The organism is Mesobacterium hydrothermale, from assembly GCF_035818635.1.
Classification (GTDB): Bacteria; Pseudomonadota; Alphaproteobacteria; order Rhodobacterales; family Rhodobacteraceae; genus Mesobacterium_A; species Mesobacterium_A hydrothermale.
The window spans coordinates 1-115,343 of record NZ_JAYLLH010000004.1 but is presented as its reverse complement, the minus strand read 5'-3'; the positions used below and the strand labels follow the sequence as shown (position 1 = coordinate 115,343).

Here is a 115,343-nt window from a genome sequence, read left to right as displayed (position 1 = left end):
ATACCTGATGGCCTTTGGCCCCCGGCTGAAACAGGCGTTCAAGGACGAGGCAGCCAAAGCCCGCACAGAGACCGCAGCCCCCACGCCCGAAACCATCGACGACGTCTTGTCGCCCGACGCCCGACGCCTGATGCCGCCGCTTGCGAAACAGAAATTCCTGTCATTGCACGGCTCTGCGTTCCGGCCCCACAACAATCTCGGGCTTCCAGATGAAACCACCTTGTTCCCCGCGTTCAGCCCCCCCGCACCGCGCACCCTGCGCGAGGGCAACACCGGCAACCTGATCGTTGGCTGCATGAAGAACGAAGCGCCCTATATCGTTGAATGGGTCGCGTATCACCGGGTCATCGGTTTTGACAGCTTCATGATCTACACCAATGGCTGCGAGGATCCGACCGATCCGATCCTCAAACGGTTGGAGGCGATGGGCATCGTCCACCACCGTGACAACGAAAACTGGACCGGCAAGTCCCCGCAGCAATTCGCACTGGACCAGGCGATGGAGGATCCGGTGCTGAAAGCCGCCGACTGGATCGCCCATATCGACGTGGACGAGTTCGTGAACATCCGCTGCGGCAATGGCACTTTGCAGGATTTCATGGCCCGTGTTCCCGACGCCACCAACATCGCGATGACATGGCGGCTGTTTGGCCATGGCGGCGTTCGCCGGTTTGACGACACTCCGGTGATCGCCCAGTTCACCGATTGCGCGCCGCGCTATTGCCCCAAGCCGCACACGGTTTGGGGCTTCAAGACCATGACACGCAACATCGGTGCCTATGAAAAGCTGTCCTGCCACCGCCCAAACCGCCTGCGCCCTGCGCTGGAACATCAGGTGCGCTGGGTCAATGGCAACGGCCAGGACATGACGCGCGAAGCGGCGAAATCCGGTTGGCGCAGTTCCAAGCGGTCGATCGGCTATGATCTTTTGCAACTCAACCACTATGCCCTGCGCAGCGCCGAAAGTTTCCTGATCAAGCGCCAGCGCGGCCGGGCGCTGCATGTCGATCGGTCGATCGGCCTGAACTACTGGATCCGGATGGACTGGTCCGGCGCGCGCGACACGACGATCCAACGCAATCTACCCCGCGTGCAGGCCGAAATCGCGCACCTTCTGGCCGACCCAGAACTCAAGCGCCTGCATGATGCAGGCGTCGCCTGGCACCGTGCCAAGGCAGCAGAACTGCATGCGACTGAGGAATTCGAAGACCTTTACCAGCAGGCCATCGCGCTGCGCCTGACCCCCGAGGAACGCGCTGCCTGGGCGCTGGCCCTGGATATGGAGAGCTGACCGCAGATGGATGATATCGCCCCCAACGGATTTCTCACGTGCCGCGGGCTGCGTTTTCCAAAAGATCCGCAGGTTCTGCAAGGCCGTGCGCGCCGCTTGATCCGCACCGGGGAATACGAGGCGAAAGAGGCCGAAGCCGCGCTGCGTATGGTACAGCCGGGCGACCGGGTTCTGGAACTTGGTGCCGGCATCGGCTTTATGTCGACGCTGGTATCGGTGAAATGTGGTGCCGCCCGCGTCGACGCGTTCGAGGCCAACCCCCAACTGCTGCCTTATATCGCCCGTGTTCACGCTGCAAACGGGGTTGAGACCGCCACTGTGCATAACGCCCTTCTGTCGGCAATGGACGGCCCGCCTGTCCCGTTCTATCTGCGCGAAAACTTTCTGGCCTCCTCGATGGATCGCGACAGTGAGCCCGGCACCATCGTCGGTGAGGCACAGGTGCCCCAACGCGCCATCGGCCCGGTTCTGGCAGACCTGCAACCAGATGTCCTGATCTGCGACATCGAAGGCGCAGAGGCGCATTTGCTGCCTGCCGCCGACCTGTCATGCTTGCGCGTGGCGATCCTGGAACTGCATCCCCAGTGGATCGGGCAATCGGGGGTTCAGGCGGTCTTTGACACCTTTCACCGCGCCGGGCTGACCTATTGGCCAAAGGCGTCGCACGGCAAGGTGGTCTGCTTCCGAAAGGGGTGGTGATGCGCATCCTCGCCGTTCTCTGCGTGCGAAACGAGGCCGCCTTTCTGCTGGATTGGCTGGCCCATCACCGCGCCTGCGGGGTTACGGATTTCCTTGTCTTTTCGAACGATTGTCAGGACGGCACAGACACGTTGCTGGATCGGTTGCAGGAACTGGGGCAGCTGACCCATATCCGCAACGATGGTCCCTATGACGATGGCGGCATTCAGTTCACCGCACTGAAACGGGCCGAACAAACCGATGCCGTGCGGCAGGCCGACTGGATCCTGCCACTTGACGTTGACGAATTCGTCAACGTCCACACCGGCAACCGCACCCTGCCCGCCCTGATCGACGCGCTGCCGGACGCCACGGCCATCACGTTGACGTGGCGGCTTTTCGGCAATGCCGGTGTCGTCCATTTCGAGGACCGACCCGTCCCTGACCAGTTTACCCGCGCCGCCCCGGCGGTGATGTTCTGGCCGTGGCGCGCGTCGATGTTCAAGACGCTTTATCGCAACGACGGCACGTATCGCGGTCTGGGTGTGCATCGCCCCCGCAACCCCGATCGCAATAGACTGGAAAACGCCCGCTGGTTCGACGGCGAAGGCCGCGATCTGGGGCCAGAGATGCGCATGGGACGGGTGTTTTCCACTTATGGCCGGTCGAATTATGCTCTGGCGCAGTTGAACCACTATCCGCTGGGCGCGATGGAAAGCTATGTGGTCAAGGCGGACCGGGGCCGCGCGGTCCATTCCGATCACCTGTTGGGCATGGATTATTGGGTCGAACGGAACTTCAACACTGAAGAGGACCGCTCGATCCTTGCCATGTCCGACCGCGTCGCCCCGATCCGGGCCGAGCTTGCCGCCGATCCGCAGGTGTCGGCACTTCATGACACGGCGGTGGCCTGGCGCAAGCAGCGGTTTACCGAATTGATGGCGCAGGAGCCGTTCCGGGCACTGTTCGGAAAGCTGTTGATGACCCCGGGCAGCCGTCCGCTGCCCGACAACGCCGCACGGTTCCTGCTGGGCCATGCCCAAAAAGCGATGGCCGCAGAGCGGGCAAATAAGGGCTAACCCCTTGCGGGGACCGGTTGGACGGTGTTCAAAAGATACCAACACCGGAGGAGCCCAATGACCATCGAAACCGCCCTGAGCGCGCTATCGGCCCTGTTGGGCGACCGCCTGTCCACCGCTGCCAACGTGCGCGATCAGCATGGCACAAGCGAAGCGCACTACCTGCCGGCCCCACCCGATGCCGTGGCCTTTGCCCGCTCGACCGAGGATGTGGCCGATATCCTGCGCATCTGCCATGCCGAGGACTGCCCCGTGGTGGCCTATGGAACCGGCACTTCGCTGGAAGGTCAGCACCTGGCGATCAAGGGCGGCATCTCGCTGGACCTGTCGCAGATGAACAAGGTGCTGGACGTCGTGCCCGAAGACATGCTGGCCGTGGTCCAGCCCGGTGTGACCCGTGAACAGATCAACGCGGAACTGCGCGCCACCGGCATGTTCTTCCCGGTCGACCCCGGTGCCAATGCCTCGCTTGGCGGCATGGCGGCGACGCGGGCCAGCGGCACCACCGCCGTGCGCTATGGCACGATGCGGGAAAACGTGCTGGCGCTGACCGCCGTTCTGGCCGATGGCACCATCGTCGAAACCGGCACGCGGGCGCGCAAATCCTCGACCGGCTATGACATGACCCACCTTCTGATCGGGTCCGAAGGGACGCTGGGCATCATCACCGAACTGACTGTCAAGCTTCAGGGCATCCCCGAGGCGGTTTCCGCCGCGACCTGCCGGTTCGACTCGATCGAGGACGCGGTCAACACGGTGATCCTGACCATTCAGTCCGGCATCCCGATGGCGAGGATCGAACTGGTCGACGAACAGATGGTCACCGGGTTCAACGCCTATTCCGGCACCCAACTGCCGGAAAAACCGCATCTGTTCCTGGAATTCCACGGCTCGGACGCGGGGGTGAAGGAACAGGCCGAAGCCTTTGGCGCGATTGCCGAAGACTTCGGTGCAACCGGGTTTGACTGGGCCGAGTCGACCGAGGCGCGCAACGCGCTTTGGAAGATGCGCCATTCTGGCCACTATGCCACCGGTACGCTGTCGCCGGGCAAGCGCACGATGGCAACCGATGTCTGCGTCCCGATCTCGCATCTGGCCGAGGCGGTGGTGCTGGCACAGACCGAACGCGACCGGCTGGGCCTGCTGGCCCCCATCGTCGGCCATGTGGGCGACGGGAATTTCCATTGCGGCGTGCGCTGCGACCCCAACGAACCCGAGGAAATGGCCCGCGTGGCGGAACTGTCGGGCATCCTGGCCGATTGCGCGCTGCGGCTGGGGGGCACGGTGTCGGGCGAACACGGGATAGGCATCGGCAAGATGAAATACATGGATGCCGAACACGGGCCCCTGCTGGCGTCGATGCGAGCGATCAAGACCGCGCTCGACCCCAAGGGCATCCTGAACCCCGGCAAGCTGCTGCCGCCGGGGAACCGCTGAACCGGCAGGCGCGGGTATCCTAAGCCATCGCCGCCAGACGGTCGGCGCGGGCGCGGGCAAAGATCGGCCCGTCGCGCAGCGCCGTTTGGGCCAGACGGCGGATCCGGGCGGGATCGGGATGGGCATCGGCCCTGGCCAGCATCCGGCCCCAAAGCGCCTGCAACAACGCAAGCTGGGTCAGCACCATGAAATCATGCGCAAGGGCAGAGGCATCTTGCATTGCCAGCAGACGGCTTTCGGCCTGTTCCCAAAGTACGCGCATCTCTCCCGCGCCTTCGGCATCGAGGAAGGCCTTGAACGCGGCAGCACTGCCGGATTTCAGCAACCGGGTGGCCAGAACCCGTTCGTGAATCGCATTTGCGCCTTCGTAGATCGCGGCGATCCGCACATCGCGATAGGTCTGCTCCAGCCGGTATTCCCGCAAGTAGCCGTAACCGCCCAGCACCTGCATGCCCAGCGTCGCGGCCTCCATCCCGGCCTCGGTGCAAAAGACCTTGGCGACCGGGGTCAGCAGGTCCACGAAATCGCGGTTGTCGCCCTTTTCCATGGTGACAAAGGCCAGGTGCGCGATCATCCGGCCGCCCATCGCCAGCATGTCGATCCGGTCCAGCATCCGCTGCACGTCGGCATGGTCGATCAATCGGGCCGGGCTGCCATCGGTCTTGCGGCCTTGCACCCGTTCCTCGGCATAGGCCCTGGCAACGTCATGGGCGCGGGCAGAATGGGCCACGCCCTGCAGCGCCACGTCGGCGCGGGCGTGGTTCATCATCGTGAACATCGCCGCCAGCCCCTGCCCTTCGCCGCCGATCAATTCGCCCGGCGCGTCGTCGAACACCATCTGGCAGGTGGGCGAGGCATGCAGCCCCATTTTCTCTTCGATCCGGACGACCCGAATGCTGTCGCCTGCCTGATCCATGGTGCAGGCAAACAGCGACAGCCCCTTCAGGCCGTTGTCGGATGTCCGGGCCAGAACAAGGTGAAAGATCCCCGCGCTCATGTCCTGGTCACCGCCAGAGATAAAGATCTTCTCGCCCGAAATGCGCCAACCGTCCGGACCTTCTACCGCTTTCGTACGGATGCGGGCCAGATCCGACCCCGCGCCGGGTTCGGTCAGGCACATGGTGGCCAGCCAGTCCCCCGACACCAGCGGCGGCAGCAGCCGGGCCTTCTGGTCGTCGGTGCCAAAGCGAAGCAAGGTGCGGATCGCGCCGGGCACCAGCCCGGTCACCATCTGCAACGACTGGTTCGCCCCTGAGAATATCTCGGACACATAGGCCAGCACCATCGGAGACAGACCCTGCCCGCCGAATTCCTCGGGGGCGGTCAGGCTGGGCCAGCCGGCTTCGGCGTAGGACTTGTAAAAGTCGACAAACCCGTCCGGCATCCGCACCCGGCCGTTTTCCAGCGTGCAGCCCTGGATGTCGCCGGGTTCGTCCAGCGGCGCGATCTCGCCCTCGGCGAAGGCGGCGAAATGGCCCGCGATTTCCCCGGCAAGTTCTGCATCCCAATCGGGCAGATCAGATGCTCCGGCCACGTCCATGCAGAACAGGATATCGTCAAGAGGGGCCTGAAAAGGTTTCATAGCTCATTCCACCGCAAACAGGTCGATTTCAACCGCGTCGGCGCGGCGCATCCCTGCGCTGACGAACACCGTGCGGTTGACCCAATCATAGCGCGCATCCCCGGTTTCCAGCCGGGCCGAGGTGCGCATGTAATATTCCGTGCCGTCGACCGGCTCTCCTGCCGCGACCCGCGCCATCACGTCGGCGGGACCGTGACGAAAGCCGACGTTGACGATCTCGATCACCGCGCCGTCATGGGTTTCCATCGCATAGCGCGTGTCCAGATGTGCCACACCATCGGCAAAGATCGTCTGCCAGTCGGCGCCAAGGTTCAGCACCCGGCCCCGGATCGCGGGGCCAGTGACCTCTCCGCCGACAATCGGGATGATCCGGCGATGCCCGGCCCGGCCCGGCCCCATTTCCATGATGGGATCAAGCTGCACGGTGAACGAACAGACGTGGCGCAGGACAGGCGTGATCATTCCATCAACCCCAACAGCCGCGCGGCGTTGTTCTTGATGATGTCGGGGCGCAGTTCGTCCTTGATCGCGATCTTTTCGAAATCGGCCAGCCAGCGTTCCGGCGTGATCATCGGCCAGTCGGACCCGAACAGCACCTTCTTGCGCAGGATCGAGTTGCAGTATTTCACCAGGATGTCAGGGAAATACTTGGGCGACCAGCCGCTGAGGTCGATATAGACGTTGGGCTTGTGCTGGGCCACCGACAGCGCCTCTTCCTGCCAGGGGAAGGACGGGTGCGCCAGGACGATCTTCATGTCGGGGAAATCCACCGCCACATCATCCATATACATCGGGTTGGAATATTTCAGCCGCATCCCGTTGCCGCCGGGCATGCCCGAACCCACGCCGGTCTGGCCGGTGTGAAACAGCGCGATGCCGCCTTCGTCGGCAATGGCCTGATACAGATCATAGGCCATGCGGTCATTGGGATAGAACCCCTGCATCGTCGGGTGGAACTTGAACCCCTTGACGCCATAGTCGCGCATCAGCCGCTTGGCTTCACGCACGCCCATCTTGCCCTTCCAAGGGTCGATCGACGCGAACTGGATCAGAACGTCAGAGTTTTCTGCAACGATTTCGGCCACTTCGTCGTTGCTGTAGCGGCGGTATCCGGTTTCGCGTTCGGCATCGACCGGAAAGATCACGGCGGCGATGTTCTGTTCGCGGAAATGCGCTGCGGTTTCCTGGATCGTCGGCGGGTGGCTCCACGGCGCGCGAAAGTATTTCGCCATCGTCGCCTGCAGATCGTCATAGCCGTCGTCGGCGTGACACCCGCAGGGTTCTTCGGCATGGGTGTGAATGTCGATGGCACGGACTTCGGTGATATCAACCATGTTCTGTTCCTCTGTGTCTCTCTGGCCGGGCGGGCGCCCAGGCCGGATGTCCCTGGGCGAAGGGTCGGCGGACCAGGCAGCGGTCCGCCGTCGGGATTGTTCAGACCGTCACCACGCAGGGATCGCTGTCGGCATAAAGCCGGTCCAGAAGCGCCTTGCGCCGGGTCAGCACCTTGCGGAAATTCAGGTTGCCCTTGGCCGTCATCTCGCCCGCGCCCATCGACGCGGGTTCGGCCAGGACAATCGCCCGGGACACCCGGGTCGAACTGCCGGAAAATTCGCGGGCACGTTCGGCAAGGCGGCGGTGAATTTCGCCCAGCAACAGGGCGTTGCAAAGCGCGCCGTCGGTTTCCTCGGTCCCATAGCCGCCTTCGGCCAGCGCCGCCATGCTGGGGAACACCATGACCCCGATCTGGTTACGGTCGGCCCCGGTGATCACCAGGTCCGCCGCCAACGGGCCAAGACAGGTCAGCATGTCCATCCGCAGCTGCGCCGCGCGCACCCAGGTGCCGGTCAAGAGCTTGAAATCCTCGGAAATCCGGCCGTCGAATTTCAACCCGCGGTCGGGATTGGCGGGATCAACGAACAGAACCGCGTCACCGGTGCGAAAAAACCCTTCCTCGTCAAAGGCTTCGGCGGTCTTTTCCGGCGCGTTGTAATAGCCCGGCAGGATCGACGGCCCTTTCAGGCGGATCTCGCAGCGCATGTCCTGGTCCGGGATCAGCTTCAGCTCGATCCCCGGCAGCGGCACGCCGATCACACCGGACCGGTCGGTCGGTTCCTGTTGCAGCACGGCGGCGGGGGCGGTTTCGGTCAGGCCCCAGCTGCTGGTCATCAACGGCACTTCGCCCTTGACCTCCATCGCCATCGCCTCGAACCCTTGCCAGACCTCTTGTGGCAGCGATGCGCCGGCATAGAACACCAGATCCAGTTCCGCAAAGAACCGCTGGCGCAGGTCGGTGTCCTTTTGCAGCGCCCCCAACAGCATGCTGAACCCAACCGGCACATTGAAGCACAGGCTGCCGGTCTTCAGCGACAGGTTTTCCAGTGTGCGGTCGAACAGGCCCTTCACCGGCTTGCCGTCATCGACATAGAACGACCCGCCGTTCGCCAGCATCATGTTGAAGTTGTGCGACCCGCCGAACACATGGTTCCAGGGCAGCCAGTCCACGATTACCGGCGGCTTTTCGGCCAGGAACGGCAGCCCGACCTGAAGCATCGCCTGGTTCACACACATCATCCGGTGCGTGGTCAGAACGCCCTTGGGTTCCGAAGTCGAGCCAGAGGTCATCAGGATCTTGCCGACGGTATCCGGCGTGACCTTGGCAAAGGCCGCATCCACGTCGACGCCGTTGTCGCCCTTCAGAAGGTCGGCAAAGGCGGTGATGTCGGTCCGGCCGGCGGTGTTCGAGACGACGATCTCGCGCCCTTCCATCGCGGGCAGCGCCAGCGCTTCGGCATAGTGACCGGCATCGACGGTATAGATCATGCGGGGCTTGATCAGGTCGATCGCGTGAACCAGCCTGCCATGCGCGCCGTGGATCAGCGCGTATTGTTCGGCCACCGGCACCAGCGGGACACCGACGTATTGCGCCGCAAGGGCCAGCAAGCCGTGATCGACGCCATTGCCGGAAATCACCAGGATCGGCGTGTCGGCATTCATGCCCCGGCCCAGCAGGCTCGCGGCAATCGCGCGGACCTGTTCCAACACAGCGGAATAGCTTTCCTCGCGCCAGCCCGCACCGTGACGCTCGGCGATGAACACCCGGTCGGGGGCGTCTTTGGCCCAGCGGTGCAGCCAGTCGCCGGTGCGATCCGCCACCGGTGGCAGGTCATAGGCGGAGCGCAGGCGAAGGGTGCCGTCGGGCATGGTATCGCGCACCACCTTGTGCGGCTGGAAATTCGATGTGCGTTTCATCACGACTCTCCCGTACGTTGGGCAATGACATGCAGCAGTCCCCTGGCCAGCAGGCTGCGCTCTTCTTCCAGAAGCGTCCCGAAAATCCGCGCTTCGTGCTGGCGCACCGCGGACTCGGCCTGATCGCACAACCTGCGCCCCGCCAGCGTGGCGTTCAGCGCATAGGTGCGCCGGTCGGTCGGCACCCTGTCGCGGGTGATCAGTTCGCGCCGTTCAAGCTCGTCCACGATGACCACCAGGTTGGGGCGTTCAACATCCATGGCGGCAGCCAGTTGCGACTGGCTCAGACCGGGGTTGTCGACGACCAGGACCAGCGCGGTATAGGTGATCATGCGCAGGTCGAACGGTTTCAGCGTTTCGGCCAGATCCGCCTGCACCGCGTTCGACGCTCGGCGCAGCCGGTAGCCCAAAAGCCCCCGCAGCCGGTCATCGCTGACTTGTGCGGGCTGGGACGTGTCGGAAGCGGTATCGGGTTTCATCGGCTCAGCTGAACTTGGGGTCACGTTTTTGCAGGAAGGCTTGCAAACCTTCGATCGCATCCGGGCTGGTCTGGGTCAGCGCAGCGCACAGGCTTTCGGTGAACAGGCCCCCGGCCTTGTCCATGTCCTCGATCCGGCTGAGCGCCTGGATCATCACGTAGTTGGAAAGCGGTGCGTTGCTGGCAATCTTGTGCGCCAGGTTCAGCGCCATCGGCAGCGCTTCGCCCTGCCCGACCGCATAGTGCGTCAGGCCCAGGGCCAGCCCTTCGTCCGCGCCGTACTTGCGCCCGGTCAGCATCATCTCGATCATGCGGTCGGCCCCCAGGATGCGGCCCACGCGCACCGACGCCCCACCGCCCACGAAGATCCCGCGCCGGCCTTCTGGCAGTTGAAAGATCGTCGACGGCTCGGCAATGCGCACATGGGTCGATGTGGCCAGTTCCAGCCCGCCCCCAATCACGGCCCCGAACATGGCCGAGACTACCGGCAGGCCGCCGTATTGGATCTTGTCCATGATGGAATGCCAGTTGCGCGAATGCCGCATGGTGCCTTCGGCGTCGCGCTGTTCATGTTCCGACAGGTCCAGACCAGAGCAATAGTGCCCTTCGGTGCCCGTCAGCACGACCACCTTAACGCCGGCCGGCGGTTTCGAGAAAAACCCGTCAATGGCATCCAGCAACGCGTCGCACATCGCGTTGCGCTTGCCGGGGCGGTTCATGGTCAGGACCGCGACACCATCGGCAATCTCTGTTTTCAGGATCGGCGCACTCATCTGGTCCCTCCATTTGTTGCGATCATCATTGTTATATCAAATACCTAATTTTCCAAAACTCGTTCGGCGGCGGTCCTGCCGACCGTCAGGTCAGCAGGAACAGGGTGATCGAGGGGAACAGAACCAAGATGACAACCCGGACAAGGTCGGATGTCACGAACCACAGCACGGCCTTGTAGGTTTCGGTCATCGGGGTTTCCCGGTCCATCGCGTTGATGATGAACAAGTTCATGCCCACAGGCGGCGTAATCAGGCCCACCTCGACCACGATCAACACCAGGATGCCGAACCAGATCGCGACATATTCGGTTTCCAACCGGACGGCTGTCAGGTTGTTCACACGGATGCCCAGTTCGCGCATCTGTTCTCGGGTCAGTTCGTTGCCGACGGCAATCGCATCCTTGATGGATTGCAGCATTTCCTGCCCCATCCCGTCCGGCACGCCGTTGCGCAAAACCTCCATCGCGGCATCCGCCTGCAGCGAGGCCAGCGACACCAGGTCAAAATCCATGACCGAGATCACCGGATAGAAGATCGGGATGGTCAGCAGGATCATCGACAGCGAATCCATCAGACAGCCGAAGATCAGGTAGAAGATCAGGATCATCGCCAGCACGGTCCAGGGGCTGAAGCCCTGCCCCACCACCCAGTTCGACAGCTCTTGCGGCACTTGCGACAGCGCCAGGAAAGAGTTGTAGAGCCCGGCGCCCAGCACGATGAAGAAGATCATCGCCGAAGACAGCGCGGTGGCGATGATGCTTTCCTTGAACATCGCCCAGGACAGGTTGCCCGAAAACAGCGCTAGAAGCCCGGTTCCTGCCGCACCCACGGCCGCGCCTTCGGTCGGGGTGAACCAGCCCAGGTAGATCCCGCCGACAACCAGACCAAAGACCAGCAGCACAGGCCAGACGTTGATCATCGCTTGAAGACGTTCGGCATAGGGCTGCGGGGGCCGGACACCGGCCGAGTCAGGGTGACGGCGGACATAAAGCGAAATGGTGATGATATAGCCCACCGCGGCAAGGATACCGGGAATGAAGGCCGCCAGGAACAGCTTGGCGATGTTCTGTTCGGTCAGGATGGCATAGATCACCAGGATGACCGACGGTGGGATCAGGATGCCCAGCGTGCCCCCCGCAGCCAGCGTTGCGGTCGAAAAGCCCCCGGAATAGCCATACCGGCGCAATTCCGGCAGGGCCACGCGGCTCATCGTGGCGGCCGTGGCCAGTGACGATCCGCAGATCGCGCCGAACCCTGCGCAGGCCCCGACCGACGCCATCGCGACGCCGCCCTTGCGGTGCCCCAGCCAGCTTTCAGCGGCCTTGAACAGCGCCGAGGACATGCCCGACAGGGTCGCGAATTGCCCCATCAGCAGGAACATCGGAATGATGGTCAGCGAATAGCTGGAGAAGGTCGTGTATGCCTCTGTCTTCAGCTTGGCCATGAACATGGTGCTGTCGCCCATCGCCAGGTAGAGCCCGCCGATTCCGCACAGGAACATGGCCAGCCCGATCGGCGCGCGCAGAAAGATCATCAGCAGAAGGACGGGAAAGGACCAAAAGCCCAGTTCAAGCAGTGTCAATGGACCGCTCCTCCAGAGTCAGGCATCATGGGACGCCCCGAGATCAGTTCGATCACGCGGGCAACGGCACAATAGATCGCCACGATGGCGGCCACGACGGCAGCGACAAGGCTGGCTGCGAAAGACCACCAGACGGGGTATTGCAACAGGAACGTGGTTTCGCCGTTGTCGATCTTGTTCATCATGCCTTCGAACAGGCGCAGCGCGATCAGGATCATCACCGCGGACAGCACGATTTCCCAGAAGGTGATCAGCAGTTTGTTGGTCTTTCTCGGCAGCATGTTGGTGAACACGTCGACCGTCGCATGGGCGGAATAAAGCTGGCAGATCGGCAAGAAGGCGAAGATCGCGAAGGCGATGCCGGATTCGACCAGTTCGAAATCACCGTTCAGCGGACTGACCCCGGTGCCGATCAGCCAATCGGCCGCGCCCTGCGACAGACCGGTCAGAAAATCGCTGTGACCAAAGGTATTCAACCCGCGCCCCAGGATGCTGATCGATGTCAGCACCACCAGCGCCGAGAGGACGACGCCCCCAAGCAGCGCCATGAAACGCGCGAGCTTCGTCATGAAGCCAAGCATGCCAAGCCTCTTGTGAAAGGAAGTTAAGGGGTTTCCCGGCCAGGGCCTGCCCGGCCGGGAAGTGTGAGCTTACTTCGCCGCGTCTTCCAGCAGTTCGTTCGCGCGGGCGATCAAGCCCTCTGCGTCGATGCCGGCGGCATTGGTTTCGGCAATCCACTGTTCGGTGGTCGACGCCGAGGCCGCCTCCCACTCTGCCACCTGGTCAGGGGTCAGCTGGATGATGTTGTTGCCATTCTCAACCGCGAATGCCCGCGGCCCCGCATCGTCGGCCTGCATCTGGGTGCCGGCGAAGATCGAGAATTCCAGACCGGAATTGTCGTCGATCACCTTTTTCAGATCGTCTGGCAGGGAGTCATACTTTTCCTTGTTCATCGCGAAGATGAACGCCGTGGTGTAAAGCGCTTTGCCGGGGAATTCGGTGTGGTTGTCCACCAGTTCGGCCACTTTCAGAGCGCCGACAACTTCCCACGGGATGATGGTCGCATCAACCACGCCCTTGGACAGCGCTTCGGGGATCGCGGGAACCGGCATGCCGACCGGGGTCGCGCCCAGGTTTTTCATCAGCATGTTGGTCACGCGGGTCGGTGCGCGCAGTTTGACGCCATTCAGGTCCGACACGTTGACGATCGGGTCGACGGAATGGATCACGCCAGGGCCGTGCACCCACAGACCCAGAACCTTGAAGTCCTTGAAGTCGACGTCCATCATGGTTTCTTCGGCCAGCTTCCAATACGCCTCGGACATGATCCCTGCGTCGGTCATGGTGAAGGGCAGTTCGAACACTTCGGCACGCGGGAAACGGCCCGGAGTGTACCCGGCCACGGTCCAGACGATATCGGCAACGCCATCGATGGCCTGGTCGATCAGTTCCGGCGGCTTGCCGCCCAGCTGCATCGAGGGGAAGTGCTGGATTTCGATCCGGCCACCCGACTCTGCCATGATCTTGTCAGCCCAGGGCTGCAGCACGTTCTTGGGAACGTTGGCCAGCGCCGGCAGGAACTGATGCATCCGCAACGTCACATCGGCCGCCATGGCCGCACCCGCCGCCATCATGGTTGCCAGCGCGGTTGCGCCTGCCAGTTTTGCAAATTTACGTTTGCTGATCATCTTTTCCTCCCGTTGATCAGTGTCTTGCAGGGCAATCTTGCGCCGCCCCGGCATCTGTCACGCTGCCACTTGCGGCCGCGCCTCGTCAATCGGAACCGGTAGGGGATCAGGGCGCAAAAGCGTGATGCGCCCAAGGGGATATCCCCCTGTCGCCAACCGGCCCAACTGTATATGACAGTGCCAGCCTCCCGCTCCTCCCCTGAACCGCAGCACATGCTCCTCACTCTGCGAGTCGAGATATAGATATAGAACATAACTATCTCTGTCCAACAGAATGTTTCCCACTTCCCCACCATTGCGCAAGAAAATAATCGTCCCGAATGATTTCAGAGGCTTGGAAAACGCAACTCTACCAACAGCCCGATCAGAACACGCGCTGTTAGCGACTGTCATCCAGCCTCTCGCGATCGCTTTACGCCCCCAATAGTCACTCGGCATCCGGCTGGTTGGCCGGGGCCGCAGCGGCAAACGCGGGCAAAGACTCGCAGGCCTCGAAGATGCGCGAGATCACCGGCCAGTGACACGTGTCGATGTCGAAGCGCCGATTGTTCCAGACCTGCGCATAAAGACAGGTATCTGCAAGCCCCGGCGTGTCACCATGGCAGAATCTACCCGTCTGCGCGCTTTCCGACAGGCAGAGTTCCAGCGCATCGAAGGTTTCGGTCACCCAATGCGTGAACCACGCCTTTTGCGCCTCTGCATCGGCGCCGAATTGCGACGCGATCCGTTTCAGAACCCGCAAGTTATTGAGCGGATGTATGTCGCAGGCGATCATCTGCGCCAGCGCACGCACCCGCGCCCGCCCCAAAGGATCGGCGGGCAACAACGGCGGTTCGGGGTGGGTTTCGTCCAGCCATTCGATGATGGCCATCGACTGGGCAAGGAACGCGCCGTCTTCGGTTTCCAGCACTGGCACCAGACCGGCGGGGTTGCGCGCCAGGAAATCGGGGCGTTTATGGGCCCCCTCCTTCAACGCGTAAGCAACATAGTCGTAGTCCAGCCCCTTCAGGTGCAGCGCAGCGCGCAACCGGGTCGAGGTGGACGAGCGGAAATAGTTGTGCAGAACAAGTGTCATAGCGGTGCGCCAATAGTGGTTGTCAAAGTCCCGAGACCTGCAATGTCAACGGTGCAGGTATCGCCCGGCACCAGCTTGCCGACACCCGCGGGGGTACCTGTCATGATCAGGTCGCCCGGGCGCAGCGCCATGCTGCGCGACAGGATCGAGATCACCTCGGGCACGTCCCAGATCATGTCGGACAGATCACCCTCTTGGCGCAGCGCATCGTTCACGGTGCAAGTGATCGCGCCCGCGGTCAGATGCCCGACCGCACTGACCGGATGCACCGGCCCGACAACGGCGGAATTGTCGAACCCTTTGCCCCAATCCCAGGGCCGGCCCAATTCCTTGGCCACGCCCTGCAGATCGCGGCGGGTCAGATCGTTGCCAATGGCATAGCCCCAGACGTGACCCAGCGCATCGTCCTGGGTGATGTTCATACCTCCCTTACCGATGGCGACGACCAGTTCGGCTTCGTGTTGCAGGTTGCTGGTTTCCGGCGGATAGGGGATCGTCACCCCGCCCCCCACCACCGCATCGGCGGGTTTCATGAAAAAGAACGGCGGTTCACGGTCTGGATCCTTGCCCATTTCGCGCGCGTGGGCGGCATAGTTACGGCCCACGCAGAACACCCGACGCAACGCGAAACGCGCCTCGGTTCCGACCACGGGCAGCGATGGAATTTCCATCGGTGGCAATACGTAAGTCATTCTTTCCCCTTCTCTTCCCACCCGACAGGAGGCCCCTTGCCCCCGGCCCTGTCAATCCCTTTCGTCCGGGCATTGATCGGGGACTTCCCGGGCCTAGTTCTAACTGGTACGCATACATATGACCCACCCGCAGATCACAGGAACACCGACAGAATGATGATGGAAGACATGCCCGGGCACCTGATCCGGCGGCTCAACCAGATTTCGACATCGGTGTTCCAGGCGCGGATGAAACACGCGGGCCTCGACCTGACACCGGTTCAATTCGCGGCCATGACGGCACTGGCCGACAACCCCGAAATCGATCAGGCCACGCTGGCCGGGCTGATCGCATATGACCGGGCCACCATCGGCGGCGTGGTGGACCGGCTGCTGTCCAAGGGGCTGATCCTGCGCCGCGTCAACCAAAAGGACCGCCGCGCGCGCGTGCTGGATCTGACTGATGCCGGTCGCAGCCTACTGGCGCGGCTGTCACCCATCGTGGAGGACCTGCAACCAGACATCCTGACAGGGTTGAGCACCGAAGAACGGGCAACATTCGTTGCGTTGGCCCGCAAGGCCGCCGCCGCGGGCAATGACCTCAGCCGCACGCCGCAACGTGTGCCCGACACGAAAAAAGGGGCCTCGAAAGAGACCCCTTGAGTTTCGCTGGTAAGGCTCTGTTCTGGTACCGCCCGCGTGCTGTTTTTGCCTGTGGCCTTACCTGCGTTCAGGGCCAGCGCACCGGCCCCGGAACCGTGCAGAGCGCGCCCCGGAATTGGTAGCCCTCCCTGCTGCCTGCGCGCCCCGGTTGGGCCGCGCAGGCGACGTCCTTAGCTGCACCCCGAGGTAGAGCCGCAGGTGTTGCACTTCATGCAGGTGCCGTTGCGCACCAGCGTGTAGTTGCCGCATTCGCCACAGGCTTCGCCCTCGTAGCCCTGCATCCGCGCCCGCGTCGCCGCGTTCATCGCCGTGGCCGATGTCGCTGCGGTTGCGACGATCTTGGTTTCGGGCACCAGCGTGGCCAGCGCGTGCGACGGGTCCTTGCCGAGGTCAAAGGCCACCGCCCCAGCGGCACCGCCCTGCAACACGATCAGTTCCTGCGGAAGACGCTTGCGCAAGTACCCGGTCGAGCTGATCTGCTTGAGCACTTCGAGCGACTTGGACGCGGCCGATTCCGACAGTTCCTTGACGTTCGACACGCCCTCTTCCTCGCCACGTCCGATGTCGTCAAAGGTTGCGCCCTCGGGCTTCACATGGGCCAGATCTGTGCGATCCAGGTAAGACACCGCCAGTTCGCGGAAGATGTAGTCCAGGATCGAGGTTGCATTTTTGATAGAATCGTTGCCCTGCACCATGCCCGCCGGTTCGAACTTGGTGAAGGTGAACGCATCCACGAACTCTTCCAGCGGCACGCCATATTGCAGGCCCACGGACACGGCGATGGCGAAGTTGTTCATCATCGCCCGGAAGCCAGCCCCTTCCTTGTGCATGTCGATGAAGATCTCGCCAAGGCTGCCGTCTTCGTATTCGCCGGTCCGCAAATACACCTTGTGACCGCCGACAACCGCCTTCTGGGTATAGCCCTTGCGGCGTTCCGGCATCTTGGTGCGCTGCGACTTGATGATCTCCTTGATGACCACCTTTTCGACGATCTTCTCGGCCAGAACCTGCGCCTTTTCCTGCGGCGTGCCGGCTTCCAGCACGTCTGCCGCGTCCTCGTCATCCTCGACCAGGGCCGCCGCCAGCGGTTGCGACAGCTTGGAGCCGTCGCGGTACAACGCGTTGGCCTTCACCCCCAGCGACCACGACAGTTCATAGGCTTTCTGGCAGTCCTCGATCGTGGCCGAGTTCGGCATGTTGATCGTCTTGGAAATCGCGCCCGAGATGAAGGACTGCGCCGCCGCCATCATGGTGATGTGGCTGTTGACCGACAGGAAGCGCTTGCCCTTCTTGCCGCAGGGATTGGCGCAATCGAAGATCGACAGGTGTTCGTCCTTCAGGAACGGCGCGCCTTCCAGCGTCATCGTCCCGCAAACGTGGTCGTTGGCGGCGTCGATGTCGGACTTGGTAAAGCCCAGGTGGCGCAGCATGTCGAAGGTCGGGTCGTTCAGCTTGTCCGCCGGGATGCCCAGCACGCCCTTGCAGAACTCTTCGCCCAGCGTCCACTGGTTGAAGACAAAGCGGATGTCAAAGGCCGTCGCCAGCGCCTTTTCCACCTTCTCGATCTGGGCCGGGCCGAAGCCATGACCGATCAGCGCGGTGTGGTTGATGCCCGGCGCGTTGCCCAGCGTGCCGTGACCCACGGCATAGCTGACGATTTCCTCGATCTGGCTGGACGAGTAGCCCAGCTTTTCCAGCGCGGCGGGAACCGACCGGTTGATGATCTTGAAATAGCCGCCACCGGCCAGCTTCTTGAACTTCACCAGCGCGAAATCGGGTTCGATCCCGGTGGTGTCGCAATCCATCACCAGCCCGATCGTGCCGGTCGGCGCGATGACCGACACCTGCGCATTGCGATAGCCGTGCTTTTCACCAAGGCGCAGCGCCTCGTCCCAGCTCTTCATCGCAAGGTCAACCAGTTTCACATCCGGGCACCCGGCGTGATCCAGCGGCACCGGCTTGACCGCGAGGTTTTCATAGCCCTCTGTCGCGCCATAGGCGGCGTTGCGGTGGTTGCGAATGACGCGCAGCATATGGTCGTTGTTGCGAGCATAGCCCGCGAAAGCACCCAGTTCCCCGGCGATTTCCGCGCTGGTCGCATAGGACACGCCGGTCAGAATCGCGGTCAGCGCGCCGCACAGCGCGCGGCCTTCGTCGCTGTCATAGGAATAGCCCATGTTCATCAGCAGGCCGCCGATATTGGCATAGCCCAGGCCCAGCGTGCGGAAGTCATAGGACAGTTGCGCGATTTCCTTGGACGGGAATTGCGCCATCATCACGCTGATTTCCAGCGTCAGCGTCCACAGACGGGTGGCGTGCATGTAATCCTCGGCCTGGAACTTGCCGTCCTTGAGGAAGGTCAGCAGGTTCATCGACGCCAGGTTGCACGCCGTGTCATCGAGGAACATGTATTCCGAGCACGGGTTCGAACCGCGGATCTCGCCATCCGCCGGGCAAGTGTGCCAGGCATTGACGGTGTCGTGGAACTGAATGCCCGGATCGGCACAGGCCCAGGCCGCGTGGCCCACCTGTTCCCACAGGTCGCGCGCCTTGATGGTCTTGGCGACCTTGCCATCGGTGCGGCGGATCAGCTCCCAGTCGGCATCATCCTTCACCGCCTGCAGGAAGGCATCGGTCACGCGGATCGAGTTGTTGGAATTCTGGCCAGACACGCTGGCATAGGCTTCGCTGTCCCAGTCGGTGTCATAGGTCGGGAATTCGATGCTGGCATAGCCCTGCCGCGCATAGTCCAGCACGCGCTTGACATAGGTTTCCGGGATCATCACGCCCTTGGCGGCGCGCACCGCGGCCTTCAGGCTTTCGTTGACCTTGGGGTCATAGGCGTCGGCCTCGGCCCCGTCCCAGCTGCGGATCGCATCGAAAATGCCGTTCAGCATCTTCTCGTGCATCTTCGACCCGGCGACGATGCTGGCGACCTTCTGCTCTTCCTTGACCTTCCAGTTGATGAATTCCTCGATATCGGGGTGGTCCGCGTCGCAGATCACCATCTTCGCGGCGCGGCGCGTGGTGCCGCCCGACTTGATCGCGCCGGCCGCCCGGTCGCCGATCTTCAGGAAGCCCATCAACCCCGACGACTTGCCGCCACCCGACAGGGATTCGCCCTCGGCCCGCAGCGACGAGAAGTTGGTGCCGGTGCCCGAACCGTATTTGAACAGGCGCGCCTCGCGCACCCAAAGGTCCATGATGCCGCCCTCGTTCACCAGGTCGTCGCTGACCGACTGGATGAAGCAGGCATGCGGCTGCGGGTGTTCATAGGCGGATTTCGATTTGACCAGTTCCCCGGTCTTGTAGTCGACATAGTGGTGGCCCTGGCCCGGACCGTCGATGCCATAGGCCCAGTGCAGGCCGGTGTTGAACCACTGCGGGCTGTTCGGTGCGGCCATCTGCTTGGCCAGCATGAACCGCATTTCATCGTAATAGGACTGTGCGTCGGCCTCGGTCGAGAAATAGCCGCCTTTCCAGCCCCAATAGGTCCAGGCGCCCGCCAGACGGTCGAACACCTGCTTGGCCGATGTTTCGCCGGTGCGCTCGGTATCGGCGCTCTCGGGCTCAGAGCGCCACAGGAACTCTGGCACGCCCTCTTCGGCGACTTTCTTCAGCGCGACGGGCACGCCGGCTTTACGGAAGTATTTCTGCGCGATCACGTCGCTGGCAACCTGGCTCCAGGAGGCCGGAACCTCGACATTGTCCAGTTGGAACACCGCTTTGCCGTCCGGGTTGCGGATTTCCGATGCGGTGGTGATGAACTCGATGCCGTCGTAGGCGTCCTGCCCTGCCGTTGTAAACTTACGTTCGATTTTCATGGATGCCCCATTGTCCCTTTTTTGCCCTGTATCGCCGCGCGGTCGCGACCCGAATTGACTGGACAAAAGGACACCTTGCGCGCCGCCTGCACATGCGCGCCATCCCCTGATCAACCTACATTGTAAGGTGCGTTTTGCCCCGCCACGTCAGCACTAGATATAGTGGCTACCCCAGCCGACCCGCACAATCTGACGTAAATCTTGTGACAGGGTCAACAGCATTTTTAGGACAGAAACCACAGTTTTCCGATTGACCATGCTCCGGTTGTGCAGACGGCCGGAATGCCACCCGATTCATCCACAAATCGACGGCTTGGAAAGCCCCGGAAAGCGCGTGAAAAACCGTCCCTTGCGGGGGACTTATCCACAGGTGTTAACAGTTTTGGTGAAGGTGACCAAAAAACAAGCTCTAGTGTGTGGGTGTGTGCCATCCACAACATCTAAGCAGAATTTCCATATTTTTGGCTGAGTGATTCTGGTCGGGGCGATAGGATTCGAACCTACGACCTACGGTACCCAAAACCGTCGCGCTACCAGGCTGCGCTACGCCCCGAACAGGGCTTCCGTTTAACGGCACCGGACGGGATTGAAAAGGTGAATCTGCTCAGGATTCAAGAAGGATCGCAGGACCAGGCCGCCAGCGCCTGATCAATCGCGGGATGCTGCAACTGACTGCCCGCGTCGATGCCCAGCAACGCTGCCATCCCGCCGTTGATTTCCAACACGTATTGAATCCCCGGTCCGCCGGGAATCGGCGTTTCGTCCAGCGGTCTTGCGTTGGCATGCACACGCTGGACCACGCCCCGCGCATCGGCAAAGATCATATCCAGCGGGATCAGCGTATTGCGCATCCAGAATGCAACCTGCCGTGGGCTATCGTATACGAACAGCATGCCGGAAAACCGTGGCATGGTTTCCCGGAACATCAGCCCCTTGGCACGCTCTTCGGATGTGCCTGCGATTTCAGCGGAAAAGCTAGCGCTTCCCCAGTCACCGCGCAAACTGACGCGGTCGCCTTGGCAGTCTGCCCGCGCGCTGCCCGCCGCAAGAGCGAGCGCGACACAGACGGACGCGATCAGGCGATGGCATTTTCCCATGCGCTTACCTCGGTGGCCATCAGGCCCCGCTTGCCGGAAATCACACGGATCGCCAGCGCCTCACCCGGCAACAGGTCCGAAAGGCCAGACCGGCGCAGCACCTCTATATGCAGAAACACGTCGTCGGATTTGCCGAACACATTGGCGAAGCCAAACCCCTTGGCCTTGTCGAACCATTTCACCCGCGCCGGCAGCAGCGGCGCGGCGGCAATTTCCTCTGGGTCGAATTCGGCAAAGTCAGCCAGGGGCAGTTCCTTGCTGCCCTCGGGCGGGTCGATCCGCACCACCTCGGTTGCCTGCGCACCGCGATCAGTGCGTTGCACCATGATTTCAATCCGGGCTGCATCCGCGACTGACGACTGCCCGAAATTGCGCAGCACGTTCGCATGCAAAAGGATGTCCGGACCGCCTTCGTCGCTGATAACGAAGCCAAACCCCTTAACCGGATCGAACCATTTCACCTTGCCCACGACGCGTTGCGTCTTGTTATCCTGATACGTCACCTAAGTTCCCGCTCTTCTCATCCCCAAGATGTTTTTCAGTCTTTACCGCAGGATTTTCAAGAAAAAACCTCAAACTTCCTGCGTTTACAGTTCGTGTGACACGAAATTCAGCCCATGTTACACGAGTTTTACGGCGAAAGCCGCGTGATATACCACCCGTCCCGTGGCGTCACACGCCGCCAGACGAAACGATCGTGCAACCGGAATGCACCATCGGCCCAGAACTCGATTTCAACCGGCGAAATCCTATAGCCACCCCAGAACGGCGGGCGCTTCGGGCTGGGCCCGTGGGTCGCGGTGATCTTGGCGACCTCTGCCATCAGGGTCGCCCGCGACGCCAAAGGCTGCGATTGATGCGATGCCCAGGCGCCAAGCCGGCTTTTGAGTGACCGCGACGCGTAATAGTCATCCGCCTGGGGACCGTCCTCCCGGGTGACGGTGCCCCGCACCCGCAACTGCCGCCGCAGCGATTTCCAGTGCATCACGAACGCAGCCTTCCCGGCCGTTTCGATTTCCTGCGCCTTGGTGCTGCCATAGTTGGTATAGAACACGAACGCGTCGTCCTCGATTTCCTTCAGCAGCACCATCCGTACGTTCGGCAATCCGTCCGTGTCGACGGTCGAAAGCGCAATCGCGTTGGGATCGTTGATTTCACTGTCCTCGGCCTCGGCCAACCAGCGCCGCGCGATGACAAACGGATCGTCACCCGCAAAAATACCCGTCCGGTCACTCATTCATTCACTCCTAAGTTGATTCAAGTGCCTGAAATGCACCTATGGTGCAAGCCTTACCTTGCGTATCCTCTTGGTCTTGATGCCGAGATGCAACTCGCCTAAAGCAATGAGGAAACGGACAGGCGGAGAAATTGGCATGGCCAACCAGCTAATGGCAGGGAAACGCGGGCTCATCATGGGCCTTGCAAACGACAAATCCATCGCTTGGGGCATTGCAAAGGCCTTGGCGGACGCCGGTGCAGAGTTGGCGTTCTCTTACCAGGGGGAAGCGCTGAAAAAGCGCGTCGGCCCGCTTGCCGAAAAACTGGGCAGCGCGATCGTGCTGGAATGCGACGTCGCCGAAGAAGCGTCGATCGACGCCCTGTTCGACGGGCTGAAACAGCACTGGGACAGCCTGGATTTCGTGGTTCATGCGATTGGCTTCTCTGACAAGAATGAACTGCGTGGCCGGTATGTGGACACGAGCCGCGCAAATTTCACCATGTCGATGGATATTTCTGTCTACAGCTTCACTGCGGTGATGCAGCGCGCCGAGAAGATGATGAACGCTGGCGGTTCGGCCGTCACGCTCACCTATTACGGTGCGGAACGCGTGATGCCCCATTACAACGTGATGGGTGTCGCCAAGGCCGCGCTGGAAGCATCGGTGCGCTACATGGCCGAAGACCTGGGCAAGGACGGCATTCGCGTAAACGCGATCTCGGCCGGGCCGATCAAGACGCTGGCGGCCAGCGGCATCGGCGACTTCCGCTACATCATGAAATGGAACGAATACAATTCGCCCCTGCGCCGCAATGTGACCATCGACGATGTCGGCAAGTCCGCACTTTACCTTCTGTCCGACCTGGGCTCGGGTGTGACGGGTGAAGTCATGCATGTAGATGCCGGTTATCACGTGGTTGGCATGAAGGCGGTGGACGCGCCGGACATGTCCAAGGACTAAGCTATTTCCGACCGTTTGCTTGCGGTTTCGATGCCCTGGCCCTGTGCCGGGGCATTGTCGTTTGACAGCCCGCTGCGAAGCAAGCCCAATGCCGAAAGAGCCAAAGGAGCCTTGCGATCGACTGGACCCATGTTCTTGCTTTCAACCTGACGCTACTGGCGGCGATGGCGTCGCCCGGGCCGGCCTTGCTGTTCCTGCTGCGGCAGGCGATTTCCGGCGGATTTCGGCGCGGCATGGCCACCGGCGCGGGTCTGGGCTTGATGGCGGCGGCCTGGACCGGCGCGGCGCTACTGGGCTTGAGGTGGTGTTCACCCTGTTTCCCGCAGCCTTCCTGGTGATGAAAATTGCCGGCGCGGCGTACCTAATGCGGATCGCCTGGCTGATGTGGCGAGATGCCCGCAAATCGGTGACCGAAACCCAGGGCACCAGCCACCATGCCTTTCGCGACGGGGTGCTGGTGAACCTGTCGAACCCGAAGTCGGTGCTGTTCGCCGCCTCGGTCCTTGTGGTGATCTTTCCCGCCGACATGACGCTGGGTGCCAAGGCGGTGATCGTGCTGAATCATTTCCTGGTCGAACTGATCTTTTATGCAGGCTTTGCCGGGCTGATGGCGACCCCTGCGGCACGGGCCGGGTACATGTCTGTCAAACATGTTGTGGACCGTGCGGCGGCGCTCATCCTCGGGGCACTGGGGCTGCGGTTGCTGTTCGGGCGATAAGGCAGGCTTGCGCGGCAATCCCCGCGTGACGTATAGCCCTTGCCAATCGCATTTCAGGAGCATCGTCATGGTCAATCAACTGCCGCATGAAAAGGGCTTTCACGTCAGCTGGGACCAGCTGCACCGCGACGCACGGGCACTGGCCTGGCGGCTGGACCAGCAAGGCCCCGACGACGGCGCCTGGCGCGCCGTGGTGGCCATCACCCGTGGCGGCATGGCCCCGGCGATGATCGTCGCGCGCGAACTGGACATTCGCATCGTCGATACGATCAGCGTGAAAAGCTACAACCACCAGACCCAGAGCGAACCGCGCGTGATCAAGTCACCGAACATGGAATATGTCGGCGACGGCACCGGGGTTCTGGTCATTGACGACCTTGTCGATACCGGCCGTACGCTGGAAGTGGTGCGCAAGACCATGCCCAAGGCCACGGTCGCCACCGTCTATGCCAAGCCGATGGGGCGTCCGATGGTTGACAGCTTCATCACAGAGGTCAGCCAGGATACGTGGATCTTCTTCCCCTGGGACATGGCGCTGCAATACGTCGAGCCCTATCGCGGCAAGGACTGACCGGGCGGTGTCTTCGGCGAAACGGGGGGACGCTGTCCCCCCGACCCCCTGAGGTATTTGGAAAACCAAAGACAGCAGGGCCCGGGCTTGACATGGGCCGGGCGGCGCGCCCCTACTGCGGCGATTGACCAAAGGGGGCCGCGCATGACGACAATTACACAAACCACCTTTCCCAGTCCCGTACCCGAGGCAGCGCGCTGGTTGAAAGATGTGACTTTCCCTGCTGACCGCCCCCTGATCAACGTCAGCCAGGCCGCCCCCGTGCTGCCGCCCCCCGATGGCATGATCGCCGCCATGGCCGAGGCGCTGCAAGAAACCGCAACGCATCTTTACAGCGCCGATCTGGGCATCGCGCCGCTGCGGGCCGAGCTGGCCGCAAGCTGGGCACGGCACTATGGCGGCATGGTCGTTGCGGACCAGGTGGCGATCACGTCGGGCTGCAACCAGGCCTTTGCCGCGACCATCGCCGCGATCTGTGGCAAGGGCGATGAGGTCATCCTGCCAACCCCTTGGTATTTCAATCACAAGATGTGGCTGGACATGGCGGGTGTCACCGCCCAGCCGCTGCCCACCGACGCCGGTCTGCTGCCCGATCCCGACGATGCCCGCCGGCTGATCACCCCTGCCACCCGTGCCATCGTTCTGGTCAGCCCGAACAACCCCGGCGGTGTGGAATACCCGCCTGCCCTGATCCGCGCGTTTTTCGACCTTGCGGCAGAGACCGGGCTGAAACTGATCGTCGACGAGACCTATCGCGATTTCCACAGCCAGCCGGGCGCGCCGCATGACCTGTTGAGCGGCGATGGCTGGGACCAGACGCTGATCCAGCTTTACAGCTTTTCGAAATCCTACCGGCTGACCGGCCACCGCGTCGGCGCGCTGGTCGGCCACCCTTGTCTGATGCCCGAGGTCGAGAAATTCATCGATACCGTCACCATCTGCCCCAGCGGCCTGGGCCAGCGCGCGGCGCTTTGGGGCTTGCAAAACCTGGATCAATGGGTGGCGCAGGAGCGCGACGAGATCGCCAGCCGCCGCGCCGCGATCCGCGACCTGTTCCCTGCGTTGCAAGACCGCGGTTGGCGGTTGAAGGGGCTGGGGGCATATTTCGCCTACGTCGAACACCCGTTCGAGATGTCATCCGACAGACTGGCGCGTGCACTGGTGTCCGAGGCGGGCATCCTGGCCCTGCCCGGAACCATGTTCGTGCCCGAGACCGATCCATCCGGCGCGCGCCATCTGCGCATCGCCTATGCCAATATCGACGCGGACAAGATCAAAACGCTGTTTGCCCGGCTCAAGGCGCTGCCATGGCCCCTTGCCCCCCGGGACGGGGCGGCGTAGACAACCCTGCAAAACCCCAACAGGGCAAGGGAAGACACATGGCCGCCAAGAAGAAAGTCGACATCCAGAAGGTGGTTCTCTGGGTGCTGATGGGGATGCTGTTCGTCGGTCTGGCGGGCTTTGGTACCACCAATTTCGGGGGCCGTATCCAGACGGTCGGCGCTGTCGGCGACAAGGAGATCACCGTTGATCGCTATGTCCGGGCCTTGCGTCAGGAAATGCGTGCACAAGAAGCACAGACCGGCCAGCCGGTGACCTTTCAGCAGGCCCGCGCCCAGGGGCTGGACCAGCGCGTTCTGGCACAATTGGTGACCACCCGCGCACTGGACGGCGAAGCGGCGGCCATGGGCCTGTCGGTGGGCGATGCTGAAATCGCGCGGCAACTGACACAAATCGGCGCGTTCAAGGGCGCCGACGGAAGTTTTGACCGGGAAACCTATGCCTTTGCTCTGCGCAACATCGGCATGAAAGAGGCCGCCTTCGAAGAAGAGCTGCGCGACGAGTCCGCCCGCACCATCCTGCAAAGCGCGGTCCTGGCAGGCAACACCATGCCGGACATCTATGTCGATACGCTGGTGAACTATGCGCTTGAGACCCGCGATTTCAGCTGGGTCCTGCTGGACCGCGGCGCGCTGACCACGGGCTTGCCAGTGGCCGACGATGCGACGCTGAGGGCCTACTATGACGCCAATATCGCTGCCTATACCAGCCCCGAAACCCGCGACATCACCTATGTCTGGATCACGCCCGACATGATCCTTGATACGGTCGAGGTTGACGAGGCCGCGCTGCGCGACGCCTATGCCGAACGTCTGGTCGATTATATCCGTCCCGAACGCCGACTGGTGGAACGTCTGGCCTATGCCGACGACACCAAGGCCGAAGAAGCCGCCGCACGCATCCGCACCGGCGAAAGCGATTTCGAAACCGAGGTCACGCGCCGCGGCCTTGACCTGGCCGACACCGACATGGGGGACGTGACCAAAACCGACCTGGACACCGCCGGTGACGGCGTCTTTGCCGCAGAGCCGGGCACCGTTGTCGGCCCGCTGCCCACTGCACTTGGCCCGGCACTGTTTCGCGTGAACGCGGTGCTGCCGGCGCAGGAGACCAGCTTTGAGGACGCACGCGCCGAACTGCGAGACGATCTTGCGCTGGACCGTGCCCGCCGTGTGATCCGCGACATGAACGAACCCAACGAGGACATGCTGGCCGGCGGTGCCACGCTGGAAGACCTGGCACAGGAAACCGAAATGCAACTGGGTCAGGTCAACTGGTTCCCAGGCTCGGACGCCGACATCGCGGGCTATCAATCGTTCCGTGAACTGGCCGCGCGCCTGACCACCGACGACTACCCCGAAATCGCGGAGTTGGAGGACGGCGGCCTGTTCGCCGCCCGCCTGAACGGCACCACACCCCCAGCCCCGATTCCCTTCGACGACGTCAAGGATCAGGTCGCCGCCGCATGGGAAGCCCAGCAGATGATCGACGCGCTGCAGGCGCAGGCCAAGGCGCTGACCGATGGCATGACCGAAGGCCAGACGCTGGCAGACCTTGGCCTTGCCGGGGTGACCAGCGAATCCGGGCGCAGCCGCACCGATTTCCTGCCCGGCCTGCCCGGCACCGCCTTGCAGACCGTGTTCGGACTGAAGGCAGGAGAAACCGCCGTGCTGCCCTTGCCCGATGCCGTCGCCATCCTGCAACTGGACGCGATCCACGCAGCCGACAAGGACAGTGCCGACGCCCAGTTCCTGGTCGAGGCGCTGAAGGGCCAAGCCGCCAGCGCGCTGTCGCAGGACCTTTTCACCGCACTGGCCAGCGACATCCAGCTACGCACCGGCGTTCAGATCGACCAGCAGTCGCTGAACGCCGTCCATTCCTCGATGCAGTAAGGGCTGAATGCATGGCCACCCTGACCCCGACAGTCGCCGAGTTCACCACCGCCTACGAGGCCGGGCAGAACCAGGTGGTCTATGCCCGGCTTGCCGCCGATCTCGACACGCCGGTCTCTTTGATGCTGAAGCTGACTGGCGCGGCCAAGGACGCCTTCATTCTTGAATCCGTAACCGGGGGCGAGGTGCGCGGTCGCTATTCGATCATCGGGATGAAGCCTGACCTGATCTGGCAGTGCAACGGTCCGGAAAGCCGCCTGAACCGTATGGCCCGTTTCGACCCGGACGCCTTCGAGGATCAGGCCGACGACCCGCTGGCCGCGCTGCGCGCACTGATCGCGGAATCGAAGATCGACCTGCCGGCTGACCTGCCGCAAGCCGCCGCCGGTCTGTTCGGTTACATCGGCTATGACATGGTGCGCCTGGTCGAACACCTGCCCAACGTGAACCCAGACCCCATCGGCCTGCCCGACGCGGTGCTGATGCGGCCTTCGGTCGTCGCCGTTCTGGACGGCGTCAAGGGCGAGGTGACGGTGGTCAGCCCGGCCTGGGTCAGCGACGGGCTGTCGGCGCGCGCGGCCTATGCGCAGGCCGCGGAACGGGTGATGGACGCGGTGCGCGACCTCGAACGTGCCCTGCCGCAAGCCGGCCGCGAACTGGGTGAAGCACAAGAGCCCGGCGCGCCGGTGTCGAACTTCAGCCACGAGGCCTATAAACAAGCCGTTGAAAAGGCAAAGGACTACATCCGCGCCGGCGATATCTTCCAGGTCGTTCCGGCGCAGCGCTGGACGCAGGATTTCCCGCTGCCGCCTTTCGCGCTCTATCGCTCGCTGCGGCGCACGAACCCCTCGCCCTTCATGTTCTATTTCAACTTCGGTGGCTTCCAGGTGATCGGCGCCAGCCCGGAAATCCTTGTCCGGGTCTTCGGCAACGAGGTCACGATCCGCCCGATCGCCGGCACCCGCCCGCGCGGCGCGACCCCGGAACAGGACAATGCCAACGAAGCCGATCTTCTGGCCGACAAGAAGGAACTGGCCGAACATCTGATGCTGCTCGACCTGGGCCGCAACGACGTCGGCCGCGTGGCGAAGATCGGGACCGTCAAACCGACCGAAAAATTCATCATCGAACGCTATTCCCACGTCATGCACATCGTGTCGAACGTGGTGGGCGAACTGCGCAAGGATCAGGACGCGCTGTCGGCCCTCTTGGCTGGCCTGCCCGCGGGCACCGTGTCAGGGGCTCCCAAGGTGCGTGCTATGGAAATCATCGACGAGCTGGAACCGGAAAAGCGCGGCGTCTATGGCGGCGCGGTGGGGTATTTCAGCGCGGGCGGCGACATGGACATGTGTATCGCCCTGCGCACCGCTCTGGTGAAGGATCGCAAGCTCTATATCCAGGCCGGCGGCGGTGTGGTCTATGACAGCGACCCCGAGGCCGAATACCAGGAAACCGTGCACAAATCGAACGCGATCCGCCGCGCGGCCGCGGACGCGGCGCGCTTTACCGGCAACGGCAACGCGTAGGGGGGCTTTGCCCCCCCTGCGTGCCATGGCACGCATTCACCCCCAAGGTATTTGGCAAACCAAAGGCGGGAATACCGCGCGCACCTGCCCCGTCTTTGGTTTTCCAAATACCTCGGGGTGAATGGCGCCGCAGGCGACAGAGGGGCAGCGCCCCTCACGCCTCTGCCAAGTGGTGAATCCGTTCGATCATCGCGTGCAGCCCGTTCGAGCGCTGAGACGACAGGTGTTCGTTCAACCCGAGCCGTCCGAGTTCGTGCTTGGCATCGACGGCGCGCACCTGGTCCAGCGTCAGCCCGTCGTAAAGCCGGTGCAAAAGCGCGATCAGGCCGCGCACAATCATCGCATCGCTGTCGCCCTGGAAGTTGAACGTGTCGCCCTCGATCTGCGGATGCAGCCAGACCTGGCTGGCGCAGCCATTGACCTTGGTGGCGGGCACTTTCAGTGCGTCGGGCATCGGCGCCATCGCTTTGCCCATTTCAATCACCATGCGATAGCGGTCTTCCCAATCCTCGAGAAACTCGAAGTCCTCGACCACCTCTTCGAATTCAGGACGTGCCATCCGGGACCTCTTTTGCTGCCTAGGCTCAGACCTAGGCGGCGCATCGCCAAAGGTCCAGAGCCTTCGCGCTTTTCAAGGCCGCGGCAATCGGTTAGCACGGAGAGAACGACGACCCAGGGGGGCTGACACATCATGAAGCGGGCACTTTCGATCCTGATCGTATCGGGGCTGGTCCTGAGCAGCTGCGGAACCGTGCGCGACAGCCGGCTGAACCCGTTCAACTGGTTCGGTCGCGCAAGTTCGACCAAGGTCGTGCAAGAGGGCGACGTGAACCCGCTGATTCCACGCCGCCGGTCGATCTTTGAAAAGAAAGAAGTCGGACCCTATGCCGGGCAGTTGATCGCCGAAATTTCCGAACTGCGCGTCGACCGGCGCCCCGGCGGTGCGGTGATCGAGGCAACGGGTGTTTCGAACCGCCTGGGCGTGTTCGATGTGCGTCTGGTCAAGAATGACGAGGAAAGCGGCAACGGCGTGCTGACCTATGACATGAAGCGGCTGCAGGGGCCCGGCCCCTTGGGCGGCAGCGACTTTGCCCGTTCTGTGACCGCCGCGGTGACCTTGTCGGACAATGACCTTGCAGGCGTCCGCACCATCCGCGTGCGCGGCGCACGCAACGTCATGACGTCGCGCCGCTAGCGCACAGCCCGGCCCGGGGCGAACGTCTGGGCCGCGCCGGGATGCGCGGTCACAGTTCGATCACCTGAACCATGTTGCCCTTGGCCGACAGTGCGATCTGACCGTCGCACAGGCGCAGGGCGTCCTCCCCAAAGACTTCGCGACGCCAGCCGGTCAGCGCCGGCACGTCTCGTTCGCCCGCCGCGATGGCATCCAGATCGGCCGCCGGCGCAATCAGCTTGGACGCCACGCCTGAACTTTCGGTCTTGGCCTTCAGCAAGACCCGCAGCAGGTCCGCCAGCGCCGGGTTCACCTGCAACTTGTCGCGCGAGGTGTCGGGTTCCGGCAGGTCTTCTTTCGGGCAGTTCAGCCCGTCCTGGATTGCCGCAAGGATGCCATCAGCGATATCGCCCTTGCGCGCCTCGCGAAGCAGCAGTCGCGACCGGCCCAACTCTCCCATGTTCGTGGGTTTGGTCGAGGCCAATTCCACCAGCGCGTCGTCTTTGAACACCCGAGACCGAGGAATGTTCAGGCGCTGCGCATAAGCTTCGCGGAACGTGGCCAGAGCCCGCACGATACCCAGGAAGCGCGGGCTGTTCGAGCGGGTCTTGATCTTCATCCACGCCTCTTCGGGGTGGGTGACATAGGTGTCGGGGTTCATCAGGATCGCCAGCTCTTCCTGCACCCAGCGGCGGCGGCCGGTCTGCTCCAGCTTGCGATCGAGGAATTCATAGATCTGGCGCAGATGCGTCACATCAGCCAAAGCATAGGTCTTTTGCGCATCGGTCAGAGGGCGGCGCGACCAGTCGGTGAACCGGCTGGATTTGTCCAGCGACGCCTTGGCGATCTTGCGCACCAGCGTTTCATAGCCCACCTGCTCTCCGAAGCCGCAGACCATAGCAGCCACCTGCGTGTCGAACAGTGGCGTCGGAATCACCTGGTGGTCGATCCAGAAAATCTCGATGTCCTGGCGCGCGGCATGGAACACCTTGACGATGCTTTCATCGCGCATCAGCTCGATCATCGGGTCCAGCGCCAGGCCGTCGACCAGCGGATCGACAAGCACGGCATCGGCGTCGTCCTTGCCGGGCAAGGCCAGTTGAACAAGGCAAAGTTTCGAGTAATAGGAGCGTTCGCGCAGGAATTCGGTATCGACCGTAACATAAGGCTGTCCCTTCGCGCGGTCGCAGAAAGCGGCAAGCTCTTCCGTCGTCGTGATGGTCTTCATTCGGGTCTGGTCTTTCTCTTTGTATTTATACCGCGTTCACCCGGTGAAAACTGTAACGGCATCGTGACCGAATGACCAGAATGCCCGTCAGGGCAGCAGGACCGGCGTGCGGTCGCCACGAGAAAACCGTTCCAGAACCAAGGGATAGAGCCGGTGCTCTTGCACCAGAACCCGCGCAGCCAATGTCTCTGGCGTGTCGCCGGGCAGCACGGGCACGCGGGCTTGCCCCAGAATCGGGCCGTCATCCAGCGCCGGGGTGACCTCGTGCACGGTGCAGCCGTGTTCGCTGTCGCCGGCGTCGAGTGCGCGCGCATGGGTGTGCAGCCCGCGGTATTTCGGCAGAAGCGAGGGGTGGATGTTCAACATCCGGCCTTGCCAGTGCTCGACGAACCCCGCGGTCAGAACCCGCATGAACCCCGCAAGGCACAGGATATCGGGTCGGGCGTGCTGGATTCGGGCGTGCAGCGCGTCTTCGAACGCGGCGCGATCGCCCTTGAACGGGCGGTGGTCGACGAAATCCGCCTCGACCCCCAGCGCGCGGGCACGGTCCAGCCCGCCGGCGTCGGCACTGTTGGCCAGCACCAGCACGGGCCGCGCCGGATGGTCGCCGGTCATGCTTTCGACCAGCTTGACCATGTTCGAGCCACCGCCGGAAATCAGGATGGCAACGCGTTTCATCAAAGCGCGCCCGTGTAGGACACGCCCTGCCCCGCCACCACGGTGCCCAGCCGGTGCACGGTTTCGCGTTCGTCCGCCAGAAGCTGCGCAAGCGCGTCTGCGCGGTCGGCGGCAACGACGACGATCATGCCGATGCCGCAGTTGAAGGTCTTCAACATCTCGGCCTCGGCCATGCCGCCCACACCGCGCATCCAGGAGAACACGCCCGGCAGGTCCCACGCCCCAAGGTCGATCTGCGCGCCCAGCCCCTCGGGCAGAACGCGGGGCAGGTTTTCCGTCAGCCCGCCACCGGTGATATGGGCCAGCGCATGCACGCCGCCTGCACGGATCGCCGCCAGCGTCTGACGCACATAAAGGCGCGTCGGCGTCAGCAGGTTTTCCCCAAGCGAGCCGTCCGCCCAGGGACAATCGGCATCCCAGCCCAGGCCCGAAACCTCCACCAGCTTGCGCACCAGGCTGTAGCCGTTCGAATGCACCCCGTCCGACGCCAGCCCCAGAAGCACGTCGCCCTGCGCCACGCCTGCGGGCAAATCGGTGCCCCGCTCCATCGCGCCCACGGCAAAGCCCGCAAGGTCGAAATCGCCCGCTGGGTACATGCCCGGCATTTCGGCGGTTTCCCCGCCGATCAGCGCACAGCCCGCGCGCACGCAGCCTTCGGCGATGCCTTCGATCACCCGTGCGGCAGAGTCGGTATCAAGCTTGCCGGTGGCGAAGTAATCCAGGAAGAACAGTGGCTCTGCCCCCTGGCAGACCAGATCGTTCACGCACATCGCGACAAGGTCTATGCCGACACCGTCGACGTGACCAGTGTCGATCGCGATCCGCAGCTTGGTGCCGACGCCATCGGTGGCCGCCACCAGAACCGGATCGGTATAGCCCGCGCCCTTCAGATCGAACAATGCGCCGAAGCCACCAAGCGCAGACATGGTACCTGGACGGCCCGTCCGCTTGGCAGCAGGCTTGATCCGATCCACAAGCGCGTTGCCCGCGTCGATATCCACCCCCGCATCGGCATAGGTGATGCCGTTCTTGCCGTCGCTCATGGTCCGGGCTCCTCTTTTGCGCCTTGCCGGGGCCGATACCGCAAGCTGCGGTCCGGTGCAACGTCCATGCTTGACGCGGGCGGTCTAGCTGCTACTCAGGCGGACACGGTGGGCCTGTAGCTCAATTGGTTAGAGCAGGGCGCTCATAACGCCTTGGTTGCGGGTTCAAGTCCTGCCGGGCCTACCAGAAACCTTGTCCAGCACCATTCGTGACCATCGGCCGGCGAGCCTCATCGCCCGTGGCTGCGGTCATAGGCGTTGACCAACGGCGGTGTCCAATCGGCGGTGGCGTCGGTGTTGAACACCTCGACCAGCAACGGGTAGCAGGCGGCCGTGTCCGAGGAATGTTCAAAACTGCAATCACCGCCGGGACAGGCCGACAGGGCGCCCAAAAGGTCTATTTCAGCGAGGAAATCCAGATGATCGCCGGTGCGCACCGGGCTTGCCTTCATGAAATATTGGCCAGTGTCGCGGGTAAAGCCGGTGCACATGAACACGTTCAGCACGTCGTGCACGAATCCCTCTGCCTCGTGCAACGTCTTGCCGGTTGCATCGGCAAATGCGCGGGTCAGGTTCGAATGACAGCAATGGTGGTACTGCCCGCCCGCCAGCAGGTTGTGGGTATAAGGATCACAGCGCGTGCCGATCACATCATGCACGGAGCCACCGAATGCATCCTTGCCATACCAGCCCAGGCTGTCGTGCAGGATCGTCGCCATCGGGCGCAGTGCCGGAAAAGATGACCAAAGCCGATCACCCGTCGTGACATGGGTGCCATGCAAGGCGCGGGTCTTGCCGGAATAGAACCTTTCGGACAGGTCCGTGGAATTCCAAAGATTCAGGTCGCCCACCTGCGGCCCGTCAACGGACGTGATGCGGAACGCCTGCCCGGCCCTGACATGAAAGCACGCCGCTTGGCGCGGCGGCACCAACACCTCTGCCGTCTTCGACCAACCCGCGAGCGCCCGCGCGACCTGCAACTCTGACAAGCGCGGCAGAGTATCGGTGGGATAGCAAATCTGCGGGGCAATGGCCCGGCGGGCGTCTGCGTCTTCGGGTGCGCGCATCGCGGTCTCCTGCGTTTGAAAACGAAAAGCCGCTCAATAAGGGAGGGGGCACCCTGGCGGCCTGTCGCCGCGACGGTCGCCTTGCCGGGCCGACTGTGCAAGCGGTTTTCAGCAGAGGTTTTTTGCCGCAGGCAGACCCGGTGAACAAAACCTTCCTGCCCGGCGACTTTCCCGCTGGACGCCGCACCACAGGCAAGCGACATTGCGCTTCGGCGCTTTGCTGCGGGAGGGTTGAATGCGTCCTGTGCCTTTATGGCTGCTTGTAACGTTGCAAGGCGCGGTGTCTGCTGCGTCGCTGGTGGTCGAGATCGTCGCCGGGCGGATGTTGGCGCCCTATGTGGGCATGTCCCTCTATACCTGGACCTCGATCATCGCGGTTGTGCTGGCGGGGTTTTCCGCAGGGCACTGGTGGGGTGGCCGATTGGCGGAACGTCCGCTGGACCGCGCCTTGGCGGCAACCGGCTGGGCCTTGCTCGGGGCTGCTGTCACCACGGCGCTGGCGGGCATGGCACTGCGTGCCACCGCAGTCCCTGTGTTGAGCCTGTTTCCGCATCCAGTTTCGGGAATCACTGCCTTGACGGTGTCGGCGTTTTTCCTGCCGTCGCTGTTCGCCGGCATCCCTGCCCCGGTCCTCACGCAGGTCTCGCTGTCAGGCACGGACAGACAAGGCCACGCATTGGGGGCGATGTTTGCCGCCGGAGCGGTCGGGGCCATTGCGGGAACGTTGCTGGCAGGTTTCGTTTTCATATCCTGGCTCGGCAGTGCCTGGACACTGGCAACCGTAACGCTGGTCTATCTTGCCGGCGCGCTGTTGTGTTTCCTATTGGCCCGGCGCGCGATCGTCATACCCGGTGCAAGCGCCACGATCATCGCGGCCCTGGCCCTGTTCGGTGCCACCGCGCCCAATCCCTGCACCCTCGAAAGCCGATATTTCTGCCTGCGCAGCATCGACGTGGCCGCCGATCCGACAAAACCGACCCGGGCGCTGGTGATCGACCACCTTGTTCAAGGGATCTCGGCTGAGGATGCGCCGACAACCATGTTCACCGACCACGCCGCCATGCTGGACGCCCTGGCCCGCCTGCGCGCGCCGCAGCCGGATTTTTCCAGCTTCTTCATCGGCGGCGGCAACTATGCCCTGCCCCGCTCGTTTGCGACGCGCGGGCTGACGCAGATCACCGTTGCCGAAATCGACCCTGCGGTGACCGCCCTTGCGGCCTCTGATTTCTGGTTCGACCCGGCCACCGCCCGCATCTTGCACGAAGATGCCCGGCGCGCGCTGCGCAATGACCCGACGCAGTACGACGTGATCGTGGGCGATGCCTTCACCGACACCGCTGTGCCTCAACACCTTGTGACGAAAGAGTTCTTTGAGCTTGTGCAAACGCGGTTGACGCCCGACGGCAGCTATCTGATGAATGTGATCGACTATGCCGACAGGCTGGCGGCGGTGGGCAGCCTGATCGCCACGCTGCAACAGGTCTTCCCGCAGATCGAACTCTGGACAGAAGCGCGCCGCCCAGAGCCGGGCGAACGCGTGGTGATGGTGATTGTCGCGGGCAAGACCCCCACACCGACCGACCGCTTTGCCGTCAGGTCCCCGGACCGCACTGAATTTGCCGCCCTGTCCCAAGGCTTTGTCGACGAACTTGCGGCAAGGTCCATCCCGCTGACGGACGACTACGCCCCGATCGACAGGCTGGTGGGCGCACGCGATTGAGCGGGGCTCAGATCGCCTCTTCGCGCTCCACGAGGCCACGCACCCAACGGGCCAGCCACAGTGCCGCGATCAGCGTGATCGGGATCACCCAAAGCATCACCAGCCAAAGCGAAAAGGTGACCCCGCCAAACGTACCGGACGCGCTGTAGATCACGAAGATGTTCAGAAAGACAGCCCCGAATATGATCGCCCAAAGCACCGCAACCAGCTTGCCGAACGGCCAATAGGCCGGTCCGCTGCGCGAAACCTTGGGCTCTCGGTCATCCGCACCGACACCGTAGATGTCGTGCATGAACTCGGCTTCGGCGTCTTCGTCGTCAATAATGCTCATCTGCTCTGCCTCTGACGATGGTTTTTTCAGCCATGGTGCCTGTGTCCACCGTCAGAGGTCAAGTGCCTTGAAACCGAACGCTCAGCGCGGTGACATTCGGATCGCACCGTCGAGGCGGATGACCTCACCGTTCAACATGTTGTTTTCCACGATATGGCGGGCCAACGACGCAAATTCAGCCGGATCGCCCAAACGCGACGGGAACGGCACCTGCGCGCCAAGACTGTCCTGCACCTCTTGCGGCAGGCTTTTCAGCAGCGGGGTCAGGAACAGGCCCGGCGCAATCGTACAGACCCGGATGCCCAGCTGTGCCAGGTCGCGCGCCATCGGCAGGGTCATGCCCACGACGCCGCCCTTCGACGCGGCATAGGCTACCTGCCCGATCTGGCCTTCATAGGCCGCGACCGACGCGGTGTTGATGATGACGCCGCGACCTCCATCGGAATCCATGGGTTCATTTTTCGCCATCATCGCAGCGGCTTGGCTGGCGACGTTAAAGCTGCCGATCAGGTTGACGCCGATGGTCTTTGCGAACATGGCCGGATCGTGCGCCGCGCCCCGCGACACGGTCTTGGCCGCCGGGCCGATGCCGGCGCAATTGACGGCGACATGCAGCGCCCCGTGGCGTTCGGCCACCGCGGCCAGACCGGCCGACACGCTTTCGGGGTTCGACACGTCGACCAACTGGAACGCGCCGCCGATGGCCGCGGCCTCTGCCGCGCCCAAATCGGCGTTCATGTCGAACAGGGTCACCTGAGCGCCCGCTTCGGCCAGCGCCCGCGCCGTGGCGTTGCCAAGGCCCGAAGCCCCGCCGGTCACAATGGCAATCGTGGATGCGTCAATCTTCATCGCTCTGTCTCCCCGCAATTCGATATGCATACATATCGCCGAGCCGCCCCCGCCCCGCAACAGGAAACCCCCCGGACCTGCGCCCGGGGGTCTTGTTACCTTGCGTCGTGATGCGCTCAGCCGGCGGCGGCAACCGCACGCTTGGTCATCACCTTGATCAGGTGCGCGCGATAGGCGCCTGATCCGTGCAGGTCGCTGATCATCCCGTCGCCCGGGATCGACAGCCCGTCCACCGCTTCCGGCGTGAAGCTGCCGTTCAGCGCCTCTTCCGCCTCGGTCCAGCGGAACACGCCCTCCTCGGACGCGCCGGTCACGGCCGCGCGCACACCCTCGGCCGTCTTGGCCACGAACACCCCCACCAGCGCAAAGCGCGACGCGGGCTGCTCAAACTTCATGTAGGCGGCCTTCTCCGGCACCGGGAACCGCACGGCGGTGACGATCTCGCCCTCGTCCAGCGCGGTGGCGAACATGCCCTGGAAATAGTCATCCGCCGCGATCTCGCGCAGGTTGGTGACCACCGTCGCGCCAGAGCCCAGTACCGCCGCCGGATAGCAGGCCGACGGGTCGTTGTTGGCAATGGACCCACCGATCGTACCGCGATTGCGCACCGCCGGGTCGCCGATCTTGCCCGCCAGCGCCGCCAGCGCCGGATAGATGCCCGCCGCCTCGCGCTCGACCGTGGCGTGATTGGTGGCCGCCCCGATGGTCAGCGTGCCGCCATCGCTGCACACGCCCTTCAACTCGGCAATCGCGGTCAGGCTGACCAGCTTGGACGGCGATGCCAACCGCTGCTTCAGCGACGGGATCAGGGTCTGCCCCCCCGACAGCGCCATCGCTTCGTCATCGGCCAGCGCCGCCACCGCATCGGCCAGGGTTCCAGGCCGTTCGATTTCAAACGAATACATCTTCTCTCTCCTTCTTGCCGAAAAAGCGCAACTTGCACTTCTTCTGGCGGAAAATATCCCGGGGGGTGCGGGGGGCTGGCCCCTCGCCAGGCTGCCCGTGTCGCGCCATTGATCCAAGAGACCATGGTGACGACGGGGCCTCCCCCATTTATGTTCAACTCACCCGTTCATCGCGGCCCAGACGCGCGCCGGCGACACCGGCATGTCGATGTGGCTCACATTGGTGAAGCCGCCCGAATGCAGCGCGTCGATCACCGCGTTCACCACCGACGGCGGCGAGCCGATCGCCCCGGCCTCGCCACAGCCCTTCACCCCAAGCGGGTTGTGGGTGCAGGGAGTCTGGCAGGAATGGTCGACCTTGTAGAACGGCACGTCCGAGGCGCGCGGCATGGCGTAATCCATGTAGGACGCACTCAGCAGCTGGCCGTTCTCGTCGTAGACGCAGTTTTCCAGCAGCGCCTGGCCGATCCCCTGCCCGATCCCGCCGTGCACCTGGCCCTCGACGATCATCGGGTTGACCACGTTGCCGAAATCGTCGGCGGCGGCAAAGGACAGCACCTCGACCTTGCCGGTTTCGGGGTCGACCTCGACCTCGCAGGCATAGGCACCGGCCGGGTAGGTGAAATTCGACGGGTCGTAGAACGCCGTCTCCTCCAGCCCCGGCTCGATATCTTCCAGCGGATAGTTGTGCGGCACATAGGCCGCCAGGGTCACGTCGCCCCAGGCCACGGACTTGTCGGTGCCCGCGACGCTGAACTGGCCGTCCTTCAGCTCGATATCGGCCTCGGACGCTTCCAGCAGGTGGCTGGCGATCTTCTTGGCCTTGTTGATGATCTTCTCGGTCGCGCGCACCATGGCAGAGCCGCAGACCGCCAGCGACCGGGACCCGTAGGTGCCCATCCCGAAGGGGATCTTGGAACTGTCGCCGTGCACGATGTCGATCATCGATTCGTCGATACCCAGCATGTCGGCCACCACCTGCGGAAAGGCCGTTTCGTGGCCCTGCCCGTGGCTGTGTGCGCCCACCATCACCGAAATCGTTCCGGTAGCGTTCACCCGGACAGTGGCGGCGTCATAAAGACCGGCCCGCGCGCCCAGCTGGCCGACAAGGTTCGACGGCGCGATTCCGCACGCCTCGATATAACAGTTCACGCCCAGCCCGCGCAGCTTGCCCTTGGCCTCGGACGCCTTGCGGCGCTCGGCGAACCCGGCGATGTCGGCAATCTCGATCAGCTTGTCGAGCGTCGCATCATAGTTGCCGGTGTCGTATTCCACCGCCACCGGGGTGGCATAGGGGAACTGGTCGGGCTGGATGAAGTTCTGCCGCCGCAACGCGATCGGGTCCACGCCGAGTTCGCGCGCGGCCTTGTCGATCACCCGCTCAAGCTGGAACGTCGCCTCGGGGCGGCCCGCGCCGCGATAGGCGTCAACCGGCACCGTGTTGGTGAAGACCGCCTTCACGTTCACATAGACCAACGGCGTGCGATAGTTGCCCGCCATCAACGTCCCATGCAGCCAGGTCGGCACCGACGACGCGAAGGTCGACAGGTAAGCCCCCATATTTGCATAGGTTTCCGTGCGGACCGCGGTAAAGTTGTTGTCCTTGTCCAGCGCCAGTTCGATCTTGGTCACGTGGTCGCGGCCCTGCGCGTCGGACAGGAACGCCTCGGACCGGGACGAGGTCCACTTGACCGGGCGGTTGACCTGTCGCGCGGCCCAGGTACAGAACGCCTCTTCCGCGTAGTGGAAGATCTTGGATCCGAACCCGCCACCCACGTCGGGCGCCACGACCCGCAGCTTGTGTTCCGGGATACCCAGCACGAAGGCACCCATCAGCAGGCGGATGACATGCGGGTTCTGCGACGTGGTGTAGAGCGTGGATTCGTCATTGGCGCGGTTGTAGTCGCCCACGGCCACGCGCGGTTCCATCGGGTTTGCGACAAGGCGCTGGTTGACCAGTTCCAGGGTCGTCACATGGGCCGCTTCCTTGATCGCCTTGTCCACCGCGTCGCGGTTGTCCTCGACGAAGCCCCAGTCATAACACAGGTTGTCGGACAGATCGTCGTGCACCCTGGCCGAGCCTTCGGCCAGCGCGGCCTTCATGTCGACAACCGCCGGTAGTTCCTCGATCTCGATCTCGACGGCCTCGGCGGCGTTGCGCGCCTCCTCAAGGCTTTCGGCAACAACGGCGGCGATCGGGTCGCCGACATGGCGCACCTTGCCCTGCGCCAGCACCGGGTGGGCCGGTTCCTTCATCGGCTGGCCAAAGCGGTCGGTCACCTGCCAGCCGCAGGGCAGCCCGCCCTTGCCCTCGAAATCCGCGCCGGTGAAAATCCGCACGACGCCCGGCATGGCCTCTGCCGCCGATGTGTCGATGCTGACGATCCGGCCATGCGCCACATCCGAGCGGATGAACTGCACATAGGTCTGTCCGTAAACGTTGATATCGTCTGTATATTGTCCCGCACCAGTCAGAAAGCGGACGTCCTCGCGCCGCTTCTGGCTTGCGCCGATGCCATGATCCTTCGGCATGGTTTTTCCTCCCATTTGGGTGGCGGGCGCGCCCGCCTTACACGTCTGGCTGGCCGGTCCTCCTCCGGCCCGCCCCGATCACTCTGCGGCGATGGCCGTCACGTCCTGGCCCGAAGCGGCCATGATCGCCTTGACGATGTTGTGATAGCCGGTGCAGCGGCAGATATTGCCCTCCAGGTATTCGCGCACCTCGGCTTCGGACGGCTTGGGGTTTTCCTTGAGCAGCGCCGCCGCCGACATCACCATGCCCGGCGTGCAGAACCCGCACTGAAGCCCGTGGTGATCCTGGAACGCCTGCTGGATCACGCCGAGCGAGCCATCGGCATTGGCCATGCCCTCGATCGTCTTGACCTCGGCCCCGTCGGCTTCGACCGCGAACATGGTGCAGCCTTTCACCGCCGCGCCGTTGACGTGGATGACGCAGGCGCCGCACTGGCTGGTGTCGCAGCCCACATGGGTGCCGGTCAGCCGCAGCTCTTCGCGCAGGAATTCGGTCATCAGGGTGTTGCCCTTGACCGACTTGGTGACGGTCTTGCCGTTCACCGTCATGGTCACTTCTGTCATTCCTCTCCTCCCTGGAAATTCATGTGATCTAAGGTTGCACGGCCGGGCGCAGGGTTACGACACCATGCGCTTGAACCAGCCTTTTTTCTTTTCGCCCTCGGGGGCGTCTGTGGCGTCGGCCTCGGCCTCTTGCGGGTCAGCGGGGCCTTCGACGGCATCCTGGAAATTCTGGAAAAACTGGTCGGCCATCTTCTTGGCAAAGCCGTCGATGATACGGCTGCCCAGTTGCGCCAGCTTGCCGCCGACCTTGGCCTCGACCTCGTAACGCAGGCGGGTGCCGCCGTCGTCCATCGGCTCCAGCGTCACGTTCGCGCCGCCCTTGGCAAAGCCCGCGGCCCCGCCCTTGCCTTCGCCGGTCAGGGTGACGGCGTTGGGCGCGTCCATGTCGGACAGGGTCACCTGCCCCTTGAACGTCGCCTTCACCGGGCCGACCTTCTGAACCACGGTCGCTTCGAACCCGTCCTCGACATTGCCGGACATTTCCGTGCAGCCCGGCACGCAGGCTTTCAGGACCTCGGGGTCCAGGATCGCGGCCCAGACCACCTCTGGCGGGGCGGCAATCTCTCGGGTGTCGTTCATCTGCATCTGGTGCGACCCTCCGTGAAATTCGGCTCCGGCCTGTTCCAGCGCCGGTTACCGCAACCATGACAACCCCGGATCAAGTTCGCAACGCCTAAACACCGGGTTTCGGTAAACATTTTATGTTTCAGGATTTTTTGAAGAAACGCGCAAACGCAAGCCGCCACGCCCTCCCGAAGGACGACGTGGCGGCGCTGCAAGACACCTAGTGTCGACAAACTACACGGCAAGGCCCGCGCGCGAACTACGACCTTGGTCGTAGGCGCGGCACCTCAGGCCAGATCCCTCAGGCCAGAACCTTCAGGCCAGAACCCTCAGGCCTGTTCAAAGGTGATCTGCCGGCGCAGGAACTGAGTCGCGTGGCGCGACACCCGCGCCGGATCGCCCGTGGTCAGGAATTTCGACACCGTCCCGCTGCCCAGCATCGCCGGATGCCGGCCCAGGTAATCGGCCAGCGACTCTGCCACCAGCCGCGCCTGGCTGTAGACCTTGACGTTCTGTCCCAATGCGTCCTGGAAAATCTCTTCCATCAACGGGTAATGGGTACAGCCCAGGATCGCGGCCTCCGGGTCCGGCATCTTGCGCAACAGCGCGTCGACATGGCTGCGCACCAGCGCCTCGGCCAGGATCATGTCGCCATCCTCGATCGCATCGACCAGGCCGCCACAGGCCTGCGCCTCGACATCGACACCAATGGCGCGGAACGCCAGTTCGCGCTGGAATGCGCGACTGCGGACGGTCGCCGGGGTGGCAAACAACGCCACATGCTGAACCTCGACCTCGCGCGGCGGGGAATTGTCGCCCCATTGCCGTTCGGTCAGCGCCTCGATCAGCGGCACGAACACCCCCAGCACGCGCTTTTCACGCGGCAGCCAGCTTTCCTGCATCCGACGCAGCGCCGCCGCGCTGGCGGTGTTGCAGGCCAGGATCACCAGGTCACAGCCCTCGGCCCACATGCGCTCGACCGCGGCGCAGGTCAGGTTGAAAATATCGTCGGCATCGCGCACCCCGTAAGGTGCGTGCCGGTTGTCGCCAAAATAGACAAAGGGCACATCCGGCAGGCGCTTGCTGACCGCGTCCAGCACCGTCAGCCCGCCCAAACCGCTGTCGAAGATCCCAACCGCCATCTGCCGCCCTTTCCCGGGCGCGCGTCAGCCCCGAGCCTTGTGTTTTTCCTCGAACTCGAACCCGTAGTCAAAGTTGGCCAGGGGAGTCGGAGAAAGCTCATACGTCGCTTTGCGCAAGAAATCCATCATCGCCCGCGCGTCTTTTGACCGCGCGGCGATCTCTGACGGCGGGATCGGCGTCCCGACAACCACGCGGACCGGTGTGTCGATCCGCTTGCGGAATTCCTTGATCAGCAGACCCATGCGCAGGGTGTAGTGCAGATGGCTGGCCAATTGGAACAACCGGCTGGTGTGGCCATCGAAATAGATCGGCACCACGGTCGCCCCGGATTTCGCCACCATCCGCGCGGTGAAGTTGCGCCAGCCCGGATCCATCGGCTTTGCAAAGGGCTTGGCCGCGGTGCTGACCGTGCCGCCGGGGAAAATACCGATACAGCCGCCCTGCCCCAGGTAATCCAGCGAGATCTTGCGCGTTTCCAGGTTTTCCTGCACCGCCGCTTTGTCCTCGTCGAAATTGATCGGCAGGATCACACGGTTCAGGTCTTCAGCCTTGCGGAACACCTTGTGCGCAAGGATGCGGAAATCGCCGCGCGCCAGCGACAGGATATGCCCCATCATCAGCCCGTCGAGGATCCCATAGGGATGGTTCGCGATCACGATCACCGGCCCCGTCGCAGGGATATTCGACAGCGCGCCGCCGATCACCTCCAGTCGCAGACCATAACGCTCGACCATGACCTGCCAGAAATCCCGCCCCGCCGCGACCTCCTCGGCATAGCCTTCGGCGCGCCGGATCAGGGTCAGCCGACCAGTGGCATTTTCCATCAGGCGGATCATCGCCCGGCCGCCCTTGCTGCGGGCGGAATGGGCATAGCTGATGTCACGGGCAATGGCGCGATCAGAACGACTCATGCGGGTCTCCAGGCGGTTCGCCCGAGATTATGTAACACGCGCATGGCGGTTTTATGAAGGCCGGTCAGCCTTTGGTGGCGGGAAACACGAAACACCGGTCACGCCGCACCGACAGCCACATCGCGGTGCCTGGCTTGGGCAGGAAGACATTCGGCACCGTGGCCTTCAGCACCTGGCCGTCATGCTCCATGCAGAACTCTACCAGGCTTTCCTTGCCCAGGAACCGCGACCGGATCACCTCGCCACGTGCCGGTGCGCCCTGGATATCGGTCGGGCTGGGTCCACGCCCCGCGCGGTCAAAATCGATCGCCACATGCTGCGGGCGAAACACGATCTCGACCTCGCCACCGTCGGGCACCCCCGGGGCCAGGAACTGCCCGAACGGCGTATCCGTAAGCGCCCCCTGAACTTTGCCACGCAGCGTATTGATATCGCTAAAGAAAGACACCGCGGCCTTGTCGACCGGCGCGTTGTAAAGGTTATAAGGCGCGCCGCGCTGCACGATCTTGCCACCGCGCATCAGCGCGATCTCATCGGCCATGCGCATGGCCTCTTCCGGTTCGTGCGTCACCAACAGAACCGCCGCGCCTTCCTCTTTCAACAGCGCCAGCGTGTCGTCACGAATGCCATCCCGCAACCGGTTGTCGAGGCCGGAAAACGGCTCGTCCATCAGCATCACGCTGGGGCGCGGCGCCAGGGCCCGTGCCAGCGCCACGCGCTGCTGCTCTCCGCCCGACAGCTGGTGCGGGTAGCTGTCGATATGGCGCAATAACCCCACGCGGTTCAGTAGTTCCCGAACCCGCGCCTCCTGATCGATGCCGGTGCCTTTCAAGCCAAAGCCCACGTTCTGCCGCACGGTCAGATGCGGAAACAGCGCAAAATCCTGAAACATCAGCCCGATATGGCGCCGTTCCGGCGGAACACGAAAGACCGTGTCGCAGATCAGGCCGCCATCGACATAGATCTCGCCCGAGGCCTGCATCTCCACGCCCGCGATCATTCGCAGCGTCGTCGACTTGCCACAGCCAGACGGCCCAAGCAGACATGTCACGCATCCGGCATGGATCGTCAGCGACACGTCATCGACCACGCGCTTTCCGTCGTAGGTCTGGACGAGATGCCGAATTTCCAACCGAGGGACCGCTGCGGTCATACGCGCCTTCCTGCCTTACCCGATGAAAACCATCAGAATTCGGGCAGCCCTACCAGACCCCGCCCCGCCCCGCAAGCGGCGTGGGCGCAATGAGTATTTATTGGAAAGATGAAAGCAGCCTTCCTTTCATCTTTCCAATAAATACTCACAAGCCTACCGCCCGGTCCCGCGCGCGGTCAGGTATAGCGGAACTCGCCAACCACGTTGCGCCATTCCCCGGGCGAAATCATCTTGCGGTGCGTAAAGCGAACCGAATGCAGCGGGCCCTCGATTTTTTCCTGCCAAAACTCGATGAACGAGAAAAGTCTGGGGTGATCCGGGGCGATGTCGTAGTCCTGCCAGACGAAGGAATTCAGAACGTTCCTGTAGTCCGGCAGGCGATAGAACATCTCGGCGGTTGTCAGCCCATAACCTTTCAGCATCATCTCGGTCTCGTTCATTTCCATCGGGTATCCTTTTGCTGTCTGCTCAACGTGCCCCTTGAATCAAGCAAAGCGAAAAATGTTTTTCAACAATTTCAGCATGTTGTCAGCCAAGCCCGGTGGCTGCCAGAATTGCCGCCTCGCGCCCATTGCACCCCATATCGGGCATGAGGTATAACCGGTTTCAACAAGATATAGATAAGAAACCAGACAGGCCTCTTACGTGAACGACACGCCAGAACCCCCTGAAAATACGGACGATTCCTCTCAGCCCGCGCGCCCCGCGCCGAGCGGACCCGCGGTCTCGATCACCGACGAACTGAAGACGGCCTACCTCGATTACGCCATGAGCGTGATCGTCAGCCGCGCGATCCCCGATTTGCGCGACGGCTTAAAACCTGTGCACCGGCGCATCCTGTTCCACATGGATGACCAGGGCTATACACATGACAAGCCGTTCCGGAAGTCGGCCAAGCCCGTGGGCGAGGTCATGGCGAATTACCACCCGCACGGCGACGGCGCGATCTATGACGCGCTGGTGCGGATGGCGCAGGATTTCTCGATGTCGGTGCCGCTGATCGAGGGTCAGGGCAACTTCGGCTCGATGGATGGCGACAGCCCGGCGGCCATGCGCTATACCGAAAGCCGCCTGCAAAAGGTGGCGCGCGCGCTGCTGGACGACATCGACAAGGACACGGTCGATTTCCAGGACAACTACGACGGCAAGGAACGCGAACCTACGGTCCTGCCGGCGCGCTATCCCAACGTTCTGGTCAACGGCGCCGAGGGCATCGCCGTCGGCATGGCGACCCGCATCCCGCCGCACAACCTGGGCGAGGTGATCGACGCGACGCTGGCGCTGATCGACCAGCCGGACCTGTCGACGGAACAGCTGATCGAGTTCATTCCGGCCCCCGATTTCCCCACCGGCGGGCTGATCCTGGGCCGGTCCGGCGCGCGCAAGGCCTATACCGACGGGCGCGGCAGCGTCATCATCCGCGCCAAGACCCATGTCGAGGAAATTCGCAAGGACCGCTGGGCCATCGTCATCGACGAGATCCCCTACCAGGTGAACAAGGCGACGATGATCGAACGCATCGCCGAAACCGTGCGGGACAAGCGGATCGAGGGCATCGCCCACGTGCAGGACGAATCCGACCGTCACGGTGTGCGCGTGGTGATCGAGCTGAAGCGCGATGCGACGTCCGAGGTGGTGCTGAACCAGCTGTTCCGCTTCACGCCGATGCAGGTCAGCTTTGCCTGCAACATGCTGGCGCTGAACGGCGGACGTCCCGAAACGCTGACCCTGCGCGGCTTCCTGACCGCGTTCCTCGATTTCCGCGAGGACGTGGTGGCGCGACGCACTGCCTATCTGCTGCGCAAGGCGCGGGAACGCTCGCACATCCTGTGCGGGCTGGCCGTGGCCGTCAGCAACGTGGACGAGGTGGTGGCGACGATCCGCGCCTCTGCCGATGCGGCCGAAGCGCGCGAAAAGCTGATGTCGCGGCGCTGGCCCGCCCATGACATCCTGCCCTATATCGCTCTGATCGACGATCCGACCCATACCGCGAACGAGGACGGCACCTATAACCTGTCGGAAACGCAGGCCCGGGCGATCCTGGAACTGCGTCTGCAGCGCCTGACCCAGCTGGGTGTGAAAGAAGTCACCGACGAGCTGGAAGACCTGGCCGGCAAGATCAAGGAATACCTGGCCATCCTCGGCTCCCGCGAGCGGATCCTGGGCATCATTTCGGACGAGCTGAAAGAGGTCCGCGACCAGTTCGCCGTGCCGCGCCGGACCGAGATCGTCGACTGGGTCGGCGACATGGAGGACGAGGACCTGATCGAGCGCGAGGACATGGTGGTGACCATCACCCAGTCCGGCTGGATCAAGCGCACCCCGCTGGCCGATTTCCGCGCGCAGCGCCGGGGCGGCAAGGGTCTGTCGGGCATGTCGACCAAGGACGACGACGTGGTGACCACGCTGTTCGTGGCCAACACCCACACCCAACTTCTGTTCTTCACCACCGATGGCATGGTCTACAAGCTGAAGTGCTGGCGTCTGCCGCTGGGCGGGCGCACGGCCAAGGGCAAGGCGATCGTCAACATCCTGCCGATCCCGACGGGGGTGTCGATCGCGGCGATCATGCCGGTCGACCGGGACGAGGACGACTGGGACGACCTGCAGATCGTCTTTGCCACCTCGGCGGGTGACGTGCGGCGCAACGCGCTGTCGGATTTCACCAACGTCATGCGCAACGGCAAGATCGCGATGAAACTGCCCGACGGCGTGGAACTGGTGAACGCCCGTATCGCGTCCGAGGATGACGACGTGATGCTGGTCACCGACTCGGGCCGGGCGATCCGGTTCCGCACCACCGACGTGCGGATCTTCAAGGGCCGCGATTCCACCGGTGTGCGGGGCATCCGCCTGCTGGGCGACGACCGCGTGGTCAGCATGGCGGTGATCCGCCATTTCGAAGCCACGCCCGACGAACGCGCCGCCTATCTCAAGATGCGCCGCCTTGTGGCCGGTGTGACCGAGGACAGCGAAAGCGACGAGGACGAGGGCAACGCCGACGCGGGCATCAGCCAGGACCGCTACGCCGAGATGTCGGCGGCGGAAAACCTGCTGCTGACCATCACCGAAAGCGGTTCGGGCAAGCTCAGTTCCAGCCACGACTATCCGGTTCGGGGCCGAGGCGGCATGGGTGTGACAGCAATGGACAAAGCCATGCGCGGCGGCGCACTGGTGGCCTGTTTCCCGGTGGAGATGGACGACCAGATCATGCTCGCCACGTCACGCGGACAATCGATCCGGGTGCCGGTCGACGGGATTTCCTTCCGCTCGCGCAGCGCCGGCGGAGTGCGGGTGTTCAACACCGGCGCCGATGAAACCGTCGTGTCGGTCGCCCGCATCGCCGATCAGGGCGAGGACGAGGCAGAGGGTCCGGACGAATGATCGACAGTATCGCGCAGCGCGTTGATCCGTGGCTGTCGCTGCTGGCCCGCGTGTTGATGGCGGTCCTGTTCTTCATGGCGGGCGCGTCGCAGATCGGCCATGTCAAGGCGTTCACCGATACGCTGGCGCAAGACGGCGTTCCGCCGGTGATCGGCGGGTTGGTGTTCTGGTACCTGCTGGTCAGTGGCGTGCTGCTGATGCTGGGTGCCGCGACGCGGTTGGTGGCGCTGTCGCAGGCAGGTTTTTGCATCGTGTCGGGGATCCTCGCCTATTCCGACCTGTCGCAATCCACCGACATGGTGATGCTGCTGAAGAATGTCGCGTTGACCGGGGGGTTTTTGTTCGTCTTCCTTCATGGTCCCGGCCGGCTTTCGGTTGACGCCTGGCGCGCGCGCTTTGCCTGATTGATCGGCCATCGCTCGCTGCTCTGCCCCTTATGACATCCCGATCCCTCGTCACGCCCTGCGGAATCAGGCACAGTTTGCCTGTGCCTGCCACGTCTCTCTCTGCCCCGGTCATCAGGAGAAAGCCCATGACCCGTCCCCTCCCGCTCTGCCTTGCCGTCATCCTGTCCACCCTACCGCTTGCAGCCTCGGCGCAAGATTTCGGTGCCTCACTTGGTCTGGAACTGGGCCGAAATACCCAGCGGTCGGAGAATTTCAAGCGCATCGAAAGCCGCTTTGCCATCGACTTTGCGTCGCGATGGGGGCTGCAGGTCGACGTTGCCGCGGCAAAATACGAGGGCGCAACCTCGACCGCGCCGTCAGGCGCGTTCCACCTGACCTATGCCGCAAGCCCGGACTGGACCCTGGGGGTCTATATCGCAGGCGATGATCTGCGGCCGGGCAACTATGTCTACTACGGGATCGAGGCCGCCTATGACGGGCCGCGCCTGTCGGTGGATTTCAACGCCGCTGCCATTGACGCGGTCAACAGCAGCCTCAGCGGCAGCCGCTTTGGCATGGACCTTGTTTACGGGCTGGGCCCGGTCGGGAACGGACAACTGTCGGTTCTGGCAGGCGGGGCGGTGCAAAGCCTGACGGGCGGTGATCGCCAGATGGGCTATGTCGGCGTCCGCTATGGCTGGCAAAACGGCGTCAACCTTGACCTGACGGTGGGCCAGACCGATGTCGGCGACACCACCATGGCCTTTGCACTTCGGTTCGATCTTGGCAGGAAACCGCATTTCGGCGCGCGCGATACGCGGGGCCTGTTCCCTGCCTACTAAGCCAGGCCACTTTGGCAAAGGCCTGCTGGTGCCCCGGATACGATCCGGGACACGCGGGCGCATGGGTCACACCCCGTAAAGAGCACCGAACTTGGCTTCAAGATAGTCCAGCAACGGTGCTTCAGACGGTTCGACGCCACAGGCACGGGTGATGACCTCGCGCGGTTCATAAAGGCCGCCGTGTCGTTGCAGGCTTTCGCGCAGCCAGCTTGTCGCCTCGGCGGTATCGCCACGGGCAAGCTGTGCATCAAGATCCGGCACCGCGTCGCGCAGCGCCTGGTGCAGGCAGCCGGCATAGACATTGCCCAGCGAATAGGTCGGAAAATAGCCGAACAGCCCCGCCGACCAGTGCACATCCTGCAACACCCCGTTCGACGCCTTGTCGACGGCATAGCCAAAGTCGGACACAAACCGCGCATTCCACGCCTCTTCCAGATCGGCCACTTCCAATGTGCCGCCGATCAACCCGCGTTCCAGATCGAACCGCAGCATGATGTGCAGGTTGTACTGAACCTCGTCCGCCTCTGTACGGATATAGCCTTTGTGCACGGTGTTGACCGCGGCATAGAACGCCCCCGCGTCAGCCACGCCGATATCGCCATATGCCTCCACCATCTGGTCATACAGCCAACCGGTGAAGGCACGGCTGCGGCCCAGTTGGTTTTCATAGATCCGGCTTTGGCTTTCGTGCACACCCATTGAAACCCCGCCGCCGATTGGGGTCAGCAAATACGCCTGGTCCACGTTCTGTTCATAAGCCCCGTGGCCGACCTCGTGGATCGTGGAATAGATGCAGTTGAACGGATCGGACGGGGTGGTCCGGGTGGTGATCCGCACGTCGTTGCCAGAACCAGAGGTGAACGGGTGCACCGACTTGTCGACCCGCCCGCGCGCCATGTCATAGCCGAAAACCTTCGCCACCTTGCGTGCCATCTTCATCTGCGTCGCGTCATCGAACGTGCCCTGCAGCCCTTTGGGTGCGGGTTTGCCCAGCACCGCCTGCCGCAGCGCCACAAGACGCGGGCGCAGCGCGTCGAACATCGCCGCGATCTCGCCCTCGGTCGCGCCGGGTTCGTAGTCGTTCAGCAAGGCGTCATAAAGGTTGCCGCCAACGGCCAGTGCTGCGGCCTCTTCGCGACGCAGCCGGACCACCTCGGTCACGGTCGCGGCAAAACCCGCAAAGTCGTCATTCTGGCGGGCTTCGGCCCAGACCCGGTGGGCCTTGCTGGTGACCCGCGCGATTTCCGAAGACAGTTTCGCGGGCACCTTGTTGGCGCGGTCGAAGCTGCGGCGGATGTGGCGCAGTTGCGCGCGTTCCACCTGCCCTTGCTCGGCCGCTTCCGCCGCGGCCAGCCAGTCGCCCACGCGCGGGTCGGTGCGGCGCGCATGCAGCATCGATTCCATCGCGGCAAGCTCCTCTGCCCGCTGATCGGCGGCACCGTGCGGCATGAAGGTTTCCTGATCCCAGCCATTGCGGCCCGCCACCTGTTCCAGCGCGGTGGTTTCACGGGCAAAGGCCATAAGTTCTGAATATGCGGTCATTGTCATGCGCCCCGGATGGATTGCGGTTTCGGATAGCCCGCGCCAAAGCGCGCGCGCAGGATCAGCACCCACAGCACCACGGCACCGACCTGGTGGGTCAGCGCGATGTGCATCTGCGCCTGATAGATCACGGTGACGATGCCCAACACCAGTTGCAGCACCAGCATGGCCATCACCGCGTTGAACCGGAACCGGGTGTCGGCATTGGCCGATTTGCGCGCCCGCACCCAGACCACCACGCCGTAGATGAACAGCAGATAGCCCGCCATCCGGTGCAGGAACTGCACCAGCCCGGCGTTTTCAAAGAAATTCCGCCAGATCGGGTCCAGGTCGAACGGGTACGGCGGCAGGAACGCCCCCGCCATCAGCGGCCAGTCGTTATAGGTGCGGCCCGCGTCGATGCCCGCCACCAGCGCGCCCAGCAGGATTTGCAGGAACGCGAAATGCATCAGCCCGGTCCCCATGCCGAACAACTTTTTGTCGCGGTCGCGCCGGTGCTGCATCAGCGCGCGTTCCTCGCGCCCCAGCAGGAAGATGAACCACGAGATATAGCCGAAGATCACGAAGGCCAGCCCAAGGTGCGTGGCTAGGCGATAGCTGGCCACATCTAGCATTTCGCCGCCAAGACCGGAATGCACCATCCACCAGCCAACCGCGCCCTGAAGCCCGCCAAGGCCGCCGATGAACACCAGCCGCCCGGTCCAGCCCACGGGGATTTTCCGGGTCAGCAGGAACACCATGAAGCCCACGAACCAGACCAGACCGATGAACCGGCCCAGCTGACGATGGCCCCATTCCCACCAGAAGATGCCCTTGAACTCTGACAGGCTCATGCCCTTGTTCTGCAACTGGTATTCGGGGATCTGCTTGTATTTTTCGAACTCTGTCAGCCACTCTGCCTCGGACAGGGGCGGCAGGGCGCCGGTCACCGGTTTCCATTCCGTGATCGACAGGCCGGAATCCGTCAGGCGGGTCAGACCGCCCACCGCGATCATCACCATGACCAGCGCGAACAGCCCCATCAGCCACGCGCGGATCGCGCCCCGCGCCCCGCGCCGACCGCTGTCAATGATACCCGCCGCCACCGGGGCCGCGGGGGCCGCGCCTGCGGCCACCTCTTCGAAAAGCTTGCGTTTTTCAGCCATGTTCCTCTCCGTTTGGGCGGACAGTAGTGCGCGGGTCGGGGTGCTTCAAGGCGACAGATCGGCATTCCCGAAGGTCAGGAATACCTGACGGAGGTATTCCTGACTGTGCGGCCCGCGGCAAACGGCGCAGGATTGGAACATGAATTGACGATGTGCCGATTTTATCCAGACTTTCCGCTGCAAAGGACTCCCGCCATGAAACGCTTTCTGACTGCCGCAACACTTGCCGTCGCCACCTTGTCCGCCGGGTCGGCGATGGCCACACAGGTCTGGGTCGAGCCCGGGGTCAAGCTGAACGCCCGCACCGGCCCCGGCACCCAGTACCACGTTCTGGGCACCTTCGACGCCTGCACCCCGGTGCATATGGTCGCCTATCACCATGGTTGGGCCAAAGTTGTCTATGGCAACCACTTTTACTGGGTGTCGGCGAAATACCTGCAGAAATCCGACTGCTATCAGCCGCGCGTCTACAAAAAGCATCCGCACCACCAGCATTCGCACAAATACCGTTACTGACCGTCCCCTCCCTGGCGATCAGACTGGCAGGGCCGGCCTTCGGGCTGGCCCTTTTTTCCCGGGCCTCAGTCGGTGCGGTTCTTCCAGCGCACCATCTGGCGCAAAATACCGTGCAGCATCTGCACATCGGCACGGGTCAGCGGCATCCGCGACCACAGGTTGCGCAGGTTGATCTTCATCCCCGGGGCCTTGTGGTCGGGGAAAAAGAACCCGGCTTCCTCCAGCCGGTCTTCGTAGTGCCGCGCCAGCGCCTCGATCTCTTGCCCGTTGGCCCAGTCGCCACCGGCCAACTCCACGGTTTCCGGCACCGCGTCCAGGCTTTGCCGGCCCCATTCATAGGCCATCAGCAACACGCATTGCGCCAGGTTGAGCGAGGCGAATTCCGGGTTCACCGGAACCGAAACAATGGCACTTGCGTGGGCGATGTCCTCGTTTTCCATCCCGGCGCGTTCGGGGCCGAACAGAACCGCCACCTTCTGCCCGGCGGCAATCTTTTCGCGCGCCAGTTCCATCGCGCGTTCAGGGGTGTAGACCGGTTTCGTCAGGCCGCGTGGGCGCGCCGTTGTGGCAAGCACGAAATGACTGTCGGCCACAGCCTCGGCCACGGTCTTGACGTGCTGCGCTTCGTCCAGCAGACGCCCCGCGCCCGAGGACATCGCCACCGCCTTGGGGTTGGGCCAGCCGTCGCGCGGGGCCACAAGCCGCATCCGGTCCAGCCCGAAATTCCACATCGCGCGCGCCGAGGCCCCGATGTTTTCGCCCATCTGCGGACGGACGAGGACAAAGGCGGGCTGGGGGGTATCGGTCGGCATGTCGGCTCCGGTTTTCGGCAAATATCGCCCGTGGTTACGGCAGAACCGCCCCCGCGTGCAAGAATGCCCGTGGTCAAACCGCGCACAAGCGGCTATCACCGCCGCCAGACCAAGACCCGGAGCAGACCATGGCCGAGACAGAGCAGCCCCAGATCTACCTCATCACCCCGCCTGCTTTTGAATTGTCGTCCTTCCCCAAGACGCTGGCGCAGGTGCTGGACAGCACCGAGATCGCCTGCGTCCGCATGAGCCTGGCCAGCCGGGACGAAGACGCGCTGTCGCGCGCCGCCGACACGCTGCGCGAGGTTTGCCATGAACGCGACGTGGCTTTCGTGATCGACACCCATGTGGTGCTGGCGCAGCGGCTGGGGCTGGACGGCGTGCACCTGACCGACGGGTCGCGGTCGGTGCGCCTGGCGCGGGACGAACTGGGCGCGGACGCGATCGTCGGCAGCTATTGCGCGCAATCGCGCCATGATGGCATGACCGCCGGAGAGGCCGGGGCGGATTACGTCTGTTTCGGACCGGTGGGGGCCACGTCGCTGGGCGATGGCGCGCGGGCCGAACGGGACCTGTTCGAATGGTGGTCGGCGATGATCGAACTGCCGGTCGTGGCCGAAGGCGCGCTGGACGAGGCGCTGATCCGCGACCTGACCCCGGTCACCGATTTCTTCGGCATCGGCGAGGAAATCTGGGGTAATGACGATCCGGCCGCCACGCTGGCGCGGCTTGTCGCGGCGATGAACGGCTGACGCGGCCTAGTCCATGATCAGGCGATGGCCCGCGCGCACCTGCTGTTCCAGGTGCCGGGCCAGCGTCTTGCGGTTGGGAAAGTCATCCACCCGCACCGGGGGATGATAGATCAGTTCCACCCTGCCCTGTTCCCGCACAGCCAGCGTTTTCAGCAGATGGGTGCCAAAATCCATGTCGCCCCACCAGCCATAGAAATTCTCGTCCTCGCCGTCGGGCGCGTAATAGATCACCGTCACCGCCTGCACCTGCAGTGCGTGATGCAGCCGGTCGGAAAAGAACGCCTGGAACAGGGTCGACTTGAACGGCAGGACACGCAGCCCGTCGGTGCTGGTGCCTTCGGGAAAGAACAGCAGGCGGTGGCCGGCCAGCAGCCGATCCTCGAACAGCCGGGTCTGTTCGCGCGCCTCGCGCGGGTCGCGGCGGATGAAGACGGTGCCGGTGGCGCGGGCCAGCCAGCCGATGCCGGGCCAGTTCGCCACTTCGGATTTCGAGACAAAATAGACATTCTTGCGGGAATTGAGCGCGAAGATATCCAGCCAGCTGGAATGGTTCGCCACCACCGCCCCTTGCCCCTTGATCCGCGGGCCATGCGCTGTCAGCGGCATGCGCAGGATCAGGAACGCCATGCGACAGACCCACTGGGTGATATAGGGCGTGATCGGGCGGTGCAGCCCCCAGATCGGACGTTCTACCAGACGCACCAGCAGCAGCACAAGCAGGCCGCCAAAGACCACTGTGCCCAGCACGAGCCCGCGGCGCAGCACGCGCAGCCATTCCGCCGGGCCAAGCTTGAGCGGCGGAACGCTGTCATCTTCGCCCTTCCATGTCGTCATCCGCGGCCCCCGGTATAGATCGCGCGCTGCCGGTCGTTCATCCGCGCCGTGTCAAGGATCAGGCAGACATCGGTGGTGTTGAACCCGTGATCGACAAAGGCGCCGTCCCCCACGAAGCCCCCCAGCTTGAGATAGGCCTTGATCAGCGCCGGCGTGTCCACCATCGCCCGCTTGCGGTCGATTGCGTCCGGGGGGATCAGGTCCATCCGCTGCATCCCCCGCGAAGTCACCCGCAGCTCCGGTGGGGCCAAGTGCCGGTCATGGAGTTGCGACAACGGGTGCGCCAGCGCCTGGATGTCCGTGCCGGGAAAGCTGGCCACGCCGAACAGGATACGGATGCCGTGATCCTCGACATAGCGCGCCAGGGCGTTCCAAAGGTGATACATCGCCAGCCCGCCGCGATAGTCCGGGTGCAGGCAGGAGCGCCCCAGTTCCAGCAGCGGCAAGCCGGAGGTACGCAATGGCGCAAGGTCGTATTCGTCCTCGGAATAAAACTGGCCCATGGCCCGCGCCTGTTCGTCGCGCAGCAGGCGGTAGACGCCAACCACCGGTGCGCCCGGGCGGGCTTCGTCGATCAGCAGCATGTGGTCGAAATAAGGATCGAACCGATCCTGTTCCAACCGGGCGTCGTGATCGACCAGCGCGCCCTGGCTGCCCATCTCGCCCACGAACACGTCATAGCGCAGGCGCTGCGCCGCGATCAGGTCCTCCGCGTCCCGGGCCAGTCGGACGGTGAAAAGCGGTTGCGACGCGGTCATGGGCAGGGCTCCGGGTGGTGCTGACCGGTTCTAGGCAGAGCCAGGCTTCTTGGCAAGCCGGGCAACCCGCCCCGGCTTTGCCTTTAACGGAACATAAAGGAACCCAACTCTACCCATAGGAGAGCGCCTCAGGAGTCATGCACCAGATGGAGGAGGATGCGCGTGCCGTCGATCACGACCTTTCCCGCGTCGCGGAAATTCACCGTGACCTTGCCGCCGATGTTGGATTGCACCTGCCCGGTGCCCCAGTCTGGTCGGTCGGGATGGGTGACCAGCATCCCCGGTTCGAGAAAGGCGTTCAAATCGTCCATTGGATGCTCCTGTTCCGGGGGGGCGCGGCATGGCGGATGAGGCGTTTGACCTGTCGACGCTGGTGTCGTCGCGTATCTGCCACGACGTGATCAGCCCGGTTGGCGCAATCGGCAACGGGCTGGAATTTCTTCAGATGACGGGAAATTTCGAAGGCGAAGAGATGCAGCTGGTTCAGGACAGTCTGGCCACTGCCAACGCCCGAATCCGGTTCCTGCGGCTGGCCTTCGGGCGCACCCGCGTCGGCCAGACCATCGCCGCACGCGAGGTTGCCGAGGTTCTGACGCAACTGTCGCATGGCGGGCGGCTGCATCATGACTGGCCGTTCGACGGGACACTGGACCGTCCTGCGCTGCGCGCGGTTCTGCTGGCCGGGATGTGCATGGAAACCGCTCTGCCCCGAGGCGGCACCATCGCCTTTGCCCGCCCCCATGGCTGGACCGTGACCGGCACCGGCCCGGATGTGCGCCAAGAGCCGGACTTCTGGACCAACCTGTCGCGCAACGTTGTGTCTGTGGACGCCTCGCCCGCACGGGTGCAATTCGCATTGCTGCCGGGCGCCGCGAAGGCCGCCGGGCTTGTCGTGTCTGTCCGCGATATCGACAGCCCCGACGGCGCGGGCCTGTGCATCACGCTCGCGCCGGGCTGACAGCTTAGCTCCGCACGGTGCCGTCACCGGTCACCAGATATTTGAAGCTGGTCAACTGTGCCGCACCGACCGGGCCGCGGGCGTGCATCTTGCCGGTGGCAATGCCGATTTCGGCGCCCATGCCAAATTCGCCGCCGTCGGCGAACTGGGTCGATGCGTTGCGCATCAGGATCGCCGAATCAAGCCGGGCAAAGAACTTTGCTGCCGTGTCGTCGTTTTCGGTGACGATCGCATCGGTGTGGTTCGAGCCATAGGCCCGGATATGGGCAATCGCCTCGTCGACGTCCTCGACCACGCGCGCGGCGATGATCATGTCCAGGTATTCACGCCCCCAGTCGTCCGGCCGTGCCGCGGTCACACCCGCGATGGCTTGCAACGTTTCATCGCCCCGCACCTCTACGCCCGCGTCCAGCAACGCGCGGATCACGCCCTGTCCGACCGTGTCCAGCGCCTGGCGGTCGATCAGCAGGCATTCGGCGGCGCCGCAGATGCCGGTGCGACGGGTCTTGGCGTTCATCACCACCTTGAGCGCCTTCACCGGGTCGGCATCGCGGTCGATGAAGATATGCACAATACCTTCGAGGTGGGCAAAGACCGGCACCCGCGCCTCGCGCTGGACCAGCCCGACCAGGCCCTTGCCGCCGCGCGGTACGATCACGTCGATCGTATCGGTCATGGTCAGCATTTCGCTGACGGCGGCACGGTCGCGTGTCGGCACCAGCTGGATCGCGGCTTCGGGCAGGCCCGCGGCGCGCAGCCCGGCAACCAGGCAGGCATGGATCGCTTGCGAGGAATGAAAGCTTTCGGAACCGCCCCGCAGGATGACCGCGTTGCCGGCCTTGAGGCAAAGCGCCCCCGCATCCGCGGTCACGTTGGGACGCGATTCATAGATCACGCCGATCACCCCCAGCGGCGTCCGCACCCTGGAGATGTGCAGCCCGGTGGGGCGATCCCATTCTTCGATCACCTGGCCCACGGGGTCGTCCTGCGCGGCCACGGCCCGCAAACCGTCCACGATGCCCTTGATCCTGTCTTCGGTCAGCAGAAGCCGGTCCATCATCGCGTCGGACAGCCCCTTGTCACGGCCATAGTCCATGTCCCTGGCGTTGGCTTCGACAATCTCGGCGCGGTTGGCCCAGACCGCATCGGCGGCAGCGTTCAGCGCGGCGGTTTTTACATCGGCCGGGGCAAAAGCAAGCTCCGCGGCAGCGGATTTCGCGGTGGTGCCGATCTCGGCCATCAGGGCGGGGATGTCGGTCAGGTCCTTCATGCGTCTTGCCTTTGGGTACGGTTGGAAATTTTGAGTATTTACAGAAAGATGAAAGGGTCAGAGCGCCATGTCATCCCGATGTATTAGCACGGCGCGGCCCGGGTAGCCCAGTAGTTCCTCGATTTCCGAAGACTTGTGGCCCTTGATCTGCGCCGCCTCTGCGGCGGTGTAGCGGCTGAGACCAATTCCGAGATCGACGCCGTCGTTGCCGCGGATAGTGACCGGGTCCCCGCGTCCGAAGGCCCCGGACACAGCGGTGATCCCGGCGGGCAGCAAGGAATTGCCCTGCCCCAGCGCGCGCGCCGCGCCTGCGTCCACCGTGACGGTTCCGCGCGGTTTCATGCTGGCGATCCAGCGCTTGCGCGCGGCGTGCGGGTCGATATGCGGGGTGAACCAGGTGGCGTTTGCGCCATCCTCGAGCGCCTTGAGCGGGTGCAGCACCGAACCTTCGGTGATGGCCATGGCGCAGCCCGAGGCGGTGGCCGTTCGGGCCGCCATCAGCTTGGTCTTCATGCCCCCCTTGGACAGGCCCGAGCCCGCGTCGCCCGCCATCGCCTCGATCTCGGGCGTGATCATGTCGATCACGTCATAGCGGCGGGCCACGGGGTCCGTGTGCGGGTTGCCACTGTAAAAACCGTCCACATCGGAAAGCAGGATCAACTGGTCGGCACCGGTGGTCACCGCCACCTGCGCGGCCAGCCGATCGTTGTCGCCATAGCGGATTTCATCGGTGGCCACGGTGTCATTTTCGTTGACGATCGGCACCACGTGCAGCCCGATCAGCGTTTCCAGCGTCGCTCGGGAATTGAGATATCGGCGGCGGTCAGAGGAATCTTCGAGCGTCACCAGCACCTGTGCGGTGGTGATGCCATGCGGGGCCAGCGCCTCTTCCCAGGCGCGCGCTAGCCGGATCTGACCTACGGCGGCGGCTGCCTGGCTTTGTTCCAGCGCCAACGCCCCGTTGCCAAGGCCCAGCACCCCACGCCCCAGCGCGATCGAACCCGACGACACCAGCACGACGTCGGTCCCGCGTGCCCGCACCCGTGCCACGTCTGCCGCCATCGCTTTCAGCCATCCATCGCGCAGGTTGCCCGTGGACCGATCCACCAGCAGGGCCGAACCGATCTTGACGACCAGCCGTTTGGCGTCGCTCAGGGTTGCCACGATCCGTCGTCCTCGTCTTCGCGCGCGTCATTGCGGGCAATCTCGATCTGGTTGCGCAGGGCGCGCAGCACCTGTGTGAGGCCTTCGCCACTTGCCCCGGACATCAGCATCACCTTGCAGCCTGCCACAGCCTGCAATTCATCGCGCAGAAAGCTGCGCTCTTCCTCGTCCAGGGCGTCGATCTTGTTCAGCACCACGATCCGCGGCTTGTCGGCCAGGCCGGCGCCATAGGCTTCGATCTCGTCGACGATGGTTTGGAAATCGTCCAGCAAGGTTCCGCTGATGCCGTCGACCAGGTGCAAAAGTACGGCGCAGCGTTCGACATGGCCAAGGAAAAGATCCCCCAGGCCCCGGCCTTCATGCGCGCCTTCGATCAGGCCCGGAATGTCAGCGACGACAAATTCGCGCCCGTCGATACCAACGACGCCCAGGTTCGGGTGCAGCGTCGTGAAAGGATAGTCCGCGATCTTGGGCCGCGCGTTTGACGTCGCCGACAGGAAGGTCGACTTGCCGGCGTTGGGCAGCCCCAGCAGGCCGACATCGGCAATCAGCTTCAGCCGCAGCCAGACGGTGCGCTCGACGCCCTCCTGCCCGGGGTTCGCACGGCGCGGCGCCTGGTTGGTGGCCGATTTGAAATGCAGGTTACCCCAGCCACCATTGCCACCCTTGGCCAAGAGCACGCGCTCCCCAAGCTCGGTCAGATCGGCCAGCACGGTCTCTTCGTCCTCATCCAGGATCTCGGTTCCAACCGGCACCCTCAGCACGATATCGTTGCCGTCCGCGCCAGTGCGCTGTCGGCCCATGCCCGGGCGTCCATTGTCGGCAAAGAAATGCTGCTGGTAGCGGAAATCGATCAGCGTGTTCAGCCCGTCGACGGCCTCGGCCCAGACATCGCCGCCGCGACCACCGTCGCCGCCATCGGGCCCACCGAATTCGATGTACTTCTCACGCCGAAAGGACACGCAGCCGTTCCCGCCGGATCCCGAACGCAGATAGACCTTGGCCAGATCAAGAAATTTCATGTCCCGCACCTCTTATCGCGCATCCCGCGCTTTACCGGGTTTGCACGCCCGTCACAAGGTACCGCCACCCTGCGTCTTTTGTTTCACAAATACCTCGGGGGTTTGGGGGCAGCGCCCCCAACAGGCGCGCTTTCGCAGAAAGCGCGCTCCGGTCGGATCGCAGCCGCGATCCGAAACCGCGCCCATCGCTTACCGCATGCGCTTGAGATAGGTCCATGTCGGCACCGTCGCCCCCCGGGCCACCGAAAATGCTTCGGCATCGCCGATGTATTCGAAGCCGCAGTTCACCAGCACCCGGGCCGAGGCCGGGTTGTCCTGGAAAACCGAGGCGAACATCGTCTCGCTGCCGGTCGGATTGGCCTCGACCAGGGCCCGCACCGCATCCGAGGCAAGACCGGTGTTCCAGAACGGCGGCGCGACCCAATAGTCGACCTCGACCTGGTTGCGATCCATCCGCTCCAGCCCGATCACCCCCATCAGTTCCGGTCCGCCGTCCTTGGTGGCGTCCATCGCCCAGACATCCTCGTCGCGCACTGGCGCGGTGACCCGGGTGACATAGGCATCAGTCGCGCCCGGAGGCAGCGGGTGCGGAATGTTTGCGGTCATCCGTGCCAGCCGCAGATCCGAACTGTAGTGCTCGATCAGCCCCTTGTCCGACTTGCGCAGCGGGCGCAGGTCGAACCTCTCGGTCGAAACCGTGGGCTGCCGGTTCGTGGTATCAAGGCTCATGTGCGTCTCCTCCAGTGCACATCGCGCGGGCGCGCCCTTTCCCGAGGTGGCGGTTGCCATGGCGGTGCGCCATGCACGTCCTGTCACATCATCGTGCCGCGATACGCCGCGGGCGTGTCGCGGCCGTGACGCGGGCAAGGCCTTTCCCGAAAAAGACGAAAGGGGACCGGCCGTCTGCCGATCCCCCCAAGTTTTTCAAACCTTCAGGTCGGCTTACTCCGCGGCCTCCGCCACCGGCAGGACCGAAATGAACGTGCGGCCTTTCAGGCCTTTGTGGAAGGTCACGGCGCCTTCGGTGGTTGCAAAGATCGTGTGATCCTTGCCCATGCCAACGCCTTCGCCCGGCCAGAACTTGGTGCCGCGCTGGCGTACGATGATGTTGCCGGCGATGGCCGCCTGGCCACCGTAAAGCTTCACACCAAGACGGCGACCAACGGAGTCACGACCGTTACGGGAGCTACCGCCTGCTTTTTTATGTGCCATGGGTGTCTCTCCTTATTTCGAAATCAGGTCTTTGGCCTGGTCGACCCAGCCTTCGCGCTCGATCCGGCCCTTGAAGGACAGCTTTTCGTCCATCTCGGCGATGTCCGCTTCGGTCCAGGCGGCGATCTGAGCGAAGGTGGTGACACCAGCTTCGTGCAGTTTCTTTTCCAGCGCCGGGCCAACGCCCGACAGGGTCTTCAGATCGTCGGCACCCTCAGCAGCGGCGGCTTTGGCAGCCGGCTTTGCAGCGGCTTCCGGCGCCGGCGCGGCAGCGGCCACGGACCCTGCACCAACTGCGGCTTTCACACCGGTTGCGCCTGCGCCTTCGGCCAGGATCTCGGTCACGCGCAGCAGGGTCAGCTGCTGGCGGTGGCCACGGGTGCGCTTGGACGAATGCTTACGACGGCGCTTAACGAAGGTGATGACCTTGTCGCCTTTCACCTGGTCGATGACTTCAGCCTGAACGGCCGCGCCGTCGACAAGCGGGGCACCGACAACAACGGTGTTGCCACCCAGCATCAGAATCTCGTTGAACTGGACTTTTTCTCCAGCATCAGCAGCCAGCTTTTCCACCCGCAGCGTATCGCCGGACTGGACCTTGTACTGTTTGCCACCGGTTTTCATAACCGCAAACATCTGCGTCTTCCTTTTCTTTCCGCGTCCTTCGGCCCCGGTTGCCCGGCGTTGATGGCCCTGCCGCCCCGAACTGCGATGGTCTACAAAACATAAAGGCCGGCGCCGGGGCACCGTCCTTCAGGTGGCGCGCTTATGATCGCTCTGGCCGCGCCTGTCAACACAAGAACCCATCGTTTCCGGTGCAGTCACGCAGGAATTACAGGTCCTGGCCCTGCAACTGCCGCGCGACGGCCAGCCCCAGACCGTAAGAGATGTCATCATACATCTGGTTAAACGCCGCAAACAGCGCCCGGTTCATCGCCCGCCCCTCCTCGGTCGAGCTCAGGGCGATGTAGTCGGCCAGGGTTTCCTCGCTTACAGGGCCATAGGCCATCAACAGGAAACCGAACAGCCATTCGCGGGTGTCTGCGCGGGTTTCGGGTTCCTGCGCCCAGACATCGGTCAGAATGTCGGCCTCGCCCATCTCGAGCGCCCCGCCTTCGACCATGCCGCGGTAAAACTGGTAGGATGCGTTCAACGCCCCGACCACGTTCGATTCGAGCAGATCATTGACCTCGACGAAGGCCGAGACCAGCGCCAGCCGGGCGTCTGCCGTTCCGTCCAGCCTGCGGAACGCTTCGCGGGCGCCATCTTCGACCCCCTTGTCCAGCATTGCGCGGCGGGCACTGATTTCCAGCTGAACCAGCCGCTTGCCGCCCGGCGTGTTGAAAAACGTCAGCAGCGGATCGAGGTCGGTATCGCCCAGTGTTTCGACGAACAGGCTTTCCACCTCTTCGGTCATGGTCTGCTTGTCATAGATCCGGCTGACCGTGTCCGGCCAGGTAGAGTCCCCGCCGCCCGGCAACATGGTGTCCGACAGTTCCTTGCCATAGGCCAGACCTTCGTCGCGCATCACCTCGATGATCTGTGGCAGCCCCAGGGCATTCATCAGGTCCCGCGCCTGGTTGGCCGCAGCGGGCAACGCAAACAGGCTCAGGGCGATCCCTGTGGCGAGGGCAAGGGCACGGTTCAGAATCACGGGCGCTGTCTCCTTGGACTGGGGGCCTGTTCGGGCGGTGCCCGAACCCTATTCAGCCGGGACCGGTTTTCCAAGCGCACAAAGCGCTCACAGGGGGATTCAGAGACATCAAATTTCTGTCGATTTGCTGTTGCGCCTGGAACCGCAACCCGCTACACGCACCGCACCCAGACCCCCGCGGAGAGGTGCCGGAGTGGTCGAACGGGGCGGTCTCGAAAACCGTTGTGGGTGCAAGCCCACCCAGGGTTCGAATCCCTGTCTCTCCGCCACTTGCCATTGATTTCTTTCGGAAATCTGGCAACCCTTCAAAGACACCGGCTAAGGCCTTCCCTGATTTCGCAACGCGGCCAGAAATATCGAAATACTGTGACGTTGCGGCCGTCTGGCAAGGGTCGTGCAACCTGACTGACCACGTTTCATCCCCCGCGCGACGATGCAGTTTTTCGTACGATCAGACCGCAGGACTATGCGTGCGGCGCAGTTCAACTGTGAGCGTCACGCCGCTTGTGCAAAGGAACCGGGCAAACAGTCCGCCTTTTGCGGCCGCCCGTTCCGGGTTGGCCGCGCGCTTCAACCTCGCCTTTTGTACGCGGCGCAGGTCGCGCCCGACAGCCCGTCGAAACGAACAGTTTCGCAAAATCGCACAAAAACATGGCAGAATTGCGGCCAAAATGTGCTAGGGGTCGTCCTCGCTATTGGGGAGACTTGGCCAAGGCCGGGGAAAAAAGGAGCCATTGCAAAGTAAAGCAGGCATGGCCGAATTTGGTTTATGCCGCACGGTCAATGGCTCCTCGATCGTCCCCCCAGTCAAACAGTCGTTTTGCGCGCGCCGTCGCGCGCTTGCAGTCACAAGGTCCCTGCGTTTTTTGAGGTTTTCATGTCCACAAACGCTTTTCATCCCGGTTACAGCATCACCCATCACAGCGACAAAACGGGGTGCGACAGACACGACTGGCGCGACCCGGCCGGGGCATTGCTGTACCGCAGCGTTGTGATGCCCGATGGGCGTCGGATCGAAACCTGGTACACGCCGGGTCCGTTCGAACGGATTGTCGAGCGCAAGGTGACCTATCCGGATGGCCGTATCCACGAAACCGGGTTCGAGGCCGACAATCTGCTGCAGACGGGCGCAGGAAATGACACGGTCTGGGCCGGTGCGGGCCAGGATACGGTGATCACGGGCAACGGCCGTGATTTTGTTGGTGCAGGCGACGGCAACGACCGGGTCACAACCGGCACTGGCAACGACACCGTCTTTGGTGGCAAGGGCAATGACACCATCTGGGCAGGCAACGGCCATGACCTGGTCAACGGCGGCGACGGCAACGACAGGGTGTTCGGTGGCACGGGCAACGATACCATCTGGGCCGGATCAGGCAACGATCAGGTCGACGCCGGCGGCGGCAACGACCTGATCGGCGCGGGCAACGGCAACGACCGGATCGAAGCAGGCAACGGCAATGACACGGTCTTTGGCGGCAATGGCAATGACACCATCTGGGCGGGTCAGGGCCACGACCGCGTGTTCGCCGGCAACGGCAATGACCTGATCGGCGCGGGCAACGGCAATGACCTGGTCGGCGCAGGCAATGGCAATGATACGGTCTTTGGCGGCAATGGGAACGACACGATCCGTACAGGTGCCGGCAATGACAAGGTCTGCGCCGGAAGCGGACACGACACCGTCGATGCAGGCCCGGGCCGGGACCGCGTTGACCTTGGCTGGGGCAATGACCTGCTGATCCATCGCTTCGCCGTCGATCCCGGGACCGGCGACCGGTATGATGGCGGCGGCGGGGTGGATACGTTGCGGCTGGTACTGACCAAGGCGCAAGCCACCAGCAAGACCTTCCTGCAGGACCTGGCGGCGCTGCAGGCCGCGGTAGACGCGGGCCGCGACTATCGGATGAAGACGGCACAGATGTTCGTGTCGCATTTCGAACGGCTGGACGTCCGCGCGCCGGTGGTGGCGCTGGATGACGTGGCCACAACCGATGAAAACAGCGTGGTCGAAATCGACGTTTTGCAAAACGATCTGGACCTGATCGAATGGAACACGGATGCGCTGCGGATCGTGTCGGTCAATGCGCCGGGCCTGCCCGACGGCAGTGTCACGATCAAGGATGAAAAATCGCTGGTTTTCGATCCCGGCGCCAATTTCGACGCTCTGAACGCGAGGTCGGAAATCGTCCGCCACCTGACCTATACGATCATCGACGACCAGGGCTTCAGCGCCAGTGCCGATGTGCGGTTGACCATCACCGGCCGCAACGATGCCCCGACGCTGGCCGCCGGAACCGCAGCCGCGGTCGAGGATGGCCCAACGGTCGACGTTGATCTTGCCGCGCTTGGGGCGGATGCGGACAGCGAAGATGACGGCACCTCGCTGAGCTATACCATCACCGGCGCACCGTCCGAGGGCAGCGCGACGATCCTTGGCACCACGCTGACCTTTGATCCCGGCGCGGATTTCCAGACCCTGGCCTTGGGCGAAACCCGCGATGTCGTCATCCAGGTCACCGCCACCGACGCCCGGGGCGAAAGCGCAGTGAACGACGTGACCGTTACGGTGACGGGCCGCAACGATGCGCCGACGCTGGCCGACGCGCCGCTGCCGATGATCGAGGCCGACGAAACGCTGTCCTTCGACCTGGCGACCCTGGCCAATGACATCGACAGCGACGACGACGCGTCGAGCCTGACCTACGCGGTACTCTCGCAAACCGGGGGCGGGCTGGCATCTGTCAGCGGCAGCGTTCTGAATTTCGACCCGCAAGGCGCGTTCGACAGCCTTGCCGGGGATGAGATCGCCGAGGTGGTCGTGCAGGTGCAGGTCACCGACCGGCACGGGGCCAGCGCGCAGCGCGAATTGGTGGTGCAGATCGAAAACCCCAACGCGGCCCCGGTCTTCACCGGCGATCCGGCCCTGACCGGGCTGAATGCGCAGGTCGAAGGGCGGCTGGGAAGCCAGTTTGCCAACCCCGATCAAAGCGTCGTGGCCTTCACGCTGGTGAACGAAGGCGTTGGCGGCAACGTGCAACTGCCCGACATCGGCACCATCTTCACCGATCCCGACGGCGACGGGTTCACCGGCTATGTGCTGCGCGACTGGTCCTATGTCGATGACAGCGGGGCCCTGGTCCCGATCGACTATACCAAGCTGAACGCGGCCTTTCCGACCTGGACGTTCAACATGCCCATCGGACGCTTTGATTTCAGCACGCTGGGCGGTGACAGCCCGTCGGCCGGGTATTACCTGATCGGATTCGGCGCGGTGGACGCGCGCGGCGCGGAAAGCGCGGAAACCGTCTGGGGGTTTCTGAGTATCGCCAACACCGTTGACGGCAACGGGAGCAACAATGTTTTCGACCCTTTGACCCTCTTTGATGATGTCGTCCCGGCGCGCGGCGGCAATGATCTGGTCAATGGCGGGGCCGGGTTCGACACCATCGCCGGCGGCGACAACAAGGACACCCTGCTGGGCGGCGACGGCGATGATGTCATTGATGGCAATGCCGGTGCGGACAGCATCGACGGGGGCGATGGCAACGATGCCCTGAACGGTGGCAACGGTCAGGACACGATCTATGGGGGCGATGGCGATGACGACATCAATGGCGGCGTCGGCATAGATATCGTGTTCGCCGGCGCGGGCGATGATGTTCTGGATGGCGGCGATCAGTCCGCGACCTTCGATCCGTTTTTCCTGATCAACAACCCGCTTGCCGTCATCACCGCTCCGTATGAGATCCTGCTGGGCCAAGGCGCGTTCGAAACCGCTGACGAAATTGTCACGGCGGACCTGAGCGAGGAATCCGACCTGATGTTCGGCGAGACCGGCAATGATGTGCTGATCGGGCGCGCGGGTCGCGATTTCCTGTCTGGTGGGGATGGTGACGATACCATTGCAGGGGGCAATGGGCGCGATACCCTGATGGGGGACGCGGGCAATGACGAATTGCGCGGCGATGACGGACAGGACCGGATTCTTGGGGGCGATGGCAATGACACGCTGATCGGCAATGCCAAGGATGACACGTTGATCGCGGGAACCGGCACCGATGTTCTGGTCGGCGGGGACGGCGCGGATGACTTTGTCTTTGATCTGGACGACGGGTTGAACATCATCACCGATTTCGGCGATGGCAGCGACCGGCTGATCAATATCGACTATATCACCGCCCTGACCGGGGCAGAGCAGATTGACGCGGGCGACGCCCGCGAAGCGACGCTGGGTACTGGCACGCTGATCGACCTGGCCGACACCCAGATCATGCTGCAAGGTGTCTTTGGCATCGCGGACAACATGTCGGCGCTGATGGGGCTGTTCGACGTGCCGTGACATCGCCGCGCGTCTTGCCTGCGGGCACGCCTTCGGTGCGCGGGGGGGGTGGAAATTGTCGCCCGATTGCCGCATCCCAAGGGGATCAACCCTTTTCAGCGGAAGGACCCAGGAATGCCCCATGTCATCGTCAAGATTTGGCCCGGAAAGTCCGAAGAACAGAAACAGGCGCTTGCCGCAGCGATCAACCAAAACCTGACCGAGATGCTGGGGTATCGTGACGCGTCGGTTTCGATTGCCATTGAAGAGATCGACTCTGCCGACTGGCGCGAAAAGGTTTACCTGCCCGACATCGAAAACCGGCCCGAACAGCTTTACAAGAAGCCGGGATACTCCATGTAACCCCCGTGGGTCGCGCGCCGGGCGGGCTTGGGCAAGGCTTCCATGGCCCAATTGGCCCCTTTCCGCCCCAAACGCCGACAAGGAAAGCCACATGACCCGTCGCAGCTTTCTTCGATCCGCAGCGACCCTGATCGGGCTTTCGACGGCGGCTGGCACTGCAACGGTCGTACGTCGCGGTTCCAATCGCTATTACGACGGCCCTGTGTCGGACCATTTCGACGGGCTGCGGTTCTTCAATCCCGATGGCCGGCCGCCCAAGGGCCTGTCGGATGTGCTGCGCTGGCGCATGGGCGACGCCCCGGCGAAATGGCCCGAAAGCCTGCCCGTGACACCCGCGCGGCCCCGCGCCCGGGTGGCGGATCTGACCGTAACCATGGTGGGGCATGCGACGCTGCTGGTGCAAATCGAGGGGCTGAACATCCTGACGGATCCGTTCTGGTCCGACCGCGCGTCCCCTGTCCGCTTTGCCGGACCGAAACGGGTTACGGCGCCGGGAATCGCTTTTGCCGACCTGCCCCCTGTCGATCTGGTTCTGCTCAGCCACTGCCACTATGATCACATGGACCTTGCCACGCTGCGCCGGCTGAAGGCGCAGCACGATCCGATGGTCATCACGCCCCTGGGCAATGACACGATCATCGCCGGCACCGGGCTGCGGACCCAGACCCAGGATTGGGGGCAATCGACACGCTTCGGGCCGCTTGGGGTGCATTGCGTGCCGTGCCACCACTGGGGCGCACGGGGCGTGAATGACAGGTCGATGGCGCTTTGGGCGGCGTTCGTGCTGACCGGCCGCCGCGGATCGGTGCTTTTCGTCGGGGATACGGGGTTTGACCAGGGCCGGCCTTATCGCGATCTAGCGGACCGGTTCGGGCGGTTGCGGGCGGCGCTGTTGCCGATCGGAGCCTATGATCCGCAGTGGTTCATGGCCGACCAGCACCAGAACCCGGACGAGGCCGTAACGGGGTTCCGGCTGAGCGGCGCAGCTTATGGGATCGGCCACCATTGGGGGACCATCCAGTTGACCAACGAAGGGCGCAATGCCCCCCGCGCCCGGCTGCTCGCCGCGCTAGAGCAGCAATCCGTAAGCTCCGACCGGTTCCGCGCACTGGAGGCCGGTGAGGTTTGGGAAATCCCCCAAATCTGAGCGCCCATCCACAGGCCCCGCTTGCCGTCAAACGCCCGCGCGACCGGCGGCCTGTTGCTGTCAGGAGGGCGGACCTCGGCGACAGGTTCACCATGGGTGCGGAAATTGCCGTCGTCGACCACTTGGTACGTGCCGGCGACACTGATCCTGGCGCCGACGGTTATGACGGTCCCGTTCAGATATGGCGCATCAAACCAAGTCACGGCAACGTCTCTCCGGACTGCACTGTCGGCAAATTATCGGGAAAATCGCCAAAGCTGACAGGAACAGCCCTGGATCGCCAGGCTGTGCAGGGGCCAGGGCGCGCCTCCTTGGCCCAAGGCCAGAGTCGCCGTGCGTTTTTCTTGCTTCGCAAAGGCGCGCTGATATTGTTGCTATATTGCGTCGTTCAGACTGGGTGGGGTTCAGGGTAAGATGGTCAATAGTTTCGAACGGACGACAGGCGCACTGGCGCGGGCGATCAATGCCGAAGCCATTGATGCGCCGGGGATGCGGCGCAGCGATTTCGGGGGGCCGGTCGCGGCGCACCATCTGTTGCCCGTCGAAAGCCTGACCGAAGACTTCCAGAACGCCGTAAACGATGCCACCGCGCGCGCGGGCTTCAGCTTCAATGTCGATGCTGCAGCGAACGGCGTCTGGCTGCCGACGACTACGGCTTCTCAACAACTGGTCGCGGATACCCATGGCTACATGGCAATGCAGCATTCCGGTGGCTCGGTCCACACCACCTATAGCTGGTTCGTGCAGGAGAAGCTGGATGATTTCGCCGCCGCCTATGACCTGGAGGTCAGGTCCAATCCGGCGCAAGCTGCCGCGAACCTGGACCTGCGGATCAAGAATTTTCAGGCCTTCCTGCGCGACGGACTGGTCAACACCGATGGCAACCGGATCTTCCTGTTCACCAAGAAGATCGACCTGGAAGTTCAGAAATATCTGGACAATCCGGATTTCGACCTTGATGAAATCTATGACTATTACCACAAGACACTGGACAACCTGAAAGACCTCGATTTCCTGTCGCGGGTCTCGATCGGGCGCGCCTCGGACGTTCCCGGCAGCGGACAGGTGTTCTATCAAGAGGGCAAAGTTTCCGCGCTGAACCTGAACACCAAGCTGGCAAGCGGGTTCGACCGGGTGGCCAGCAAGGCCGATGGCATCATCACCGGCGCAACGATCTTGCTGGGGCTGTATGCCGTGGCGGGGGCGGCGTCACGGGCGCTGGAGGGCAAATCCGACACCGAAAGCGTGATCGACCTTGTCAAAAGGTCGAACATTTCGGTCGACCCGGACCTTCTCAAGGACATCGCCCAAGGCGCAATCAAGGATGCGGTTCTGTCGGTTGCCGCAGCGTTGACCGGGCTGGGGCTGGTGTGGAAGGGCTATCAGTTGGTGCAGGGCATGGGCGACCTGCGCACAATGCTGGCACTTGCGGATGCCTATAACGACGATCCGGTGACCGAAGAGTTGAACGCTTGGATCAGCTGGGTAGAGACCGAGGTCGCCACGCTGGCCGAGGCCTTGCGCCCCAAGAGCCTTCTGGACGTGGCGACCCTTGTGGCCGGCGGGCCAGCGACGCTGCTTGGCAAGGCTGTTTTCAATAAACTGTCCGACATGATCGACACTGCGCGCACAGCAAAGGGCGACGGCGCTGCCGGGCTGGAAGAACTGCATGAACAGTCCGCGCTAACGATGGACCTGCTGTTCACGCTTGGCGTCGGTTCAGAACTGAACGGTTCCTGGGTCGACGACAGGTTGATGCTGCTGCCCGGTCATACGCTTGTGCGCGGTCAGGTCGGCACCGATACGCTGATGGTCGCCGGGCGGATCGGTGATTGGGAAATCGTGCCCGTGTCCAACCTGGACGGGTCGATCGACTTGCGACGATTGACAGACAACCGTCAGGTGAAGCTCTATTCCATCGAGCGGGTCGAGTTTTCCGATGGCGTTCTTGATCTGGTGCCAACGGACACCCCGCCCCCGGCCCCGCCGCCAGAGGTGATGTTGCCGACGATCCAGGTCGAGGATGCAACCGTCGGCGAAGGCGGCGTTCTGCAATTCCGGGTCCATCTGGGCGGTACGGTCGCGGAAACCGATGTCACCTTCCGCGCCACGACCTATCTGCGCGAAACCGGCGGCGACTATGACGGGTTCATCGACAAGGCGTTCACCCTCCGGGCGGGCACGTCCGAAACCCTGATCGAGGTGCAGACCACAGCCGACAAGGTGCCGGAAGACGACGAGGTCATGTCGCTGAACATCCACACGGTCAGCGGCGCTCAACCACCCGCCGCCAGCGCAGCCTGGGCCGATGGCACCATCGCAAATGACGACGGGGCTTTCGCGGCTTTGCTGTTCGAGGGTCAGACCGTCACCGGCACGCTGCCCGCCGGCGGATCGCAGGTGTACCGCGTCGTGACATCGGGCGAGGGCACGTTGCGGATCGACCTGTCCCGGATGACCGCGAACGCCGATCTGGAGGTGCTGAACAACCGTTTCGAACGTATTGGCGATGTCGGCATCTCTTCGGCCAATGCCAGCACTGCGGATGAGCGCGTCGATTTCGCGTTCGAGCCGAACCAGCTTTACTTTGTCCGGCTGACAAGTGCCGGTGCGGAAACACCCTTTACGCTGACCCTTGCGCCCGAATTCGGCGACAACGGCCTGCCGACCGCGCGCGATGACAGCCTGACCGTCGCGCCGCGCAATGACGGCACGATCGTGGTGCAGAAATCGGCGCTGCTGGCCAATGACAGCGACCCGGACGGCGATCCGCTGCGACTGTCCTTTCTGGATGGCGATGGCTTTGGGCCCACCTGGGTCGGCAACGGCACCGCACAAGAGGTGGGTGACACAATCGTGTTTACCCCGGACGGCAGCGGATTGCCGGGGCGGTTTGCCTACGCCGTGACCGACGACAAAAGCATCCATCATGACTGGGCCCTGGTCACCCTGAATGACCAGGATGCGCCCGAACCGGGCATCGACCTGGCCATCGAGAACGTGCGCGTCAACGACCTGAGCTATGCCGAATTCGCATCGCGCGGCTTTACGCTGCCGCGCGACGATCCGTTCCGTATCAGCTATGACGTGGTCAACATCGGGACAGCGACAGCCGAGGCGCAGTTTGTTGCGACCGGCATCGCGGGCAGCAACGGAATAACACAGATCAACGCCTCTCTGCCCGCTCTGTCCCCGGGCGCGCGCACGACGATCACGCTGTCGCCCCGGGTGGATGCCGATGCCGCTGGATGGGCCGGGTTTTCGCCCTTTGTCGATCTGCCCCGCCGCATCTTGGGCGATGTCGATTACGACAACAACATCCAGCACAAGTCCGTGTTCTTCACCGATCCTCTGCCAACGCTCGACGTTGATTTCCAATTGTCCGATGTGACAATAGACGGCACGCCCTACGCCACCTGGCACGCGGCAGGCATGACGATCGAGGACGGCCACGATCCGGTCATCGGCTGGACGATCACCAATACCGGCACCGACGCCTCGCCCGTCGGTTTCAACGTGCCGACCGGGCTGTATCTGGCGGATGGGAGCGGCTGGCTGGGGACAGCGCTTGGGCCGTTTGCGGCGGGCCAGTCCAAAACTGTTCAACTCGACCCCGAAAGCGCCGGGCTCGGGATTGGCGTTCATGGCTTTGGCATCAGGGTCAACACCCAGACCGGCCCCGGGCTGCAACTGGTTCCGGAAACCGATGACACGAACAACCGCTTCTCCGGCACAATACAGATCGAAGCGCACGCTGACACCGGAACGGCAGCGGACGAAAGCTGGGGGCTGTCGTGGCCGGACAATCCGCTCGCGTTGGCACAGGACGAGGCCGCAGGCAGCTGGATCCTGGGGGTGGCCAGGATGGGCACCCACACGAACCGCGCTGCGGTCGCCACGCTTGCCTATTCCGGCACCGCAACCCGTGGCGAGGATTTCACCGGCACAACAGAACTTGTCATCGGACAGAACGAAGGCCATGAAACCGACGGTCACGGGCTTCGTGTCGATATCATCGACGACGCGCTGGATGAGGCCGACATCGAAACCATCAAGGTGACGCTGCTGGGGGTCCGGTACCAGGATGACAACAGCGCCGCACGACTCAACCCACTTTACGACAGCGTCACGCTTGCCCTGCGCGACGATGACAGCCCCGGCGGTGGCAGCACAGGGCCAGAGGTGCGGATCATCCCCTCGTCTGCCGACGAATCCCGCGCCTTGCGCTTTACCTTCGACCTGTTGGAAAGCGCGGCAAGCCCGGTCACGCTGACGTATGAGATCGGCAGCGGCACGGCCACCGAAGGCCTCGATTTCGTTTCGCTGCCAGGCCAGCAAACCGTAACACTCAGCAACGCGACGCCGCAGCGGTTCATAGAGGTTGCCACCCTGCCCGATGCGCTGGTCGAACCCGATGAAACCGTGCGCCTGACGGTCGTTTCGGTGTCGGGCGGTCATACCGCCGAAGCTTATTACGACGCGACGATCCTTGACGATGACGATGGCAGCGGCGCGGCGCTTTGGTTCCGGCCCGATGTCGCGTCAGTCGTCGAGGGCGGCAGCGCGACTTTCAGCCTGCAAGGTGACGTGCGCCAGTTGACGGGCGTGCAGGACGCCGTTCTGCACCTGCGCGGGCTGGTGGCCGAAGATCTGGTTTCGGCGCGCGTCACGTTTGTCGGACCGAACCACAACGGCGACCTGCAACCTCAATCCCACGACTATGCGCTGGTCAACGGGGACTGGACCAATACCGCAACCGGCCAACGACTGCTGCCGGACAGCGATGGTGCCCCGGCGCTGTTCATGACCCTGCCCGCGCAGATCGTGGCATCGCGCCCGCAGGATTTCCGTGTGCAGATCGTTATGGCCGACGATGCGGTGGTCCAGGGCGACCGCAGCGTGGTCATCGGGATCGAACCCTATGTCGGTACGGATTTTCACCAGGATGGGACGGTTGGAACCCTGGCGCGGCTGACCGTCACCGACAATGACACCGCCCCCGCCATGCCCGGCAGCCTTTCGGTCAGCGCGGTTGCCGCCCAAGTGGTGGAAGGCGACGCAACGCCGACGGTCTTGTCATTTGACGTCACCCGCAGCGGCGGCAGCGACGGTGCGGTATCGGTTGCCTGGTCCGTTCCGGACGGAACCGGCGCCACGCTGCCCGGCGGCGGCAACAGTGGAACGATCCGTTTCGCCGATGGCGAAAGCGGCGCCAAACGCCTGACCCTGCAACGCCCTGCGAATACCGAGGACGGCCCGGACGTCCCCGTCACCGTGACCCTGACCAACCCGACCGGCGGCGTGTCCGTTGTCGCGGCACAATCCACCGTGACAGTGCTGGACGACGACGTGTCTGTCCCCGCAATCGACCTGCTGACTTTGGACGGCGACGAAATCTTTGTCAGCGGTACGCCTGGACAGGTGTCCCTGACTGTCGAGGCGCCCCAAGGCGCGAATGCACAAGACCTGATTGAAATGCACTGGTCCGCCGACGACCAACTGGATGGTGGTGACCTGCTTTTGTCAAGCCAGACCGCAGGGACGCTGGCAGCAAGCGGCGTCCACACACGGTCGTTTCGCTTTGCCACGATGCCGTCGGACGGGGCGGAAGGCTATGTCATTGCAACGCTTCTCGCACAGGCTGACGGGGCGGTTCTGGACACGGTAATGCATGCCGCGCGTTTGTCGGACACGCCCTTGCCGAACCTTTTGGTGTCTGGCGGCTCGGCACCAAATGATCTGTTCGTGGGCCAGGCGACAACGATCACCGCATCGATCAAGAACAAGGGCACGTCGCCTTATGATCTGGAGCCGTTCGACGAGGCAACCGGGGCCAGCACGCAGGCTGTGACAGTGCGCGCCTATCTGTCCGAAGACGACACGCTGGACGCGACCGACCACCTGCTTGGACAGGCCGACGCCGCCCCGGTCCAATGGAATGAAAAAACCAGCGTTCAGGTCGCTTTCACCCTGCCAGAGGGTCTGGGGGCCGGGGATCGGAGGATCATCTGGGTGATCGATCCCGACGACAGGCTGACCGAAACCACCAAGGCTGACAATCTGCGTGTGGTGACGGGACTGACCCTGCACCCCGAAAACGTGCGCGCCCAGGTGCTGGGGCCGGGTGCCGATCTTTTTGTCGGGGCAGAGACTGCGGACTGGGTGTTTTCCGCAAGCGGGCGGGACACGCTGATCGGCGCAGGCGGTGCCGACACGTTGATCAACGGGTCGGACGACAGCCTGATCTTTGGCGATGGCGTCGATCCGCATGTCGTAGTGACCGAGGCATCGGCTGTCTACCGGCTCTATGCCGCGACTTTCGGGCGGTTGCCGGATCGGGGCGGCTATGCCGACTGGACGGAAAAGCTTGTGACCGGGCAAGCCGAACTTGCCGCCGTGGCACGGGGGTTTGTTGTCAGCCAGGAATTCAGCCAACGCTACGGAGCCTTGCAAGATGGCGCGTTCATCGACCTACTGTATCAGAACGTGCTGGGACGCGCTGCGGATGCGGGCGGGCGGGCTGACTGGGTCGCGCGCCTGGACGCCGGACAAACCCGCGCAGACGTGTTGCTGGGCTTTTCCAACTCTGCAGAGTTCACCGCACAAACCGCAGAGGCGGCGGCGCAATTTGCCCGGGCGGGCAGCGTCGCCAGCTGGGGCGACGCGGTGTTCCGGCTGTACCAGGCGACGCTCGACCGGATGCCCGACCTGGCTGGTTTCAAAAGCTGGAGTACCGATCTGGCCGCCGAGTCGAGCCTGTCTCAGATCGTACCCGGCTTTACCGGCAGCGCCGAATTTCAGCAACGATACGGCGGGCTTGGCAACGGCGGCTTTGTCGATCTGCTGTATCGCAACGTGCTGGGGCGCGACGCAGACCCCGTGGGCCGCAGCGACTGGCTCGCTCGTCTTGACGCTGGAGAAAGCCGGGCCGACGTTGTGCTTGGCTTCTCGGAAAGCCCGGAATTCGTGCGCGCCAGCCTGCCCCGCCTGACCGAATGGATGCGTGCGGCGGGCCCGCATGACATCATCGCCCCCGACAGCGGTACCCACAAGGTCGCAGGCGGAGAGATGGCTGATGTGTTCGTGTTCGACGGCTGGGACTCCGGCCACACGACGGTGCTGGATTTCGAGCCGTGGGACTACCTGCGGTTCAATGACTTCGGCGTGGACTCCGCGCAGGACATCATCGACCGCACACAGGCACATGGGCGTGACACCGCCATCGTGTTCGACCAGTTGACGGTCCTGTTGCGCGGGGTTTCGGTGGACAGCCTGGATGTGTCGGATATCCTGGTCTGAACCATCGGCTGGGGCCCGATGCCGCGTACCGCCCCCCCGCAACGAGGGAGGCCAGGTTCAGCGGCACCGGCCAGACCCCACGGGCCGGTCAGGCCGACAGCCAGCCTTCCAGCTTGGCCGCGTCGGGCAGACCGCCGCTGTGCACCAGCTTGCCATCAACCGACACACCGGGCGTCGACATCACACCAGCCATGGCAATGGCGCGCGGATCGGTGACTTTTTCGACTTCGATTTCCAGCCCCAGCTTGGCAGCGGCGGTTTTCACCATTTCCGCCGTCGTGTCGCAACGTTTGCAACCGGGACCATAGACTTTCACGGATTTCATGGCAGGAGCCTTTCCTTGAGGTGGGTCAGGATGTGGCCTGCGGACCGGGCGCGCGCCCAAGGACCGAGACCTGATAGCTTTGTCGCGTACCGCCCGGTGTCACGTGGACATGCGCGCGCGTGTCCAGCAGACGGAAAGCGGTCGGAGCGTAGGTGTTGATTTCCGCCAGAAGGGTTTCCGGCGCATAGCGCAACACCGGCAGGTTGGAACATTTCTCTGGCCCGTCGAGGGCAAAGCCCGCGATGATCGCAACGCCGTCCGGGGCCAGCGCCTGGTCAAGCCGTTTGACATAGGCGCGGCGCGCGTCGGCATCGGTCAGGAAATGAAAGGCCGCCCGATCGTGCCAAAGAACGTGGCCCTGCGTCGGGGTCCAACGGGTCACATCCTGGCAAATCCAGCGAACCGCGCCCGCGCGGGCGCCCAGCCGCTCCTGCGACACGGCCAGCGCCGTCGCGGACAGATCCAGCACGCTGACCGGAGCAAAGCCCACGTCCAGCAGCGCATCTACCATCCGCGAAGCCCCCCCGCCAATGTCGATCGCGGCCCCGGTGGCCGGGACATGGCGGCGGACAAGCTCTATCGACAGGTCGGGGACCGGTTCGAACCACGGCAGCGCGGGTTCGTCCCAGCGGGCGTAGGCCGCGTTCCAATGGGTTTGCAGCGCATCCATCATGGTTCAGAACATCAGGTTGAACAGGAAACCGACAACAAGGATGCCGGTGCCGACAACCCCGACGAAAACCGCGATCAGGCGCATCGTCAGTACTTGCTTGAGGATGATCATTTCCGGCAGCGACAGGGCGATGACGCTCATCATAAAGGCCAACACCGTACCCAGCGCCGCGCCCTTGCCCAGCAACGCCTCGACAATCGGGATGACACCCGCGGCGTTGGTATACATCGGAATGCCCATGATCACCGCGGCCGGCACCGACCACCACGCATCTGCGCCCATGATCCGCACCATCAGGTCCTGCGGGACGTAGCCGTGGATCAACGCGCCCATGGCGATGCCAAGAATGATCCATTTCCAGACCTTGGCAAAGATCTCTCGCACCGCGACGATGCCCATCTTGTAACGGTCGACCAAGGTCAGCCGGTCGCCTTCGGGCATGTCGGGGGTGTTGGCGCCGGTGTGAATGTCGCGCACCCAGTCCTGCAACCAGCCTTCCAGACGCAGCTTGCCAATGACAAAACCCGCCCCCACCGCAAGCAGCAAGCCGAAGGCCAGGTAAGTGACAGCGACCTGCCAGCCGACAAGACCAAATAGCAGCACAAGTGCCACTTCGTTCACCATGGGCGCGGCGATCAGGAACGAAAAGGTCACCCCCAGCGGCACACCCGCCGAGACGAAGCCGATGAACAGCGGCACGGCAGAACAGGAACAGAACGGTGTCAGCACGCCCAGTCCGGCAGCCATGGCGTTGCCCACGCCTTCGCGCTTGCCCGACAGCAGCGCCCGGGTTTTTTCGGCCGAGAAGAAGCTGCGTACAACGCCCATCGCAAAGACGATCAGCGCAAGAAGCAGCATGACCTTGGGCACGTCATAGAAGAAAAACGCCAGTGCCTCGCCGGTGTGGCTGTGGCGATCAACTGGGAACAGGGCGGTGATCCAGTCCGCCACCGGGATCAGTTGCCGATAGACCAGCCACCACAACGCAAGACCTGCGATCAGGCCAAGGTGCCAAACCCAATCGGACCGGGGCGCCGTGGCGGGACCGGGGTGGGACAGATCGGCGCTCATGCGGCGGTCCTTTCGTTGGCGTTGGCAGCGGTCAGCACCGCATCAAGGATCGCGCGGATCTCGGGCGGCAGCTTGGGTGAAACCCGGTAACGCACCCATTGCGCGTCACGCCTGTCGGTCACCAGACCGGCCGACTTGAGCACCTGCATATGGCGCGACATCCGGCTTTGGGTCGCGCCGATCTTGTGCATCAGCTCGCACACGCAGTGTTCGTTGTCGTCCCAAAGAACGCGCATCGCTTCCAGCCGGGTGGGTTCCGCAATGGCGGCAAGAACGGTCAGGACCATGCTTGGGTCACTCCTTTGAGGCGACTTTGAGTCGGCGATATGCGCATAAGCGCATATTCGTAAGACCAAGGGAAGCCCGCAGGCGGCAGCGGCTGAAAAGGTCGCAGCCCCTGCCCCGGCTTGCGTTGTCAGGTTGGCAGCAGGCCCTGGCGGATCGCATGAACCAGCAGGCGGGCGATCGAATTGACCCCCAGTTTGCGCATGATCGAGGCGCGGTGGCTTTCCACAGTCTTGACCGAGATCGACAGATGTTCAGCGATGGCAGGGTTGCTGTGCCCATCCGCAATGCAGCGCAGCACCTGCAATTCCCGCGGCGACAGGGTGCCAACCTCGGCGCTGCGGCCCGTGGCGACCACGGTTTCACCGGCCAGAACCTTTTGCAGCCCGTCAACTAGGGCGTCAGGGTCCGAGGATTTCAGGAACAACCCGTCCGGGCCCGCCGCTTCCAGCGTGGCAAGCAGGCCGGGCGCGGCCTGGCCGGTCAGAATTGCCACCCGCGTGCCTGGCGACCAGCGGCGGATTTCGAACAGCGCCTCGACCCCAGAGGCCCCCGGCATATGGTAATCGAGCACGGCAAGATCGGGTTTCTCGGCATTGGCCAGTGCAATGGCCTCGATCCCCGACAGGCAGGGCGGCAGCACGTCAAAGCCACGACTGTCCAGCGCGCGTTGCAAGCCCGCGGCGGAAAGCGCATGATCGTCTGCAATCAGGACCTTCGGCGATGCCTTCATGTCACCATCCTTTTCAAGCGCGCGACCGGACTGCGGACGTAGCCCCCTGCGCCGGTTGATACTGGCGGTCGTCTGGGCCTGCCTGCTGGCGGGTCTGCCGGTCACGCTACAGGCTCAGGCAGGCAAGGTCGATCCTGCGCTTGAATTGTCAACGCGGGTCGCGTCGGATGCCTTCAGGGGCCATATCCTGGGCTACCAGGAACACGGCAGCCGCCTGACACCGGAACAGGCGCTGGCAAGGCTTGGCAACGGGGGCTTTGCTGCGCTGCCCGGCCCTGCACCCGACTTTGGCTTCACCCCAGAAGCGATCTGGCTTTATATTCCCACGACAAACCCGACAGACAAGTCCGAGTGGCGCCTGCGTCTGCGCGAAAATTTCTTTCAGGAGTTTTCCGCATGGTATGTGCCTTCAGGCGATCGGCCGGTCTTGCGCGAACGGCAGCATGAAACCACCGGCTTCGCCACCCGCGCGGTAGAATGGGCGGAACTGGTTGTGCCATTCACGCAACCCCCGGGGACGACGGGCGCGATCCTGATCCGGTACCGGTCCGGCGGATCGACTGAGGTGGAATTTACCCTGTTCGATGTCGACAGCTTCAACGCCTGGACCGCGAGCAAGACAGCGCGTCATTTCATGTACTACGGCATGCTGCTGTTTCTGATCATGGCGGCGCTGGCGACGTGGCTGGCGACGCAGCGGGCGATCTTCCTGGCCTATTCCGCCTACGCGCTTGCGGGGCTTTTGTTTGTCATGCACGGCGATGGCAACACATTCCGCTATCTGTGGCCCGACGCGCCGGGGTTCAACGGGTTTGCCACCATCCCCCTGGGGGCGGGAATCATCGTTTGCGGGGCGAATTTTGCCCGGCAATTTCTGCAAACCGCGCTTTATCACCCGGTCTTCGATCGGCTCTTGCAAGTTACCATCCTCGTGACCCTGCTGACCGCGGCCTCGTCGGTGTTCCTGGACACGCAGATGATCAAGAAGGTTCTGGTACTGATGGCTTTTGGCAGTGTGCTGCTGTTCACAGCCTCGGGTCTGAACGCCGCGCGGACGCGGTTCCGCGAGGTGCGGTTTTTTGTGCTGGCGTGGTCTGGCGCGGTGATTTCCAGCGCGATCATGACCGGGCGGCACTGGCTGGGGATCGAGATTTCAGAGGAGGTGCAGTTCGACAGCATGCGCATCGTCCTGGTGCTGGATGCCGCGCTGATGGGGCTGGCCATCATCGACAGGTTCGACGGGCTGCGCCGCAGCAGGGCCGACGCGCTGAAAGTGTCGCTGGATCAGGCACAGGAAAACCTTGCCATGTCCCGGCGATTGCAAGCGCTGGAGCAGCGCTATGCGCTGGCCTCGGAACTGGCGCGCAACCGCGAACGGCAGGTGGCCGATGCGTTCCACGACCTGCGCCAGCCGCTGCATGCGCTGCGCCTGAACGTAGAGGACCTGCTGGCCGGCAACGATCCCGACCGCAAACCGCCAAGGCGCGAGATCGAGGAGACCTTTCGGATGCTCGAAGGGTTGGTGACGGACGAATTGCACGCCAATATCCCTGGCCCAGTGCGCGATACCGAAACAGGCGATACAGCCTTGGCGCTGGACGAAGTTTTTGCGGCGGTGACCAGCATGTTCGGCCGCGACGCTCAGGCCAAGGGCCTGACCCTGGGCCATGGCCCGACCGACGCGACGTTGCACCTGCCCGCCATATCGGTGATGCGGATCCTGACGAACCTTGTGTCCAACGCCGTGACCTACACCCAGGCCGGTGCAGTGCGGGTCGAAGCTGTGCCAACGTCGCAAGGGGTACAAATCGCAGTGCACGACACCGGCCCCGGCCTGACCCCCACCGCATTCGAGGCCGCAAAAGTACGTGGCGCGCGGCTGGATCCGGCTGAACAGCCCGGTGGGTCCGGCTTGGGACTTGCCATCGTGGCGCAGACCTGCAGTGACCTTGGGCTGGGCTTTGCACTCTTGCCCAGCCAGCTTGGCGGCACCAGCCTTGGCGTGCTGGTCGGCCCCGAGCACCTGAGTTGAAGGGCGAAATGGGGTGATCACCTGATAGCTGACCCTGCGTCAGATCGCTAAGGTGACTGGCATTGATCCCGTTTTACGGCAGGTGGCGCGCCCCTGCCCTTGCAGTCATTGCCAAGGACCAGCCCCATGACGCTTGTCACGCCCCAGACCGACGGTTCCACAACAACCGGACGCGAAATCGAAGATTTCTCGCTCAACCTTGTCGAAACGCGCGAAAACGCCGAAGACATGCGTGAAAAGACCGAGAACGCGAAACAGGTGGTCGAGGCCGCGCGATGGTCGCTGGAACAGGTGAGCGAGGTCAAGGACCAGGCGACGGAATTCCTGAGCACGATCAAGTCGATGAAATTCGCCCTGAAACTGTCCAGCAAGGTCGGGCCGCTGAAATTGCCGTCGAAATTCGTCGCACAGGTTCTCGACAAGCTCGAGGACGTGGCGGTTTCGGTCCGCAATAAGGCCCGCAGCCTGGAAGACAAGATCGAACAGGGCGGCTATGTCGAAAAGCTCAAGACCGCAGAAGACAAGCTGGGCGAGGTCGAAGACGGGCTGAAGGTGGTCGAGGCCAAGCTTGACCAATACGCCGGCAATACCAGGGCCATGATCCTGGCCTTCGATCTTGTAGGCAGTCCCCTGGACGGGCTGGAAAACGCCGCCAACTCTGCCGCAACGCCGATCAACGATATCCTTGTCCCGATCAACCGCACCTATAACGAGATCGAGGCCAAGTTGCAGGGCCTCGACGATGCATTTGCCGCGGCCGAAGGCGGCGCCGGACTTTTCGATGCGCTGGCAGACGTGGCCAAGGCGTTCGGCGCGATCAACAGTTCGCTGGGAATCCTGAGAAAGCCGTTGCAGGCGGTGCAATCTGCACTGGCGCCGGTGGAATGGCTGCTGGATGCGGTCGGGTTTCTATACGATATCACCGTGGGGCCGGTGGTCGATTTTCTGCTGGACAAGTTGGGGGTGACGGCGATCTTCAACCGGATCGGGGATGCCATTGCCGATCTGCTGCCCGACACAGACGTGATCGACGCGGTCGAGGCACGGGTGACCGACGCGTTCAACAAGCTGACGGATTTCATTGGCGGTTGGGATGCCGACATGGACGGCTATATCTCCGACATCACCGACGATGTGATCAACGCACTGGGCGCACTGGCACCTGATGCGCTGCGCTTCGGCGACGACGCCGACAACGTGATCCATGGCCGGGCGGGCGCCCTGGACCTGATCAACGGACTGGATGGCAACGACACGCTTTACGGCTACGAAGCCGGAACAGACCCCGCCACCGTGACAAGCGGCGACCTGTTCGTCGCCAGCGCCGGCCAGGACTACGTCTATGGCGGCGCGGGCACCGACTGGCTGCTGATGCGCGGGCTTCTGGCGGATTTCCGGATTTCGCAGTTCAGCGACACAGCCCCGGTGGTGTTGTTTGACGAACAGGGCCGCTGGGACCGCGAGGTCGCCTTTGGGATCGAGTATTTCGTCTTCAACGATGGCGTGTACACCCCGCAGCAACTGAGGGACCTGGGCGTTCTGTCCCCGGCGCAAACCAATGGCGACGACCTGATCATCGGGGGGGACGACGATGACGTGATCGCCCCACTTCTGGGGTCTGACACAGTGAACGGCGGCCCGGGCAGCGATACCTATCTGGTGCCGCTGACCGGGACATCGCGCAATATCAGCGTGGAACTGCAATTGCCCCGAACCGATCCGCTGGGCAACACCCATGACGGATCGGCATGGGACGGGGTAGACCGCGACTACCTGGACAGCATCGAAAACGTCACGATCGAAACCGACCGCTCCGCCAAGCTGAAAGGCTCTGACGGCAACAACATCCTGATCTCCGGCGCGGGCGAGGATTTCCAGTGGGGCCTGGGCGGCGATGACATGCTGTTCGGCGGCGACAATGACGATGTGCTGATCGGCGGACCGGGTCTGGACAGAGTCTATGGCGGCAGCGGCAACGACATCCTTTTTGGGGGGGCCGCCGTCGCCGGGCGCGGTGAATACTACCATGGCGGGACCGGCAGCCTTGACCGTCTGAGCTATTCCACCGATCTGAACCATTTCAATTCCGACGTGACGAACGATGTGCGCAGCAGCGATCTCGAAGCGGTCGGACCGCTGCGCATCGACTTTGCGGCAGGCACGGTTCAGCACATGTCCGGCGACACGGTTCTGGCCACAGACCAGTTCAGCGGCATCGAATACCTGATCGCGTCGGACAGCGCTGATACCATTGCCGGCGCCCGCGACAGTGGCGACGGCGTGCGCATCACGCTGGACGGCGCGCAGGGCAATGACACGATCCATACCGGCGATGCCGACAGTGTTTTTGGCGGGTCCGGCAGCGACACGGTGATCGTGACAGGCACCGGCGGCTACTACCACGGCGGCGACAGCGGCGGCGATGACGACACCCTGGACCTTCGGCAACTGGGTGACGTGCGCTGGCTGTTCCGCAATGGGTTCAACGCGCCAGTGGATTTCACGGCCTTCGTCGACTTCGAAGTCGAACGGCTGGGCGACAGCAACGGGTTCAAGGCCAGCCCGGACCTGATCAGCATCGCCAGCGGACGGTTCGAAAGCTTCGAACAGGTGCTTCTGGGCAATGGCAATGACGAGTTTTTCGCAGCGGGCACTGCGCGGATCGAACTGTTCGCCGCCGGGGGCGATGACCGCTTGGTGCGCAAGAATTCCAACGATGGCGGTGCACAGGCGTTCTTCCACGGCGGCGACGGCGACGACTATCTCGAATTCGATGCCATCGGCAACGAAGCCTACGGCGATGCGGGCGACGACCGGTTGATCATCAACACATCTTTCGACAACGTGGTGATCGATGGTGGCACCGGCGACGATTTCATTCGCGTCAGCCGTATGGACGGCGTTCTTCACGGCGGCGACGGCTATGACGTGCTGTCGATGGAAGACACGCTGAATTCCTATCGGTCCGAGGCAGACCTGCTGGTTGGCACCGCCTATTCCTATTTCAACAACGCGCTGAACAACGATCAGGCCTATATCGAGATCCTGTCGCTGACCGGGATCGAGGAACTGATCGGCGGCGACGCGATCCGCGATCTGTTCAACGGGTCCAATTCAGGCGAACGGTTGGTCACGCGGGGCGGTGACGATACACTGAACGGGCGCGGCGGCGACGACGAACTGTTCGGCGGCGATGGCCACGACCGGCTGGACGGTGGCTCGGGCGGGGATTTGCTGCACGGCGGGGCCGGCGACGACACCCTGACCGGTGGGGTGTTCCCGGACGAGATCGACACCGCCTCTTATTCCAATTCACGCTTCGACGGGCCGGAAGGAGCCGTGACGGCGGGCGACCTCGGCGCGGTCATCGTTGATTTGCAGACGGGAACCGCGACCGGCGCGCAGGGCAACGACACGCTGATCAGCATCGAAAACGTGATTGGCAGTCACGCGGACGACATCCTGCGCGGCGACGAACTTGGCAACGCACTGAGCGGCGGGGCGGGCAACGACACACTGGAAGGGCGCGGCGGCAACGACGTGCTTGTGCTGGGCGATGGCGATGACAGCGCCGACGGCGGCGCTGGCGACGATACGATCATCATTGGGCTGGGCAATGCGCAAGTCGACGGCGGCACCGGACGCGACCGGGCGGATTTCGGGCTGGTGACGGGCAGCGTGACCTTCGATTTCGCCTCTCAGAGCTATCAGGCGACGCTCTACCGCGATGTGCCGGTCTGGCGCGACGATGGCACCGCCGATGCACGGGTCTGGAACGGCGCGGCGCTGACCCCGCAGGACGTGATCGAGGTCGAGCCGGTCTTTGCCGACAGCGCTGACGACCTGACCCGCGTGCTGCCGGGGCTCGACGACCCCGACCACGACCTTTTCGAAGTCGTATTCCGGCAGTTGCCGGGGCTTTACGCCGGACAGTTCAGCAATATCGAAGAGGTGTCCGCCGGGGCCGGCAACGACCGGCTGCTGGGATCATCGGGCCGCGACTGGATGGATGGTGGCGCGGGCAAGGACCTGCTGTTGGGCGGCGCTGTCCGCGATATTTCCGCCGAAACAACCGAAGCCAAAGTCTTCCGCCTGTACCAGGCGACGCTGGACCGCGCCCCTGACAGCGGCGGGTTCTATTCCTGGGTCGACGGCATCGACGACGGCCGCGTGACGCTGCAACAGGCGACCGCCGCTTTCGTCAACAGTCCCGAGTTCGTCAACACCTATGGCACGCTCGACAATGGCAGCTTTGTCGATCTCTTGTACATGAACGTGCTTGGCCGCGAGGCCGACCCTGGCGGGCGCGACGGCTGGGTCAGCAGCCTTGAGGGCGGCACCGCTCGGGGCAACGTCGTGCTGGGGTTTTCCGAAAGCGCGGAATTCAAGCTGTCGACCGCGAAAAGCGCCAGCACCTATGTCACCGCGCGCGATGCGGGTGACTGGGTGGATGAGGTGTTCCGGCTGTATCAGGCAACCCTGGACCGGCTGCCCGATTTCGGTGGCCTGAAATCCTGGACCGATCGGCTGGCGGCGGGCGAAAGCTTTGACACCGCCGTGGCGGGCTTTACAGGCAGCCCGGAATTTCAGACCACATATGGCAACCTCGACAACCGCGACTTTGTCACCCTGCTTTACAACAACGTGCTGGACCGGGCACCCGACTCTGGCGGATTGACAAGCTGGCTGGACCGCATGGCCACCGGCACGACACGGACCGAGGTTCTGGTCGGCTTTTCCGAAAGCCCGGAGTCGCGTGCCAATTCCGAGGCGCCCTTGCGGGCCTATATGTCGGCGCAGACGGGCGACACGATGTCGGGCGGGATCGGTAACGACATTCTTGCCGGCGAGATCTCCAGCGACCAGTTCGTCTGGCACGCCGCCGATCTGGGCCGTGACGTCGTGATGTCGCTGGACCTGTGGGATACGCTGTCGTTTCTGGATTTTGGCTATGGCAGCGCGGCGGACGCGCGGGCTCATATGATCCAGACAGGCCAGGATGTTCTGTTCGCTGACCAGGGCGTCGTGGTGGCCTTTGCCGACATGTCGCTGGCAACGCTGGATCAGGTTTCGATTCTGGTGTGACCGGGGGCGGCGCAGGCGCGGCCCCTGCCCCGTTATCCGCGCCGTGCGCTTCGCCTGAGGCTGGTGGAAAACACCAGACCGATCACCGCGCTGCCCAGGGTCGCCAGCACCAGCAACCAAACCATGGGCGACACCATCGCCGGCGCTGTCCCTAGCAGCGCGGATTTGATCGGCATGACCCAGAACAGCATCACGTTCAGCGCCACCACCACCGCCCCTGCAACCAGCGCCCAGACATGTGCGCGCCCAAATCGCGCCGCGCCAAGCATCCGCCGCAGCGATTTCAGCGCATGGCTGGCGTCGGACTGGATGACCAGCAACGCGGGCACCATCAGCAGGACGACGAAGAACCCCACCGACAGGCCATAAACGAGCGTGACAACGGTTGGCTTCAGAAACAGCGACTGGCGGCTTTCCTCGAACATCAGCGGGGCCAGGCCCAGCACCGTGGTCAGCGTGGTCAGCATCACCGGGCGCAGGCGTTCCGCCGTGCCCTTAAGCGCGGCCGGCAGGATTGCCATGCGTTTGGCATAGTCCTGAATGGTGGTCACCAGCACAATGGCGTCGTTGATGATGATCCCCGACATGCCGATCAGCCCGATCACGGTAAACAACGACATCGCAAGCCCGAAGTGTGCGTGGCCCCAGATCGTACCGATCAGGCCAAAGGGAATGACCGCCATCACGATCAGCGGGCGGAACCAGCTTTCAAAGACCCAGCCAAGCACCAGATAAATGCCAAGAATACACAACCCAAAACCCAGTATCGCCTCGCCCAGGAAATCCTCTTCCTGTGTGGCCAGCCCGCCCATGTCCCAGTCAAGGTTGTGGCGCGCGGCGATCTGGGGCAGGATCTCGGTCTTCAGGGCGGCGTTGATGCGGGCCGCCGCTTCGGGATTGTCTTCCGACAGGCTGCCACTGACCGTCACCAACCGCCGGCCGTCTTCGCGGTTGACGGTGGAAAACGCCGACGCGCTTGTTGCGGTCACAAGTTCCCCGAGCGGAACATAATCGCCCGACGGCGCGCGCAGGCGCGTGCTTTCCAGAAATTCGCCGGTCAGTTCTTCCTCGGGCATCTGCACGGTGATCGAGGTCGTACGCGTCCCCGCCGGGAATTCCGCGGCGGTGATCCCGCCCAACCGGGCAAACAGTTCTTCCCCGATGGCAGTCGTGGTGAACCCCAGCGCTTCGCCCAGGGGCGACAATTCCAGCACCATGTCCTCTTTGCCAAGCGGCAGACTGTCTTGCAGGCCTGTCACCTCTGGATAGGCCGCCAGCGTGGCGATCAGTTCATCAGCCGCGGCCTTGAGCGCAAAGGCGTCCGACCCATAGAAATTCACCGCCAGCGAATCCCCACCCGGCCCCGCGCCCTGGCTGCGGAACGACAGCAGTGCCAGCCCGGCTGGACGGTTGATTTCCTGTTGCAGTGCGCGCACGAATTCCTGTGCAGAGAAATCGCGCTTGTCTGCATCGACCAGGCCAATGTCGATAGAGCCGAGCCCGTCGGGATCAAGTGTCGATTCCCCCGGTATCCCCTTGCCCGCCGTGCCACCGATCTGCGTGACGCTGTGTACCACCGGGTAAATCCCGCTTTCGGCCTCATACGTTTTGGCAACCGCATCCACGGCACGGTCCAGTTCGACGGTAAAGGCGCGGGAATCCGCGCGCTCGGCCCCCGGCAGGAAGGCAAAGTTGCCAGTGACCGAGCCCTTTTCCGGCGCGACGAAGAAGGCCCAGGGCACGTCGCCCCGGATCACCTGCGCCGCCGAGATCGACAACAGCAGGATCATCGCTGCCACCACGGCATAGCGCAGCCGCAAGACCAGCCGCATCACCGGAACAAACATGCGGTCGGTCATCCACGCGAAGCCCCGGTTGAATTGCGTGCTGGGCCAATCGAACCAGCGTCGCTTGGTTCCCGCCGCCAGTGCGTGGCGCATATGGTTGGGCAGGATCAGGAAACTTTCGATCAGTGACGCGATCAGCACCGCCCCCACCACCAGGGGAATATCGGCAATCAGCGTGCCGAACCCGCCACCCACGAACAACAGCCCGACAAAGGCCAGTACGGTGGTCACGGTCGAACTGAACACAGGACCCAACATCCGAGACACCGCGTTGACCGGCGCGTCAGAGGCGGATTCGCCCAGATGTCGGTGGCGGTAATCGGCGTGTTCGGCCACGACAATCGCGTCGTCCACCACGATCCCCAGCGTGATGATCAGGGCAAACAACGACATCATGTTGATGGTCAGGCCGAAAGCATACATGACCGCGATGGCGGCCAGCATCGACACCGGAATCCCCATCGCCACCCAGAATGCCGTCCGCGCCGACAAGAACAGGAACAGCACCACCAGCACAAGCAACAGACCGGAAATTCCGTTTTCCATCAGGATGTCCAGGCGGTCGGTAATGTCCTGCGCGCGGGTGTTGATCAGCCGGATCGTCACACCCGGCGGCAGTTCGCGCTGCATCTCTTCGGCCAGGCGGCGCACGGTGGCTTCGATCCGGATCGCATCGCCGGCCGCGTCGCGATCGACGCGCAGCAGCACTGCGGGTTGATCGCCATTGAAATAGGCCTGATCGGCATCGGCGCCTGTGACAGAGACCTTGGCCACGTTGCGCACATAAAGCTTGGTACCGTCCGGATTCACGCGAACCACAAGGTTGCGGATCTCGTCTGCTTCGCGGGTTTCGTCACCCGCGCGCAATCGGATCGCGCCGTCGGCGACTTCGCCCGCAGGGCGTGTCTGCGCGGCCCGGGCGATGACCCCAGCCACCTGATCCAGCGTGACGCCATGGCGGATGCGGGCCTCTTCCGGGACCTCGACGACGATCTGTGGCGCGGCAACGCCAAGGATCGAACTGCGCGTGATACCCTCGCGGTAAAGCCGTTGCAGAAAGTCATCGCCGAACTGACCCAGTTGGTCGACCCCGATGGGGCCGGAAATCAGCACCTCTGTCACCTTGTCGCGCCAGGCGCCACGGCGCACGACGGGCTCGTCCGCCGCGGCCGGAAGGGTGCGCACGCTTTCAACCGCGGACTTCACATCCTCGGTGGCGCGGCCCATGTCCCAGCCCGGCTCCAGCGTCAGGGTGATGGTGGTCGAATTGTCCTTTGACACCGCGGCCGAGGATTCCACCCCTTCAACCCCTTGCAGTGCCGGTTCCAGCAGCGCCACGACAGACCGGTCCAGTTCTTCGGGGCCGGCGCCGTTCCAGTCGACGGTGACCGTAACGGTTTCGACCACCACGTCAGGAAAGAACTGCGAGCGGATCTTTGTGGTGGCGAACAGGCCCAGGACCAGCATCACCACCATCAGGAACCCCGCGGCGGTGCGGTGGCGGGTGAAATAGCCCAGCGGGCCCAGCGACAGGCCCCGCATCACTGGCCCTCCGCCATCTTGGCTTCGAATTTCTCGACTGTCGCGATCGGCACTTCGGGCTGGTTCAACTGGTCAAGCCATTGCGCGCGCTTGTCGGGTGTCATCTGTTCGCTGGCTTCGATAAAGGCGATGATCGCGGCGCGGCGATCCTCGTCCAGTGCAATCGTTTCCGGTGCTGTCGGGACCGTTGTCGCCGCCGCAGCGGTGGCGGGCTCTGCGGGTTTCACCGGCGAAACCACCAGCCCCGCACCCAGTTGCTGGGCGCGGACGGTGACATACTGCTTGCCGAACGGCACATCGGCGACGATCACCTCGTCGCCTTGCAGCCGCAGCAGACGGGTCTGGACCTCTTCCAGCCGGTTGCCCTCGCCCAGCACCAAAAGTCTGCCATCGCTGGTCAGGGCCGAGGACGGCAGCCGCGCAACCCCGTCCATCGGGCGTTCGGGAATACGCAGCGTGACGAAATCGCCGGGCTGGACAAAGTTCGGATCCGGGTCCGTCAGCCGCGCATAGACCAGGCGTCCGGTCTGGCCTTCGTCGGTTTCGACCCCGGCGCGGTCCAGCGTCGCCGCCAACACCGTGGTCGACCGGCCCCGTTCCACCAGCACCTCGACCGCGGCCTTGCGCAGGGCACCAGAGTCGTTCAGCACCCGGGCAAATTGCGCACCGGTGACGCGAAAGGCGACTTCGATCTGCTGTGGGTCGATCAGGGCGCCCAGCCGCTCGTTGGTCGACACCAGTCCGCCTGCGTTCGCGGTCACGTCGCTCAGCACCCCGGCAAACGGCGCGCGCAGTTCCGCATCGGCCAGGGCCCGGCGTGCCTCTTGCAGCGCGATTTCGCGACGCGACAACAGGATCCTTGCCTGGGAAAGTTTTGCCTCGTCCCCGGCGACAACCTGCCGTCGGTTCAGCAAAGTCTGTTCCGCCGCAGACTTGGCCAACCCAGCGGCCTCGACATCGGCGGCGGTCGCCACCCCGCGATCCCGCAGCCCCTGCTGACGCTCGGCGGCCTGCGTGCGCAGGTCCAGTTGTTCAGCCGCGGCGGCGGCTTCCAGCTTGGCCAGTTCCAGCGCGGACGCGGCTTCGGCCACGCCGGCCGTCGCCTCTGCCAGGTCAGTTTCGGCCAGCGCCACCGCGGTTTGCAGCTTGGCGGGATCGACAGACCACAGCAACTCTCCCTCCTGGACCATGCCACCATCGCGGAAATTGTCAGTCAGGTGCACCAGTCGCCCGGCAACGGCAGCGCGCAGTTCCAGCGTGCGGCCACTGACCAGGTGGCCATATGTGGTGATGATCGGGGCGACCGTTTCCGGCGTCAGCACGTCCACATGCACGGAATAGGCCCGTTCGCGCGGCGGCTTGAGCGCGCTTTCAGCAGCGCTTCGCGCAATCCACGCATCGTTCAGAACGCTTGCGGTGGCAAACAGAAGGGCCAAGGCGGCCCCCCCGATGGCAAGGCCGACACCGGCGCGGGAAAGTGAACGCATGGAATGGCTCCTTGGAAATCCGTGCAGAGGAAAGCTGCGCCATCTTGGACACAAGCGGCCCCGAAAGGTCAATTGCAAAGCTTGCGATGTGTTCGCAAGACGGGGTCAGACGCCGACGAAACGTTCTGAGATATCGGTGCTCAGATCGGTGATCCCGCCTGTCCATACGGTGGCGCCCCGTTCCAGGATCACGGCCCGGTCGCAAACCCTGGACAGCTCTTTGATCGACTTGTCTATGGCCAGGATCGCCATGCCGGTTTCTGCCTTGAGCCGGGCAATCGCCGCCCAGATTTCCTGCCGGATAATCGGGGAAAGCCCTTCTGTCGCCTCGTCCAGGATCAGCAGGCGGGGGTTGGTCATCAGCGCGCGTCCGATCGCCAGCATCTGCTGTTCCCCACCCGACAGCGAGGCCGCCCGCTGCCCCTGCCGTTCGCCCAGACGGGGAAACAAAGCGGTTACGCTTTGCATCGACCAGTCGCCCGGGCGCGCGGCGGCAATCAGGTTCTCCGCCACCGTCAGGTCGCGGAAACAGCGTCGCCCCTCGGGCACAAGCCCGATACCGGCCCTGGCGACGCGGAAACTGGGCAGGCGGTGCAAATCCCTGCCGTCAAAACGTAGTCCGCCTTGAGAGGCAATCATTCGGCAGATCGCTTTGACCGTGGTGCTTTTGCCCATGCCGTTGCGTCCCATCAGCGCCACCACCTCGCCCGCGTCGATGGTCAGGGTCACACCGGACAGCGCCTGGCTGACACCATAACTGGCGGTCAGGTCGGTAACCTCCAGCAGGGTCATGTCGCGTTCCCCAGATAGGCATCGCGCACCACCTGGCTGGCGCGGATCTCGGCCACGGTGCCGGTAGCAATCAGCCGACCATAGACCAGCACGCTGATTCTGTCGGCCAACGCGAAAACGGCGTCCATGTCGTGTTCCACCAGCAGAATCGGCGCTTCGTGCCGCAAGCCATCAAGCAATGTGGTCAATTGGGCAGACCCCTCGGCCCCAAGCCCCGCCATCGGTTCATCCATGATGAAGGCTTTGGGCGACAGGGTCAGCGCTACCGCGACCTCCAGCTGCCGGCGCTGACCATGGGACAGGTCGGCGCAGCGGCTGGCCGGGTGATCGCCCAACCCCACGCGGGTCAGTGCTGCAGTGGCCCGGTCCACCAGTGCGCCGTCTTTCAGCGCAGGGCGCCAGAACCGCCAAACCCGGCCAGAGGCGCCGAGTGCGCCCAGCACGGCGTTTTGCAGAACGGTATCTTCCATTGCCAACGCCGAGATCTGAAAGGTGCGACCCAGTCCAGCCCGGGCGCGGTCGGCCACGGTGGCTTGGGTCACGTCGCGTCCCATCAGGTTCACCCGCCCGGCATCCGGGCGCAGCGCGCCGCAGATCTGCTGGATCAAAGTGGACTTGCCGGCGCCATTCGGCCCGATGATCGCATGGATTTCCCCGGCGCGCAGGTCCAGTGAAATGCCGTCGCTGGCGGTCAGCGCACCAAACCGCTTGGTCAGGTCATGGGTGGACAGGATCACGTTCATCCCCTGCCCCCGGTCAACAAGCCGACGATGCCGCCACGCGCGAACAGCACGATCAACAGCAAGATCACCCCCAGCCAGATATGCCAGAACTCGGTCAGCCCGCCCAGCAAGTGTTCCAGCGCGACAAAGACGATGGCGCCAAGAACCGGCCCGATCAGCCGCCCGACCCCGCCAAGGATGACCAGCACAATCAGTTCGCCCGACAGTTGCCAGCTGAACATCGTGGGGCTGACAAAGCGGTTGAGGTCGGCAAAGAGCGCCCCCGCAAGCCCCGTGATCGCACCCGAGATCACAAAGGCAAGCAGCTTGAGCCGCATCGGGTTCAGCCCCACGGTTTCGACCCGCCCCGGCACCTGCCGCGCGGCATTCAGCGCAAGGCCGAACGGCGACGCCGCAAGCCGCGCGTTCAGCACCAGCACCCCGGCCAGAAGCACGAAGCACAGGCCGAAGAACTGGATCGGAACCAGCGTGTTCAGCCCCGGAAAGCCGTTGCGGACATAGATCGACAACCCGTCTTCGCCGCCATAGGCGCTCCACGACACGGCGAAATAGAAAAACATCTGCCCGAAGGCAAGCGTGATCATGATGAAATAGACACCCGTTGTGCGCAGCGACAAAAGCCCGATCACCAGCGCCGCAAGGCCAGCGGCAAGGATCGCCGTCAACCAGATCACCGGCATGGATTTCGTGCCCGCGATCACCAGCGGCCCCAGTTCCAGCGGGGTATAGCTTTGGGCGTGCGACGCAAGGATTCCCATGGCATAGCCGCCAAGACCAAAGAACACCGCATGCCCAAGGCTGACCAGCCCGCCGATCCCAAGCGCGATGTTCAGCCCGACCGCCGCCAGCGCAAGGATTGTGGCCCGCGTAGCCAGGGTGATGGTAAAGGGTGCATCACCGACATGGGCGGCAAGGGCCACGGCCAGCAGTCCGGCCAGAACGGCGATGTTCAGAACGCTTTCGGTTTTCATGCCCGCGCTCCGAACAGGCCCGTGGGCCGCCAGATCAGCACAAGGCTCATCAGGATATAGATCGCCATCGATGCCAGCGACGATCCCCAGCTGGTCGCAGTGGCAGGGTCGGTCACCAGCTTGAACAGTTCGGGCAGGAAAATGCCGCCCAGCGTGTCGGTCAGCCCCACCAGCAGCGCGCCGACAAAGGCCCCCTTGATCGACCCGATCCCGCCGATCACGATCACGACGAAGGCCAGGATCAGCACCGGCTCGCCCATGCCGACCTGCACCGACTGGATTGCCCCCACCAGCGCACCTGCCATGCCTGCCAGAGCCGCCCCCAGCGCGAAGACAACTGTGTAAAGCCTTGATATATCAACACCAAGTGCCGCAATCATTTCGCGGTCGTTTTCGCCCGCGCGGATCTGGATGCCCAGGCGGGTGCGCTCGATCAGCAGCCACAGCCCCAGCGCCACCGCCAGCCCCGCACCGATCAGGGTCAGCCGATACAGCGGATACTGGATGCCACCCGGCAGCGTGACCGGACCGGACAGCGCGGCCGGAATATCAAGGTAAAGCGGGAAGGACCCGAACAGCCAGCGCGTACCTTCGGAAAAGATCAGGATCAATGCGAAGGTCGCCAGAACCTGATCCAGATGGTCAGTGGAATAAAGCCGCCGGATCACGACGATTTCAACCAACGCCCCCGCCAGCGCGGCAGCCACCAATGCGCCCAAAAGCGCCAGCAGGAACGACCCCGTCGCCCCGGCCAAAGCCGCCGCGGCAAAGGCCCCGACCATGTAGAGCGAGCCGTGCGCGAGATTGATCAATCCCATGACGCCAAAGATAAGCGTCAGCCCGGCGGCCATCAGAAACAGCATCACCCCGGACTGAAGCCCGTTGAGCACCTGTTCGGCGATCAGGATCGGCGACATGCGAAATACCCTCGTGGCACGCGGCCCCGGATCAGCCCCGGAGCACGGGCAGACCTGCCGGCGCCGTCAAGCCCCGTCCCGAGCCCGTCCAAGGACCAATCTGCCGTTTGGCGGCGCACCCGGGTCAGCCCCCGGGCGCGCACCTGCGTGTCTTACATCTTGCACTGATCGACATAGGCGTTGGAACGGTTCTCCATCGCGGTGCCGACGATCTTGTTGGTGTAGATCTCGCCTTCCTTCACCACTTCGCGGGCATAGATCGTCTGGATCGGGTGGTGGTTCGGCGCAAAACTGAAGGCGCCACGCACGCTGTCGAAATCGGCGGCCTCAAGCGCGGCCTGGAAGGCGGCCTTGTCCGAGGGATCGGCCTTTGCCAACGCCGACAGAAGCAGGTTAGCCGTGTCATAGCCCTGGCTGGCATAGAGCGAGGGCAAGCGCCCATAGGCCGCCTGGAAGCCTTCGACGAAGGCCGCGTTTGCGGTATTGTCAATGTCCTTGGACCATTGCGAGGTATTCACCACGCCCAGGGCGGCCTCGCCTACGGCTTGCAAAATGCCCTGATCAAAGCTGAAGGCCGGACCGACGACCGGCAGATCGACTCCGCTATCGGCATATTGCTTGAGAAAGGAAATCCCCATGCCGCCCGGCAGGAAGAAGAACACGCTGTCCGCGCCCGACGCCCGGATCTGTGCAATCTCGGCGGCATAGTCTGTCTGGCCCAGTTTGGTATAGACCTCTCCGGCCAGTTCTCCGTCATAGAACCGCTTGAAACCGGTCAGGCTGTCTTTGCCCGCGGGATAGTTGGGCGCCAGGATGTACGGCTTGGAATAACCTGCCCCTTTCATATACGCGCCCGCGGCCTCGTGCAGGTTGTCGTTCTGGTAGGACACAGAGAAATAAAGCGGATTGCAGCCCGCACCGGCAAGCTGCGACGGCGCGGCATTGGTCGACAAATAGAACTTGCCCTGGGCCACGGCGGCGGGCACCACGGCCATCGCCAGGTTTGACCATACGATTCCGGTCAGGATGTCGACCTTCTCGGACTGGATCATCTTGTCGGCCAGTTGCACCGCCACATCCGGTTTGCGCTGGTCATCTTCGATCACCACATCGATATCGGTGCGACCGGACTGTTCGATCGCCAGCATGAACCCGTCACGGGTATCCAGCCCAAGTGCTGCGCCGCCGCCCGAAAGTGTGGTGATCATCCCCACCTTGACCTCTGCCAGCGCACCGCCGGCGGACAGGGCCAGCGCGGCGGTCGCCATCATCAGCTTTTTCATCGTGAAACTCCCCTTTATGGTTGTTGCGCCTATGAATGCCGAGATGCGCGGGCAGGTCAACGCATGAAGCGGGGAAAACTCCTGTGCCCGCAAATTGCGGGGCGGGCAAACGTCGACGCGCGCGAGGGGGGCCCATCGCGCGCGTCTGTCTGAAAGTCTGTCTGAACGTCTGTCTGAATATGCCGGGATCGCGTCAGCCGCGCCGCGGAGGTTCCATCCCGCCCGGCCCCTTGCGGCCACGCGCAGGTGCCGCGCCCTTGCCCTGGGGTTTCGGCTTGCGCGGGGTCGTGGTCGCCCCGGGGGGCGTAAACCGCTTGGACGTGTCAGAGGCCTTGGCGCGCGGGGCCTGCGGCTTTGCGTCGGCGCGGGCATCGGGTTTGGCCCCGAACTTGCCCTTGGGTTTGTCACCGGGTTTTGCCCCGAACTTGCCCTTCGGCTTGTCGCCGGGCTTGGCCCCGAACTTGCCCTTCGGCTTGTCGCCGAAACCGTCCCTCGACTTGCCCGCACCGGGGCCTGCCTTGCCAAACCGCTTGTCCCCGGACGCGCCCGACTTGTCCGACGGACGGTTCGCAGGCTTGCCCTTGCGGTCTGCCGAAGCCGCGTCACGCGGGGCGCCATAGGGTTTTTTCCTCGGTGCAGCGTCATCACCCGACAACGGCATGGCACCGCGATCCCTGGGCTTGCGATGGGGTTTCACGGCACCGTCGGCAATCGCTTCGGCCATCCGGTCGGGTTTCGGTGCGCTGCGCGCCTGACCCCGATCTTCGCCCCGGTCTTCACTTGGGGCGGGACGCGCGCGGCTGTCATCGCGGCGTTCGGACCGTTCGGGGCGCTCTGCCCGCGGGCGATCCTCTTTGAAACGATCCGGCCGGCCGGGGCGCGGACCGCTGGGACGCGGCGCGCTGCGAAACTCGGGCGCAGCATCCAGCTTGCGGGCGGTCACGCCCTCGTCCAGTTCGCCATTCGCCCCCAACGCCGAAAGAAAACCCGGCACGCTGGCGTCTGCAATCTCGACATAGCTTTCGGTTTGCTGCACCCGGATCGCGCCGATCGCGTCCTTGTCCAGCTTGCCCGCCCGGCACAGCACCGGCAGCAGCCAACGCGGCTCTGCCCGGTCGTCGCGGCCCACAGACAGCGCAAACCATGTGCTGGGACCAAAGGCCTTGCGTTCCGCCCGTTCCGCCCGTTCCGGGCGCACATCGGGATCACCCAGGTCTTCGGGCGCGGACAGCCGTGCACGGTGCAGCGCGAGATAGGCAGCAGCGATTTTTTCGGGACCGTGCAGTTCGAGCAGGCGGGCGGCAAAATCCTGTTGTTCCGGGGTCGGCTCCAGGGTCCAGACATCGTCGGCCAGCAGCCGCTCTTCATCCTTGCGCAGGATGTCATCAGCAGAGGGCGCGGTGATCCATTCGGCCGTAATCTTGGCGAATTTCAGCAGGCGTTCGGCCTTTTTCGCGATCTTGGGCGGCACGATCAACGCCGAGATCCCCTTGCGCCCGGCGCGCCCGGTACGACCTGACCGGTGTAGCAGGCCTTCGGAATTCGAAGGCAGTTCAGCGTGAATGACAAGTTCCAGCTTGGGAAGGTCGATGCCGCGCGCCGCCACGTCGGTGGCAACGCAGACCCGCGCGCGCCCGTCGCGCATCGCTTGCAGGGCGTGTGTGCGTTCGTTCTGGCTCAGTTCTCCTGACAGCGCCACCACGGAAAACCCGCGGTTTGTCAGGCGCGCGGTCAGACGGTTGACCATGGCGCGGGTGTTGGCAAAGACGATCGCGTTCTGCGCATCGTGGAAGCGCAGCAGGTTGATGATCGCGTTTTCGGCGTCCTGCTGTGCCACACGCACCGCCTGATAGGTGATGTCGGCGTGTTGGGTGCCCCCGGTCAGCGTGGTCACCCGCACCGCATCGCGCTGGTACTGTTCCGCCAGCTTGGCAATCATCGGTGGCACGGTGGCCGAAAACATCAACGTACGCCGGTCCTCGGGCGCTTCGGCCAGCATGAATTCCAGGTCCTCGCGGAACCCCAGGTCCAGCATCTCGTCGGCTTCGTCCAGCACGATGGCGCGGACGCTGCCCAGATCAAGAGAGCCTCGCTGGATGTGATCGCGCAGACGGCCCGGAGTGCCAACGACGATATGCGCCCCGCGTTCCAGCGCGCGGCGTTCGTCACGGGCGTCCATACCACCGATACAGGTGGCCAGCCGCGCCTCGGCCTTGGCGTACAGCCACCCCAATTCGCGTTTGACCTGCAAAGCCAGTTCCCGCGTCGGCGCAACGATCAGCGCCAGCGGTGCCCCCGCCTGCCCCATCACCTCGCCATCGCCCAGCATCGTGGGCGCAATCGCAAGGCCAAACCCCACGGTCTTGCCCGACCCGGTCTGCGCCGAAACAAGCAGGTCCTGTTCGCTCAGTTCGGGGTTGGTGACAGCCTCTTGCACGGCGGTCAAAGTGTCATAGCCGCGCTCTGTCAGCGCATCGGCGAGGGCCTGGAACATGGTGATATCAGTCTGGGTCAAGAAAGCGCGTAAGCGCGTTGCGCCCCTGCCGGTCGACAGGAACAAGCCCCGCTCCTTATATGCTTCCTGCGCGAGTGTATACCGAAATTCCGCGTCGCAGCAGAAAGGGCCGGCATGCGCGCAAAGCATGGCGCGATATGTGGATCAAGACTTCCGGCCCCCCCAGCGCGACGTGCCCTGCCTGCACGCAAGACCATGCCCTGTAGCAAACCAAGCCAAGAACCCCATCGGTCAGGGTGGCGGCCCCTGCACACCAACAGAGTTGACACAAAAAGCGAACATGCGTAGAACAAAAAAGAACATATGGCGCAAGGACAGACAGGATGTTGACCAAGAAACAGCTCGATCTGCTTGATTTCATCAACAAGCGCATGGCGCGCGATGGCGTGCCCCCCAGTTTTGACGAGATGAAAGAGGCGCTTGATCTAAAATCGAAATCGGGGATCCACCGGCTGATTACCGCGCTGGAGGAACGTGGTTTTATTCGCCGGCTGGCGCACCGGGCCCGCGCCATCGAAATTGTGAAACTGCCAGAGGCGCTTGCGGAGAAATCCAGTGGTTTCAACCCGCGGGTGATCGACGGTGCGCGCCCTGACAGCCGGCCTGCCGCCGCGCAGCCCGTCGACGCGGTCGGCGCGCTGGAATTGCCGCTGCTGGGGCGGATCGCCGCCGGGGAACCGATCCAGTCGATCAACGACGTGCCGCCGCAAGTGGCTGTTCCGGGTGCGATGCTGTCTGGCAACGGGCGCCACTATGCGCTTGAGGTCAAAGGCGATTCCATGATCGAGGCCGGGATAAACGATGGTGATATCGTGGTGATCCGCGAAACCTCTCATGCCGACAACGGTGACATCGTCGTGGCCCAGGTCGAAGGCTATGAAGCGACGCTGAAACGCTTCAAGCGCAAGGGCGGCACCGTAATTCTTGAAGCCGCCAATGCCGCCTATGAACCCCGTATCCTGCCCGAGGGCGAGGTCAAGGTTCAGGGCCGGCTGGTCGGGCTGATCCGCACCTACTGAGCATCGGCCCGGCGCTCTTGCGCAAAAGGCGTGCCCGGGTGCCAGAGCCTGTGGCCGGTTTTTTGAAGGTCGGTCACAAAGACATACCCCTTTTTCGTCCGGTACCCCGCAACGCTGCCCTGCCCACGCAGCGTTGACGGCTGAAACAGGATGCATGGGGCATCGGCGGGCAGATCGCGATCGCTGACCACGATGTCCAACCTGGAACATCCCGAAAAATCGCTGGCAGCACGTTTGCCGCGCAGATGCCTGAGCTGGGGGGAATTGACCCAGCGCGCCGCTGCGGCCTGCTGGTTGGCGCCGTCGCCATCGTTTTCCATCCAGACCGACGCGACAAACCCCTCACCCGTTTCACGGCTGAGGGCGCGTCCTGCCGGGGTCATCACCCCAACCAGCGTGCCGTTTTCCGCGATCAGCAGATCGGGGCGCGTGGCCGTCAGCCAAAGTGCAACCGACAGCATCACCGGCGCCATGCCCAGCCACCGCCAGCGCCCTTGCCACAACATGACGAACAAGCCCCCCGCCGCCATCAACGGAAGCACCGCATCCGGTGGACGCGGGACATAGGTTACCGCCAGAGGCCAATCCGCCACCGACCGCGCCACCAGCAGGATCCAGTCAAGCCCCAGCCCCATCAGCCGCAGCGCCCAGGCTTCCAGCCCGAGCGGCATCAGCACAACCGCAAAAACGCCTGCGGGGATCACAAGCGCCCCCATCAACGGCACCGACACCAGGTTGGCGAGCAAGCCAAAATGTGCCACCTGGTTGAAATGTGCCATCCCCACAGGTGCCGTGGCCGCCCCTGCCACGGCAGAGGACACCACCAGCGCCAGCACCGGGCGCAGACTGCGCGGCACGTTGCGATCGCGCAGACAGCCGAAGACCGCGACCAATGCGGTGGTCGCCGCAAAGGACATCTGGAACCCGGGTCCTAGCAACGCCTCAGGTTGCCAGATCAGCACGATGAGCGCCGCCAGCGCAACCGCGCGCAGGCTGATCGCACGACGGTTCAGCATCACAGCCACCAGCATGACCGCGACCATCACGAAAGCGCGTTCCGTGGCGACATTGCCGCCCGACAGGCCCAGATAAAACCCTGCCGCCACCAAGGCACCCGCGGCCGCCAGTTTCTTGACCGGCCAGCGCAGGCCAACTCCGGGGATCAACAGCATCGTCAGACGCAGCGTGGCGAACACGACGCCCGTCAAGAGCCCCATGTGAAGGCCGGAAATCGCCAGCAGGTGGGCAAGGTTGGTGCGGCGCAGATCGTCCAGCACCGCTTGCCCGATGGCACTGCGGTCGCCGGTCAGGATCGCGGCGGCAAACCCGCCCGTATCTCCGGGCAAGACCGCACGAATACGGTCGGCCATCGCCTGTCGCAGGCGAAAGAACCAAACGCCGCCCTGCCCCGGCTCCAAGGTCAGAACCGGTGTCCGTGTATAGCCCACCGCGCCCAGGCGCTGGAACCAGGCGTGGCGACGAAAATCGAACCCACCGGGTTCCGCCGCCCCCCGTGGCGCCGACAGGTGTGCTGTCATCATCACGACACGCCCCGGGGCCAACGTGGTAAACCCCTGAGTGCCGTGCAACGAGACACGCACCCTGACCGGCGTCGGCTGAACGCTGCCCCGCTCAAGCCGTACGCGGTCCAGCGTCAGCCGCACAGCGTCAGAGGCAGACCGGTCGATGCCGACGATCCGCCCCTCGACCGGACCATAGTAGCGCCCGGTCAGAACAGGGCCCGCCACAAGATGCGCCCGCCCCCCGGCCAGCGCCAGCCCCATTGCCATCAGCGCCGGCAGCGCCAGCCAGGGCCCCCAGGACGGGCCCAGCCGCCACGCACCGGCGGCCCCCATCATTGCGGCGCCGGCACTGACGACCAGCAGCCAGACCGGCGGTTCCACCCGCAGCGCAAAATAAAGCCCGATCCCGAAGGCAATCCCCACCGGCAGCCAGGCAAAGAGGTGGCCGCGCTGGCCCAGCATCACGCGCCCCATGCTTGTGCCTTTCCGCCCCGTTGGGTATGCAACGCGCCAAAGGCTACGCTCCCCAAAGTTACCGAAAGGTTAATCGCCGCATGTCCGCCGAAGTCGTCACCCGTTTCGCCCCTTCGCCCACTGGCTATCTGCATATCGGTGGCGCGCGCACGGCGCTGTTCAACTGGCTTTATGCCCGTGGTCGCGGTGGCAAGTTCCTGCTGCGGATCGAAGACACCGACCGCGCCCGGTCGACCCCGGCCGCAACAGAGGCGATCCTGAAAGGGCTGGACTGGTTGGGGCTTGACCATGACGGAGAGGTTGTCAGCCAGTTCGACCGTGCCGACCGTCACGCCGAAGTGGCACAGGCCTTGCTGGCCAAGGGGGCTGCCTACAAGTGCTTTGCCACCCCCGAGGACATCGAAGCATTCCGCGACGCCGCCCGCGCCGCAGGCAAGTCCACGCTGTTCCAAAGCCCGTGGCGCGACGCCGACCCGGCAACCCACCCCGATGCGCCCTATGTGATCCGGCTGAAAACCCCGACCGAAGGCGCGAGGGTGATCCGCGACCAGGTCCAGGGCGACGTGACCATCCGCAACGACCAGTTGGACGACATGGTGTTGTTACGCTCCGATGGCACACCGGTCTACATGCTGGCCGTTGTCGTCGATGACCATGACATGGGCGTGACCCATGTGATCCGGGGGGATGACCACCTGAACAACGCCGCACGCCAGATGGGGATCTATACCGCCATGGGCTGGGATATTCCGGTCTGGGCGCATATTCCGCTGATCCACGGACCAGACGGCAAGAAACTGTCGAAGCGTCACGGCGCACTTGGGGTCGAGGAATACCAGGCCATGGGCTATCCTGCGGCGGGCATGCGCAATTACCTCGCACGCTTGGGCTGGAGCCATGGCGATGACGAATTCTTTACCGATACCCAGGCACAAGAATGGTTCGACCTGGATGGAATCGGCAAGTCTCCGGCCCGTTTCGATTTCAAGAAGCTCGAGAATCTGTGCGGCCAGCACATCGCCGTAGGCGACGATGCTGCATTGCTGCATGAAATAGAGGCGTATCTGACGGCAAGTTCACAATCCCCCCTGACCGAAGCTCAGCGCGACGGGCTGCTGCGCGGGATGTATTGCTTGAAAGAGCGCGCCAAGACATTTCCGGAACTCCTTGAAAAGGCATATTTTATTCTGGCGGACACGCCAATTCAGCCGGACGAGAAAGCCGCCAGGAACCTGGATTCTGTATCCCGTGGTATACTGGCTGCGTTGACGCCGCGCCTGCAAAATGCTAGCTGGTCCCGAGAACAACTCGAGGAGGCAACCGCCCGCTTTGCCGAAGAAAACGGCACTAAGTTCGGAAAGCTGGCAGGCCCGCTCAGGGCAGCCCTTGCCGGACGGGCAGTCACCCCCAGCGTTTTCGACATGATGCTTGTTCTGGGCCGCGAAGAAAGCCTTTCCCGGCTGGCCCAGGCTGCCGCCAGCGACGAAGACTGATCCCCGTCCCGGGGGTCCATCGGCGCAAGGCTTGTGGTTAACACGTCTCCCCGGCACAGTCCGCGGGGCGCAAGAAGAAGGGACCTAGAATGGCTGAAACCGCAAAGACTGCGACGCTGACCCTGGACGGCAAGAGCTATGAATTGCCTGTCCACTCGCCCACGGCGGGACCGGATGTTCTCGATATTCGCAAGCTTTATGGTCAGGCTGGCGTCTTCACCTACGACCCCGGCTTTACCTCGACCGCCAGTTGCGACAGCACGATCACCTATATCGACGGTGAAAAGGGCGTCCTGCTGCACCGCGGCTACCCGATCAGCCAGTTGGCCTCGCAGTCGCACTACCTCGAGGTCTGCTACCTGCTGCTCTACGGTGAACTGCCGTCGGCTGCGCAGCTGGAAGACTTCGAAAGCACGATCACCCGCCACACCATGCTGCACGAACAGATGCAGTATTTCTTCCGAGGCTTCCGTCGCGACGCGCACCCGATGGCGACGATGGTGGGCGTCGTGGGCGCCATGTCGGCCTTCTACCACGACTCGACCGATATCAACGATCCCAAACAACGCGAGATTGCCAGCCACCGCCTGATCGCCAAGATGCCGACAATTGCGGCCTGGGCCTACAAGTACAACCTCGGCCAGCCGTTCATCTATCCGCGCAACGATCTGGATTACGCCTCGAACTTCCTGCACATGTGTTTTGCCGTGCCGGCCGAGGAATACCATGTGAACCCGATCATCGCCCGTGCGATGGACCGGATCTTCACCCTGCATGCCGATCACGAACAGAACGCCTCGACGTCGACGGTGCGCCTGGCGTCGTCCTCGGGCGCCAACCCGTTCGCCTGTATCGCGGCGGGCATCGCCTGCCTCTGGGGTCCGGCCCACGGCGGCGCCAACCAGGCTTGCCTGGAAATGCTCAAGGAAATCGGCACTCCCGATCGCATCCCGGAATACATCGCCCGCGCCAAGGACAAGAACGACCCGTTCCGCCTGATGGGCTTCGGCCACCGGGTCTACAAGAACTTCGATCCGCGCGCGATGGTGATGAAACAGTCCGCCGACGAGATCCTGGACCTGCTGGGCGTGCACAACAACCCGATCCTCGCCACCGCGAAGGAACTGGAACAACAGGCACTCGCCGATCCCTATTTCGCCGAGAAAAAGCTGTTCCCGAACGTCGATTTCTATTCCGGCGTCATCCTCGAAGCGATGGGGTTCCCGACCTCGATGTTCACCCCGATCTTTGCGTTGTCGCGGACCGTGGGCTGGATTTCGCAGTGGAAGGAACAGCTGGAAGATCCGGCACACAAGATCGGCCGCCCGCGCCAGCTCTATCTCGGTGCGACCGAACGCGACTACGTGGACATCGAAGACCGCTGATCGCGGCGCGCCTCCGCAACGGCAAAACGCGCGCCTCCTGGCGCGCGTTCTTGTTCAGCCGGGCTTGGTCTTGGGCCCCGGGCGCATTCAAGCAGACTCTCCGCCGCCTCCGCAGTGCATGAATGACCTGCCGCCACAGGCCCCGGACCTCGGGCGCCTCCCACAGCGACCGCCCTTTCGGCAGAGCCATCGGGCAGCGCCCCGGTCTCCCGGCCACGCCAGTCCTGCTTTCATCTTTCCGCAAATACTCCGGGGGTGTGGGGGCAGCGCCCCCACCCGGTGGGGCGCAGCGGCTGCCCCGGCCCCTCAGCGCCCTTCGTAGACCGCCGGACGCTTTTCAAGAAACGCCACAACGCCTTCCTTGAAATCGCGCGTCTTGCCGCATTCCCCCTGCAACCGGGCCTCCAGCGCCAATTGGTCCTCAAGCGAGTTGTCGAACGATGCCCGCAGCGACTGCTTCACGCGCTGGTAGGCGGCGGTCGGCCCCTTGGCCAGATGCGCGGCGCGCGCCGTCCAATGCGCCTCGAACTCTGCATCCGGAACCGCTTCCCAGATCATGCCCCAGTCGCTGGCCTGACGGGCGCTGATCTTCTCGGCAAAAAGCGCCGCGCCCATGGCCTTGGCCAGTCCCATCTGCCGCGGCAGGTACCAGGTGCCGCCGGCATCCGGGATCAGCCCGATCCGGGTAAACGCCTGCAGGAAAAACGCGCTTTCCGCCGCGATCACCACGTCGGCGGCCAGCGCCAGGTTGGCCCCTGCCCCCGCGGCCGCCCCGTTCACTGCGGAAATCGTCGGAACCGGACAGTCATAGATGGCGTGCAGCATCGGAACGTATTCGTCGCGCAGCGTGCGCTCCAGGTCGATGTTGGCAGTGTTGGCGCGATCGCCCAGGTCCTGGCCAGAGCAGAACGCCCGGCCTGAGCCGGTGATGACCACGACGCGCGCCTCGCGCCCGCCACGGCGCAGCGCATCGGTCAATTCGGCCCGCATCTGGGTGTTGAGCGCGTTCATAACGTCGCCGCGGTTCAGGGTGATCGTGGCGACGCCGTCGGTCAGGTCATAGAGGATGGCTTCGTAGTTCATGCGCGGCATTCCTTCCTGGTTTTGCCGCGCATGAAACACGATTGCCGCCCGGGCGCAAAGGGCAACGCAGCGTCAGACCAGTGTCGCTTTGATCGCCGTCAGCAGCGCTGCCGCCTCGGGCGTGGGCGCGCGTTCGATGCGTTCATAGGCCGCTCCATCGCGCGTGCGCGTCACCAAACGGTTTTCCACCAGGCTGCGGCGGATCTGGGCGGCATCACGGAACGCGGTCAGCGCATCGATCCGGCTGCTGATCTGGCGTTCTGTCATCGACTCACGCGGAGGCAATCCGGCCCAGATCACCCACAGGCACAATCCCTGCACCTGCGTACGGGCAGGCCACATCGCCATGCGCCCCTGGCCGTCGAAGCAACGCGTGGCGCGGGTGACCAGCTTGTCATCGGCCCTGGGCCGCGGCGCGGTCTGCGCCTTGAGATGCTGATAATTGCGAAAGCCGGCAGCGCGGGCGACAATCGACAACAGCTCGGCATGGCCGGGCGGATCGGTCAATTGCGCGCGCAGCGCCTTGGCAAAGCTGGAGATGTCCGGGACGGACAGCGGAATGACATCGCGGGTCATAGAACAAACCTCTTTCGCGATACCTGTCCCCGACGCGCGGGGCTGGATGTCCGCCCTTGTCCATCGGTATCAGCAGGGTCTGGTCCGATGTTTGTCAGATCGCAGGTTTAGCAAGATTGGCGGAGCCTGGGTGAACTGCGGACCCACGGCTCCTCTACCGGCGCGGGGGGCGCCGGTCAATCCCTCAGCAATTCCTGAAGCCTGGTCTGTTCCTCTGGCGACAACCGCTGTTCGGTCACGGCCTGGGCTGTGGACCGGCGGCGGATATACAGTCCCGCCACCAAAAGCCCCAGCACAAACAAGATCGGACCAGAGGCCCAAAGCAGCCAGTTGGCCCCGCCAGAGGTCGGTTTCAGCAAGACGAATTCGCCGTAGCGATCGACGATATAGTCCACGACCTCAGCGTTGTCGTCCCCCGCGGTGATCCGCTCGCGCACAAGGATACGCAGGTCGCGCGCCAGCGACGCGTTGGAATCGTCGATGTTCTCGTTCTGGCAAACCAGACAGCGCAAACCCTTGGAAATCTCGCGTGCCCGCGCTTCCTGTGTCGGGTCTTGCAACATTTCATCCGGCTGGACCGCAGCCACCGGCGCGGCCAGCAGCGCAAGGATCAGCGCCAGGGCATAGGGCGGGTGTTTGGCCCACCATCCGAGAAACCGTTTCATTCCGCGGGAACCCCCACCATCTGTGATTTGCGCGCGCCAGCCGCCACGCGGAAGCGACGATCGCTCAGCGACAGGAAGCCGCCAATCGCCATCAGGATGCATCCGCCCCAGATCCAGTTGGCCAGGGGTTTCAGGTAGACGCGCATCACCCACCCGCCGTCATCCTGCGGATCGCCAATCACCACATAGACATCGCGCATCAAGCGATAGTCGATGGCGGCCTCGGTCGTGGGCATCTGCTGCACCGGATAGTTGCGCTTTTCAGGGTAGAGGGTTGCGATGGTTTCGCCGTCCTGACGTACGCTGACATCCGCCATGTTGGAGAAGTAGTTCGGACCCTGCACGCGTTCCACGCCGTTCAATTCGAACTCGAACGCGCCTACGGTGAAGGGTTGGCCAACATAGGCGACGCGGATGTCTTCCTCTTGCCACGCCATCAGCCCGGCAATGCCCAGCATCGTGATACCCAGCCCGCCATGGGCCACCGCTTTGCCCCAGTCGGCGCGCGGCAGGCGCAGCAGTCGGGACAGGTCACGGTTTTTGCCAAGACGGCTGTAAAGGTCGGTGATCGCGCCTGCCACAAGCCAGGTCCCCAGAAACACCCCGACAGGGCCCAACAGCGTCTTGCCGGTTTGCATCGCCCAGACCAGTCCGGCCAATGCCAGCGCCAGGAAAAGCGCCGGAGCCAGTTGGCGCAGAACGCGTCCAACGTTGGCCCGCTTCCACGGCATCATGGCGCCAATCGGCAGAAGCAGCCCAAGCAGAACCATGAACGGGGTAAAGGCCATCTCGAAGAACGGTGCGCCGACGCTCAGCTTGCGGGCAAACAGAAGTTCCGCGACCACGGGCCAAAGCGTGCCGACGAAGACCACGAAACAGGCGACCGCCAGGAAAATGTTGTTGGCCACAAGCGCGGATTCGCGGCTGACGATGCCAAACACACCCTTGGCCTGCATCACGTTGGCGCGCGCCGCGAACAGCGTCAGCGCCCCGCCAGTGTAGACCACCAGGATCCCCAGGATAAACACACCGCGTTCGGGGTCGCTGGCGAAGGCATGGACCGACGTCAGCAGACCCGAGCGGACAATGAACGTACCGATCAGCGAGAAGCCAAAGGCAAGGATCGCCAACAGGATGGTCCAGCTTTTCAGCGCCTCGCGCTTCTCGACCACGATGGCGGAATGCAGCAAGGCGGCGGCCAGAAGCCAAGGCATGAAGGACGCGTTTTCAACAGGGTCCCAGAACCAGAAACCGCCCCAGCCCAGCTCGTAATAGGCCCACCACGACCCCAGCGCGATGCCGATGGTCAGGAAGACCCACGCAGCCAGCGTCCAGGGACGCACCCACCGGCCCCAGGCGGCATCCACGCGGCCTTCGATCAAGGCGGCGACGGCAAAACTGAAACAGATGCTCAGGCCGACATAGCCCAGGTACAGGAACGGCGGGTGAAACGCCAAACCAGGGTCCTGCAGCAGCGGGTTCAAGTCCTGGCCGTCAAACGGCGGCACGGCCATGCGCAGGAACGGGTTTGAGGTGAAGATGATGAAGGCGAAGAATGCCACGGCAATCGAAGATTGCACCGCCAAAACCCGCGCCCGCAAGGTCGGTGGAAGGTTTCCCCCGAACCATGCCGCCATTGCGCCGAACAAAGACAGGATCAGCACCCAAAGCAACATGGACCCTTCGTGGTTCCCCCATACGCCGCTGATCTTGTACAGCATCGGCTTGGCCGAATGGCTGTTCATGACCACCAACCGCAGACTGAAGTCCGACGTGACAAACGCATGGGTCAGCGCGGCAAACGCCGCTGCGGTCAGGATGAACTGCAGCGTGGCCGCAGGTTCGGCGACGGCCATCCAGCCGGGCCAGCGTTTTTGGGCACCGACAAGCGGTACGACAGCCTGCACAATCGAAACGAGAAAGGCGAGGATAAGGGCGAAGTGTCCGAGCTCTGTAATCATGCAGCTGGTTATAGGGCCGGAAAATGGGCGGGCCAATGGAAAACCGGCCCGCCACTTGATCACTTTGTCGCAAGCGCCTGCCAGTCGGCCAGCGCGGGATTGTCTGGCGCGGCTGGCGGTTCTGGCCCGTCAGGGCGCAGCGCTTCGATCCGTTGCGCGCTGTCGATCACCTGGGGGACCGATGCGGCAAGGGCGCGGGCGATATCGCGCTGGAAGTCCTGACCTTTGGCCTGATGCCGCGCCCCGAAATAGAAACTGACGATGGCGCCCAGCAGCCACCACAGCGGATCGGGCACCAACGCCAGCCCGGTCATGCGCGCGCCGAACCAGATCGGGTCAACCATCGCGGCTACGAACAGGCCCAGAGTCCCCAATGCCAAAGCCGGTCGCGGAATGCGGTTCAGCCCGTCAATCATCCGGTCGAACCAGCCACTGCGCGCACAGGAGAACTCTGCCGCGAACTGGCGCAGGGCTGCCCCCTGCAGATCCGCGCCGCGCTTGGCCTCGGCTTCTGCGTTCACGCGGAAAACCTCTGCGGTTTCAGCGATCACGTTGCGGTCCGCCCCAAACACGAGCGTCAGAACGCGTTCGATCAGGCCCATGCTGCGACCCTCTGGTCGAACTCTGCCTTGGTCAGATGGTAGCGCGGGCTGATGAATTCTTCAGCCCGCAGGATCCAGCCACCTTTGCCACCCTGTCGGGTACGGGCGTATTTACGCGACGCGGGCCGGGCATCGGCCAAGGAGAAGTAATAGTTTCGCCGCGCGATCCCGTAGGCATCCACGAAATGGTCTGGCGCCGCCGCCATGGCCGCCTGCGCGGCTGCGATGGTCTGGGGCCCGATGGCCCCGTCGATCGCCACTGGCTGACCCATGTCGCGCAGCAGCCGTTGCAAGATCTTAACCGCGTTGCTGCCCGCATTGACGTACATGTCAAAAACCGACGGTTGCAGCGCTTGGGGCAGATCGGCCAGACGGGGCCGCGCAAAGTAGTGGTCAAGAAAGATATCCACCGCCTGAGACCGGCTCAGCCGCGCGACATCTGACACGCCGACCGCGCCGTCGCCGTCAAGGTCCAGCCCGAGCCGACGCATCGTGTGGATTGTGACCCCGTATTTGGTGGCGCCCCCGGGATCGGCGGGATCGTTCACAAAGCCGCCTTCGCGCGCGACGATGTCTTCGGCCAGTTGCCGAACGGTGGGTCTGCTCTGGGACATGTTTGCCTCTTGCCTGATTGAAACCTCGGGCAAGAGGCTGAATTCAAATGCTTAACCGCGCTTCACCGCGGCGCGCGGCGGTCAGCTGCTGGGCTCTTGGTAGATGCCTTGTTCCTTCAGCGCGTCGATGACCTCTTTTGGCATGTAGGTTTCATCATGCTTGGCCAGGATTTCCGACGCTTCGAACACGCCGTTGATGTAGCGCCCGGTACCCACCATGCCTTGATTTTCATCGAACAGATCAGGCAGCACCCCCGAGAAGGTTACCGGGATCGTCGCGCCGCCGTCCGTTACGTTAAAGGTGATGGTCTGACCCTGTCCGCGCACCAGCGAACCCTCTTCCACCAGGCCCCCGATCCGGAAGGTTTCGTTCGGCGCGGGCGGGGCTTCGGCCACCTGACTGGGAGAGCGGAAGAAATTGATCCCGTCGCGCATCGCATAGCCGATCAGCCCGGTCGAGATGATCAACGCAACAGCGGCCAGGGCAACCACCTGGACGCGTCGCTGCTTTTTCAGCGATTTCAATGCCATAGGGGACCTCCTCCTGACAGGCCATTGTGCTTGTGAAAGCTATATAGACGATTGAGCATAGAAAGGGGAGAGCCCGCGCGATTTGACGCGGGTCAACTGGCAGAAATGTGAAGACCTTGACGCCGGTCCCTGCGTTCCCATCATCGCCACAAAGACGGGGGGCGACATGGCACGACTGGCGGGCAACAAACCTGTTTCGTTTTTCAGGCTGTTCTGGCGCATGGGCGGTTGGGCCGTGCTGATTCCGCTGGCGCTGCTGCTGGTATTGACCGCCGTCAGCGTGGTGTCGTTGTCTACCGCGGAACGGTTCGAGCGTGAAGGCAGGCAAACCACTGCGACCGTGGCCGACAAGTATTTCCGCGAAAACCGCGACAGCGATGGCGATCGGACTGTCGCGTATTTCCTTGTGCTGGACTATACGACCAACGCTGGACAGACGATGAACGTGCACCAATCTGTTGGCTCTGCGCTCTATAATTCCGCGTCGCCCGGCAGTACGATTCCGGTCTGGTACCTGGAAAGCGCACCCTCGAAGATCGAGACCTCGCAAGGCGAACACCTCACCGCGGCGCGGATCACCCAGATGATCGGATTGATCTTCGGCGCGGGCTTTCTTGGCGCGCTGTGGTATTTTGGCAGACGCGCCGTCGCCGCAGTCCGGGCTCGCCGTTTCGGTATCGAGGAAACCGCCGAGGTACTGGGGATAGAACGAACGAATACGCGCGTAAACAACCGTTATCTGTACCGCCTGACTTGGCGCGAAGGCAGCGGCCGGACCGGCAAGAGCCTGGTCTATCCGCGCGAACAGCTGGACCATATCAAACCGGGCAGCAATATCACCATCTATCAGGGGCTGAAGCGCGCGTGGTGGGCAGGCGACGTGGGCCGCCGCCAGCCCTGACTGCGGGGGTCACAGCGCGCCAGGGCAGCCCCGGTGCGCCTGAGGCTTGCCCAGGGTATAGGGATTGAGGATCAGGATCCACATCACCGGGTAGCCCGGGGCCTGCGTCCGGGAATAGGTGCAGTTGTCCGGCGTGGTAAAATATTGTCCGCCATAGCCGGGCGGCGGCACCTGCCGGGTCGCCGCTTCCAGCCAGGGCTGGTGCTGGGTCGTTTCCAGCAACGGCGCGCTCTGCGCGCCCTGCGCCGATGGCAAACCGGCCAGCGTGACCGACGTGCTGATAATGACCAACAGCGCAGCAAGCATGATCTTGGACATGGGACTCCTCCGTCTTGGAACTCTGGAACTGGTGCCAGACAACACCGACATCGGTGCCAAAACGCGCTTGATTCGTGGCGGGATTGCGGGCTTTGTCGCTGATTTTAAAAGACTTGTCTCAGCGCCCGATCACGATGTCGGCGCATAGCCCGCCCAGCCGCTCGCTGGCCCCCAGCCGCAGCACGCCACCGTGACTGCGGGCGATGTCCGCGGCGATCGCAAGCCCCAGCCCCACGCCAGACCCCCGATCCTGGTTCCGCGCGGGGTCCAAACGGACAAACGGGCGCATCGCCCGTTCCCGGTCTTCGGGCAAGATACCGGGGCCGTCGTCTTCCACCCGGATACGCAGCGCCTTTTCGGTCAGCAGCACCGAGACCTCGCACTGGCTGGCGTATCTGACCGCATTGCCGATCAGGTTGTCCACCGCACGCGCAATCGACAGCGGGCGGAGCGCGACCTTGCCGTGCCCTTCGACCAGCGCCAGTTCCACTTCGGTTCCGGCACGCCGCGCTTTCTCGACGATCTCTGTCACCAGCGCGACCGGGTCGGTCGGCTCCGCGCTCCCTGCCCCGGCTTCGCCCCGGGCAAATTCCAGAAACGCATCCAGCAGCCGTTCCATATCAGCCACGTCGCGTTCCAACGGTGCGCGCTCGGCATCGTCAAGCATCGACAGTGCCAGCTTCATCCGCGTCAGAGGGGTTCGCATGTCATGGCTGACCCCCGAAAGCATCATCGTGCGCTGCTCGATCTGCCGCTCGATCCGGTTGCGCATGTCAAGGAACGCATGCCCCGCAGCGCGCACCTCGACCGCGCCAGACGGCGCATAGGGCAACGTGCGCCCGCGCCCGAACGCCTCTGCCGCGCGGGCCAGCCGGGTGATCGGTCGCAGTTGGTTGCGCAGATAGACAAAGGCGATCACCGTCATCAGACCGCCAAAGAAAACCATGTGCACCAACAACTGGTGCGGATTCGACGCTGACGCCCGCCGCCTGTCAAACACCACCTGCCGGACAGTCCCATCGTCGCGCAGAAACAGAACCACTGTCCGGTCATCAGGTAAAAGCACCCGCTGAACCCCTTCCAGCCGGTCGCGCAGAACGCTTGTCACGACAAGTCCCGACAGATCGTACCATTGCCGCGAATCCTGTGCCGGCACCGCGCTTTCGGGCACAATGGCGACGCCGAACTCCAGCGCTTCGCGCAGCGCCGCGTCGCCCTTCAGCGCCACGCGCAACTCGCGCGCGACCTCTGTGCTCATCTGTTCTGAAACATCCTCGAAGTGGCGCTGGATGAACACGATGGAAACCACCAGTTGCAAGGTCACAACCGGCAGGATCAGGATCAGCGCTGCACGGCCATACAGGCCACGAGGCATATAGCGTTTGAGCCATTTGAACGACATGCGCTAAGGCTATCGAAACCACCGCGCGTGCACCACGCAGAAAGTGACCCGATGCAGGATCCCGATCCCGATTTCCGCCCCGTCCCCGGACTGCCCGAAACACTGGCCCCCGGGCTGCGCCGGGTGCTGGCCCCGAATCCGTCGCCAATGACCTTTCGTGGCACCAACACCTATCTTTTGGGGGAAACCGGGTTGGCGGTGATCGACCCTGGCCCAGACGACAACGCCCACCTCGCCGCGATCCTTGCGGCCTTGCAACCGGGCCAGCACATCAGCCACATCGTGGTCACCCACGCCCATGTCGATCATTCCCCGCTGGCGCGCCCCCTGGCCGCCGCGACCGGCGCGCCTGTCATTGCCTTTGGCGACGCCCTGGCCGGACGGTCGGCCGTGATGCAGGCCCTGGCCGCCAACAGCGCGGTCGGCGGTGGCGAAGGTGTCGACACCGCGTTTACCCCCGACCAATACGTGGCCGGCGGGGATGTCATCGCGGGCGACACCTGGCAGCTCAAGGTCTGGCACACGCCTGGTCATTTCGGCAATCACATCTCGCTGGAATGGGGCGATGCGCTCTTTTGCGGAGATCTGGTCATGGGTTGGGCCAGTTCGCTGGTGTCCCCGCCAGACGGCGACCTGACGGATTTCCTGACGTCATGCGAAGCGCTGCTCGGCCGCGACTGGTCGGTCTTCCATTCCGGCCACGGCGCGCCCATCACCGATCCCACCGCACGGCTGCGCTGGCTGATCGCCCACCGCCGCGCCCGGGAGGCGGCAATCCTGGAAACGTTGGCTCAGGGGGCTGCGACGGCACAGGACCTGGCCCGCTGCATCTACACCGAGACGCCGCCGGCGCTCCTGCCAGCCGCAACCCGCAACGTCCTTGCGCACCTGATTGATTTAATGGGAAAATCCCGGGTTGCCCACACAGGCCCGCTGCATGCCGGGGCACGTTTCGAACTTTGCTGACAGTGCGGGCAAAAAAGTTGGAGTTTTGTGACAAAACCCTCTGGACGCCCGGAATCGAGATTGCTATACGCCCCGCATGTTCCGGCGTAGCTCAGCGGTAGAGCAGTTGACTGTTAATCAATTGGTCGTAGGTTCGATCCCTACCGCCGGAGCCAATTACCCTTGATTTCATTGGGAAAATTGGCGTAGAGCCAATCCTACTAACAACCTACTCTTGCTTTTGGGTCGGTTGTCAGGGGCGTTCCGGTCGCCCGACCGCTCACGAAGACGTGATCGGATGTTTCGGGTGCTACCGTATCTTGTGCCGTGATAGCTTCGACTTCAAACATGCTGGCATTGCTTCGCTTCATTCGGTATGATGATACGAAACGTGAACACTAAGTGAGGCTAGCAGCTACGATGGCAAGCAAATTCTCCCCCGGCGACATTGTACAACTGAAATCCGGTGGCCCTGCGATGACCGTATCCAAGGTCAACGACTCTATGGGCAGTCAGACTTACACATGCGAATGGTTCAAAGGTGCGTCGAATGAACGAGCGGTCTTTCAAGAGGACACGCTCAAAGAATACGTTGCGCCTTCGACGTCATGACCGAAGAAGAAGCCGCGCGATGGATGTTGGCAGAATACGAAACGGCTGGGTTCTTGTATCAGGACGCTGCCGCTAGTCACTTGTTCCAACTGAACGACGAAAAGTTGGCGTACTTCGACAAGTCTTCGAACCTGTGCGTCGGCAAAGGCGTACTAAAGATTTTCAATAAGCTAACGCCGGGTGCGGTCTACGAACGCGCAGGAAAGTTTTGGCGCGTAAGGTGGAATAGCCCCCTGAAAGTGGTCCACCAACTGGGATAGATTTGTCCCGCAATTGGAGGATCAGCGATGGCTGGGA

The 115,343-nt window shown here is 63.5% G+C and carries 97 protein-coding genes, 4 tRNA genes and 1 pseudogene (1 of these 102 running past the window's edge); 35 read left to right on the top strand and 67 right to left on the bottom strand.

From position 1 onward, the window contains the following. The 4 genes in view from VK792_RS04520 to VK792_RS04505 are tightly spaced (at most 57 nt apart) and all read left to right on the top strand, a layout consistent with a single transcriptional unit that may run on beyond the window. Positions 1-1,291 carry the 3' portion of a glycosyltransferase family 2 protein gene (locus VK792_RS04520; RefSeq protein WP_326296162.1) on the top strand. 1,055 nt of this gene lie to the left of the window's left edge, so 1,291 of the gene's 2,346 nt are visible here — the last part of the coding sequence; the start codon falls outside the window, past its left edge; the stop codon is at positions 1,289-1,291. 6 nt (positions 1,292-1,297) lie between these two features. Beyond that, positions 1,298-1,990, top strand: coding sequence for an FkbM family methyltransferase (locus VK792_RS04515; RefSeq protein ID WP_326296161.1), 693 nt, complete (start codon positions 1,298-1,300; stop codon positions 1,988-1,990). Beyond that, positions 1,990-3,048 carry a glycosyltransferase family 2 protein gene (locus VK792_RS04510; RefSeq protein WP_326296160.1) on the top strand — a complete coding sequence of 353 codons (1,059 nt, stop codon included), beginning with the start codon at positions 1,990-1,992 and terminating at the stop codon, positions 3,046-3,048. The genes VK792_RS04515 and VK792_RS04510 overlap by 1 nt, the downstream gene beginning before the upstream one ends. Positions 3,049-3,105: 57 nt before the next feature. Beyond that, entirely contained in the window at positions 3,106-4,485 is a 1,380-nt protein-coding gene (locus tag VK792_RS04505; RefSeq protein ID WP_326296159.1) for an FAD-binding oxidoreductase, read from the top strand. Positions 4,486-4,504: 19 nt separating this feature from the next. Here VK792_RS04505 and VK792_RS04500 read toward each other — a convergent pair whose 3' ends face one another. The 11 genes from VK792_RS04500 to VK792_RS04450 all read right to left on the bottom strand — a co-directional run bounded on the left by VK792_RS04500 (position 4,505) and on the right by VK792_RS04450 (position 15,607). Then, positions 4,505-6,067 carry an acyl-CoA dehydrogenase family protein gene (locus tag VK792_RS04500; RefSeq protein ID WP_326296158.1) on the bottom strand — a complete coding sequence of 521 codons (1,563 nt, stop codon included), beginning with the start codon at positions 6,065-6,067 and terminating at the stop codon, positions 4,505-4,507. A 3-nt stretch (positions 6,068-6,070) separates the two neighbouring features. Beyond that, on the bottom strand, positions 6,071-6,529 hold the full coding sequence (locus VK792_RS04495) for a DUF3237 domain-containing protein (protein WP_326296157.1): 459 nt from the start codon (positions 6,527-6,529) through the stop codon (positions 6,071-6,073). After that, positions 6,526-7,401, bottom strand: a complete 876-nt coding sequence (locus VK792_RS04490) for an amidohydrolase family protein (protein ID WP_326296156.1) — start codon at positions 7,399-7,401, stop codon at positions 6,526-6,528. The genes VK792_RS04495 and VK792_RS04490 overlap by 4 nt, the downstream gene beginning before the upstream one ends. A 100-nt stretch (positions 7,402-7,501) precedes the next feature. Next, complete coding sequence (locus VK792_RS04485; protein ID WP_326296155.1) at positions 7,502-9,319, bottom strand: feruloyl-CoA synthase; 1,818 nt, start codon at positions 9,317-9,319, stop codon at positions 7,502-7,504. Continuing rightward, positions 9,319-9,798: a MarR family winged helix-turn-helix transcriptional regulator gene (locus VK792_RS04480; RefSeq protein ID WP_326296154.1), complete on the bottom strand. Its 480-nt coding sequence runs from the start codon at positions 9,796-9,798 to the stop codon at positions 9,319-9,321. Before VK792_RS04480 ends, VK792_RS04485 begins: the two co-directional genes overlap by 1 nt. Positions 9,799-9,802: 4 nt before the next feature. Next, positions 9,803-10,570, bottom strand: coding sequence for a crotonase/enoyl-CoA hydratase family protein (locus VK792_RS04475; protein ID WP_326296153.1), 768 nt, complete (start codon positions 10,568-10,570; stop codon positions 9,803-9,805). 85 nt (positions 10,571-10,655) lie between these two features. Next, positions 10,656-12,152 (bottom strand): TRAP transporter large permease, encoded by a 1,497-nt coding sequence (locus VK792_RS04470; RefSeq protein ID WP_326296152.1) that lies wholly within the window; start codon positions 12,150-12,152, stop codon positions 10,656-10,658. Continuing rightward, positions 12,149-12,721, bottom strand: coding sequence for a TRAP transporter small permease (locus VK792_RS04465; protein ID WP_326296151.1), 573 nt, complete (start codon positions 12,719-12,721; stop codon positions 12,149-12,151). The genes VK792_RS04470 and VK792_RS04465 overlap by 4 nt, the downstream gene beginning before the upstream one ends. 81 nt (positions 12,722-12,802) lie before the next feature. Then, positions 12,803-13,840 carry a TRAP transporter substrate-binding protein gene (locus VK792_RS04460; protein WP_326296150.1) on the bottom strand — a complete coding sequence of 346 codons (1,038 nt, stop codon included), beginning with the start codon at positions 13,838-13,840 and terminating at the stop codon, positions 12,803-12,805. A 427-nt stretch (positions 13,841-14,267) separates the two neighbouring features. After that, complete coding sequence (maiA, locus tag VK792_RS04455; protein WP_326296149.1) at positions 14,268-14,915, bottom strand: maleylacetoacetate isomerase; 648 nt, start codon at positions 14,913-14,915, stop codon at positions 14,268-14,270. Further along, a complete protein-coding gene (locus tag VK792_RS04450) occupies positions 14,912-15,607 on the bottom strand; it encodes a fumarylacetoacetate hydrolase family protein (RefSeq protein WP_326296148.1) in 696 nt (231 codons plus the stop codon). Before VK792_RS04450 ends, maiA begins: the two co-directional genes overlap by 4 nt. Positions 15,608-15,760: 153 nt before the next feature. Here VK792_RS04450 and VK792_RS04445 point away from each other — a divergent pair, with 153 nt between their 5' ends. Then, positions 15,761-16,249: a MarR family winged helix-turn-helix transcriptional regulator gene (locus tag VK792_RS04445; RefSeq protein WP_326296147.1), complete on the top strand. Its 489-nt coding sequence runs from the start codon at positions 15,761-15,763 to the stop codon at positions 16,247-16,249. 170 nt (positions 16,250-16,419) lie between these two features. Here VK792_RS04445 and VK792_RS04440 read toward each other — a convergent pair whose 3' ends face one another. The 5 genes from VK792_RS04440 to pdxH all read right to left on the bottom strand — a co-directional run bounded on the left by VK792_RS04440 (position 16,420) and on the right by pdxH (position 22,407). Next, positions 16,420-20,073 (bottom strand): vitamin B12-dependent ribonucleotide reductase, encoded by a 3,654-nt coding sequence (locus tag VK792_RS04440; RefSeq protein ID WP_326296146.1) that lies wholly within the window; start codon positions 20,071-20,073, stop codon positions 16,420-16,422. Between the two features lie 476 nt (positions 20,074-20,549). Further along, positions 20,550-20,626 (bottom strand) — tRNA-Pro (locus VK792_RS04435). A 58-nt stretch (positions 20,627-20,684) separates the two neighbouring features. After that, a complete protein-coding gene (locus VK792_RS04430; RefSeq protein WP_326296145.1) occupies positions 20,685-21,170 on the bottom strand; it encodes a DUF192 domain-containing protein in 486 nt (161 codons plus the stop codon). Beyond that, positions 21,149-21,673: a cold-shock protein gene (locus VK792_RS04425; RefSeq protein WP_326296144.1), complete on the bottom strand. Its 525-nt coding sequence runs from the start codon at positions 21,671-21,673 to the stop codon at positions 21,149-21,151. The genes VK792_RS04430 and VK792_RS04425 overlap by 22 nt, the downstream gene beginning before the upstream one ends. A gap of 128 nt (positions 21,674-21,801) precedes the next feature. Then, a complete protein-coding gene (gene pdxH / locus VK792_RS04420; protein ID WP_326296143.1) occupies positions 21,802-22,407 on the bottom strand; it encodes a pyridoxamine 5'-phosphate oxidase in 606 nt (201 codons plus the stop codon). A gap of 136 nt (positions 22,408-22,543) precedes the next feature. Here pdxH and fabI point away from each other — a divergent pair, with 136 nt between their 5' ends. From fabI to trpE, 6 genes and pseudogenes are all read left to right on the top strand, one after another. Continuing rightward, positions 22,544-23,350, top strand: a complete 807-nt coding sequence (gene fabI, locus VK792_RS04415; RefSeq protein WP_326296142.1) for an enoyl-ACP reductase FabI — start codon at positions 22,544-22,546, stop codon at positions 23,348-23,350. A 164-nt stretch (positions 23,351-23,514) separates the two neighbouring features. Next, positions 23,515-24,068: pseudogene (locus tag VK792_RS04405) on the top strand (LysE family translocator). 67 nt (positions 24,069-24,135) lie between these two features. Beyond that, positions 24,136-24,639: a xanthine phosphoribosyltransferase gene (gene gpt, locus VK792_RS04400; protein WP_326296139.1), complete on the top strand. Its 504-nt coding sequence runs from the start codon at positions 24,136-24,138 to the stop codon at positions 24,637-24,639. Positions 24,640-24,783: 144 nt separating this feature from the next. Beyond that, positions 24,784-25,980, top strand: coding sequence for an aminotransferase (locus VK792_RS04395; RefSeq protein WP_326296138.1), 1,197 nt, complete (start codon positions 24,784-24,786; stop codon positions 25,978-25,980). Positions 25,981-26,018: 38 nt separating this feature from the next. After that, positions 26,019-27,872: a peptidylprolyl isomerase gene (locus VK792_RS04390; RefSeq protein ID WP_326296137.1), complete on the top strand. Its 1,854-nt coding sequence runs from the start codon at positions 26,019-26,021 to the stop codon at positions 27,870-27,872. 11 nt (positions 27,873-27,883) lie between these two features. Next, entirely contained in the window at positions 27,884-29,398 is a 1,515-nt protein-coding gene (gene trpE / locus VK792_RS04385; RefSeq protein WP_326296136.1) for an anthranilate synthase component I, read from the top strand. 154 nt (positions 29,399-29,552) lie between these two features. Here the strand turns inward: trpE and VK792_RS04380 are convergent, their stop codons facing one another. After that, positions 29,553-29,957, bottom strand: a complete 405-nt coding sequence (locus tag VK792_RS04380; RefSeq protein ID WP_326296135.1) for a SufE family protein — start codon at positions 29,955-29,957, stop codon at positions 29,553-29,555. 132 nt (positions 29,958-30,089) lie between these two features. Between VK792_RS04380 and VK792_RS04375 the strand changes: the two genes are divergently transcribed. Next, positions 30,090-30,593, top strand: a complete 504-nt coding sequence (locus tag VK792_RS04375; RefSeq protein ID WP_326296134.1) for a hypothetical protein — start codon at positions 30,090-30,092, stop codon at positions 30,591-30,593. 49 nt (positions 30,594-30,642) lie between these two features. Here the strand turns inward: VK792_RS04375 and rnd are convergent, their stop codons facing one another. The 3 genes from rnd to purM all read right to left on the bottom strand — a co-directional run bounded on the left by rnd (position 30,643) and on the right by purM (position 33,521). Then, positions 30,643-31,800: a ribonuclease D gene (rnd, locus tag VK792_RS04370; RefSeq protein ID WP_326296133.1), complete on the bottom strand. Its 1,158-nt coding sequence runs from the start codon at positions 31,798-31,800 to the stop codon at positions 30,643-30,645. An 87-nt stretch (positions 31,801-31,887) separates the two neighbouring features. Next, the gene (purN, locus tag VK792_RS04365; RefSeq protein ID WP_326296132.1) at positions 31,888-32,478 is read right to left on the bottom strand and encodes a phosphoribosylglycinamide formyltransferase; all 591 of its coding nucleotides are present in this window, start codon (positions 32,476-32,478) and stop codon (positions 31,888-31,890) included. Then, complete coding sequence (purM, locus tag VK792_RS04360) at positions 32,478-33,521, bottom strand: phosphoribosylformylglycinamidine cyclo-ligase (RefSeq protein ID WP_326296131.1); 1,044 nt, start codon at positions 33,519-33,521, stop codon at positions 32,478-32,480. The genes purN and purM overlap by 1 nt, the downstream gene beginning before the upstream one ends. Positions 33,522-33,631: 110 nt before the next feature. On the opposite strand from purM, the gene VK792_RS04355 reads away from it, so the two are divergent. Next, a tRNA-Ile gene (locus tag VK792_RS04355) sits at positions 33,632-33,708 on the top strand. Positions 33,709-33,751: 43 nt separating this feature from the next. Here the strand turns inward: VK792_RS04355 and VK792_RS04350 are convergent. Then, entirely contained in the window at positions 33,752-34,588 is an 837-nt protein-coding gene (locus VK792_RS04350) for an urea carboxylase-associated family protein (RefSeq protein ID WP_326296130.1), read from the bottom strand. Positions 34,589-34,823: 235 nt separating this feature from the next. Here VK792_RS04350 and VK792_RS04345 point away from each other — a divergent pair, with 235 nt between their 5' ends. Beyond that, the gene (locus VK792_RS04345) at positions 34,824-36,308 is read left to right on the top strand and encodes a fused MFS/spermidine synthase (RefSeq protein ID WP_326296129.1); all 1,485 of its coding nucleotides are present in this window, start codon (positions 34,824-34,826) and stop codon (positions 36,306-36,308) included. Between the two features lie 7 nt (positions 36,309-36,315). Here VK792_RS04345 and VK792_RS04340 read toward each other — a convergent pair whose 3' ends face one another. The 10 genes from VK792_RS04340 to VK792_RS04295 form a co-directional block, all read right to left on the bottom strand. Beyond that, positions 36,316-36,639, bottom strand: a complete 324-nt coding sequence (locus VK792_RS04340; protein ID WP_326296128.1) for a hypothetical protein — start codon at positions 36,637-36,639, stop codon at positions 36,316-36,318. A gap of 81 nt (positions 36,640-36,720) precedes the next feature. Further along, complete coding sequence (locus tag VK792_RS04335; protein ID WP_326296127.1) at positions 36,721-37,488, bottom strand: SDR family NAD(P)-dependent oxidoreductase; 768 nt, start codon at positions 37,486-37,488, stop codon at positions 36,721-36,723. 116 nt (positions 37,489-37,604) lie between these two features. Then, positions 37,605-38,393, bottom strand: a complete 789-nt coding sequence (locus VK792_RS04330) for an FAD binding domain-containing protein (RefSeq protein ID WP_326296126.1) — start codon at positions 38,391-38,393, stop codon at positions 37,605-37,607. Positions 38,394-38,552: 159 nt separating this feature from the next. Next, entirely contained in the window at positions 38,553-40,925 is a 2,373-nt protein-coding gene (locus tag VK792_RS04325) for a xanthine dehydrogenase family protein molybdopterin-binding subunit (RefSeq protein ID WP_326296125.1), read from the bottom strand. A gap of 78 nt (positions 40,926-41,003) precedes the next feature. Next, entirely contained in the window at positions 41,004-41,489 is a 486-nt protein-coding gene (locus VK792_RS04320; protein WP_326296124.1) for a (2Fe-2S)-binding protein, read from the bottom strand. Positions 41,490-41,543: 54 nt separating this feature from the next. Further along, the gene (locus VK792_RS04315) at positions 41,544-42,074 is read right to left on the bottom strand and encodes an SRPBCC family protein (RefSeq protein WP_326296123.1); all 531 of its coding nucleotides are present in this window, start codon (positions 42,072-42,074) and stop codon (positions 41,544-41,546) included. A 308-nt stretch (positions 42,075-42,382) separates the two neighbouring features. Continuing rightward, positions 42,383-43,195 carry a glutamate racemase gene (murI, locus tag VK792_RS04310; RefSeq protein WP_326296122.1) on the bottom strand — a complete coding sequence of 271 codons (813 nt, stop codon included), beginning with the start codon at positions 43,193-43,195 and terminating at the stop codon, positions 42,383-42,385. A gap of 24 nt (positions 43,196-43,219) precedes the next feature. Then, positions 43,220-44,107, bottom strand: coding sequence for a lysophospholipid acyltransferase family protein (locus tag VK792_RS04305; protein WP_326296121.1), 888 nt, complete (start codon positions 44,105-44,107; stop codon positions 43,220-43,222). Positions 44,108-44,171: 64 nt separating this feature from the next. Beyond that, on the bottom strand, positions 44,172-45,260 hold the full coding sequence (locus VK792_RS04300; protein ID WP_326296120.1) for an ABC transporter ATP-binding protein: 1,089 nt from the start codon (positions 45,258-45,260) through the stop codon (positions 44,172-44,174). 176 nt (positions 45,261-45,436) lie between these two features. Beyond that, a complete protein-coding gene (locus VK792_RS04295; protein WP_326296119.1) occupies positions 45,437-45,706 on the bottom strand; it encodes an usg protein in 270 nt (89 codons plus the stop codon). A gap of 199 nt (positions 45,707-45,905) precedes the next feature. Between VK792_RS04295 and gyrA the strand changes: the two genes are divergently transcribed. From gyrA to VK792_RS04280, 3 genes are all read left to right on the top strand, one after another. Then, on the top strand, positions 45,906-48,644 hold the full coding sequence (gene gyrA / locus VK792_RS04290; RefSeq protein ID WP_326296118.1) for a DNA gyrase subunit A: 2,739 nt from the start codon (positions 45,906-45,908) through the stop codon (positions 48,642-48,644). Further along, a complete protein-coding gene (locus VK792_RS04285) occupies positions 48,641-49,048 on the top strand; it encodes a DoxX family protein (protein ID WP_326296117.1) in 408 nt (135 codons plus the stop codon). Before gyrA ends, VK792_RS04285 begins: the two co-directional genes overlap by 4 nt. Positions 49,049-49,176: 128 nt before the next feature. After that, positions 49,177-49,872, top strand: coding sequence for a hypothetical protein (locus VK792_RS04280; protein WP_326296116.1), 696 nt, complete (start codon positions 49,177-49,179; stop codon positions 49,870-49,872). A 66-nt stretch (positions 49,873-49,938) separates the two neighbouring features. Here the strand turns inward: VK792_RS04280 and VK792_RS04275 are convergent, their stop codons facing one another. Both VK792_RS04275 and ctaA read right to left on the bottom strand, forming a co-directional pair. Next, on the bottom strand, positions 49,939-51,414 hold the full coding sequence (locus VK792_RS04275) for a carboxypeptidase M32 (RefSeq protein WP_326296115.1): 1,476 nt from the start codon (positions 51,412-51,414) through the stop codon (positions 49,939-49,941). Positions 51,415-51,416: 2 nt separating this feature from the next. After that, on the bottom strand, positions 51,417-52,559 hold the full coding sequence (gene ctaA, locus VK792_RS04270) for a heme A synthase (RefSeq protein ID WP_326296114.1): 1,143 nt from the start codon (positions 52,557-52,559) through the stop codon (positions 51,417-51,419). 195 nt (positions 52,560-52,754) lie between these two features. Between ctaA and VK792_RS04265 the strand changes: the two genes are divergently transcribed. Next, entirely contained in the window at positions 52,755-53,075 is a 321-nt protein-coding gene (locus VK792_RS04265; RefSeq protein ID WP_326296113.1) for an SH3 domain-containing protein, read from the top strand. A gap of 65 nt (positions 53,076-53,140) precedes the next feature. On the opposite strand, the gene VK792_RS04260 is transcribed toward VK792_RS04265, so the two are convergent. Beyond that, on the bottom strand, positions 53,141-53,887 hold the full coding sequence (locus VK792_RS04260; RefSeq protein ID WP_326296112.1) for an RNA methyltransferase: 747 nt from the start codon (positions 53,885-53,887) through the stop codon (positions 53,141-53,143). A gap of 128 nt (positions 53,888-54,015) precedes the next feature. Between VK792_RS04260 and VK792_RS04255 the strand changes: the two genes are divergently transcribed. Continuing rightward, entirely contained in the window at positions 54,016-54,639 is a 624-nt protein-coding gene (locus VK792_RS04255; protein ID WP_326296111.1) for a thiamine phosphate synthase, read from the top strand. A 6-nt stretch (positions 54,640-54,645) separates the two neighbouring features. On the opposite strand, the gene olsA is transcribed toward VK792_RS04255, so the two are convergent. From olsA to VK792_RS04240, 3 genes are all read right to left on the bottom strand, one after another. Beyond that, the gene (olsA, locus tag VK792_RS04250; RefSeq protein WP_326296110.1) at positions 54,646-55,473 is read right to left on the bottom strand and encodes a lyso-ornithine lipid O-acyltransferase; all 828 of its coding nucleotides are present in this window, start codon (positions 55,471-55,473) and stop codon (positions 54,646-54,648) included. Continuing rightward, the gene (gene olsB, locus VK792_RS04245) at positions 55,470-56,231 is read right to left on the bottom strand and encodes an L-ornithine N(alpha)-acyltransferase (RefSeq protein ID WP_326296109.1); all 762 of its coding nucleotides are present in this window, start codon (positions 56,229-56,231) and stop codon (positions 55,470-55,472) included. Before olsB ends, olsA begins: the two co-directional genes overlap by 4 nt. 128 nt (positions 56,232-56,359) lie before the next feature. Beyond that, positions 56,360-56,542, bottom strand: coding sequence for a DUF3553 domain-containing protein (locus VK792_RS04240; protein WP_326296108.1), 183 nt, complete (start codon positions 56,540-56,542; stop codon positions 56,360-56,362). 29 nt (positions 56,543-56,571) lie between these two features. On the opposite strand from VK792_RS04240, the gene VK792_RS04235 reads away from it, so the two are divergent. Next, positions 56,572-57,189, top strand: a complete 618-nt coding sequence (locus VK792_RS04235) for a histidine phosphotransferase family protein (RefSeq protein WP_326296107.1) — start codon at positions 56,572-56,574, stop codon at positions 57,187-57,189. Positions 57,190-57,193: 4 nt separating this feature from the next. Here the strand turns inward: VK792_RS04235 and VK792_RS04230 are convergent, their stop codons facing one another. From VK792_RS04230 to VK792_RS04200, 7 genes are all read right to left on the bottom strand, one after another. Beyond that, entirely contained in the window at positions 57,194-58,459 is a 1,266-nt protein-coding gene (locus tag VK792_RS04230; RefSeq protein ID WP_326296106.1) for a glutamate-5-semialdehyde dehydrogenase, read from the bottom strand. A gap of 57 nt (positions 58,460-58,516) precedes the next feature. Next, a complete protein-coding gene (gene proB, locus VK792_RS04225) occupies positions 58,517-59,623 on the bottom strand; it encodes a glutamate 5-kinase (RefSeq protein WP_326296105.1) in 1,107 nt (368 codons plus the stop codon). Next, positions 59,611-60,645, bottom strand: a complete 1,035-nt coding sequence (gene obgE, locus VK792_RS04220; protein ID WP_326296104.1) for a GTPase ObgE — start codon at positions 60,643-60,645, stop codon at positions 59,611-59,613. Before obgE ends, proB begins: the two co-directional genes overlap by 13 nt. A gap of 189 nt (positions 60,646-60,834) precedes the next feature. Next, complete coding sequence (locus VK792_RS04215; RefSeq protein WP_326296103.1) at positions 60,835-61,374, bottom strand: GNAT family N-acetyltransferase; 540 nt, start codon at positions 61,372-61,374, stop codon at positions 60,835-60,837. A 213-nt stretch (positions 61,375-61,587) separates the two neighbouring features. Beyond that, positions 61,588-61,857, bottom strand: a complete 270-nt coding sequence (rpmA, locus tag VK792_RS04210; protein ID WP_326296102.1) for a 50S ribosomal protein L27 — start codon at positions 61,855-61,857, stop codon at positions 61,588-61,590. 12 nt (positions 61,858-61,869) lie between these two features. Beyond that, positions 61,870-62,493 carry a 50S ribosomal protein L21 gene (locus VK792_RS04205; protein ID WP_326296101.1) on the bottom strand — a complete coding sequence of 208 codons (624 nt, stop codon included), beginning with the start codon at positions 62,491-62,493 and terminating at the stop codon, positions 61,870-61,872. Between the two features lie 196 nt (positions 62,494-62,689). Continuing rightward, positions 62,690-63,511, bottom strand: coding sequence for a DUF2059 domain-containing protein (locus VK792_RS04200; RefSeq protein WP_326296100.1), 822 nt, complete (start codon positions 63,509-63,511; stop codon positions 62,690-62,692). A gap of 179 nt (positions 63,512-63,690) precedes the next feature. Here VK792_RS04200 and VK792_RS04195 point away from each other — a divergent pair. The 5 genes from VK792_RS04195 (at position 63,691) to VK792_RS04175 (ending at position 76,641) form a co-directional block, all read left to right on the top strand. Further along, positions 63,691-63,780: transfer RNA gene (locus VK792_RS04195), tRNA-Ser, on the top strand. Positions 63,781-64,388: 608 nt separating this feature from the next. Continuing rightward, positions 64,389-67,853 carry a calcium-binding protein gene (locus VK792_RS04190; protein ID WP_326296099.1) on the top strand — a complete coding sequence of 1,155 codons (3,465 nt, stop codon included), beginning with the start codon at positions 64,389-64,391 and terminating at the stop codon, positions 67,851-67,853. A 114-nt stretch (positions 67,854-67,967) separates the two neighbouring features. After that, positions 67,968-68,195, top strand: a complete 228-nt coding sequence (locus tag VK792_RS04185) for a tautomerase family protein (RefSeq protein ID WP_326296098.1) — start codon at positions 67,968-67,970, stop codon at positions 68,193-68,195. A 91-nt stretch (positions 68,196-68,286) separates the two neighbouring features. Next, entirely contained in the window at positions 68,287-69,342 is a 1,056-nt protein-coding gene (locus tag VK792_RS04180) for an MBL fold metallo-hydrolase (RefSeq protein ID WP_326296097.1), read from the top strand. 414 nt (positions 69,343-69,756) lie between these two features. After that, on the top strand, positions 69,757-76,641 hold the full coding sequence (locus VK792_RS04175) for a DUF4214 domain-containing protein (protein ID WP_326296096.1): 6,885 nt from the start codon (positions 69,757-69,759) through the stop codon (positions 76,639-76,641). A gap of 88 nt (positions 76,642-76,729) precedes the next feature. On the opposite strand, the gene VK792_RS04170 is transcribed toward VK792_RS04175, so the two are convergent. From VK792_RS04170 to VK792_RS04150, 5 genes are all read right to left on the bottom strand, one after another. Further along, on the bottom strand, positions 76,730-76,966 hold the full coding sequence (locus VK792_RS04170) for a thioredoxin family protein (protein ID WP_326296095.1): 237 nt from the start codon (positions 76,964-76,966) through the stop codon (positions 76,730-76,732). A 25-nt stretch (positions 76,967-76,991) separates the two neighbouring features. Then, positions 76,992-77,639: a class I SAM-dependent methyltransferase gene (locus VK792_RS04165; protein WP_326296094.1), complete on the bottom strand. Its 648-nt coding sequence runs from the start codon at positions 77,637-77,639 to the stop codon at positions 76,992-76,994. A gap of 3 nt (positions 77,640-77,642) precedes the next feature. Then, on the bottom strand, positions 77,643-78,710 hold the full coding sequence (locus tag VK792_RS04160; protein WP_326296093.1) for a permease: 1,068 nt from the start codon (positions 78,708-78,710) through the stop codon (positions 77,643-77,645). Further along, the gene (locus tag VK792_RS04155; protein ID WP_326296092.1) at positions 78,707-78,997 is read right to left on the bottom strand and encodes an ArsR/SmtB family transcription factor; all 291 of its coding nucleotides are present in this window, start codon (positions 78,995-78,997) and stop codon (positions 78,707-78,709) included. The genes VK792_RS04160 and VK792_RS04155 overlap by 4 nt, the downstream gene beginning before the upstream one ends. Before the next feature lie 128 nt (positions 78,998-79,125). Further along, a complete protein-coding gene (locus tag VK792_RS04150) occupies positions 79,126-79,728 on the bottom strand; it encodes a response regulator transcription factor (protein WP_326296091.1) in 603 nt (200 codons plus the stop codon). Between VK792_RS04150 and VK792_RS04145 the strand changes: the two genes are divergently transcribed. Together VK792_RS04145 and VK792_RS04140 are read left to right on the top strand one after the other, a co-directional pair. Beyond that, positions 79,727-81,760: a sensor histidine kinase gene (locus VK792_RS04145; protein ID WP_326296090.1), complete on the top strand. Its 2,034-nt coding sequence runs from the start codon at positions 79,727-79,729 to the stop codon at positions 81,758-81,760. The two genes, VK792_RS04150 and VK792_RS04145, sit on opposite strands and share 2 nt — an antisense overlap. A 126-nt stretch (positions 81,761-81,886) precedes the next feature. Then, the gene (locus tag VK792_RS04140; protein ID WP_326296089.1) at positions 81,887-86,845 is read left to right on the top strand and encodes a DUF4214 domain-containing protein; all 4,959 of its coding nucleotides are present in this window, start codon (positions 81,887-81,889) and stop codon (positions 86,843-86,845) included. 32 nt (positions 86,846-86,877) lie between these two features. Here the strand turns inward: VK792_RS04140 and VK792_RS04135 are convergent, their stop codons facing one another. From VK792_RS04135 to VK792_RS04100, 8 genes are all read right to left on the bottom strand, one after another. Then, entirely contained in the window at positions 86,878-90,234 is a 3,357-nt protein-coding gene (locus tag VK792_RS04135) for an efflux RND transporter permease subunit (protein ID WP_326296088.1), read from the bottom strand. After that, positions 90,234-91,721 carry an efflux RND transporter periplasmic adaptor subunit gene (locus VK792_RS04130; RefSeq protein ID WP_326296087.1) on the bottom strand — a complete coding sequence of 496 codons (1,488 nt, stop codon included), beginning with the start codon at positions 91,719-91,721 and terminating at the stop codon, positions 90,234-90,236. The genes VK792_RS04135 and VK792_RS04130 overlap by 1 nt, the downstream gene beginning before the upstream one ends. Before the next feature lie 105 nt (positions 91,722-91,826). Then, on the bottom strand, positions 91,827-92,513 hold the full coding sequence (locus tag VK792_RS04125) for an ABC transporter ATP-binding protein (protein ID WP_326296086.1): 687 nt from the start codon (positions 92,511-92,513) through the stop codon (positions 91,827-91,829). Beyond that, positions 92,510-93,256: an ABC transporter ATP-binding protein gene (locus VK792_RS04120; protein WP_326296085.1), complete on the bottom strand. Its 747-nt coding sequence runs from the start codon at positions 93,254-93,256 to the stop codon at positions 92,510-92,512. Before VK792_RS04120 ends, VK792_RS04125 begins: the two co-directional genes overlap by 4 nt. Continuing rightward, positions 93,253-94,227, bottom strand: a complete 975-nt coding sequence (locus tag VK792_RS04115; RefSeq protein ID WP_326296084.1) for a branched-chain amino acid ABC transporter permease — start codon at positions 94,225-94,227, stop codon at positions 93,253-93,255. The genes VK792_RS04120 and VK792_RS04115 overlap by 4 nt, the downstream gene beginning before the upstream one ends. After that, positions 94,224-95,144 (bottom strand): branched-chain amino acid ABC transporter permease, encoded by a 921-nt coding sequence (locus VK792_RS04110; RefSeq protein ID WP_326296083.1) that lies wholly within the window; start codon positions 95,142-95,144, stop codon positions 94,224-94,226. Before VK792_RS04110 ends, VK792_RS04115 begins: the two co-directional genes overlap by 4 nt. Before the next feature lie 152 nt (positions 95,145-95,296). Next, positions 95,297-96,427: an ABC transporter substrate-binding protein gene (locus VK792_RS04105; RefSeq protein WP_326296082.1), complete on the bottom strand. Its 1,131-nt coding sequence runs from the start codon at positions 96,425-96,427 to the stop codon at positions 95,297-95,299. Between the two features lie 193 nt (positions 96,428-96,620). Beyond that, positions 96,621-98,921 (bottom strand): DEAD/DEAH box helicase, encoded by a 2,301-nt coding sequence (locus VK792_RS04100; protein WP_326296262.1) that lies wholly within the window; start codon positions 98,919-98,921, stop codon positions 96,621-96,623. A gap of 344 nt (positions 98,922-99,265) precedes the next feature. Here VK792_RS04100 and lexA point away from each other — a divergent pair, with 344 nt between their 5' ends. Next, the gene (lexA, locus tag VK792_RS04095; RefSeq protein ID WP_326296081.1) at positions 99,266-99,961 is read left to right on the top strand and encodes a transcriptional repressor LexA; all 696 of its coding nucleotides are present in this window, start codon (positions 99,266-99,268) and stop codon (positions 99,959-99,961) included. On the opposite strand, the gene VK792_RS04090 is transcribed toward lexA, so the two are convergent. Continuing rightward, complete coding sequence (locus VK792_RS04090; RefSeq protein WP_326296080.1) at positions 99,955-101,958, bottom strand: ComEC/Rec2 family competence protein; 2,004 nt, start codon at positions 101,956-101,958, stop codon at positions 99,955-99,957. The two genes, lexA and VK792_RS04090, sit on opposite strands and share 7 nt — an antisense overlap. Positions 101,959-102,038: 80 nt before the next feature. Here VK792_RS04090 and gltX point away from each other — a divergent pair, with 80 nt between their 5' ends. Beyond that, the gene (gltX, locus tag VK792_RS04085) at positions 102,039-103,451 is read left to right on the top strand and encodes a glutamate--tRNA ligase (protein WP_326296079.1); all 1,413 of its coding nucleotides are present in this window, start codon (positions 102,039-102,041) and stop codon (positions 103,449-103,451) included. Between the two features lie 89 nt (positions 103,452-103,540). Then, positions 103,541-104,836 (top strand): citrate synthase, encoded by a 1,296-nt coding sequence (gene gltA / locus VK792_RS04080; protein ID WP_326296078.1) that lies wholly within the window; start codon positions 103,541-103,543, stop codon positions 104,834-104,836. A gap of 306 nt (positions 104,837-105,142) precedes the next feature. Here gltA and VK792_RS04075 read toward each other — a convergent pair whose 3' ends face one another. The 7 genes from VK792_RS04075 to ccmE all read right to left on the bottom strand — a co-directional run bounded on the left by VK792_RS04075 (position 105,143) and on the right by ccmE (position 110,868). After that, positions 105,143-105,919: an enoyl-CoA hydratase-related protein gene (locus VK792_RS04075; protein WP_326296077.1), complete on the bottom strand. Its 777-nt coding sequence runs from the start codon at positions 105,917-105,919 to the stop codon at positions 105,143-105,145. Between the two features lie 72 nt (positions 105,920-105,991). After that, positions 105,992-106,495, bottom strand: coding sequence for a DUF2087 domain-containing protein (locus VK792_RS04070; protein WP_326296076.1), 504 nt, complete (start codon positions 106,493-106,495; stop codon positions 105,992-105,994). Positions 106,496-106,671: 176 nt separating this feature from the next. Continuing rightward, complete coding sequence (locus VK792_RS04065; RefSeq protein WP_326296075.1) at positions 106,672-107,160, bottom strand: cytochrome c-type biogenesis protein; 489 nt, start codon at positions 107,158-107,160, stop codon at positions 106,672-106,674. Further along, complete coding sequence (locus tag VK792_RS04060; protein ID WP_326296074.1) at positions 107,157-109,121, bottom strand: heme lyase CcmF/NrfE family subunit; 1,965 nt, start codon at positions 109,119-109,121, stop codon at positions 107,157-107,159. Before VK792_RS04060 ends, VK792_RS04065 begins: the two co-directional genes overlap by 4 nt. Before the next feature lie 59 nt (positions 109,122-109,180). Further along, complete coding sequence (locus VK792_RS04055; RefSeq protein ID WP_326296073.1) at positions 109,181-109,723, bottom strand: holin family protein; 543 nt, start codon at positions 109,721-109,723, stop codon at positions 109,181-109,183. Then, a complete protein-coding gene (locus tag VK792_RS04050; protein ID WP_326296072.1) occupies positions 109,714-110,337 on the bottom strand; it encodes a holin-associated N-acetylmuramidase in 624 nt (207 codons plus the stop codon). Before VK792_RS04050 ends, VK792_RS04055 begins: the two co-directional genes overlap by 10 nt. A gap of 81 nt (positions 110,338-110,418) precedes the next feature. Then, complete coding sequence (gene ccmE, locus VK792_RS04045; protein ID WP_326296071.1) at positions 110,419-110,868, bottom strand: cytochrome c maturation protein CcmE; 450 nt, start codon at positions 110,866-110,868, stop codon at positions 110,419-110,421. A gap of 166 nt (positions 110,869-111,034) precedes the next feature. Between ccmE and VK792_RS04040 the strand changes: the two genes are divergently transcribed. Beyond that, positions 111,035-111,769 (top strand): DUF3592 domain-containing protein, encoded by a 735-nt coding sequence (locus VK792_RS04040; RefSeq protein WP_326296070.1) that lies wholly within the window; start codon positions 111,035-111,037, stop codon positions 111,767-111,769. Positions 111,770-111,778: 9 nt separating this feature from the next. Here VK792_RS04040 and VK792_RS04035 read toward each other — a convergent pair whose 3' ends face one another. Beyond that, on the bottom strand, positions 111,779-112,087 hold the full coding sequence (locus VK792_RS04035; protein ID WP_326296069.1) for a hypothetical protein: 309 nt from the start codon (positions 112,085-112,087) through the stop codon (positions 111,779-111,781). A gap of 118 nt (positions 112,088-112,205) precedes the next feature. After that, complete coding sequence (locus tag VK792_RS04030) at positions 112,206-113,489, bottom strand: ATP-binding protein (RefSeq protein ID WP_326296068.1); 1,284 nt, start codon at positions 113,487-113,489, stop codon at positions 112,206-112,208. 51 nt (positions 113,490-113,540) lie between these two features. Between VK792_RS04030 and VK792_RS04025 the strand changes: the two genes are divergently transcribed. From VK792_RS04025 to VK792_RS04010, 4 genes are all read left to right on the top strand, one after another. After that, complete coding sequence (locus VK792_RS04025) at positions 113,541-114,455, top strand: MBL fold metallo-hydrolase (RefSeq protein WP_326296067.1); 915 nt, start codon at positions 113,541-113,543, stop codon at positions 114,453-114,455. Between the two features lie 80 nt (positions 114,456-114,535). Continuing rightward, positions 114,536-114,610, top strand: a tRNA-Asn gene (locus VK792_RS04020). 244 nt (positions 114,611-114,854) lie between these two features. After that, a complete protein-coding gene (locus tag VK792_RS04015) occupies positions 114,855-115,046 on the top strand; it encodes a YodC family protein (protein ID WP_326296066.1) in 192 nt (63 codons plus the stop codon). Further along, a complete protein-coding gene (locus VK792_RS04010; RefSeq protein WP_326296065.1) occupies positions 115,043-115,306 on the top strand; it encodes a DUF6953 family protein in 264 nt (87 codons plus the stop codon). The genes VK792_RS04015 and VK792_RS04010 overlap by 4 nt, the downstream gene beginning before the upstream one ends. Positions 115,307-115,343 lie beyond the last annotated feature (37 nt).

What these genes read in the sequence shown, in the direction of transcription:
- VK792_RS04335 (WP_326296127.1), bottom strand. Translation starts at nt 37,488, where the DNA reads ATGAAGATTGACGCATCCACGATTGCCATTGTGACCGGCGGGGCTTCG.
- VK792_RS04275 (WP_326296115.1), bottom strand. Translation starts at nt 51,414, where the DNA reads ATGACCGCATATTCAGAACTTATGGCCTTTGCCCGTGAAACCACCGCG.
- VK792_RS04150 (WP_326296091.1), bottom strand. Translation starts at nt 79,728, where the DNA reads ATGAAGGCATCGCCGAAGGTCCTGATTGCAGACGATCATGCGCTTTCC.
- VK792_RS04165 (WP_326296094.1), bottom strand. Translation starts at nt 77,639, where the DNA reads ATGATGGATGCGCTGCAAACCCATTGGAACGCGGCCTACGCCCGCTGG.
- fabI (WP_326296142.1), top strand. Translation starts at nt 22,544, where the DNA reads ATGGCCAACCAGCTAATGGCAGGGAAACGCGGGCTCATCATGGGCCTT.
- VK792_RS04260 (WP_326296112.1), bottom strand. Translation starts at nt 53,887, where the DNA reads ATGCCGACCGATACCCCCCAGCCCGCCTTTGTCCTCGTCCGTCCGCAG.
- VK792_RS04055 (WP_326296073.1), bottom strand. Translation starts at nt 109,723, where the DNA reads ATGGGCCTGATCGAACGCGTTCTGACGCTCGTGTTTGGGGCGGACCGC.
- rnd (WP_326296133.1), bottom strand. Translation starts at nt 31,800, where the DNA reads ATGAAGACCATCACGACGACGGAAGAGCTTGCCGCTTTCTGCGACCGC.
- gpt (WP_326296139.1), top strand. Translation starts at nt 24,136, where the DNA reads ATGGTCAATCAACTGCCGCATGAAAAGGGCTTTCACGTCAGCTGGGAC.
- VK792_RS04490 (WP_326296156.1), bottom strand. Translation starts at nt 7,401, where the DNA reads ATGGTTGATATCACCGAAGTCCGTGCCATCGACATTCACACCCATGCC.
- VK792_RS04345 (WP_326296129.1), top strand. Translation starts at nt 34,824, where the DNA reads ATGCGTCCTGTGCCTTTATGGCTGCTTGTAACGTTGCAAGGCGCGGTG.
- VK792_RS04015 (WP_326296066.1), top strand. Translation starts at nt 114,855, where the DNA reads ATGGCAAGCAAATTCTCCCCCGGCGACATTGTACAACTGAAATCCGGT.
- VK792_RS04265 (WP_326296113.1), top strand. Translation starts at nt 52,755, where the DNA reads ATGAAACGCTTTCTGACTGCCGCAACACTTGCCGTCGCCACCTTGTCC.
- VK792_RS04285 (WP_326296117.1), top strand. Translation starts at nt 48,641, where the DNA reads ATGATCGACAGTATCGCGCAGCGCGTTGATCCGTGGCTGTCGCTGCTG.
- VK792_RS04125 (WP_326296086.1), bottom strand. Translation starts at nt 92,513, where the DNA reads ATGACCCTGCTGGAGGTTACCGACCTGACCGCCAGTTATGGTGTCAGC.
- VK792_RS04180 (WP_326296097.1), top strand. Translation starts at nt 68,287, where the DNA reads ATGACCCGTCGCAGCTTTCTTCGATCCGCAGCGACCCTGATCGGGCTT.
- VK792_RS04315 (WP_326296123.1), bottom strand. Translation starts at nt 42,074, where the DNA reads ATGCAGATGAACGACACCCGAGAGATTGCCGCCCCGCCAGAGGTGGTC.
- VK792_RS04185 (WP_326296098.1), top strand. Translation starts at nt 67,968, where the DNA reads ATGCCCCATGTCATCGTCAAGATTTGGCCCGGAAAGTCCGAAGAACAG.
- VK792_RS04060 (WP_326296074.1), bottom strand. Translation starts at nt 109,121, where the DNA reads ATGATTACAGAGCTCGGACACTTCGCCCTTATCCTCGCCTTTCTCGTT.
- maiA (WP_326296149.1), bottom strand. Translation starts at nt 14,915, where the DNA reads ATGACACTTGTTCTGCACAACTATTTCCGCTCGTCCACCTCGACCCGG.
- VK792_RS04205 (WP_326296101.1), bottom strand. Translation starts at nt 62,493, where the DNA reads ATGTTTGCGGTTATGAAAACCGGTGGCAAACAGTACAAGGTCCAGTCC.
- VK792_RS04175 (WP_326296096.1), top strand. Translation starts at nt 69,757, where the DNA reads ATGGTCAATAGTTTCGAACGGACGACAGGCGCACTGGCGCGGGCGATC.
- VK792_RS04050 (WP_326296072.1), bottom strand. Translation starts at nt 110,337, where the DNA reads ATGTCCCAGAGCAGACCCACCGTTCGGCAACTGGCCGAAGACATCGTC.
- VK792_RS04160 (WP_326296093.1), bottom strand. Translation starts at nt 78,710, where the DNA reads ATGAGCGCCGATCTGTCCCACCCCGGTCCCGCCACGGCGCCCCGGTCC.
- VK792_RS04090 (WP_326296080.1), bottom strand. Translation starts at nt 101,958, where the DNA reads ATGGGGCGCGTGATGCTGGGCCAGCGCGGCCACCTCTTTGCCTGGCTG.
- VK792_RS04380 (WP_326296135.1), bottom strand. Translation starts at nt 29,957, where the DNA reads ATGGCACGTCCTGAATTCGAAGAGGTGGTCGAGGACTTCGAGTTTCTC.
- VK792_RS04465 (WP_326296151.1), bottom strand. Translation starts at nt 12,721, where the DNA reads ATGACGAAGCTCGCGCGTTTCATGGCGCTGCTTGGGGGCGTCGTCCTC.
- VK792_RS04235 (WP_326296107.1), top strand. Translation starts at nt 56,572, where the DNA reads ATGGCGGATGAGGCGTTTGACCTGTCGACGCTGGTGTCGTCGCGTATC.
- VK792_RS04305 (WP_326296121.1), bottom strand. Translation starts at nt 44,107, where the DNA reads ATGAGTCGTTCTGATCGCGCCATTGCCCGTGACATCAGCTATGCCCAT.
- gltX (WP_326296079.1), top strand. Translation starts at nt 102,039, where the DNA reads ATGTCCGCCGAAGTCGTCACCCGTTTCGCCCCTTCGCCCACTGGCTAT.
- VK792_RS04010 (WP_326296065.1), top strand. Translation starts at nt 115,043, where the DNA reads ATGACCGAAGAAGAAGCCGCGCGATGGATGTTGGCAGAATACGAAACG.
- VK792_RS04375 (WP_326296134.1), top strand. Translation starts at nt 30,090, where the DNA reads ATGAAGCGGGCACTTTCGATCCTGATCGTATCGGGGCTGGTCCTGAGC.
- VK792_RS04255 (WP_326296111.1), top strand. Translation starts at nt 54,016, where the DNA reads ATGGCCGAGACAGAGCAGCCCCAGATCTACCTCATCACCCCGCCTGCT.
- murI (WP_326296122.1), bottom strand. Translation starts at nt 43,195, where the DNA reads ATGGCGGTTGGGATCTTCGACAGCGGTTTGGGCGGGCTGACGGTGCTG.
- gltA (WP_326296078.1), top strand. Translation starts at nt 103,541, where the DNA reads ATGGCTGAAACCGCAAAGACTGCGACGCTGACCCTGGACGGCAAGAGC.
- VK792_RS04505 (WP_326296159.1), top strand. Translation starts at nt 3,106, where the DNA reads ATGACCATCGAAACCGCCCTGAGCGCGCTATCGGCCCTGTTGGGCGAC.
- VK792_RS04115 (WP_326296084.1), bottom strand. Translation starts at nt 94,227, where the DNA reads ATGAAAACCGAAAGCGTTCTGAACATCGCCGTTCTGGCCGGACTGCTG.
- VK792_RS04390 (WP_326296137.1), top strand. Translation starts at nt 26,019, where the DNA reads ATGGCCGCCAAGAAGAAAGTCGACATCCAGAAGGTGGTTCTCTGGGTG.
- VK792_RS04145 (WP_326296090.1), top strand. Translation starts at nt 79,727, where the DNA reads ATGTCACCATCCTTTTCAAGCGCGCGACCGGACTGCGGACGTAGCCCC.
- VK792_RS04065 (WP_326296075.1), bottom strand. Translation starts at nt 107,160, where the DNA reads ATGAAACGGTTTCTCGGATGGTGGGCCAAACACCCGCCCTATGCCCTG.
- VK792_RS04120 (WP_326296085.1), bottom strand. Translation starts at nt 93,256, where the DNA reads ATGAACGTGATCCTGTCCACCCATGACCTGACCAAGCGGTTTGGTGCG.
- VK792_RS04135 (WP_326296088.1), bottom strand. Translation starts at nt 90,234, where the DNA reads ATGCGGGGCCTGTCGCTGGGCCCGCTGGGCTATTTCACCCGCCACCGC.
- VK792_RS04155 (WP_326296092.1), bottom strand. Translation starts at nt 78,997, where the DNA reads ATGGTCCTGACCGTTCTTGCCGCCATTGCGGAACCCACCCGGCTGGAA.
- VK792_RS04215 (WP_326296103.1), bottom strand. Translation starts at nt 61,374, where the DNA reads ATGAGCCTTGATACCACGAACCGGCAGCCCACGGTTTCGACCGAGAGG.
- VK792_RS04500 (WP_326296158.1), bottom strand. Translation starts at nt 6,067, where the DNA reads ATGAAACCTTTTCAGGCCCCTCTTGACGATATCCTGTTCTGCATGGAC.
- VK792_RS04350 (WP_326296130.1), bottom strand. Translation starts at nt 34,588, where the DNA reads ATGCGCGCACCCGAAGACGCAGACGCCCGCCGGGCCATTGCCCCGCAG.
- VK792_RS04440 (WP_326296146.1), bottom strand. Translation starts at nt 20,073, where the DNA reads ATGAAAATCGAACGTAAGTTTACAACGGCAGGGCAGGACGCCTACGAC.
- VK792_RS04340 (WP_326296128.1), bottom strand. Translation starts at nt 36,639, where the DNA reads ATGAGCATTATTGACGACGAAGACGCCGAAGCCGAGTTCATGCACGAC.
- VK792_RS04040 (WP_326296070.1), top strand. Translation starts at nt 111,035, where the DNA reads ATGGCACGACTGGCGGGCAACAAACCTGTTTCGTTTTTCAGGCTGTTC.
- VK792_RS04325 (WP_326296125.1), bottom strand. Translation starts at nt 40,925, where the DNA reads ATGCCGAAGGATCATGGCATCGGCGCAAGCCAGAAGCGGCGCGAGGAC.
- lexA (WP_326296081.1), top strand. Translation starts at nt 99,266, where the DNA reads ATGTTGACCAAGAAACAGCTCGATCTGCTTGATTTCATCAACAAGCGC.
- VK792_RS04075 (WP_326296077.1), bottom strand. Translation starts at nt 105,919, where the DNA reads ATGAACTACGAAGCCATCCTCTATGACCTGACCGACGGCGTCGCCACG.
- pdxH (WP_326296143.1), bottom strand. Translation starts at nt 22,407, where the DNA reads ATGAGTGACCGGACGGGTATTTTTGCGGGTGACGATCCGTTTGTCATC.
- VK792_RS04035 (WP_326296069.1), bottom strand. Translation starts at nt 112,087, where the DNA reads ATGTCCAAGATCATGCTTGCTGCGCTGTTGGTCATTATCAGCACGTCG.
- VK792_RS04485 (WP_326296155.1), bottom strand. Translation starts at nt 9,319, where the DNA reads ATGAAACGCACATCGAATTTCCAGCCGCACAAGGTGGTGCGCGATACC.
- VK792_RS04100 (WP_326296262.1), bottom strand. Translation starts at nt 98,921, where the DNA reads ATGTTCCAGGCCCTCGCCGATGCGCTGACAGAGCGCGGCTATGACACT.
- VK792_RS04190 (WP_326296099.1), top strand. Translation starts at nt 64,389, where the DNA reads ATGTCCACAAACGCTTTTCATCCCGGTTACAGCATCACCCATCACAGC.
- rpmA (WP_326296102.1), bottom strand. Translation starts at nt 61,857, where the DNA reads ATGGCACATAAAAAAGCAGGCGGTAGCTCCCGTAACGGTCGTGACTCC.
- VK792_RS04240 (WP_326296108.1), bottom strand. Translation starts at nt 56,542, where the DNA reads ATGGACGATTTGAACGCCTTTCTCGAACCGGGGATGCTGGTCACCCAT.
- VK792_RS04300 (WP_326296120.1), bottom strand. Translation starts at nt 45,260, where the DNA reads ATGACCGCAGCGGTCCCTCGGTTGGAAATTCGGCATCTCGTCCAGACC.
- ccmE (WP_326296071.1), bottom strand. Translation starts at nt 110,868, where the DNA reads ATGGCATTGAAATCGCTGAAAAAGCAGCGACGCGTCCAGGTGGTTGCC.
- purN (WP_326296132.1), bottom strand. Translation starts at nt 32,478, where the DNA reads ATGAAACGCGTTGCCATCCTGATTTCCGGCGGTGGCTCGAACATGGTC.
- VK792_RS04140 (WP_326296089.1), top strand. Translation starts at nt 81,887, where the DNA reads ATGACGCTTGTCACGCCCCAGACCGACGGTTCCACAACAACCGGACGC.
- VK792_RS04170 (WP_326296095.1), bottom strand. Translation starts at nt 76,966, where the DNA reads ATGAAATCCGTGAAAGTCTATGGTCCCGGTTGCAAACGTTGCGACACG.
- VK792_RS04430 (WP_326296145.1), bottom strand. Translation starts at nt 21,170, where the DNA reads ATGGGAAAATGCCATCGCCTGATCGCGTCCGTCTGTGTCGCGCTCGCT.
- VK792_RS04025 (WP_326296067.1), top strand. Translation starts at nt 113,541, where the DNA reads ATGCAGGATCCCGATCCCGATTTCCGCCCCGTCCCCGGACTGCCCGAA.
- VK792_RS04330 (WP_326296126.1), bottom strand. Translation starts at nt 38,393, where the DNA reads ATGTATTCGTTTGAAATCGAACGGCCTGGAACCCTGGCCGATGCGGTG.
- purM (WP_326296131.1), bottom strand. Translation starts at nt 33,521, where the DNA reads ATGAGCGACGGCAAGAACGGCATCACCTATGCCGATGCGGGGGTGGAT.
- VK792_RS04495 (WP_326296157.1), bottom strand. Translation starts at nt 6,529, where the DNA reads ATGATCACGCCTGTCCTGCGCCACGTCTGTTCGTTCACCGTGCAGCTT.
- ctaA (WP_326296114.1), bottom strand. Translation starts at nt 52,559, where the DNA reads ATGGCTGAAAAACGCAAGCTTTTCGAAGAGGTGGCCGCAGGCGCGGCC.
- VK792_RS04510 (WP_326296160.1), top strand. Translation starts at nt 1,990, where the DNA reads ATGCGCATCCTCGCCGTTCTCTGCGTGCGAAACGAGGCCGCCTTTCTG.
- olsB (WP_326296109.1), bottom strand. Translation starts at nt 56,231, where the DNA reads ATGACCGCGTCGCAACCGCTTTTCACCGTCCGACTGGCCCGGGACGCG.
- VK792_RS04230 (WP_326296106.1), bottom strand. Translation starts at nt 58,459, where the DNA reads ATGAAGGACCTGACCGACATCCCCGCCCTGATGGCCGAGATCGGCACC.
- obgE (WP_326296104.1), bottom strand. Translation starts at nt 60,645, where the DNA reads ATGAAATTTCTTGATCTGGCCAAGGTCTATCTGCGTTCGGGATCCGGC.
- VK792_RS04295 (WP_326296119.1), bottom strand. Translation starts at nt 45,706, where the DNA reads ATGGAAATGAACGAGACCGAGATGATGCTGAAAGGTTATGGGCTGACA.
- olsA (WP_326296110.1), bottom strand. Translation starts at nt 55,473, where the DNA reads ATGACGACATGGAAGGGCGAAGATGACAGCGTTCCGCCGCTCAAGCTT.
- VK792_RS04515 (WP_326296161.1), top strand. Translation starts at nt 1,298, where the DNA reads ATGGATGATATCGCCCCCAACGGATTTCTCACGTGCCGCGGGCTGCGT.
- VK792_RS04320 (WP_326296124.1), bottom strand. Translation starts at nt 41,489, where the DNA reads ATGACAGAAGTGACCATGACGGTGAACGGCAAGACCGTCACCAAGTCG.
- VK792_RS04105 (WP_326296082.1), bottom strand. Translation starts at nt 96,427, where the DNA reads ATGAAAAAGCTGATGATGGCGACCGCCGCGCTGGCCCTGTCCGCCGGC.
- VK792_RS04480 (WP_326296154.1), bottom strand. Translation starts at nt 9,798, where the DNA reads ATGAAACCCGATACCGCTTCCGACACGTCCCAGCCCGCACAAGTCAGC.
- VK792_RS04450 (WP_326296148.1), bottom strand. Translation starts at nt 15,607, where the DNA reads ATGACTTACGTATTGCCACCGATGGAAATTCCATCGCTGCCCGTGGTC.
- VK792_RS04445 (WP_326296147.1), top strand. Translation starts at nt 15,761, where the DNA reads ATGATGATGGAAGACATGCCCGGGCACCTGATCCGGCGGCTCAACCAG.
- VK792_RS04280 (WP_326296116.1), top strand. Translation starts at nt 49,177, where the DNA reads ATGACCCGTCCCCTCCCGCTCTGCCTTGCCGTCATCCTGTCCACCCTA.
- VK792_RS04070 (WP_326296076.1), bottom strand. Translation starts at nt 106,495, where the DNA reads ATGACCCGCGATGTCATTCCGCTGTCCGTCCCGGACATCTCCAGCTTT.
- VK792_RS04475 (WP_326296153.1), bottom strand. Translation starts at nt 10,570, where the DNA reads ATGAGTGCGCCGATCCTGAAAACAGAGATTGCCGATGGTGTCGCGGTC.
- VK792_RS04395 (WP_326296138.1), top strand. Translation starts at nt 24,784, where the DNA reads ATGACGACAATTACACAAACCACCTTTCCCAGTCCCGTACCCGAGGCA.
- VK792_RS04130 (WP_326296087.1), bottom strand. Translation starts at nt 91,721, where the DNA reads ATGCGTTCACTTTCCCGCGCCGGTGTCGGCCTTGCCATCGGGGGGGCC.
- VK792_RS04030 (WP_326296068.1), bottom strand. Translation starts at nt 113,489, where the DNA reads ATGTCGTTCAAATGGCTCAAACGCTATATGCCTCGTGGCCTGTATGGC.
- VK792_RS04110 (WP_326296083.1), bottom strand. Translation starts at nt 95,144, where the DNA reads ATGTCGCCGATCCTGATCGCCGAACAGGTGCTCAACGGGCTTCAGTCC.
- trpE (WP_326296136.1), top strand. Translation starts at nt 27,884, where the DNA reads ATGGCCACCCTGACCCCGACAGTCGCCGAGTTCACCACCGCCTACGAG.
- VK792_RS04460 (WP_326296150.1), bottom strand. Translation starts at nt 13,840, where the DNA reads ATGATCAGCAAACGTAAATTTGCAAAACTGGCAGGCGCAACCGCGCTG.